Genomic DNA, 87,273 nt, shown 5'->3' on the forward strand with positions numbered 1-87,273 from the left:
TAGCAAGAGTGAACCACCTGATCCCTTCCCGAACTCAGAAGTGAAACCTCTTCGCGCTGATGGTAGTGTGGGGTTACCCATGTGAGAGTAAGTCATCGCCAGCTCATTATTCTAAACACCCTCAACTCACGTTGGGGGTGTTTTTTTATGTGGAAAAGAAAATATTAAGAAGAATAATCACATTTTATTGTGTTTAAAATAACAATAAACCCATAATTAATAAAATGTTTTAGACTAATGTTGAATTTTTATTTTTTGTGTTTTGTGTGAAAGTTACACAATCTACTTGAATGGCAAAAGTGGACATGGATGACTGATAAAAATGAAAGTCTTCACTGTAAAAATTGCTATTCAAGCTTACTGAAACACAAACTCACAGGAGGTGAGGAATGGCACATCAAGCAATTAACGTGAATGATGTCATCGATCACGCAAAATTCAAACCATTTCATTTCAATGTCGTGGCATGGTGTCTACTGATCATTTTATTTGATGGCTATGACTTGGCAATTAATGGGGTCGTTTTACCCTTATTGATGGATGAGTGGGGCTTGAGTGCTGTTCAGGCGGGGATGCTCGCGAGTACTGCATTGGCAGGTATGATGTTTGGTGCGATGATTTTTGGTTCTTTGGCCGATAAAATTGGTCGTAAGAAAGTCATCATGATCTGTATCGTTCTGTTTAGTGGTTTAACCTTTGCAGGTGGCTTTGCTTCTAATCCAACTGAGTTTGCAATTTTACGTTTCTTAGCGGGTTTAGGCATTGGTGGTGTAATGCCAAACCTTGTGGCCTTAACTTCTGAATATGCACCTAAAACCATGCGTAGCACCTTAGTGACTACTATGTTTAGTGGTTATGCTGTAGGTGGTGTAATGGCAGCCTTACTTGGCTCATGGTTTACCCCAAGTTTTGGCTGGGAAATCATGTTCTTTATTGCGGGTATCCCATTGTTTTTATTGCCTGTGATTTGGAAATTCTTGCCAGAATCTTTAACCTTTATTGTCAAAGAAAATAAGCAAGATCAAGCCCGTCCAATCGTAGCGCGTTTAGCACCAGATTTAAAAATTACCGAAGACACCACTTTTGAATTGTATCAGGTTGGTGTGCCTGAAGCTGCTAACGTGGTGAGCTTGTTCAAACGCGGTCGTGCAGTGAATACTTTATTGTTCTGGTTAGCGTTCTTTACTTGTCTATTAACCATGTATGCACTCAGCAGCTGGTTGCCAAAACTGATGATGGCGGCAGGCTATTCTATGGACAACAGCTTAATGTTCATGATGGTGATGAACGTAGGTGCAGTCGTTGGTATCGTGGGTGGTGGTATTTTAGCAGACCGTTTCCACTTAAAACCTGTATTGATGTTCTTGGGAATCATGGGTGCATTGGTGATGAGCCTCATGGGCTTCCAATCTAATCAATTCTTGCTTTACATCTTAGTATTCTTGGCGGGTGCAGCATCTATTGGTTCACAAATGTTGTTGTATAGCTATGTGGCACAATATTACCCACTTGCGGTACGCTCAACAGGTATTGGCTGGTCATCTGCCATTGGTCGTATGGGTGCGATTGTGGGTCCAATTTTAATTGGCGGCTTATTGGGTATGAATTTACCTGCACACTTCAACTTTATGGCAGTAGGTTTGCCAGTGTTGATCACTGCAATTGCGGTTGCCTTGATTATGAGTGAAGATGAAGCTGAGCAAATTAAAGCAGGCAAAGCAGTTGCTGCCAAAGCTTAAACTTGTAATGTGCTAAGTTCAAAAGTCCTCAACCTTGTTTGGGGACTTTTTGATTATGGGGTGTGTAAATAGAAAGTGATGATAGATAAAGTTATATACTCAAGACACAGATAAAAAGAAACCCCATCATCCTGACGGGGTTTCTTTGTATTTCGTGTTTAGGTATAACTCCTGTCGTACCTCACGATCCTGGTGCTCAAACCTATTATTGTTGTTTTCTGTTTGGGAAACATCCTGTCTCCTTATGCTTTAAAGAATACCGTAAGCTCAAAATACTGCCTAGCCTCATTTTGCTTCAGTGCATGTAAGCAAAAACTGACAAAGTGATGAATGATACTGACGCTGTTTTTGAGCAAACGATAAAATACCGAGCTTATTTTTGTCCATAAACAGGCGTATACTGATTGCGTGATTGGAGTAAATATGTCTGATTTAGCTGCAGCATCTCATGTTCAGTATGGTACTAAGCCGTTTAAAGCCATTCTTTTTTCGTTGTTTCTAGCGGGTTTCGCTTCTTTTTCGACCTTGTACTGTGTGCAACCGATGATGCCAATTTCGGCCGATTTTTTTACGGTTACACCAACCCAAAGTAGTTTCCCGCTGTCATTTTCTACTGTGGCTTTGGCGATAGGTTTGCTTTTCACAGGTTTTATTTCAGATCGTTTTGGGCGTAAACCTATTATGGTTTTGGCTTTATTTTTAGCTGCCATTTTATTAATTCTGAGTGCCTTACTTCCAATCTGGTCATTCTTTTTAACCACACGAATTTTTATTGGCATTGCTGTGAGTGGTGTAGCTGCGGTCGCCATGACCTATATTGGTGAAGAAATTCGACAGCAAGATATTGGTTTTGCTATGGGGCTGTATATTTCGGGTACGGCCATTGGTGGCATGGGTGGACGTTTAATTGCTGGGGTCTTGGTCGATTTTATATCTTGGCAAGCGGCAACCCTAATTATTGGTGGTTTGAATTTACTAATTGCAATCACCTTTTATATGTTACTTCCTGCATCGAAAAATTTTACAGCGTATCCGATTCGCTTCTCGCGGTTTAGAGATGCTTTTGTTGCCAATTTGGCAGACCGTAAATTAAGAATCCTGTTTTTACAGGGCTTTTTGCTGATGGGCTGTTTCGTCAGTGTTTTCAATTACATCAGCTATTATTTACTAGCTAAACCATTTGAGCTTTCCCAAGTTTGGATTGGGGTGATTTCAATTGCCTATTTGGCGGGTATTTATAGTTCACCGCGTGCGGCAAGCTGGGGCAATCGTATTGGACGTGAACGTGTGTTGCCTATGGTGATTGTCCTAATGTTGATCGCATTATGGTTGATGTCGATTGCACATTTAGCCGTCGTATTGGCTGCATTGGTGCTATTTACCTTTGCTTTTTTTGCCGCACATTCTACTGCCAGTAGTTGGGTGTCGATTCAAGCACTGCAGTATCGTGCAGTGGGATCATCATTATATTTATTTAGTTACTACATGGGTTCGAGTTTGCTCGGTAGTGGTAGCGGTCTGATTTGGGAACAATGGGGCTGGTCTGGTCTGACATGGGTGATGACTGCAGTCTTGGGTGTGGCGCTTTATGGTGCGTGGCGTTTAAAGATTAAACCAACAGCGCTGCGATAAGCATTCAGGATTATTGCTTTAGGCTTATCCCTTTATGCTTTTCTTATTCAGATACCAACTTAGGATATAAAAATAGTTTGCTGATTTTGTGTGTTTTTTAATCAAGCAAGATGAATGGAATTCATGCTAAAATAGTCGGCTTTCATCTTTGATCGACTTTTGATCTTCCACTTCCCAGCCGAGAATTGCAAGCCATGTCTACTGCTTATACTGCTCAGACCGCACCCAAAGCGTTGTTTGATTATGACAAATATTGGGCGTCATGTTTTGAGCCTGCGCCATTTTTGCCGATGTCACGCGAAGAAATGGATCAGCTCGGTTGGGATGCCTGCGATTTTATTCTAGTTTGTGGTGATGCTTATATTGATCATCCCTCTTTTGTATCGGGCGTGATTGGTCGTGTGCTTGAGGCGCAGGGCTTTCGTGTCGGGATCATCGCCCAGCCAGACTGGACCAATGTGGAATCTTTTCGGGTTTTAGGGAGGCCGACCATCGCTTGGGGCGTCACCGCAGGCAATATGGACTCGATGATCAACCGCTATACCGCAGACCGTAAAATCCGTTCTGATGATGCTTATTCGCCAGACAATCAGCCGAATAAACGTCCTGACCGTGCAGCTACGGTGTACTGTCAGCGTTGTCGTGAAGCCTTTCCAGATGTGCCTGTTTTACTTGGCGGGATTGAAGGCTCGTTGCGTCGTATTGCACATTATGATTATTGGTCGGATAAAGTTCGTCGCTCGATTTTAATGGATTCTAAAGCCGACTTATTGATGTACGGCAATGGCGAGCGTTCGATTATTGAAGTGATGCACCGTTTGGCCAAAGGTGAAAAAATCCACGAAATTACAGATGTACGTGGTACAGCATTTATTATCAATAAACATAACCGTGCGTCTAAATCCAAATTTGTTGAAATTGCATCTAATGATGTAGATAGCGTGGGCCGTGTCGATCCAATCATCAACCCTTATGTGATGACCGAAGATTTAGACGGTTGTGAGATTGAAAAAGATAAGGGCAACAACCTCGCGCAATATCAAAATTTCCAGAAAGATGTAGTCAGCAATCCAATTGTTCGTGAAGGTGATCAGCTAGATGCAGATACCCAGATTGTGCAATTGCACCCTGCTTCAAAAGCAATTAAACACAAATTACCCCCACGTGAATTGGCAGTGATTCGTTTGCCTTCTTTTGAGGAAGTGGTGAATGATCCTGTGCTGTATGCGCATGCTAACCGTATTTTGCATTTAGAAACTAACCCGGGCAATGCGCGTGCTTTGGTGCAAAAGCATGGTGAACGTGATGTGTGGTTGAATGCACCGCCTATTCCGTTGACTACGGAAGAAATGGACTATGTATTCGATTTACCGTATGCACGTTTGCCGCATCCATCTTATGGCAATGCACGTTTCCCTGCTTTTGATATGATCAAGTTTTCGGTCAATATCATGCGTGGTTGTTTTGGTGGCTGTACTTTCTGTTCGATTACCGAACACGAAGGACGAATTATCCAAAACCGTTCTGAAGAATCCATTTTGCGTGAAGTGGAAAAAATTCGGGATACTGCGCCTGGCTTTACTGGCATTATTTCAGACTTGGGTGGCCCGACTGCAAATATGTACCGTTTGCATTGTAAAGACCCTGAAATTGAAAAGAATTGTCGTAAACCTTCCTGTGTATTTCCGGGCGTATGTCAAAACTTACATACCGATCATGCACCTTTAACTCAGTTGTATCGTAAAGCGCGTGAACTGAAAGGTATTAAAAAAATTCTGATTGGTTCAGGTTTACGTTATGACTTGGCAGTGTTGAACCCTGAATATGTACGTGAATTGGTGACGCATCATGTGGGCGGTTATTTAAAAATTGCACCTGAGCATACCGAAAAAGGCCCATTATCTAAGATGATGAAACCAGGTATTGGTACCTATGACCGTTTTAAACAAATGTTTGATCGTTTCAGTAAAGAGGCGGGCAAAGAGCAATATCTGATTCCGTACTTTATTGCTGCGCACCCAGGAACGACCGATTACGACATGATGAATTTGGCGTTGTGGCTGAAAAAGAATGGTTTCCGTGCCGATCAGGTACAGACTTTCTATCCATCGCCAATGGCGACCGCTTCGACCATGTATTACACAGGTAAAAACCCACTGGCCAAAGTGGCGCGTTATACCGAAAATGTGGATATTGTCAAAGGCGAAAAACGTCGTCGTTTGCATAAAGCTTTCTTACGTTACCATGATCCAAACAACTGGCCGTTGTTGCGTGAAGCCTTAAAAGAAATGGGACGTGCAGATTTAATCGGGAACTCTAAACAGCACCTGATTCCAACCTATCAGCCGCAAGGCACAGATGGACAGTATCAAACGGCACGTAAGAAAAACTCGACTGTCGCGGGTGATTCACAAAAACGTACGGGGCAAAGTGGTAATCGTGCTCAGAACAGTAATCGTCCGAAGAAAGGGCAGATATTGACTCAGCACACAGGTTTGCCGCCACGTGAAACAGGTGAAAAACGTCCATTTTCACACAAAAAATCTAAGCCAAAATCGAAAGCTTAGTACTTGAAGTTAAGATCCATCAAAAGGCGCTGCAGCGCCTTTTTTGTTTGCTTTTCATTTCATCGGAATTGTCCGACAATCGAATCTGTTAAGCATTGCTTTGTTATTTTTTTGCATGCTATACAGTATTCGTATCTAATGATAAAAACACGCTTAGATGCTACAGCACTTAGACAAAAGGCGGGCTTGTGAAACAAAATTTCTGTTTCTATGATGGTTTTGTCAATGTTTCATGTAGTTTCTTAAATGGAACGTTTAAATATAAAAGCGTGTTATATACTGATTTGATGAAAAAATCGGCATGAAGCCGAAACAACTATAAAAATGATTTTAAGGATTGAATAATGACCATTTATATTTTGATTGGGGTTTTGATACTGATTTTCTTTCTCTTGATGGCGGTTAAGGGCTTGGAAAATAGAGAAAAACCTCAGGACAGTGCACTAAAGCAACGTGCAATTTTTAACTTAAATGAACAGCTGACGTATACACGTTTGCAGGAAATTTTACCTCAACATATCATCTTGGCGCATGTGTCTTTTGATGCCTTGCTGACCACGAAATTTTCACGTACTCGACATAAATACCGCAATATGATTGCCGATTTTGTGGTGTTGGATGCCAATCATCAAGTTGTTGCAATTGTGGCTTTAGATGATTTGTTGATGTTGAAACGTAGCCGCAATGCACAATACCAAGATGAATTGCTGCGTTTGGCGGGTTATAAAGTGCTGCGTTATGAAGATGTGCCTGAATATCACGAATTACGCGAAGCTTTTGGGCAGTCATCGTCATCTTATGCAGATTTAGATGATTTGGATACTGCCTTAAAGAAGTATGATTTTTTAGCGCATTCTGTACGCCATAAAGTGAAGGTATTAGGCTAAACGCTTGCCGCTAAAATCACTAGATAGACAACATGAATCAGCATGTCGCCATGACATGCTGATTTTTTTGGGTATGTTCCTGATCCAATCACATCTGTTATACGTTGGGTTGCTCTTCAGGTTTGACTGCAACCACAGTCATCTCAACTAAAACGTCAGGATGATATAACTTGGCTTCTACGCAGGTACGCGGTAAAGCTTGTATATCTGCCACCCAAGCATCCCAAACTTGATTCATTGCGGCATAATCGCGCTCAATGTTTTTTAGAAAAATCATCACCGACATGATGTGACTTTTATCTGTACCCGCATCTGCCAGTAAACGATCAATCAGGGCAAGTGTTTGTTGGGTTTGCCCCACAATATCTTGTTGTGTGTCTTCTGCCAGTTGCCCTGCCAAATGGACTAAATTTCCAGAAATTGCAATTTCAGAATAACGTTTTTGAATATGTAGACGTTGAACAGCCATTGGGTGTAATCCTTGCGCCAAGCGATTAGGTATAAAAAGCGTGAGGTATTATAGAGGCAGGCAAGCACGTGGAAAATATGCAGGCAGTAGTCTGCTTAAAATAAAAAGTAGTTGAATGGAAAATACGAGGAAAAGAGAGACGGTGTATCAAAGCGGCGAAGTGCCAAGCGCAGAGTTGTCCTGTAATCTTCGGATTTGATCGTCACGCCAATCACAGGACAAGTATGCCAAAAGTAATGGTGATTTTTGACATCTCAGCGTATGTACGGATAAATACATCGCGCGCATAGATTACTCTAAAAAGCACAACTGTGAAGGGTAAATTGTCTTATTTTTATTCTTTTGGCTGAAATTTATACAAAAATAGCTTTAGTATTCATCGGCAAGTATTGGCTAGGTATGTTTTATGTAGAGCGGGAAGTTTACCGCTTTAAAATCCGTGATATTTACGAGTCGTGATATTTACAGTAAAGACAGTTGTGCTTGTTCATCGGCAGAGCTGAGTTGATACAGACCGACCCCAATTAAACGGAATTGATCCTGTGCGGGAATATGCATTTCGTGAAGCAAAAGTTGCAGGACTTTTTCAAGATCGTTTTTGCTCTCAAGTGGCTGTTTAAAACTTTTGCTATGTTGTAAGACCTGAAAATTTTTGAGTTTCAATTTGGCCGATACGCCACGTGCAACATATTGTTTTTTCACTAAACTATGCCAAACCTGATCAATCAAGCTAGACCAGTAAGCTGCACATTCGGCTAAGTTTAAGTCATCATCAAAGGTGATTTCTTTGGAAATTTGCTGGCGCTCACGTTCTGCCTGCACAGGACGTTCATCAATCCCTTGGGCAAATAAAAACAGGCGTTTTCCATATTTGCCAAAATGATGAATCAACAGGTTTTCTTCAATGTGTTGCAAATCGCTCAAGGTATTTAAATTCAAGCTTTTTAATTTTTCCTGCGTGACTTTACCTACGCCTGGAATTTTCTTTAAGGGTAAGTCCTGAATAAACTGCTGCACTTGACTGGGTTTAATCACGCAAATGCCATTGGGTTTATGCCAGTCCGAAGCAATTTTGGCTAAAAATTTATTCGGTGCGACACCTGCCGAGGCCGTTAAACCTGTACTTTGAAAAATATCTGCCCGAATCCGCATTGCGACTTCAGTTGCGCTTGGAATACCTTGTAAATTTTCGGTGACATCTAAATAAGCTTCATCTAAAGACAAGGGTTCAATAAGTGGTGTATAACGCTGAAAAATCTGATGAATTTGTGTGGAAACCTCACGATAGAGTGCAAAATTGGGTTCGAGTACCACCACCTGCGGGCAGCGTTTGCGGGCTTGTGCCATCGACATGGCAGAACGTAAACCAAACTCACGCGCAGGATAGGATGCCGCGGCAATCACAGCACGAGGATGATGCGAAGCAATCACCACAGGTAAATGCTGCAATTCAGGACGACTGCGCAGCTCAACAGAGGCATAAAAGGCATCCATATCAATATGAATGATTTTCCGCATGGCACAAACTAGATGAAGCGTTTAGATTTCAACAGTATCGCATGTTTAGGAAGTCGGTTGTAGCATCGGAGCAAGCGGATAAGGCGTGTTGCTATTCAGCAAAATCACCTGTGTCGATTGCTGTTCTGCATAGTCGATCAAACGCTGTAAACTCCGTGGGCTATGGTCGGCAATGCGGGGCAAAAACTCTAAAGGGCGCGCTAAAGGCTGGAAAAAATTATCCCAATGAATTGGAATCACGACACGAGGGCGCAACGTTTCCACAGTTTCATCTAAATAATGCTGTTGAAAAGCAACCGATTGTTTAGAGAGCTGTGCAATCCCTAAAAATAAAGTATCTACCTGCAAGTGTTGTAATTGTTTAGAAATCGCGCCTGTACTGGCTTTGACTAAAATGTTCTGTTCAGGATGCTGAATGTAATAATCAAAACTGCCGCCTTCTTTAAATTCATAAAAACGGGCAGGTAAGGACAATGGTTGTTGAATTTGTTCACCTAAATCATTATTCACAGCGGTGGCAGGGGTATGCTGTGATGGAATAGCCGTAATCTTAAACTTTCCAATCTGTATTGGTTGGGCAGGATTGACAAGGCTTAATCGAGATTCAGGAATTGCGGCACCACGGGCAATGTTCAAACTACTTTCTGAACCGATGATTTGACTGTGTTTGAGTTGCTGCGCCAAAAATGGCAAATCTAGCGTGTGATCATAATGCGAATGGGTGATCAAAATCGCACGTGTGCGTTGTAATTGATGCTGTTGAATCAACTTGTGCAATAAGGCTGGTTGGCTGTCTAACTTGTTCCACATGACTTGTGCAAGAGAGGGGCGACTAAAAAATCCATCAATCAGAATTTGGTTTTCACCATCATCAAACAATAGGGTAGATACGCCAAAATAATGTACTTTTAAGTTGGCATTTGCGGTTTTTGTTGAATATTGCCATGCGGAAAATTGTTCTAGTTTGCCTGCGGGTTGTAATAGGTAAAGCAGTGCGAATCCTGCACAAATGCTGAGCGTAAGAGCAGCCCAAAGCAGCCCTTTCATAATTTTCATGACGGTACTTTTTTATTGTGATGCAGCTATCTTGTTATTTTTTTCTGGTTCGGTTCAAGTCTTGTGGGTTGAATTGCGTTGTCTGTTAAAAAATGCTGCCATTGTTTGGTATTGCCATAAAAAACATTTAGGTCGACTGGGGTGTGAATACCTTTTATTTGACCCTGATTGGTATGTTGCCAAAATAACCATTTTGGCTGACCTGCCAGTTGTGGTTTACCCTGATATTCTCTGACCCAAAGTGGTGTTTGCTTAAAGCTTTCAGTTAATACCATATTGTAAAAGGCTTTAGATACATAAAAAATCGGTTGTTTTTCATAATGTTGATATAGCGCATCATGCATGATTTGAATTTCGCGCAGTAACTGTTCTTTGGTATAGGTATTGATGCAGTTGCTGTCATACTCCAAGTCAATTACAGGTGGCAAACTGTCGGATTTTTTTGGAACAGTCGCAATAAAGTTTTCTGCCTGAATTGCTCCATCACGGCATAAGCGATAAAAATGATAGGCGCCGACCAAAAAGCCATGTTCACGGGCTTTGAGCCAGTTATCCTGAAATTTACGGTCTTTAAAATCGCCCCCTTCGGTGGCTTTTAAATAGACAAAGGCATATTTTTGTGGGGAAATTTTATGCCACTGAACATCGCCTTGATGATGTGACACGTCAAATCCTTGAATCGGATATTCTTCGGTTGCCGCAGGTTGTTGGCGCAACACACCCAAATACAATAAAACCGCCAAAACAGCACTGCCAAGCATCGCAATGGTCATACGATAGTGCGGTGTAAAAGCTGAGTTTTTAGCTTGATTGGACGGTTTGCGCATGTTGAAAAAGCTTCGCGGAGCAAAGTCATATCATAACGTGCAGTGCGGTGTAGCACCATGCGCTTTCGGTAATGGCGTTTTAAACAGCCGTGTGTTTGGGGATATTCCAAAACACTAAAAATGCCAAAATATTTAATACACCCAAACAAATTAAAGTGGCATGAAAGGCACTGACTAACTGTCCTGCGCCGTAATAGGCACTAAACATATTCACCAAAGTACCTGCCAATGCCACGCCAATACTCATCGACAGCATCATAATCATGGATAAAAAACTATTGCCGCTGCTGGCATCTTGTTGAGGTAAATCTTTGAGTGTAAAGGTATTCATACCCACAAACTGCAATGAATTAAGCACCCCAAATATAAAAAAATGCAAGGCACGTAACCAAGTCGCAGTTTCAGCAGTGGTCAGCGCAAAACTAGCAATACACGCCCCGACCAATAACGTATTGGTCAGTAAAAACTGCCGATAGCCAAAACGTTGAATTAAAGGCCGAATAATTGGTTTAGATACCAAAGAACCAAGCACAGTTGGAATCATCATCAAACCTGTGATAAATGGTTCAAAACCAAAAGCCACCTGCAGCATGATTGGCATGATAAAAGGCATGGCATTGCCCCCGAAGCGGGCAAAAAAGTTACCTAAAATACCAATCGCATATAAGCGATTTTTAAATAAATCACTGCGAAATAAGGCATTTTGATGGGTGTGAGCATGGCGAGCATAGCATGCTGCAGCAATACCACCAGCCAAGATTAACGCTAAATTCCAAAGCAGATTATGTTGTGGGTTGGCAAAATTTTCGATGCCTAAAGATAAGCCCGCCATAGCCACAACTAATAGGATAAACCCGAGAAAATCAAAGTTTTTAACTTCAGTTTCAGTCACATTTGGCATGGCTTTGATACAAATCCAACAGCCCAAGATGCCCATAGGAATATTGATCAGGAAAATCCAGTGCCACGTGGCGACTTCGACCAACCAGCCACCCAGCGTTGGGCCAATTAAGGGGCCAATCAACCCTGCCAGACTCATCAGGCTCATGGCAGATAAAAACTGGGTGCGTGGAATAATTTTTAACATCGCCAAGCGCCCGACAGGCAAGAGCAATGCGCCACCAATACCTTGAATCACCCGATAAAACAGCAATTCATTCAGACTCGCTGCAGCGGCACAACCCAAAGAGGCAAGGGTGAAAATGATAATCGCTGCAAAATAGGTGTTGCGTACTCCAAAACGATCTGCCAGCCATCCACTTAATGGAATACACGCTGCCACCGAGAGCACATACGCCACCACAACACTGTGCATCCGCAGCGGGTCTTCCTGCAGGCTATGCGCCATTGCAGGGATTGCTGTATTCACAATGGTGGTGTCGAGCGCCTGCATAAAAAAGCCAATTGAAACCAGAAATACCAAAAGACGGTATTCAGGATGCAGGGCTTGATGGGTCGGTGTTTGGTTCATAACTCGGCAAAATGGACATTTGGTCTAGTTTAAACCATTTTGCAATCTAGCGGACTGCATCTATAAAAACATGAAAAGTGTTTGAAAATTCAAGGAAATGCAATGAAATTGTCATCTATTTGTCACCGATTATTCACTTTGAGTTTGTAAGTTGGGTGCATTTAGAAAAATGATGAGTAATTTATGAAAACGCAAATTTCTGCATTAATGTTGGCTTTATTGTCTGTGGGGATGGTGGGATGTAATGATAATAATGATCCTATTCCTGTAAAAGAAGAAGTTGTTGAAGCAACACCTACAACAATTAGTTTGGAGCGTTTAGGGGAATACGATGCACAAGTTTTTGGTGCGAGTGCTGCGGAAATTCCTGCTTATGATGCTGAAAGTAAGCGTTTATTTGTAGTCAATGCGAAAAATGGCGTGGTCGATGTACTGGATTTAAGCAACCCAAGTGCACCTGTTAAGCTGAACAGCTTGGATGCCAAGACTCATTTGGCGAATTCTGAAGTCAATAGTGTTGCGGTACATCAAGGTATTGTCGCTTTAGCTGTTCAGGCAACACCTAAAACTGATAAAGGCATCGTGGCATTTTTTAAAGCCAAAGACCTGAGCTTTATCAGCAAAGTTGAAGTCGGTGCATTGCCTGATATGTTGACTTTTACTCCAGATGGCAAAAAAGTCTTGGTTGCCAATGAAGGTGAGCCAAATGAAGGTTATAAGATTGATCCAGAAGGTTCAATCAGTATTATTAATCTAACTGACATCAACAAGCCTACTGTAAAAACTGCAGATTTTCAGGCATGGAATACACGTAAGCAGGAATTGCTTGATGCGGGCGTGCGTATTTTTGGGCCAAATGCGACTGTCGCACAAGATTTAGAGCCTGAATATATTGCGGTGAGTGACGATGGTAAAACTGCTTGGGCAAGTCTACAAGAAAACAATGCTATTGCTGTAATTGATTTGATTCAAGACCAAGTGGTCGATATTTTCCCATTGGGTTATAAAAACTTTGGCTTAGCTGCAAATGCTTTAGATGCAGGTGATCGTGATTGTGTTGTTGGTAAGCAAGACTATAACGGTAAAACGATTACAGCCTGTGCTAAAAATGAGGGGATGATTAATATTCAAGCTTGGCCAGGCTTATATGGCATGTATATGCCAGATGCAATTGCGCAATATCAAGCCAATGGACAAAGCTACTTGGTCACTGCCAATGAAGGTGATGCGCGTGAATGGTTGGTTGATGAAGACTTATATTTTGGTACGGATGAAATAACTCAGGGTTATGCAGAAGAAATTCGTGTTAAACACTTATTCAATAATAAAGGCTTCAGTACCAATGGCGATTATGCAGCGCATTTACGTCTATTAAAGTCAGGGGTTAAAGGCGCAAAGCTTGATTCAAACGTATTTAAAGCATGTACCACTACAGATGCCAATGAAGTTTGTGCAGATAATTTAATTAAAGATTCACAATTGGGTCGTTTGACGATTACTTGGACGCAAGGTTACAAGAAAGATACAAATGGTGAGCCTGTGCTAGACAGCGATGGTTTCATGACCTATGACAAACTATATGCTTATGGTGGCCGCTCGTTCAGTATTGTAGATCCTAAAACCAAAAAAATTGTTTGGGACTCAAAAAATGACTTTGAACGTAAAGCTGCTGAATTATTTCCAGAATACTTTAATACCAATCATGAAAAATTAAGTATAGATGATCGTAGTGACAATAAAGGCCCTGAGCCTGAAGGCATTGCTTTAGGTAAAATTGGTCAAAAAACTTTTGCCTTTATTGGGTTGGAGCGTATGGGTGGCATTATGGTGTACGACATTACCCAACCGACACAAGCATCTTTTGTTGAGTATTTTAATGATCGTAAGTTTGGTGAAACCCGTACATCTTTCGATGCAGAAGGTAATGAGGTTACCGTTGAAAATTCAAATCTCGGTCCCGAAGGTTTGATCTTTATTGCAGCCAAAGACTCGCCTAACGGCAAGCCACTGTTAGTTGTGGGTAATGAAGTCAGTGGAACTACTGCCGTCTACCAAATCAAGCTTAACTAACAGCATTGCAAAATTAGAAATCTATTAAAGAGGGCACTTTGGTGTTCTCTTTTTTGTGCTGTAAAAACCAATGAACAGTGAATTAAAAAAAGCGAGTCACCGACTCGCTTTCACTTTCATTTTTATTGCTATTTCATGTAGCTAAAAAAGTTCAACCCACAAAATGACGTGGAGAATCCAAATTCTTCAAGGCATTAATAATTTTATGGGAGTGGTTACACACGATCAGTTTAGCGCGGTGCTGTGGTGGTAAAAAACCTTCGTGTACCGCATGATCTAACTGCTGAATCAGCGCATCATAAAAGCCATTTACATTATATAAAATCATCGGTTTTTGGTGCTGATTCAATTGCCCCCAAGTGGCAATTTCCAAAATCTCTTCAAAAGTACCCAAGCCGCCTGGCAACGCCACAAAAGCACTGGCGCGATCTGCCATCATCGCTTTACGCTCATGCATGCTTTTGACTACGTGTAACTCGGTTAAATTACTGTGGGCAATTTCATAATCCAGCATAAATTCAGGAATTACTCCCACCGCTTGCCCACCATGTTGCACAACGGTGTCGGCAACCAAACCCATTAATCCAATACTCGCACCGCCGTAGACCATACCAAAGCCTTGCTCGGCCAGTTTTCTTGCCAGTTGTACTGCTTTTTCCTGATAAATCGGGTTATTGCCAGAGCGCGAACCACAGTACAGTGCCACCAAAGGTTGAGAGGTTTGAGGAGATGGATTATTGATATATTGGGTCATTCTTAATTCGCTATTCATTTATTTTCTTCACCATAGCATGTTCTTTTTGTTGGCTCTAGCTTAGTGCTCAAATATGACAAACCCGTCAGTATGCAGTGTTCAATTTGCAAAGATTTGTGAAAGTGCTGCATTGACGTGGATGATGTCGCAAAAAGGGGATGAATCTGAGCGCAAACTTTCCTATACTCAAAGCTTGTCTGACAACTATAGAATCGTCATGGACAGTGGCAGTAGTCGCACCGAACGAATATTTTTAAATTACATGCTGTGCCAACCAGAGCAAGCAAACTTATCTTTTCAGTGTCATCGCCGTGTGGCACGTTTGACCCATGATATTCAGGAGAAGAGTGCATGATCTTTGAATGGATGTCTGACCCCGCTGCGTGGGTTGGGTTATTGACCCTGATCGTACTCGAAATTGTATTAGGCATTGATAACTTGGTGTTTATTGCCATTTTGGCAGAAAAGTTACCGCCAGAACAACGCAATACGGCACGGGTGGTGGGCTTGCTTCTCGCCTTGGGGATGCGCCTGATTTTACTCGCCTCTATCGCGTGGGTCGTCACTCTGACCCAACCACTGTTTCATATTTTTGAACATCCTTTCTCTGGACGTGACCTGATTTTACTGTTTGGTGGTGTGTTCCTGTTGTTTAAAGGCACCATGGAACTGCGCGAACGCATTGAAGGCAAACCAGCACTAAAAGAAGAAAACCCTGTGCACGCGACTTTCTGGATGGTGATTGTGCAGATTGTGGTGCTAGATGCGGTGTTCTCACTCGACAGCGTGATTACCGCTGTGGGCATGGTGCAGCATTTATCGGTCATGATGATTGCGGTGATTATCGCCATTGGCATTATGTTGTGGGCCTCTAAAGCGCTCATGGACTTTGTCAATAAGCATCCTACCGTGGTGATTCTATGCCTGTGCTTCCTGATGATGATTGGTTTCTCATTGGTGGTGGAAGGCTTTGGCTATCACATTCCAAAAGGCTATTTATATGCCGCCATCGGCTTCTCGGTGATGATTGAATTCCTGAACCAAACCATCCGCAGAAATCAGGAAAAAACCGTGACCACCACCGATTTACGCTACCGTACTGCTTCGGCTGTGATGCGGATGTTAGGTGGCAAAAGTCAAAATACGACAGAAAGCAGTCATATCAACGAAGATGTTTTGGCTACCCGCGCCTTTGCTGATGAAGTCTTTGATGCTGAAAATGGCGTCTATCACAGCGTGATGGTACAAGGAGTGTTGGGCTTATCTGAGCGTCCTGTAAAATCGGTGATGACGCCACGTCCTGAACTGGAATGGATTGATTTAGACGAAGATGATGCCTCAATTCGCAGCCAATTATTAAGTATGACCCATTCACGAGTGATTGTGGCACGTGGTGAACTGGACAATATCTCAGGCATTGTCTTAACCCATAAAGTCATGAATCAATACATTGAAACAGGTGTACTGGACTTTGAAACACATTTGCGTGAACCCGTGATTGTGCATGAAAATGCCCAAGTTTTGATGGTGATGGAGCAATTGCGTCAAGCACCGCTGCAAATGGCGATTGTGCTGAACGAATACGGCTCGATTGAAGGCGTTGCCACACCCATTGATATTCTGGAAGCAATTGCAGGTGAATTCCCAGATGAAGATGCACTCGAAGCCAGTGCTGAAAGTTTGGAAGATGGCACATTATTGCTAGATGGTTCCATTGATATTCGTCACGTATCTTTATTATTAGGTCGTGATTTGGTGGATGAAAGCGAGCAATATTCAACTTTATCAGGCTATATTTTATTCCATTTGGGGCGTTTGCCTGAAAACGGTGAAAAGCTGCTTTCCGATGGTTATGTTTTTGAAATTGTGACCATGGATGGACATAAAATTGAAAAAGTGCATTTGATTCAGCAAGGAAGTTCTGACGAAGAATAGTTTGCAAATACCCCACCGAAAATAGCCCGTATATCGGGCTATTTTCCTATCTTTTATTTAAGATGATTGTCTATTTAAAATTGTTTTGGAATATTGATGAAGAATTTGGCATGTCCATGCGGGCAGGGCGATTATCAACACTGCTGCCAACCTTTACACGTAGGGCAGGCACATGCGGAAACTGCAAGCCAACTCATGCGTTCACGCTATAGTGCTTTTGCCTTACAACAAATTGATTATATTGTGCAAACCACTGCGCTAGGACAACAGGCAAGTCTGGATGTTGACGCAATTGCAGATTGGAGCAAGTCGAATCAATGGTTAAAGCTCGAAGTGCTGAATAGCAATGAAAAGCTAGATAAAAGCCATGCCCAAGTTGAATTTAAAGCCCATTACCACGATGCCAAGCAGACGCAAATTCACCATGAAATTTCCCATTTTGTGCAACATCAGGCCCGTTGGTATTTTCTAGATCCGACCACAGGGCAACAGCCGACTATGAAACAGCCGTGTATTTGTGGTTCGGGTAAAAAATTTAAGCAATGTTGTGCGCAATTTTTATAACTTTATCTTGGTTTTTCGCTTATTATAACGCGCATCTATTGGCCTAGTGAAAGAAGGGCAAGTCCATGTTGTTGTTGGTCATTTACTTAATCGCGATTACCGCAGAAGCGATGACAGGCGCATTGTCTGCAGGGCGTCGTAGCATGGATTGGTTTGGTGTCACCTTAATTGCCTGTGTCACCGCATTGGGTGGTGGTTCGGTGCGAGATGTGTTATTAGGGCATTATCCACTGACTTGGGTCAAACATCCTGAATATTTGGTGCTGACCTGTATTGCAGCTTTTATCACCATTTTAATTGCCAAATGGATGCGTCATTTACGTTCCATTTTCTTGGTGCTCGATGCTTTAGGCTTAATTGGCTTCACTATTATTGGTTGTCAAATTGCTTTGGAAATGGGGCATGGCTTTGTGGTGTCTGCCGTTGCAGGCGTCTTAACAGGTGTGTCAGGTGGGATTCTGCGTGATATTCTGTGTAACGATGTGCCTTTAGTGTTCCGCCGTGAGCTATATGCCAGTATTTCTTTTGTGTCCGTGATTTGCTATTGGTTGTGTATCGAAATCGGTTTGTCGCTTGAATTGACCGTGATCTCAACACTTGTTTTTGGTTTTACTTTGCGTTTGATTGCGATTTATTTTGGCTTAGAAATGCCTAAATTTATTTATCAGGACGATGATGAACATTCAGCATCCTCTAAAGATGAAACCTAATTGGTTATAAGAATTGTATTGAATATCCAAATAGAAGCGAACCGATCACCAGATCGGTTTTTTAATGCTATCCACATCCTGTCAATTCATAGTATAAAAATACAACAGCAGTTGTGTTTTAGCCCATATCCTTTTAGCCAACTTAAAGAGTGTGTTATGGATTTAGTTTCGCGTGTGCAACGTCTACCCATTGGAAAATTCCACTATAGCCTACTGGTGGTGATTGGTCTGGGCTGGATGTTTGATGCCATGGATACAGGACTGATCTCCTTTATTTTGGCAAAAATGGCAGAAGACTGGAGCATGACCCCTGCCGAAAAAGGCATGGTGGTGTCAATTGGCTTTGTCGGAATGGCCATTGGGGCAGTCTTTTCAGGTGGTCTGGCCGATAAAATTGGACGTAAAACTGTATTTGCCACCACCTTGGTGATTTACAGTCTAGCTACTGCCGCTTGTGCCTTTGCACCGAATTTAACTTGGTTACTGGTCTTTCGCTTTATTGTCGGTTTAGGTTTGGGCGGGCAGCTTCCCGTAGCGGTGACGTTGGTCAGTGAATACATTCCTGCGCATGTGCGTGGGCGTTTTATTGTATTGCTGGAAAGTTTTTGGGGCTTGGGGTGGTTATGTGCGGCATTGGTTTCTTATTTTGTGATTCCAAAATTTGATTGGCATACAGCATTTTTAATCGGTGGTTTGCCTGCCTTATATGCCTTGGTTATCTGGAAAAAAGTCCCTGAATCTATCCCATATCTGATCAATCGTGGTCGTATTGCCGAAGCACATGCACTGGTACAAAAGTTTGAGCGTCAATGTGGGGTAGAAGTCATTGAACAGATTGAAGTTCAGCCTGTTGCCGCTAAACAGCATATCTCTTTTACCCAACTGTGGTCGGGACCATTTGCACGTCGTAGTTTAATGCTGTGGCTGATTTGGTTTGGCATTGTCTATTCCTATTATGGCATTTTCACTTGGTTGCCTAGTCTGTTGGTGCAGCAAGGCTACAGCATCGTACAGTCATTTGAATATGTGTTGGGCATGATTTTGGCGCAATTACCCGGTTATATTGCAGCCGCTTGGCTGGTCGAAAAATTAGGCCGCAAAGCCACACTGGCAGGTTTTATTGGCATGTGTGCCGTATCGGCGTACTTCTTTGGTCAGGCGGATAGTGTGGCGATGATCATGTTCTGGGGTTGTTTGATGTCGTTCTTCAACTTGGGCGCGTGGGGGGTGCTATACACCTATACTCCTGAACAATATCCAACCAATATTCGTGCTTTTGGTTCAGGTTGGGCCTCGGCCATTGGACGCATGGGCGGTATTATCGCCCCGATGGTGGTCACACACATGATGGTTATGCAAAATGGCTTTAGTTATGTCTTTATGATGTTTACAGCGGTTTTATTGGCCGTTGCCTTGGTGATTGTGGTGTTGGGTGAAGAAACCAAAGGCAGAACTTTAGAGTCGATAGGTTTGTAAAATAACCACCAGCCATCGTATATTTTGCATTGCTGTTTTTTATAAAATGAATATTTTTACGGCATAAGACACAAATTGTCGCAGAGCATCCTTACTAGCCCTTGTGCAGGATGCTGCTGCGGCATAGCATAAGCCGATTGATACAAAAACAAATGATTTAGGACGACAGGTTTTATGACAAGCCTTGCGCATCATGCAACAGAAAACCGTTCCGTAGCAGAATTTACTGAACGTGCATACCTTAACTATGCCATGTACGTGATTATGGATCGTGCATTACCCCATATCAGCGATGGTTTGAAACCTGTACAACGCCGTATTGTGTACGCCATGAGTGAGCTTGGACTCAAGCACAGCGGCAAACCGAAAAAATCGGCCCGTACCGTAGGGGATGTATTGGGTAAATACCATCCACATGGTGATTCTGCTTGTTATGAAGCTATGGTGTTGATGGCGCAGCCGTTCAGTTATCGTTACCCATTTATTGAAGGGCAGGGCAACTGGGGGTCACCCGATGATCCTAAATCCTTTGCCGCCATGCGTTATACCGAAGCCAAACTATCGCAATATAGTGAAGTACTTTTGGCGGAATTGGGGCAAGGTACTTGTGATTGGCAAGATAACTTTGATGGCTCATTAAAAGAACCTGTCAATTTGCCTGCGCGTGTACCGAATATTTTGCTTAACGGCACCACAGGTATTGCCGTGGGGATGGCGACCGATATTCCACCGCATAACTTGCGTGAAGTGGTGAAAGGCACAATTGCCCTGATTCGCAACCCAAATTTAACCGATGAAAAAGTCGCAGAATATATTCCTGCACCAGATTTACCTACCAAAGCTGAAATTATTACCCCGCCTGAAGAATTGCTGAAAATGCAAAGTACAGGTCGTGGTAGTTACCGTATGCGTGCGGTGTACAGCATCGAAAAAAATGAAATCGTAATTACCGAATTGCCGTATCAGGTTTCGGGTTCAAAAATCATTACCCAAATTGCCGATCAAATGCAGGCGAAAAAACTGCCGTTGGTGAGCGATGTGCGTGATGAATCTGACCATCAAAACCCAACCCGTTTGGTGATTGTACTGCGTTCCAACCGTATTGATGCCGAAGCAGTGATGAGTCACTTATTTGCCACAACTGACTTGGAATCGAGCTATCGTGTCAATATGAACATGATTGGCGCAGATGGTCGTCCGCAGGTGAAATCGATTCGTCGTATTTTGCTGGAATGGATTGAGATTCGAAAAAATACCGTCACACGCCGTTTGCAATATCATCTCAATAAAATCGAAAAGCGATTGCACATTTTGGCAGGTTTGCTGATTGCCTATTTAGATATTGATACCGTGATTCGGATTATTCGTGAAGAAGATCATCCTAAAGCCGAGTTGATGGCGCATTTTGGTATTGATGAAATTCAGGCTGAAGCCATTTTGGAATTAAAGCTACGTCATTTGGCTAAGCTTGAAGAAATGGAAATTCGTCGTGAACAAGAAGAATTAGAAGCACGTGCTGCCATTATTCGTGAACAATTGGCGAATCCTGAATCATTGAAAAACTTAATTATCAGTGAGTTGAAAGAAGACGCGAAAAAATTTGGTGATGATCGTCGTTCACCGATTGTATTGCGTGCCGAAGCGACTGCAATTAATGAACAAGATATGCTACCTGCCGACCCTGTAACGGTGGTGTTGTCTGAAGCAGGCTGGATTCGTTGTGCCAAAGGGCATGAGGTCGATGCGGAAAATCTAAACTTCCGTGCGGGTGATCAATATCTCAGTCATGCACAAGGCAAATCCAATCAGCGCGTTTATATTTTAGATGATACGGGACGCAGTTATGCGTTGCCAATTAATAGCTTGCCTTCGGCACGTGGCTTGGGAGAACCATTAAGTTCAAAACTCGCTCCTGCCAGTGGCGTTGGCTTTAAACAATTACTAATTGCCGATGATGAAGCTGAAATTTTAGCAGCCAGCAGTAAAGGTTATGGTTTTAAAACACAGGCCAAACAGCTAGATACCAATGCCAAAGCAGGTAAAGCATTCCTGTCTTTGCCTGCACAATCGACAGTGATGAACTTGCAAATGATTGAACACGCGAGTCATGTTGCACTGCTCAGTTCAGCAGGGCGTTTACTGGTGATTGAACTGTCAGAATTGCCAATTTTGAACAAAGGTAAAGGTAATAAATTGATACAACTTGAAGAAAAAGATCAGTTGGTGTCTATGTTACCTTTAAGTTTAGATGAAGCAATTCAAGTATTTGCAGGACAGCAACAACTCAAACTCAAAGGCGACGATTTGCTGAAGTATGTGGCGAAGCGCGGCACGAAAGGTCAGCTCTTACCACGCGGTTACCAAAAAGCAAATAAACTGTTAATTCAAAGATAATACTAGCGTTTTTTAAGCAAAATACGTTATATATGGTTTGTATTCGTGAAAATGGATGCAATACGGGACATAAACAAGCAAACAACGACGTCCTGTATTGAGAAAAACAGTTTAAAACTAAGGATTATTGATTGGAGAAATTGGCATTATGGAAAAGATTTGGTTTGCTGAATACCAAAAGACAGGGATTCCAGAAACTGTAGAACTGCCTGCAGAAAATACGTCACTCGTAGACATTTTTGAACGTAATTTCCAAAAATTTGGTTCACGTGATGCCTTTATCTTTATGGATAAGGTTTTAAGCTTTAGTGAACTAGAAGAAGCTAGCCGTAAATTTGCAACTTATTTACAAAGTTTAGGTTTGGCACCTGGCTCGCGTGTTGCGGTGATGATGCCGAACGTACTTCAATATCCTGTGGTTGCACTGGGGGTGTTCCGCGCAGGTTTAGTTTTGGTGAACGTGAATCCACTTTATACTTCGCGTGAGTTAGAGCATCAATTAAATGACTCTGGTTCTGAAGTTTTAGTCATTATTGAAAACTTTGCATCCGTTTATCAGGCGATTATTGGTAAAACTCCTGTGAAGCATGTTGTTGTTGCTTCTGTGGGCGATATGCTAGGTGCATTAAAAGGCACGTTGGTGAATTTTGTTTTACGTTCAGTGCGTAAGCAAATTCCTGCATGGAACATTCCGGGTCACGTTAAATTTAACGCAGCAATGTCTAAAGTAAGCCCAAGCAACTACAAACGCCCAAGCTTAACTTTAAGTGATACGGCTGTGTTGCAATACACGGGTGGTACAACAGGTGTATCTAAGGGTGCAGAATTAACACACCGCAACCTTGTGGCAAACATGCTGCAATGTGATGGTATTTTCCAGAGTAAATTCGGTGCACAAGATGGTCAGCCAGATGACCGTATTTTCTGTGCATTGCCGCTGTATCACATCTTTGCATTCATGGTGTGTGCGCTTTACGGCATGTACAAAGGTCAGGCAAACGTCTTAATTCCAAACCCGCGTGACTTACCTGCGGTGATGAAAGAATTACGCAAATATCAACCAACTTTCTTCCCTGCGGTGAATACTTTATTCAATGCGCTTGTGAACAATGAAGAGTTTAAACAGCTTGATCACAGCAAATTGAAAATGGCGATGGGCGGGGGTATGGCAGTATTACCATCAACTGCTGAAGCATGGAAAAAAGTGACAGGCACTAACATCATTGAAGGTTATGGCTTGTCTGAAACTTCGCCAGTTGCAACGGCAAACCCGCCTGCATCTGACGAATTTAGTGGTACCATTGGTATTCCATTGCCATTAACTGAAGTGGCTATTTTGGATGATGACGGCAATGAAGTTGCACTGGGTGAGCAAGGTGAAATTTCAATCCGTGGTCCACAAGTCATGAAAGGCTATTGGAACCGTCCAGATGAAACCGATAAAGTGATGATTAATGGTTTCTTCCGTACAGGTGACATTGGTGTCATGGATTCACGTGGCTATGTGAAAATTGTAGACCGTAAAAAAGACATGATTTTGGTATCAGGCTTTAACGTGTATCCATCTGAAATTGAAGAAGTGATTGCGAAGCATCCGAAAGTATTGGAAGTGGCAGCCATTGGTGTACCAGATGAAAAATCAGGTGAAGTGCCAAAACTGTTTGTGGTGAAAAAAGATCCATCATTGACCACTGAAGAAGTATTAGCATTCGCTAAAGAGAACTTAACTGGCTATAAACGTCCACGTTATGTGGAGTTTATGGATGAATTGCCAAAATCAAACGTAGGTAAAATTTTGCGTAAAGATTTGCGTAAGACTGCGTAATTCATTCTGCTCTGAAATAAAAACGCCCCTGAAAACTCAGGGGCATTTTTTATATGCTATAGAAAATAGATTGTTTCTTGTTCGATAAAGGCAAAAGTATTACTCTTTCATCAGCCAACGGTCAAAGTAACGACGCCCAACACCCACAATACCCAAGAAAATAAACATCGCACCAAATTGGCGGCTAAAACCTGATTGATTAAAACTGCCATAACTTAAAATATTATCAATTAAGCAATACACCACAATCACAATAATCCAGTGCCAGAGCGGTAAGCGCTTAATCCCTACCGCATAAAACGCCACCCAAAGTACAACGAAGGTAAAAATGGTCGACCATACGTTCATGTTGGCGCAAATCACCATCAATAAAAATGCCACAATAGGCAACACAATTTTTAAAACACGATCCACTCGCAGTTGATGTTGGCGCTGCTTTTCAAGTACATCTAACATTTCCTTTTGATCTGGGCTGACCATACTGGATCCTTTATACAATTGCTTAAAACATGCTATTTAACAAAATTTATTCAAGAAATGCCATGTTATGATAAGTTCTCAATACAGTTTATGAGAAAAAATTGATGCAAAGCATAAGTGGAATTGTTTATCTAATTATAATTGCTTGCTTATTGCCGTATGTCTTTGCTGTTGTCGCAAAAATGGCAGGCGGCTTTAAACGTGAAGATAACCAAAATCCACGTGAATTTTTAGCCAAAACCACAGGTTTTGCTGCACGTGCTAACGCCGTACAGCAAAACAGTTTTGAAAGCCTGCCTTTATTTATTGCTGCAGTGCTCATGGCGGAATATATGGTCATCCCACAAGTGGTGGTGATGATGTTTGGTATTGCTTATATTGTGCTGCGCATTATTTATGGAATTTGTTATTTAGCCAATTGGGCGACGCTGCGTTCAATTGTTTGGATGCTGTCTTTACTTTGCCCAATTTGTATTTTGCTGATGGTGATTAAACTGACCTGATCAAGTCAGGTGTGAAAATATGTATTTTTGCCTTGCAGATGTATAATCGCGCAGTAATTCAGGACAGAAAACCGTTATAATTGACGCGGTTTTAAAAAGATTTAACTTGTTTAAGAGTGATGCTATGAGCTACAGCAATATCCCTGCGGGTAAAGATGCACCAAATGACATCTATGTGATCATTGAAATTCCTGCCAATGCAGCGCCAATCAAATACGAAATTGACAAAGATTCTGATGCATTATTTGTAGACCGTTTCATGGGTACAGCAATGTTCTACCCAGCGAACTACGGTTATGTACCAAATACACTTTCATTGGATGGTGATCCGCTAGACGTATTGGTTGTGACTCCACACCCAGTAGAGCCAGGTTCTGTGATTCGTTGCCGCCCAGTGGGTAAATTGAACATGGAAGATGACGGTGGTATTGATGCGAAATTGGTTGCCGTTCCGCACGAAAAATTAACCCCAATTTATAAAGATGTTCAAGAATATACGGATCTTCCACCATTATTGATCAGCCAAATTGAACACTTCTTCCAGCACTATAAAGACTTAGAGCCAGGCAAATGGGTGAAGTTAAGTGGTTGGGAAGGTGCTGATGTTGCAAAACAAGAAGTATTGAACTCAATTGAAGGCTACAAAGCTGCAAATCCATAATTTGCGTGGCCTGTTCAGCGTTCAAATGAAAGCTGAAATGTAAAAAACCTGCACATATTCTGTGCAGGTTTTTTTATTGGGTTTGCTATTCCGAGAAATTAGAATAATTTCACTGGAATATCTAACCAGATACGCCATTCATTGGTATCATTCATATAAATAGATTTGTAGCTATCATTTGCACGGTAATATGAGTGACGTACGCGAAGGCTCGCGTCTTTCGCAAAACCAGATTGAACGGTGTATTTTACTTGGTTAAAGAATTCACGTTCTTGACCATCTTTTGGTTGGTTACGAACATCAATGTCCCAACCGTAAACAAAAGCAGTTGTCCAGTTTAGACCAGGAAGACCATGATTTTTAAAGTTATAGTTGTATTGTAAGCCTAAAGATTTTTCATCATTACCTACAAAATCAGACAAATATGAGTTAGGCATATAAACAGTTTGATGACCGTCACCGACACCTTTGCCTAAACCATAGTCATAACCAGTGTTACCAGTATTTTGTTGGTATGCCACCATAAGGTTGTGTGGACCAGTGTTATATGTAGCGGAAAGTGCCCAAATACTGTTACTTAAATTATCAAAATCATTTGATGTATGTGAGTAAGTATAAGCACTACCATCTGCAGCTGCATCCCACTTAGTGTGATAGCCGCTGAAATCGTATGTTAAAGCACTATTGTTCGCAAGCGCTTGCTTAAAGTTAGCATTTACATAGTGGCGCTCTAAACGGTCTTTGATGTCTGTACCATAATAAGCAGTATTGATTGCATCATTGACTTTATATTTTGCACCCCAGACAACAGCACGATCTAATTGATTACCATCTGAGTTAATTTGATCAGAATATTGATTTTTAGTGAATTTACCAGCAGTTAACTCTAGACCATCAATTTCACGGCTAGTCACTAAAACACCTTCGAAATATTCAGGCACTAAACGGGCAGTGTTGCTAGCCAGTACAGGTAAATCTAAAACTTGTGTACCGTAAGTTGCTGTAGTATTCGAGATACGTGCTTTGACATAAGCACCACCACGCGCCCAATGGTCATAAGCATCTTTCGTACGATCTGCATTATTCTTGCTATGCGTTGGAATCATACCATTGCCCGTATGACCATTTTCACCTAGCTTGAATGAAGCATCACCAATCACGCCCACGCCAAAACCGACTACACCTTTGGTAAAGCCGGAATCTAATTTGACAATTGCAGTTTGCGCAAATGAACTTGTATCTGTACCAGGTTCTACACCTTTATAGTCACGAGTTAAATAACCTGTACGGAATAAAACCGAACCGTTTGCGTCTTCTACAAAGCCTTTAGATTCACTTTGTTCGCTAGCAAATGCAGTTGAAATAAGCGCTGCGTTGATCAATAACGCAAGTGTCAGTTTTTTAGATTTCAGCATTGGGAGATGGCCTCATGCAGTAAATGTGTAGTTGAAACGTAGGCGAATTGTATCGCTATTTATGCGCGAAAATATCATTTTTAAGGTGCTTATGACACTAAAGTTAAGCATTTTTTCGATAAACTGTAGGGTCATTAAAAATATTGAATTTTTAAAAGTTTAATAATTATTTTAATTTTTAGTAAAAACATAAACATATTTAAAACTTACTGAGTCACTGAAACATAGCCAAATACAGCGCATCTGCAACTTGTACATTAAAAATACAGTTTGTTCAATTTTTCAACAGCTTGGTGTGTGATCAAAGCGCATAAGGCACAGCATAAATTTTAAAATAGGGTGAAGTTTTCCCTGTGAAATGGTTATCTATGAAGTCGAATTTTGGGCAAGAGATAAGTGGGGAAATAAATTTATGAATCTTTATTTGAATTAAGAGTATAAAAATTACATTTTATTTAAGCTTTGAGTAATAGCTTTTGGCTATTACGGATTTCATGTGAAACATCGGTGTTTAGTTTTGGCATTACGATGAAAACAGAACTGTTTAAGCAGATATTTTATACATAACTTTTATATGGTCGTTGGCTTGCGAAAATTAAAATTGATCTATCGTTTTGGTCATTGAATTATTTTTGATGTGAAGATTGAAGTGTCGCGTCGTATATTGATGTCAAATTTTGGTGCAGAAATCTAGTGCAGTTTAGGACAGGATTTCTGTCTGTTCACTGAGTTTTGATAGTTGATGGCGTAAGGATGAACAGAGGATAGGCATGACTTTCTATTTTTTGATCAGGATAGGCTTGTGATTCTTGACTGCACTTTTTTAGGTATGTGATTTAGCTTTATTGCTATGCAAGGATGCAAAAAATAATCATAGCACTGTGTAAATTCATGTTTAAAGTGCAGTGGTTATAAGACGAGTATTGATGCAAATCAAAATTCATTCCAATCAAAATAAAAAACACACTAAAAATAATTGATGTATAACAATAGTTTAAATTTATATCTATTGCTTTTAAACGTAAAATTGCTGTTCTGAATTTCATCGTTGGCATAGAGTTTGCAATTCCTTCATTGAGTCAAAAAAAATAGACAAAGGCATCTCATCCGATGCAGGGGGAATCTAAAATGAAATTCGTACTTCAAACACTTTCTTTGGCGATGTTCGCAGCCACATCAAGTCTCAGCTTTGCTGCAGAAAATGCGACAGGCATGTCGTTTAGCGGGACAGCAGCCTTAACCAGTGATTATCGCTATCGTGGTTTAACTCAAACCTTTAATGATCCCGCAGTGCAAGCAGGTTTTGCTCTCAGCCATGATTCTGGCGTGTATGCAGGCGTGTGGGGTTCCAATGTCGATTTTGGTGGTACGGCACATTTAGAGCTTGACCCTTATATGGGCTATACCACAAGCCTAGATTATTTTGCCAGCAAACCCATTTTGGATGTGGGTTTTTGGTATTACGCCTACCCAAGTGAGAGCGATTTAAACTGGCTCGAAGCTTATGCAAAATTAGGTTTTAGTGATGTTTTGTTTAAAGATGCCAGCTTATTAACAGCCATTAACTACAGTAATGATTTCTTAGGTGGTGACACCGATGCTTGGTATTTCAATGCCACTTATACCGCACCCATTGGAAGTACCGGCTTTTCTGGGGTTGCTGGATTAGGTTACACCCAAGCAGATGACTTTGATTTTGGCGGTGGAAAAGACAGCTATGTAGATTGGAAAGTCGGTGTAAGCTATAACTTTGCTTCAGTTGAAGGTTTATCTGCTGAATTGGCTGCTGTAGGAACTGATATTGATACCGATGGTTTTTCGCATGCGGCAAAGCGTGGCGTTGAAACAGGAGCTGTATTTACTTTAACTAAAGCCTTCTAAAGATACGGCTACGACGATAAATAAAAGCTCCAGTTAGGAGTGAAACTTAAAACAATAAAAACAACTCGCCCATTGTACAGGCATGGCAATGGGCTATTTTCATCTCTTAGACTTTTAATCAGATTCTTAATCGAACTCTTAATTAGACTTTCAATCAGGCTTCATGGGCACGATAAGACAGTGCTTCACTCAAATGTGGACTTTGAATCTGTTCACTTTGGGCTAAATCTGCAATGGTGCGTGCCACTCGTAACACCCGATGATACGCACGTGCCGATAAGTTCAAACGCTGCTGCGCAATGGCTAAAATATTTTGCGCAGTATCATCTAAATGTGCAAATTGCTCTAATTGTTTGGGACTGAGCGCCATGTTTAAACACTCTTGGCGTTGCAATTGTCGTGTATATGCTTGAATGACACGGCTTCGCACGGTTTCAGAATTTTCCACTGGTCGGGTATCCTGTAATTCATGTGCTTGCAGAGGTGGTACATCAATGTGTAAGTCGATACGATCCAACAACGGTCCTGAAATACGGTTTTGATAGCGTTTAATACTTTCTGCAGAACACTGACAGCGCACATCTTGATTAAAAGCATAACCACAAGGGCAGGGATTCATGGCGGCAATTAGTTGAAAGTTGGCTGGAAAGGTAATTTGCCGAGAAGCGCGGGAAATCACAATTTCTTTGGACTCTAAAGGTTGGCGCAGCACTTCTAACACTTTTTTATCAAATTCAGGTAATTCATCTAAAAATAAAACGCCTAAATGCGCCAAGGTAATTTCACCGGGTTTGGGATATGAGCCTCCACCGACCAAGGCTACAGCAGAAGCGGTATGATGTGGGGCGCGAAAAGGACGCTGTCCAAACGTATGCGGGCTATTGGCCACTGAATAGATACTGGCAACCTCTAAATTTTCCTGCATATTCAATGGCGGTAAAATACTGGAAAGCCTAGATGCCAATAAGGTTTTGCCTGTACCGGGTGGGCCTTTGAATAGCAATGAATGTCCACCTGCAGCCGCAATTTCCAAAGCACGTCGTGGGCGCAACTGTCCTTTAACATCGACTAAATCAAAGGCGGAATGTGATAACTGTGGTTGGGCAGTCGCGGTGACTTTATTTAAAGGCTGGCTTTGTGCCAAATGTTCGCAAACTTGTTTTAAATGTGTGGCGGCAAAGACTTCAAAGTCAGGCAATTGAGCAGCTTCTTGTGCATTTTGTTCAGGTAAAACCAAACAATGCTGTGCCTGTTGGCAGGCAATCGCAATACTGAGTGTGCCTGTGGTGGGACGCAATTGACCATCTAAAGCCAATTCTCCAATAAACTCTAAACTTTCAGTGCTTTGTTCGGGCAATTGTCCCGAAGCAATTAAAATGCCTAAAGCAATGGCTAAGTCCAAACGCGAACCATCTTTGGGCAAGTCGGCAGGCGCTAAATTAATGGTCAGACGTTTGGTCGGAAATTGAAAACCACTATTAATAATGGCAGAGCGTACCCGATCTTTACTTTCACGCACGGCAGCTTCGGCTAGACCGACAATGGTTAAAGAAGGTAAACCTTGACTCAGATGGACTTCAACTTCAATTGCAGGGGCGTGCAAGCCGAGCAGCCCCCGCGTATACACTTTGGCAAAAGACATTTTTATGATGATCCGTTTTGGTGCGTTATTTTTATAATGTTTGTTTTTTGTTTTTATGCACTCAATTGGTGCTTATTTTTTGAGTTGAATTTTCTGTTCCAGTGCTTCAACCTGTTTTAACAATTCATTTAAACGTAAGTTGGCATTATTGAGCGCAGTACGTTGGCGGTCTAGCTCATCTTGCGAGACCAAATCCATTTTGGTGACCGCTTCATTGAGCAAAGCACGTAAATTATGTTCTAAATCTTTTTTAGGTTGTTCAACTTGTTCCAAAATGGCTTGTAATAAAGTTTCAATCATTGTTGTTTCCACAAAGATGGAGAAAATGGAGGCAGTGTAGCACTGGTCTTGAATAGACTATAGCATTTCAGACGAAATATGGATTTATTCGATGAGTAAAATCGTAAATCTTCTAGTAAATATGTCTATTTTTTGAAGATCACAACCATATAAATGTATAAAATAAGGTATAAAGAAAACTCATGTCACGGTTTCTAATTTCCCCCGACCTTAGAACTTTGGCATGGAATTTGAACATAAAACCTTACTGGTGAATTAAGCCGAAGGAAAACAAACATGAAGCTCGTAACTGCAATTGTAAAACCCTTTAAATTAGATGATGTGCGTGAAGCATTATCTGAAATTGGTGTTCAAGGGATCACCGTAACAGAAGTCAAAGGCTTCGGTCGCCAAAAAGGTCACACCGAACTTTATCGTGGCGCTGAATACGTCGTTGACTTCTTGCCTAAAGTTAAAATCGAAATCGCAATTAGCGATGAAATGGTCGATTCGGTGATTGAGTCAATCACTCGTGTTGCTAGTACAGGCAAGATTGGTGATGGCAAAATCTTTGTGACTAACCTCGAACAAGTCATCCGTATTCGTACAGGTGAAACGGGTGCAGATGCTGTTTAAAAGATGGCATGAAGTTTGCTGAGTACCTAATAACTCACAAAAACAAAGGTCGGGGGACACAAATGAAAAAAATGCTACTTGCGCTGAGTCTATCGAGCGCACTCCTCGGTGGTTCTGTTGCTTGGGCTGAAGAAGCCGCAACAGCCACCACTCCAACTTCAGATGTTGCAGTGCTTGAAACTGCCGAAACATCTCCTATCGAAACAACAAATGCAACAGAAGTTGCAGCTGTAGCAGAAGTCAGCACGCCCGAAGCTGCTGAACCTGAAGCTGTATTAGATACAGGCGATACCGCTTGGATTTTAGTTTCGACTGCTTTAGTTTTACTCATGACCATTCCTGGTTTGGCACTATTTTATGGCGGTATGGTACGCAAGAAAAACGTACTCAATACTATGGCTTATAGCTTTGTAGCAGCAGCCGTGGTCAGTATTGCCTGGGTGGCAGTGGGCTATAGTTTGGCTTTTGGTGAAGGTAATGCCTTTATTGGTGGTCTAGACAAAGTCATGCTGGCAGGCATTGGTACCGATGCGCTCAGTGGCAGTATTCCTGAAATTCTATTTGTGATATTTCAAATGACCTTTGCCATCATTACTGTGGCAATTATCAGTGGTTCAATTGCAGAACGAATGAAGTTTGGTGCCTTTGTTGCCTTTATCGCGATTTGGGTGGTCGTGGTCTATGCACCAATTACCCACTGGGTATGGGGTGGCGGCTGGTTAGGCAATGATGGTGCACTCGACTTTGCTGGTGGTACTGTTGTTCATATTAACTCGGGTGTTGCAGGTTTGGTTGCTGCATACATGTTGGGTAAACGTATGGGCTTGGGCCGTGAATCTATGGCTCCGCACAACCTAACTTTGACTGTACTGGGTGCAAGTTTACTCTGGGTGGGCTGGTTCGGTTTCAACGGTGGTTCTGCTTTAGGCGCGAATGGTGCAGCGGGTTACGCCTTAGTTGTGACTCAAGTGGCAGCCGCAGCCGCAGCAATTGCATGGCTTGTAGCAGAAAAACTGGTACGTGGTAAAGGTTCGGTATTAGGTGCTGCATCGGGTGCAGTAGCAGGTTTGGTGGTGATTACTCCAGCAGCAGGTTTTGTGACTGTTGGTGGTGCATTAGCGATGGGTTTAATTGGTGGTGTGGTCTGTTTCTGGGGTATTACTGCCTTAAAACGCGCCTTGAAAGCCGATGATTCTCTAGATGCCTTTGGACTACATGGTGTAGGTGGTATTGTCGGTGCAATTTTAACAGCCTTCTTTGCCAGCGAGTTTATTATGGGCGATGCTGCACCAAGCAACCTAATGAGCCAACTTTGGGTGCAAGTTGAAGGTGTGTTAGCGACCATTGCTTACTCTGCTGTACTGACTTTCATCATCTTAAAAGTAATTGATCTAACCATTGGTATTCGTGTGGCTGCAGAAGATGAGCGTATGGGACTCGACTTAAGCCAACATGGTGAACGTGTAGAATAATCCAGACAGCACATAATCAATATATTGTGTAAAACAGCCCTTCGGGGCTGTTTTTTTTCTATATGTTGCGTAAAACTCTACAAAGTTTGGAAATTTTGCTACACTGCATTTTCATTCAAATTTGTGCAATTAAACCGCTATGCATTGTCCATTTTGCAACACTGCAGACAGTAAAGTGATTGACTCACGTTTGGCGGCAGAAGGCTGCCAAATTCGCCGACGTCGTGAGTGTATTGGCTGTGGTGAACGCTTTACCACCTTTGAAAGTTATGAAGTGGTCATGCCACGGGTGATTAAATCTGATGGTAAAAGTGAGCCTTTCGATGAAGCCAAGTTGCGTCGCTCGTTAATGCATGCTTTGCAAAAACGTCCTGTGACCCAAGAGCAAATCGAAACTGTACTCAGCGACATCCAATTACAAATTCGCCGTTTGGGAGAGCGTGATGTGAAATCACGTACCATTGGTGAGGTTGTTATGCAGGCTTTATTTGCATTGGATCATGTCGCTTATGTACGTTTTGCCTCGGTGTATCAAGACTTTCAGGATGTCGAAGCATTCCGTCGCCAAATTGAACAAATGCAGTCGCGTGAGCAATAAAGCGCAATGCCAGCATCTATTCCACAGCATCCATCATCCATGACTGAACTCAATACTGACGCGCAACCTGATGATCTTTTTTGGATGCGTCGTGCCATTGAACTGGCACGTTTGGGGCAATACAGCACCAAGCCAAATCCGAACGTGGGCTGCGTTATTGTTAAAGATGCCCAATTATTGGGCGAAGGTTTCCATCCTCGTGCAGGACAGCCACATGCCGAAGTCTTTGCTTTGCGTCAGGCCGCTGAACAAGCGCAGGGTGCAACTGCTTATGTGACTTTGGAACCTTGTGCACACTATGGGCGCACACCACCATGTGCCAAAGCCTTGGTCGATGCAGGCGTGGCCAAAGTGGTTGTGGCTTGTCCAGACCCAAATCCATTGGTGGCAGGTAAAGGTGTTCAGATTCTACAGGATGCAGGTATTCAGGTTAGTGTGGGCGTGGCAGAAGCCGAAGCAGCGCAGTTAAATTCAGGCTTTTTAAAAGCTATGGCTACAGGTATGCCTTATGTGCGTTTAAAAATTGCCTCCAGTTTGGATGGTCGCACGGCCATGGCCTCGGGTGAATCCAAATGGATTACAGGGGCAGCAGCACGTGCAGATGTGCAACATTGGCGTGCAATTTCTGCAGCGGTCATTACGGGTGTTGATACGGTACTGGCCGATGACTGTCTGCTCAATGTACGTCAGTTGGCAGTGGATGATCTTCACAATGTGGTACAGCCAAAACGGATTATTTTAGACCGTCAGGGGCGGTTAGCGCTGACTGCACAAATTCTGCAGCAACCTGAAACCGTGATGGTGATGGGGCCGTATCGTGCAGAGTTGGCAGCCTTAGGCGTGATACAATTGGCGGTACAGCCTTTGGCAAGCTTGCTGGCTGAACTGGTCAAACAGCATCAAATTTATGATGTACTGGTTGAGGCAGGCGCAACTTTATCTACCGCTTTCTTGCAGGAAGGCTTGGTCGATGAAGTCATTAGTTATGTGGCGCCTACATTATTAGGGCAATCAGCACGTGCCATGTTTAATGCAGAATTTGAACGTATGGCAGAGCAACTTCGATTTAAACTTTGCGACGTCACTCAATTGGGTGATGACGTGCGCCTTAGGTTAATTCCTTCTCAAGAGACACTATGAGTTCAGAGTCAACGGTTTATCACAAACGTCGTCATGCGGCACGCACCACTGATGAATACTTATTTCATCAATTGGTGCCTTATTTGGGCAATAAACGCCGTTTACTGCATCTGATTTTAGAAGCCCTTGAACAGACAGGAACGCTACATCCTAAAGATGGTCGTGCCCCAATTTTTGCCGACTTTTTTGCAGGCTCAGGGGTGGTATCACGTTTGGCGCGCCAAAATGGTTATCGGGTAATTGCCAATGACTGGGAACCGTACAGCCATGCCTTAAACCATGCGATTTTGGCCTGCACTGAAGCACCTGCGTTTAAAGAATTAGGCGGCTATCAAAAAGCCATTGATTATTTGAACCGTTTGCCTGAAGTCAAAGGCTGGGTGACGCATAATTTGTGTCCGCGCAATGACGAAATTTATGACCCAAGTCGTGACCGTTTATTCTTTAAACGTCGTAACGGTATGCGCATAGATGCGATTCGTCAGCAAATTGCTACGTGGCAAGCGCAGGGTGCCATTGATGATGTTGAGATGTCGGCATTGTTGGCGCCGTTGTTGTACTCTGCCAGTTTTGTCAGTAATACCAGTGGGGTGTTTAAAAGCTTCCACCACGGCTGGGGTGGCAAAACTCAAACTGCACTCGAACGAATAGAATCATTATTGTGGCTCACGCCAAGTCGTTTTTGTGACATTGGTGAACCAAATAAACCTGCTGCAGAAATGTGGTGTGTCGATGCACAGCATCTTGCCAATCAAATGAGTGGTTTTGAGGTGGATGTGGCTTATTTAGACCCACCGTATAATCAACATGCTTATAGCAGTAACTATCATGTCTTAAATGCCTTAACCTTGTGGGATCAGGTCGATTTACCAACCCCAGACACCAAAGGCTTTAAAAGTGGTATTGACCGTGCATGGCGCAAAGAACGTCCAAGTCCATACAACTCATCTAAGTACGCCAAAGAGGCGTATGAAACCTTATTGGACACCATTAATGCACGTTTTATTCTGACCAGTTATTCTACCGATGGTAATATTAGTGCCACAGACTTGTTGCAAGCCAATTTAAAACGCGGTCGAGTGACGTTATTGACGCAAGATGTTCCGCGTTATCGCGTGAGTAAACAGCGTCAGTCCGAGCGTGCGCGCGTGCTGGAATTTATTGTGATTACCGATACGCATGCCAAGTCAGGCCCACCTATTCGCCAGTTGTTAGGGCAACTTTACCATTTTGCAGAATTGGGTGGTGTAGATACCTCAGGTGTGAGTACCCAATTGGCGTTGTGGTAAATCCACAAATCCTCAGTGAATGAGAGAAAAGATTATGTTTACAGGCATTATTGAAAGTTTAGGTAAAGTAGAAAGCCTGCAAAGTGTGGGCGGTGATGTACGTTTGCGTATTCAGACCGATTTGGATATGTCGGATGTGCATTTGGGGGATTCAATTGCCACCAATGGTATTTGCCTGACTGTGATCGAGTGGGGCGACAATTGGTATGCCGCAGATGTGTCCCGTGAAAGTTTGAACCGTACCACTTTAGGCACATGGAAAGTGGGTCAGCCTGTCAATGTCGAAAAAGCCATGTTGCCGACCACACGTTTTGGTGGACATATCGTAAGTGGCCATGTTGATGCAGTCGGTGAAATTACGCTGGTACGTGAAGATGCACGTTCAATTTACTATGAAGTGACTGCACCTGCAGAAATTGCCAAATATTTGGCAGAAAAAGGTTCGGTGACCGTCGATGGCATCAGCCTGACCATTAACCATTTACGCGGCAGTGTTATCAGTCTGAATTTAATTCCACACACGGCAGAGCGTACCAATATTGGCACATGGAAAGTTGGCAGCAAAGTCAATTTAGAAGTGGATGTCTTGGCGCGTTATATTGAGCGTTTGCTCTTGGGTGATAAAGCTGCAGAAACTACGCAGCAATCTAAAATTAGCATGGAATTCTTGGCTGAAAATGGCTTTTTAAAATAAGCACAGAGCCGAATGAAATTTAAACAGTCTGATTGAAAAATTAGACTGTTTTTTTGTTTTTAGGGATAATTAAAAAGATAAAGATGTTTTTTTCATCATAAACACCCCTTTGGTTTAATGTAGATGATTGATTTTTTAATGAATTTGGAACACTGGCTGCCATTATTACTCGATAATTATGGTCTGTGGATCTATGCCATTTTGTTTCTGATTATTTTTGCAGAAACAGGTTCTGTGTTCATGTTCTTTTTACCAGGCGATAGTTTGCTGATCGCAATTGGTGCCTTGTGTTCCACCACCGATGTGGTGCATTTGCACTATATGGGGATTTTACTTTTTGTCGCTGCGGTCTTGGGATATAGCGTCAACTATTACACTGGACGAATTCTAGGGGTGAAGTATTTTCATCAACATTCACGTTATTTCAAACCTGAATATATTGTCAAAACCAACCATTATTTTATGAAACATGGTGGCAAAACTATTTTAATGGCGCGTTTTATACCGTTTGTTCGTTCATTTGCACCATTTGCTGCAGGGTCAGGGCTCATGCCTTTGGCGACCTTTAGTTTTTATAATGTGGTGGGTGCTGCCGTATGGATTTTTTCTTTAATGGCAATAGGTTATGGCTTGGGTAATATTTTGTCTTGGTTGGGTGATTGGATTTAAATTCCTCATTTTTTCTATTTTCTTCTTCTAAATCCACCGCGATAACTAAAAAAGTGGATTGATGGCCACAAAAAAAGCCCACCGTGTGGACTTTTGATCTGGTTCAGTTTTAGTGTTTGGTGACAATTAATTCTGTGCCACCCAAGCGCGGGCTAAAAGTATCGTTACTTTGAATTGAAAACTCACCCTTTTCCGCTTCTTTAGACAAGTACATGCTTAATGATTGGAAATCTGCACGACTGATCCATAAATCCTGAGCACGAATACTCCACTGTTCGCCCGTATTAAGATGGTCGATTTTGCCTGAAATTTTCGTCAAGATATCCATTTGAAACCCATGATTGCAAAAGTCATTAAAGGAGATGAAAGTTGAAAATTCAACTTTTTCTGGATGATTATCATGTGACAAAATTATTTCATTTTGATGACATTGGGCTTAAGACTTTGGGCTAATTGGGGATAAAAAGTAAAATTATTCTTTAGAAAAATTTGAATTTTTTAAGATATAGTCAATTTCTTCTTGGGCTGCAGCATGTAGTCGCGCACGAAAGATCGTTACCGCCTGCTCAATTTGAGTTTCGGCTTCTAGCTCTAAACGCAAACGTACACTTTCAAGTTCAGAAACAATTTGATCATCACTTACCGCAGTTGCGGCTTGATTAAAAGTCACCGCAGGTAATTCAGGATTTTGCTCATAACGTGCAGTATAGTTTGAAATTTCCTGATCCAGACTTTGACGCATCAACTCAAGTGCTTGAGTTTGTTCTGCAAAGCGTTGCGCTTCATCTTGCTGTAGCTGTGCAGCATAAGCGGCTTGTTCTGCACGTTGCTGTTCTAATTTGAGTTCGAGTGCCAATTGGCGACGTTGCCGTGCTTCTTCAATCAAACGTGCTTTCAGGTCAGCATAGGCTTGTTCAATTTTTTCCTGTGATTGTTGCTGAGCGCGCTGATCTTCTGCAATCCAGTTGTGTAATTGCGTTTCAGGTTGCAAGACCTCACAAATTCGATGCAGATCATCCATAAATGTCTGGCGCACAGCCTGAGGCGCGGTTAACCAGCGCTGTTTAAAATCTGAGCCGACATTTAAAGTCACCGCATCTCTCCTTATTTTGAGCAGTATTTTTAAAAAAACGTTTTAAAATTAAAGCTTAAACGTCTGTGGTTCTATGCCCAAACGTCGATATTGTTTAAATTTTTCACGTCCAAGCACTTTAGCTGCTTCGTGATTTTCAATAATCTCAATAATGTGACTAAATTTTGCATAGGCTTCAAGTGCCTGACTGTTAAAATTAAACACAATCCAGTCCGATTGCTGCGGTAATTCGGCAGAAATACATACGCTGGCCTGTGTTTGGTTAATGCCATGCGGAATAAAACTGCTGGCATCAAAACTCCACAGACGCTCATCCAATATTTGCTGTAACTCTGGATCAGGGCAATGCAGCCAAATGCGTGCCTGCTGCCGCAAAATTTTGCGGCATAAACGGCAAGTGCTTTCCACTTGCCGTTCAGGACTTTTTTCAAACAAATAAAAGCTAACTTTAGCCATTATTGCTTGCACGTTGTGCGAGGAACTGCATCAATAACGGTACAGGACGACCTGTTGCGCCTTTATTGCTGCCTGAATTCCATGCAGTGCCTGCAATGTCTAGATGCGCCCAGCGATAGTCACGGGTAAAGCGTTGCAAGAAGCATGCTGCAGTAACTGAACCTGCTTTAGGCCCACCAATATTGCCAATATCGGCAAATGGTGAATCCAGTTGTTCTTGGTAATCGTCAATCACGGGCATACGCCATACACGGTCAAATGCAGTGTGTCCCGCAGCATCCAATTCCGCCGCAAGTTCATCATCTGGGGTAAACATGCCTGTCAGTACCGAACCGAGTGCAACCACGCAAGCGCCTGTTAAAGTCGCAATATCAATCACCAAAGCAGGGTTGAAGCGTTTCACATAGGTTAGGGTATCGCACAGCACCAAACGACCTTCGGCATCGGTATTTAAAATTTCGATGGTTTGGCCGCTCATACTGGTCACAATATCACCCGGGCGAGTGGCTTTGCCTGACGGCATATTTTCTGCAGCGGCAATCGTGCCGACCACATGGATAGGTAAACGTGCTTCACATAGCGCGCGCATGGTGCCTAAAACTGAAGCAGAACCACACATATCAAATTTCATTTCATCCATCCCTAAGCCGGGTTTGAGTGAAATGCCGCCTGTATCAAAGGTGATGCCTTTACCGACCAATACCACAGGTGCTTCATCACGCTGTGCTTGATATTCGAGGCTAATAATGCGCCCTGGACGATCTGAACCTTGACTGACTGCAAGGAAAGCGCCCATGCCTAATTCTGCCATTTCTGCTTCATCTAAAATGGTGACTTTGAGTAGGTCTGGATATTCTGCCGCAAGTGCTTGAGCTTGTTCTGCCAAATATTCAGGGAAACAAATGTTGCCCGGACGGTTGCCCAAGTCACGTGCCATGTTTTGACCCGATTGCATGGCTTCAATCAATTGAAGTTGATCTGCGCTGAGTGGGCTGTTATTGGCAATGAAATGGATTTGTTCAAGCTGAAATTCATTCTTTTTGCTTTTGTATTCATCAAAAGCATAGGCTGCTTGGGTCAGGCTGAGTGCAAATACATAATGCAGCTCGCTAGGCAGGGCAGACAAGTCAATGCTGATCTGTTTAAATTTTTTTTGTGAAGATTTGATAATGCTTTGTGCAATTTTTGCCAGCTTTGCGGCTGGTAATTCTTCGGTTTTACCCAAACCGATCAGGTTGCTATTGGCGCATTCAACAACGCTAGCCACCAAACTTAAACTTTCATTAAAGCCTGCTTTAAATTGTGTCGCTTGAATAATGCTGTCTAAATCCTTGATTTGATAAGCAGCAGTTGCCTGTGGCACCTGTTCTGCAGCCACTAAAATTGACAAAGATTCACTCGCGCTGTGTTCTTGGAATGAGGGACTTAAGCTAAATTTAATCACTGGATTTTATGCCTATCTAAATGTGCAAACTATGCAACCATTGAAACATTTTTATGCGTCGAGTTTCAATGTATAACAAGGCGATAGGTTTTATATTTTCAACATTCAGGTAAACTAACGCGAATTGGATTCCCTCACATTTTGGAAGAAATAATTTGATTATTCGGCGTTATTTGGTCAAGCAAGTTGTGTCGACATCCTTGGTTGTGATTGCCTTACTGACTTTGATCATGATGGGTGGTCGCTTGATCAAGTATTTTGGCGTGGCGGCACAAGGGCGTTTGGATGCGAGTATTTTATTCAGCATCATTGGCTATCGCTTGCCTGAATTTTTGACGCTGATCTTACCTTTGGGTTTCTTTATTGGTTTGATGCTGGTATTTGGTCGTTTATATGTCGACCATGAAATGGCGGTGCTCAATAGTAGTGGTGTGAGTCGGCATCAACTGGCACGTTTATTGGTGCCAATGACCTTGGTATTTCTAATCGTTCAAGGTTTCTTAATGCTGTGGGCATCACCGTGGGGACTGCGTCAGTTTGAAGCATTGACCACCAGTCAGGCAGTACGCACAGGTTTTGATTTGGTGCGACCCAAAGAATTTATTTCTTCAGGGCCATATACCATTTACGCAGGCGATCTGTCCGAAGATCGTAAAAACCTGAAAGATATTTTCTTCTATCAACGTGCAGAAAAAGCAGGTCGTCCTGATGTCATGATTCTGGCAAAAGAAGCGACACGGGTAGAGTTGGAAAATGATCCTGCCAATGTGGTGGATTTGGTCGAAGGGCGTCGTTATGAAATATTTCCGGGCACAGCCAAATATTCACAGGCAGAATTCCAAAGTTATCGTTTACGTTTAGAAAATGATAAAGAAGCCAAATTTGAAAGTGCCGAAGTAGAAGCCTTAACCACCTCGCAACTTTGGAAAAACCGTGCAGACCCTGTGGTCGCAAGTGAACTCGGCTGGCGTATTTTTGTGCCTTTTGCGATTGTGGTGGCGTTGTTTTTAGCCGTGGCATTGTCAGAAGTTAGTCCGCGTCAGGGGCGTTATTTAAAACTGTTTCCTGCCTTGTTAATTTTCGCCAGTTTGATTGTGGCGCTCATGGCGGTTAAAACCCGTATCAGCAAACAAGAAATGGGCATGATTGCTTATCCGTTGGTGTTGTTGGCTTATGCGATTGCGGCAGCCTTGTTCTCACGTAAACAAAAACTAGCACCTAAAATTAAGCAGCAAATTCAGCGAGTGAGGTCTTAAGATGTTGGCACGTCGTATAGTTGCAAAACACGTCACCAAGACCACTGCACTGGCTATGTTTGGTGCAACGGCAATTTTGTCTGGTTTGCAGGTGTTGTTTACCTATTTAGGCGAATTGGGTTCACTCAATGAAAACTATAGTGCATGGCAGGCATTGCTGTATGTATTGTGGGGTGCGCCAAATTATCTCTATGAAATTTTGCCGATTTCTGCCTTGATTGGCGCAGTGTTAGGCTTGGGTACGTTGGCATCCAACAGCGAATTGATTGTGATGCGTTCTGCAGGGATTAGCCTGTGGCGTATTGTGGGATGGGTGATTCGTTCCGCCATGGTATTGGTACTGCTGTCTTTTGTGCTCAGTGAATGGGTGATTCCATACACCAATGAACAAGCCAAAAGTGTTAAAAGTCACCGTAGCGTCGCTGAGCTGGGTGAAGTTCGTGGCTATTGGTCGCGCGAAGGCAATCGTTTTATTTATATTGACTACGCCAATGCCCAAGGGCAGCTCAAAAATGTACAAGTGGTCGATTTTGATGATAACTATCGCTTGCGTGGTACATTGTCTGCAGATCAGGGACAGTTTGTTAAAGACGGTAGTTGGTTGCTCAATCAAACTGAACAGATGGATATTTTGCAGGCGGGCAACGCGACTTTAGCTAAAAACAGCGAACAGGCTTTGGCTTTAGCATTGCAACCGAAATATGTGCACATGGTCACCATCGACCCTGAAGATTTATCCCCAAGTCAATTGGTCAGTTTCATGAGTTATATGCATGAATACAGCCAAGTACCCAAAACCTACCAACTGGCGTTCTGGCAAAAACTTGGTGCACCCTTTGCGCTGATTGCTTTGGTGGTGATTGCTTGCTCCTTTATTTTTGGGCCGTTACGTCAGCAATCTATGGGTTTCCGTTTGGTGATTGCTTTATTTGTCGGCTTAACCTTCTTTTATTTACAGGATTTCTTGGGCTATGCCAGCTTGGTCTATGCACCATCGCCTGCGTGGTTCGTATTTATTCCTATTATTCTGATGTTTGTCATCGGCGGTTACTTACTGCATCGTGCGCGTTAAGTGCGGGCCGATGCTGCTGCTTTTTCCGTATGATTGGGTAAACCTATCTGAATCAGTGGCGGAAACCATCTTCTGAACATAGAGTCTTGACGCAAAATTCGTTAAGATAGCATGATTAATTTGTAGACGAAAAAGAGTATTGATTATGGCGGATGCAACTGCTGGCAAAATCCCTCACGTATTGGTGATTATGGATGGTGTGGGTCATCGCGAAGCGGTCGAAGACAACGCGTTTTTAGCAGCGAAACGACCAAATTTGACTGCTATGCAGGAAAAGCATCCGCATGGTTTGATCTCTGGTTCAGGTGAAGATGTGGGCTTGCCAGATGGTCAAATGGGTAACTCTGAAGTTGGTCACATGAACTTGGGTGCAGGACGTGTGTTGTACCAAGACTTTACCCGTATTACCAAAGACATTCGTACAGGCGCTTTCTTTGAACATGAAGTGTTGGTCGATGCGGTAGAAAAAGCCAAAGCAGCCAACGGTGCAGTGCATCTGCTTGGTTTATTGTCTGAAGGCGGTGTGCATTCGCATGAAGATCATATCGTGGCGATGGCAGAATTGGCATTAAAACGTGGTGCAAAAGTTTATCTACATGCCTTTTTAGATGGCCGTGATACGCCACCCAAAAGCGCGCAGCCTTCTTTGGAAAAATTGGACGCATTATTTGCACAATATCCAAATCAAGGTCGTATTGCCAGCCTGATTGGTCGTTACTATGCGATGGATCGTGACAACCGTTGGGATCGTGTAGAACAAGCCTATCGTCTACTTACCGAAGGTGAGGCAGTACGCACTGCGGCAACTGCGGTTGAAGGCTTGGCAGCGGCTTATGCGGCAGATGAAAGCGATGAGTTTGTTAAAGCCACCCGTATTGGTGAAATTGCCAAAATTCAAGATGGCGACAGCGTGGTGTTTATGAACTTCCGTGCTGACCGGGCACGTGAATTGACCAAAGCTTTTGTGGAGCAAAACTTTGCTGGTTTTGAACGTAAAGTTGTGCCGCAATTGTCTAAATTTGTGATGCTGACCCGTTATCAAGCCAGCATTGCTGCGCCAGTGGCGTACATGCCAGAAGATTTGAAAAACTCCATTGGTGAATATTTGTCAGACTTGGGCAAAACGCAATTGCGTATTGCTGAAACTGAAAAATACGCACACGTGACGTTCTTCTTTAGTGGTGGTCGTGAAGATGAATATCCGGGTGAAAAACGTATCCTGATTCCATCGCCAAACGTAGCAACCTACGACTTAAAACCTGAAATGAGCGCTTATGAAGTGACTGATGAACTGGTTGCAGCCATTAATTCAGGTGAATATGATTTGTTGGTGGTGAACTATGCCAATGGCGATATGGTCGGTCATACTGGTGTGTTTGATGCAGCTGTCAAAGCAGTGGAAGCAGTAGATACCTGTTTGGGTCGCGTTTATGAAGCGGTGATGGCGAAACAAGGTCACATGATTATTACAGCTGATCATGGTAACGTCGAGCAAATGCAAGACTATGACAGTGGTCAGGTACATACTCAGCACACCACTGAATTGGTGCCATTCATTTATGTAGGCCCAACTCAGGCCACCATTTTGGAAGGTGGTGTGTTGGCAGATGTTGCACCAACTTTATTGAATTTGATGCAATTGCCAGTGCCAGCAGATATGCAAGGTCGCAACTTAATTCGCCTACAGGCATAACCCTCGAGACAGGTAGATGATGGAATGACGGCTCACAAAATTTATGCGGTTGTGTTGGCAAGCGTGTTGTGTGCCAGTCATTCGAGTGTTTGGGCTGCGCCAGATTTGGAGTTAGATGGCCCTACACTACAACAGGACTATGTCGATGTGCCTGTAGAGTCGATACAGGAATTTGTGCAAATCTATGGCATTGTCAAAGACAACTATGTGACTGAAAAAAGTGATGATGCCTTGTTTCAGCAAGCCATTCGTGGCTTGGTGAGCGGTTTAGATCGTTATTCACGCTATTTAACTGCTGAAGAATATAAACAACTTTTACAATATACCGAAGGCGACTTGGCCTCGGTTGATTTTACTTTGCGCTATGACGCTGCCCAGCAACATTGGGTCATTCAAAATTTAAGTGCCAATGCCGACTCGGCTAAACAAGGGCTGAAGAATGGCGACAGCCTATTTAAAATTGATAACCAAGAACTGAAAAAGCTGAGTGCAGATCAGGTCAATAACCTGCTCACAGGCTCAGTGGGATCGACTGTAAGCGTACAACGTGCAGCCAATCAGCCTGAAATTATGTTGGTACGCAACAAAAAAGTAGAAACCGATATTCAGGCGCAGATGCTTTCTAATCAGGTCTTGTTGTTAAAAGTACGTGTGTTTCAGCAAGACACCGCCAATGAAATTAAACGCTTAATTGAAGAACATAGCACGCCACGCTTAAAAGCCGTATTGATTGATCTGCGTAATAACCCAGGAGGCTTACTGTCTGCTGCGGTGGAATCTGCCGATTTATTTTTAAATCAGGGTGTGATTGTATCGACCAAAAGTCGTTCTGAAGGCGATCAACAATTTCAGGCGTTACCTAGCTTTGAATTTCAAAATTTAAAAGTCGGAGTACTGATTAATCATCGCTCTGCATCTGCGGCAGAAGTCTTTACCGGTGCTTTAAAAGACCATTCACGCGCTTGGGTGATGGGCGAAAAAAGTTATGGCAAGGGGGTGGTGCAAAAGCTGTTCCCACTTAGCGATGGTGCTGCCTTACAAATGACGGTTTCGCATTATTACACCCCACGCGAGCAAATGATTGAAGGGGTTGGGATTCAGCCGAATCAGCAATATATTCAAAGTCCTGAAATGAAAGAAGAGGCTTATCTTGAGCATGTGGCAGATTTACTGCTGAGCCGCCGTTAAGTCTCATCTGAGTAACACGTATTTTTAGACAGTCTTCATTGTTTAGCGTTTACTCATCTTCAGTATCTAATCCAAACTTTTTCAGACGATAGCGCAAAGAACGGAAAGACATGCCCAATTTTTTTGCTGCCAACGTACGGTTCCAGTGGGTCAGGTGCAGCGCATTCAGTAAAATGTCTTTTTCTACTTTTTCCAAGTAGGCTTCTAAACCTTCTTCAGGCAGTTTGCGTCCTGTCAGCAATACATCTGTCACGATCTGCTGTGGTGTTTCTGCTGTAGGTTGTGGTTCAGTGGTTGCTGTATTGCTCATACTGAATTGGCGCAAGGGTGCGGTTTGTAAGTGTTTGAGATCAATAACATCATCATCACTCAGGGTAATGGCACGTTCAATAATATTGCGTAACTCACGCACATTACCCGGATAGTACTGTTCTAATAAAAATTGCTGGGCACGAGGTGTCAGTTGTTTGGCAGGAATGTCCCATTCTTGTGCAACTTTTTGAATGAAGTGGTCTGCCAATAACAGAATATCTTGTCCACGTTCACGCAAGGCAGGCAAGACCAAATCCATCACGTGAATACGGAAGAATAAATCCTGACGGAAACGTCCTTGCTGAACCAAACTTTCTAAGTCCTGATGACTGGCGCTGATCACACGAAAATCGACATCAATTTCACTATCTGAACCCACAGGACGGATGCGCTTTTCCTGAACGGCACGCAGCATTTTGACTTGCATGCTCAGTGGCAGTTCGGCAATTTCATCTAAAAATAAGCTGCCACCATGTGCAGATTGAATCAGACCTTGTTTGTCTTGAGTCGCTCCTGTAAAGCTACCTTTTTTGTGTCCAAATAGCTCGCTTTCCATGAGTTCGGTGGGGATTGCACCACAGTTAATTGCAATAAATGGTCCTTCGTTGCGGTTACTTAAACGGTGAACCAAATTGGCGACAACTTCTTTCCCCGTACCTGATTCGCCTGTAATAAATACAGGCGCTTGCGAGCGCGCAATTTTTTTGATGGTGCTGCGCAATTGCTGAATAGGCAAAGATTGCCCAATCAACATTTTATATTCAAGCTGATCTTGGCTGTGATGATCGGTGGTGTCGAAAGGTTTATTCAGTGCTTTTTCAAGGAGTTGCTGTAAATGTATTTGATTGACAGGCTTGCTGACAAAGTCAAATGCACCTGCTTTTAAAGCAGCAATCGCAATATCCATATTGCCGTAGGCGGTCAATACGGCAACAGGTACATTCGGATATTGTTCGGAAATCCATTCAACCAGTTGCAAGCCATTGCCATCGGGCAGGTTTAAGTCGGTTAAGCAAGCATCGTACTGATGTTCTGCCAATAATTGCTTGGCTTGTGCTAAACGATACGCGACATGGGTTTGAATCCCCATACGTGCCAAAGTCATCTGCATGAGGGTACAAAGGTCTTCTTCGTCATCGACCAATAAAACCAAAGGTTGAACAGCGTGCATATTTTCCCCAAAACCACACAAAATTAAATCAAAACCACAGCAACAAGATTGATCCAATATCAATCGCGTTTATTCAATGGCACGTAGACATTTCATCCTGAAACATGCGCCTTGTTCTTGTTCTACATAGCTCAGCTTGGCTTGATTCGCCTCGCAAAAACTATGCGATAGATACAATCCTAAACCAGTTCCATTGATTTCGGTACTGAAAAATGGCTGGAACAGATAGAGGAGATCTTGACTGGCGACACCTGCACCAAAATCCCGCACATCAATATAAATATAAGTTGCTTGCGGATAGGCCGTAATCTCAATGGGCTGCTGTGCAGCATTGTGTCGAATGGCGTTACGAATCAGATTAATTAGCACTTGGCGAAACTGTGATTCATCAAACTGGATGCTCAGTGGTTCGGTCAGTGTAAGCTGAATTTGACTCGCTGCATCAGGTAAATCTTCCTGAATGAATTGTGGCAAAAATTGATTGAGCTGAATCGCGACAGGCGTGGTTTGTTTATTTTTGACCATACTCAGCGTGTCGTGAATAATCTTATCAATCCGTGTCGCTTGTTTGCTGATCATGTCCGACAGCAATTGTTGCTGTGCAGCATCACTGCCTGTAAATAAATTGTTGGCTTGTACAATGGCTGCCAACGGGTTGCGAATTTCGTGCGCAATACTGGCAGAGAGTTGTCCTAAGGCGGCTAATTTGAGTTGCTGGACTTGCTGATTGATTTTACGTCCATCCTGCAGCGCCAATAAAGTCAGCGTTTGATGTGGCACTTTGAGTTTTTGTACCTGAATATGCACATGAAAATGACTCAGTTGCGACTCGAATTGAAATTTTTCTCCATCTTGCAATTGATCAAATTTGAACAGATCAAATAAATCGGGCTGAATTTTATACAATGGATAGGTCGCGTGCGCATATTTAGGATGAATCCCCAACAGATGACAGGCTGCAGGGTTACTGAGGACGACATAGCAATTTTCATCTAAAACCAAATAGCCCATTTCGGTTTGTTCTAAAATATAACGGTTGATATTTTGTAGGCGGTTTAATTCCAAAGATTGCGAAAAATTTAGATTTTCTAAAATTTGGAAACGCCGTACTGCAATACGTCCACTGCCATAAACCACCCAAAATAAAAATGCCAATAGCGCACTTTGACCAATATTATTTAGCGATGAAAAGTCCAGCAAACTCCCAACAAAGTGTTGGTAAATCACCATAATCATCGCGATGAGGGTAATGGCTAAGGCTTTACGCTTTTGCAGCAAGAGTGATGCTGCAAAAATCGTGATCGCAAACAGCAGACTTAAATATAAATTAGGGCCATCGCTGGCAAAAGTCAGGCTACTGAGCGCGATAATATCGACTGCAAAAAACAGGGTCAGTTGTTGCGTGCTTTTAAAAGGAATATATTTATAGCTGATCAGTTGCAGGCAGCTAAAAATAAAATAGCAGACCAAGGTATACAGATATAAACCCGGGTGCTGATATTGTGTGCCAAGCTGCTGAAAGGTGAGTAGGGTAATCAGCAGCAAACAAAAGGCAATCAGCAGTCGGTAAGTACCATACCACATGCCAAGATGATACTGATTTAACTCAGAATGTTGTTTTAAATCTGGCATATCGTAAAGGTCTTATTTGTGCATCAACAGCGTTGAAAATTTAGGGTTTAATCAGTCCATAACGAATGGCAAGGTGAGTCAGTTTGACATCACTATCAATATTTAATTTTTCAAAAATACGGTAACGATAGGTATTTACGGTTTTTACACTGACAAACAACTTATCGGCAATTTCCTGTGCGCTAATACAATTCACCACCATCATCGCCACTTGCATTTCACGTTCTGAAAGACTATCAAAAGGCGATTGTTGTGTGTCAGATAAGTATGAACTTGCCAGTTGTTCGGCAATGTCGGCACTGAAGTATTTACCGCCCTGCATGACTTTTTTAATGGCACGTACCATTTCACTGACAGGTGCGCCTTTGGTGATATAGCCTTTTGCACCTGCTTTCAGCAATAAAGAAGGGTAGGGTTCTTCTGCCAAACCACTCACCGCCAAGACCTTAGTGTCTGGTGCAGTTTGCAATAGACGACGTGTGGTTTCTACGCCTCCAATCCCAGGCATGTTCACATCTAACAACACCACATTGGGATGATGCTGACGCACTAAGGTAATCGCTTCTTCACCCGATTCAGCTTGTCCAATCACCTGCACATCGGCATGGTCTTCGAGCATACGGCAAATCCCAGTACGTACCAATTCATGATCGTCGACTACTAAAACTGTGATCACCTACACTCTCCCTTTGAAAAAATCATCTTTTTTGTTACATAAAGCAAAATTAGCTTGCAATGAAACGACAAAATTAGCAATGCTATTCTTAATCTAGAATGAAAAGTTCTGCACAATATGGTGTCAAAAACGATTCATTGTTGTATTTTTAAATGTAAGGCATATTTGAGGTAATACGCAAATGTATCTTACCTCCCTGAGTTGAGTAAGCAGTCGTGAAAAATTCTAAGAAGTCGTTCATGCATGTGCTGGTCGCATCTATGATGTTCAGCCTAAGTTCTGTCAGTTTTGCTGAACTTGTCATCAATCCTTCCTCTGGGAGCGACGGTCAGGCGACCTTAAGTTGGTCTTCGGAGCAAGCCGATCAATTCTTAAATGGTGATCTGGAAAGTACCAGTGCGAGCGCTCAGGCTGCGCCAGAGAGCTATGTTGCTGAACCTACTCCGCCAGGTTCAACGAAAATTACCACTACAGTGCGTAGTAGCAATGGTGTTGCGCCTGCTTCCACTGCGCCTAAAACAGTCCGTATTTTAGATACCTCTGCTTATAGCAACCAACCATCAGTTAATGCACGTGCGGCTTTGGTGATGGATGCGCAAACAGGTGAAGTGCTGTATAGCAAAAATACCAATGTGGCATTACCTATTGCATCTGTGACCAAGGTGATGACTGCCGTGGTGACTTCTGATGCACGTTTGAATATGTCTGAACAAATCACTTTGCAATCGATTGATTTTGCAGGTGCAGCAGGTAAAAACTCAAGCTCAACTTTGCGTGTGGGCGACAAGTTAAACCGTGCCGAAGCGTTACTGTTTGCATTAATGAAATCTGAAAATCCTGCAGCAGCAGCGTTGGCACGTACTTATCCAGGTGGGAAAAATGCCTTTGTAGCCGCAATGAATGCTAAAGCGCGTGAATTGGGCATGCATTCTACCCGTTTTACCGAAGCAACAGGCTTAGACCCACGTAATGTATCTTCTGCGCGTGATTTGGGTATTTTGGTCAGCACCGCTTCGCAATATGGTTTGATTCGCCAATTCTCAACCACGCCAACCTATGACTTTAACTTGGGTTATCGTGTTTTAAAATCTAACAATACCAATGCACTGGTACGTAATGGTGGTTGGAATATTAATCTGTCTAAAACAGGCTATATCAATGAAGCAGGGCGTTGTGTGGTGATGCATACCACTTTGAATAACCGTCCTGCAGTGGTGGTGCTTTTGGGTGCAGATACTTCACAAGCACGTACCAATGATGCAACTCGCTTAATGAGTTGGGCAAGCCAGTTACCTAAACGTATTTAAGAGCACATTCAGCTTGGAGCGTTGAGTTATCAATCGTATGACTCAACTTCCGTTAAAGTTGCATGATTCCAAATACAAAAAAACCTGCTAATGCAGGTTTTTTTGATCACGATTCAAAACTTACATGTTTGAAAGGATAGAGTCTTTTACTTGTTGCATTGTAGCATCAATAGAGAGCATCACCGCATCTGCACATTGTTTCATTGCAGTGTCAGGATCTTTCAGACCGTTACCTGTTACGGTACATACAATCACAGAACCTTCTTTGATTTTACCTGCTTTGATGTCGCGCATTGCACCACCAATAGACGCAGCAGATGCAGGCTCAACAAATACGCCTTCATACATTGAAAGCATGCGTTGTGCTTCTAAGATTTCAGCATCAGTTAGCTCATCAAACCAACCTTCTGAATCGCGTACAACGGCTTTGGCATGGTTCCAGCTTTGTGGGTTACCAATACGAATTGCAGTTGCAACAGTTTCAGGGTTTTCTACAGGCGCACCACGTAAGAATGGCGCAGCGCCAGACGCTTGATAACCCACCATGATTGGGCGGCCTTCAGGGTTTGGACCTGTGAATTTGTCCGTTGCTGCGTCATAGACCACTTGCTCGAATTGATCGGCAGATTGGTTGGCAACCGCTTCGGTATAACCCATCCAGTGTGCAGTAATGTTGCCTGCGTTACCTACAGGTAAGCAGTGGTAATCTGGTGCACGACCTAACTCATCTACAATTTCATACGCAATGGTCTTTTGACCTTGTAGGCGGTAAGGGTTGATCGAGTTCACAATGGTCACAGGTGCTTGGTCAGCAACTTCTTTAACTAGACGCATACCATCGTCAAAGTTACCGCGGATTTGCATGGTGATGGCACCGTACATCATCGCTTGTGCCATTTTACCCATGGCAATTTTGCCTTCAGGAATTAAAACGAATGCTTTGATGCCTGCACGTGCAGCATAGGCAGCAGCAGCAGCAGAAGTATTACCTGTAGATGCACAGATAATGGCTTTTGAACCTTCTTCAACTGCTTTAGTAACTGCCATGGTCATACCACGGTCTTTAAATGAACCTGTCGGGTTTAAGCCTTCATACTTCACATAAATTTCAACATCTTTACCAATAATGCGTGGAATATTCTCAAGCTTAATCAGTGGCGTGTTTCCTTCGCCTAGAGAGATTGCACGTGTGGTTGCAGACACTGGTAAACGGTCACGATAACGGTCAACTAAACCAGTATAACGATTGGCATTCGACATGATGATGTTCCAATTGTGTGTAGAGCTTGGCAAGGGGAAATACTCCCCTCCACCCGATTAATTATCAAGCGATTCTAAACGAATTCGTACAATTTCGCCATGAATGGTTGGCAATGCTTGAATTTGTTGTAACGCTTCATCCATTTTTGATTCTAGGACTGGGTCAGTCAGAATCACGATAGGAATAAGGTCTTTTAAGCGTGATTGCTGCATGATGGCATCAATACTGATTCCCGCGCGGCTTAAAATAGTGGTCACATCAGCAAGTACGCCAGTTTGGTCTTCGGCATTAATGCGAATGTAGTAACCCGTGGTCATTTCTTCACGGCTTAAAATTGGCAAGTCGGTTAAGGCTTCAAATGCCAATTGCGGAATTGTACCTGCGCCATCTTCGGTATAAGAAATGTCACGGACAATATCAACGACATCTGCAACTACTGCAGAGGCTGTTGGGCCTGCACCTGCACCTGCGCCATAATAGAGCGTTGGACCAACCGCATTGGCTTGTACCAAGACCGCGTTTTTCACGCCATTAACATTGGCAATCAATTCTTCTTCAGGAATTAAAGTTGGGTGAACACGCAGTTCAATACCTTTATCGGTACGACGGGCAATACCCAAGTGTTTGATGCGGAAACCGAGTTCTTCGGCATATTTCACATCTTGCGCGGTCACTTTGCCAATACCTTCGGTAAAGACTTTGTCAAACTGTAGCGGAATACCAAATGCACATGAAGCCAAAATAGTCAGTTTGTGAGCAGCATCAATACCTTCGACGTCAAAAGTCGGATCGGCTTCGGCATAGCCTAATTCTTGTGCTTCTTTCAGTACATCTTCAAATGCACGACCTTTTTCACGCATTTCACTTAAAATGAAGTTGCCTGTACCGTTGATGATGCCTGCCAACCATTCAATTTTGTTGGCAGCCAAACCTTCACGGATGACTTTAATAATTGGAATACCACCTGCAACCGCAGCTTCATAGGCAATTTGTACGGCATTGTCTTCAGCTGCTTTAAATAGCTCATTGCCGTGTTCTGCAAGTAGGGCTTTGTTGGCTGTCACTACTTGTTTGCCGTGCTTCATGGCTTCCATGATCACGTCATAAGCAGGGTGAATACCGCCCATCACTTCAACCACCACGTCTACATCGGGTTGACGGACAATGTCCATCAAGTCGGAGCTTTGCTTGACCGATTCAGGCAAGTTTAGGTCAGGACGCGGACGACGTGTTCCCACATAAGTGATTTCAATTTCACGACCGGTGCGACGTCTAATCTCAGCAGCATTTTCTTTTAATAGTTTAAGGGCACCACCACCCACAGTACCAAGACCGAGGATTGCCAGACGAACTGGTTTCACGTCACACTCCATATTTTAATAACTTTAAGCAAGCCTAGATCATAGCTAAAAAAACGCGCTGACTCTAGGGCAGATCTCACTTATCTTCACAGTATAAAAAAAAGTAAAATAACGCATAAAAAATCGTTATTTATATTGGCTTCATAGATGCTACGTCTTGGTGTATTGGGATGATGCAGCATCCACAGATCCGCTATTTTTATTTGTCTAAGCGCTTGATCAATTCAGCGGTAGACAGATAGCCGCCTAAATATACGCCTTCGGCATTATAAATCGCAGGTGTGCCATTGACGCCCATATTTAAGCCCAATTGATACTGAGCACGAACAGGGTTTTTACAGTTGGCAGGTGCAATTTGTGCGCCATTCATGACCTGATTAAAGGCAGCGTGACGATCTTCGCTACACCAAATTGCTTCCATAGCAGGCATGTGCTGTTCACCACGCGGCCAAGCAATGTAACGGACTTCAATGCCTTTACCATTCATTTCATCCATTTGTTCATGTAGACGATGGCAATATGGACAGCTGACATCGGTAAATACATAAATGACGTGTTTGGTTTTGCCTTTGGCAGGGAATACCAATAAATCTTCCTGTTTTAATTCAGCAAAAATTTTCTTGTTCACGCCTGCTTGCAGGTTTTCACTGACGTTATGTAGTTCTTTGTCACCTAAACGGATCACATCGCCCTGAATAATGTATTTGCCATCACTGGTGGCATAGACCGATGACATGCCTTCAAGACTCACCCAAAATAAATTTGGAACTTCAGTGGCTTTAATGTCGGTAATTTTGGCGTTGATACCTGCAGTTTTAAAATGTTGCTGCAAGGTTGTACTTAAACGCTGTTGTGCATTGCGTTCAATTAGGGTTGATGCTTCACCCGTTGCAGGCGCACTGGCGGTGAGTGTGGTTTGCTTTTTATCTTCATTGTTTGCATTTGAACATGCGGTGATTGCAAAAGCACTTGCCAGTGAACAGGCAATCAAAAGTGTCGAGCGGGTAAATGTCATAAACAACCCTTTCTTGTTGGCATAAAAAATAGAGCGTTAGCATAACAAAAAATATTCGTGATCGTTAGGGTCTGTTGCCATTTCATAAATGGCTTACGTTCATAGATGAAGTGTCAACAGACCCTATGCTTCTACGTCGTTTTTGTTTTTTTAAGCCCGTGGATGATGTTGGGCATGCAATTGCTGCATACGGATTTGTGCAACGTGGGTATAAATTTGTGTAGTGGATAAATCGCTGTGCCCGAGCAGCATTTGTACCACACGTAAATCTGCCCCATGATTGAGTAAGTGTGTGGCAAAGGCATGTCTTAACGTGTGTGGCGATAACTCGGCTTGAATGCCTGCTTGCAGGGCATAGCGTTTAATGGCATACCAAAAATTTTGTCGGCTCATAATGCCGCCATGCACCGTTAAAAATAGATAATCGGTGGCACTTTTATACAGTTGCGGACGCGACTCGGTTAAATATTTTTCTATCCATTCACAAGCGACTTGTCCCATAGGCACCAAACGCTCTTTATTGCCTTTACCTACAATTCGTAAATAGCCTTGTTTTAGGTTGATTAATTCTAAACGTAAATTCAGCAATTCCGTCACTCGTAAACCGCAAGCATATAAGACTTCAAGCATGGCACGATCTCGTAATCCGAGTGCAGTGTTGATGTCAGGAGCGTGAATTAAGGCTTCAACATCGGCTTCAGATAAATCTTTGGGTAAGGCACGACCTAATTTTGGGGTTTTATGCGCAGCAACAGGGTTGTCAGAGCGCAGTTTGTGCTCTCTTAAAAATTTATAAAAAGAACGTAGTGCAGACAGGCAGCGTGCAATAGAGCGGGGGCTTTTTTGTTGTTTGGTGAGTTCGATGAGTACATCTGAAATATCGTCATGATTCCATTCAGGCATGGGTTTGCTGACATAGTCACTGCATTGAATTAAATCGGACAGATAGGCATTGCGGGTATGCGGGCTGACACTTTGCGCGATTAAATCGTTGCGATAGCCTTCCAAAAAGCTCAAAGCTTCTGGAATTTGTATTGCAGCAGGAATACGAGGTTTTTTGTTCAGCATAGGAATCACAGACGAAATCACAAAATTAATTGAGAAATTCGATAATAAGCAGCGTTATTTTCTACTCTAATCCAATTCAGCAAGGCTGTCGATGTGATATAAAGCATTTAAATGTAAGTCGACCTTATTTGTTAATTGTTCTCATTTGCATGTTATAATATGCAAAATGGTATAGGAATTTCACGGTGCGTTTGTCAGAACTTAAAGCAAAACAAACAGCCATCATCCGTCAGGTATTACGTACCGCCGATGGTGGAACATCCCTTAGTGACTTGGTGGCAAACCGCTTAGAAACACTGGGTTTTGTGCCGGGTACGCAGGTGCAGGTGATTACCAAAGGTATTTTTGGTGGTGATCCAATCCTGATTCAAGTGGGATTTACCCGTTTTGCTTTGCGCAAAGTAGAAGCTGAACGCATTGAAATTGAACAAGGGGTGTCCGCATGAGCGATGCCTTACGTATCGCACTTGTAGGGAATCCAAACTGCGGTAAAACATCTTTATTTAACCATTTGACAGGGACACGTCAAAAAGTTGGCAACTACGCAGGCGTGACCGTAGAGCGTAAAGTCGGGCAATTCACCTTGCCTTCGGGACAGGCGGTGCGGGTGTTGGATTTGCCCGGAACTTATAGTTTAGAAGCCACCAGTCCCGACGAAGCCATTACTCGAGATGTGGTACAAGGCAAAATTGCTGAAGAAGGGCAGCAAGATGCATTTTTGTGTGTGGTCGATGCGACCAACTTAAAACTGCATTTGGGTTTGGTGCTTGAAATGATTGAGTTGGGACGTCCGATTTTGTTGGTACTCAACATGATGGATGAAGCACGCCGCCGCGGGATGCAAATTAATACGCAAAAATTGTCTGAGCGTTTGGGTGTACCTGTGGTGGAAACCGTGGCAGTGCGTGATTCAGGTATTCAAAACTTAATGCATGCCTTAGATCAGGGCAAATTTGCTGTTCCGCAGACAGAATTGACAGGCTTAACAGGCAGTCAGCATCAACGGATTCAAACCATTTTGCATGATGTGGTGCACTTTGTAGATCAAGAAGACAAACGCTCCGACTTCCTCGATAAAATTTTTTTACATCCTGTATTCGGTTTAGTCAGCCTTGCGGTGATGATGTTTGTTGTCTTCCAAGCGGTATTTGCTTGGGCTGCACCGTTTATGGATGGCATCGAAAGTTTATTTGGCTGGCTAGGTGAAGTGATTGGCGAAAACATTAGCCATCCCTTGCTGAACAGCTTGATTGTGGATGGCATTATTGCGGGCGCAGGCGGTGTGGTGGTGTTCTTGCCGCAAATTTTAATTCTGTTCCTGTTTATTTTAATTTTAGAGGAATCGGGTTATTTGCCACGTGCCGCATTCTTGCTCGATAAGCTGATGTTTAGCGCAGGTTTGAGTGGTCGTGCCTTTATTCCATTGCTGTCTAGTTTTGCCTGTGCAGTGCCGGGCATTATGGCAACACGTAGTATTGCTGACCCACGTGATCGTTTAACCACGATTATGGTTGCGCCGTTAATGACTTGTTCTGCGCGCTTGCCTGTATATGCCTTACTCATCGCAGCATTCATTCCCAATCAAACTGTATGGGGCATGTTTAATTTACAAGGTCTGGTCTTGTTCGGTCTGTATATGGCAGGCATTGTGAGTGCCTTGGGCGTATCTTTTGTGCTTAAATTTTTGCAAAAAGATAAATCTGAGCATGTCTTGTTGATGGAACTACCAAGTTACCGTTTTCCAGACCTAAAAAGTGTTTGGATTGGTTTGCTAGATCGCGCCAAAATTTTCTTAAAGCGTGTCGGTGGCATTATTTTTGCACTGTCGATTTTATTGTGGTTCTTGTGTACGTTCCCGCAGCCGCCTGAAGGCGCGACCATGCCTGCAATTGACTATAGTTTTGCAGGGATGCTGGGGCATGTATTACAGCCAATTTTTGCTCCTGTGGGCTTTAACTGGCAGATCGTGATTGCCTTGATTCCTGCGATGGCAGCGCGTGAAGTGGTGGTGGCTGCATTAGGCACAGTCTATGCCTTATCTGCAGTGGATGAAGATGCCATGTCCCAAGGTTTGGCTGCTTTAATTAGTGGTGGTGGTGAACTGGGCTGGTCATTGGCAACGGGTTTATCGTTATTGGTGTGGTTTATTTATGCACCGCATTGTTTGGCAACTTTAGCAACAGTAAAACGCGAAACAGGATCATGGCGTACGGTCAGTATTATGACCTGCTATCTATTTGGTTTGGCTTATTTCATGTCATTCCTGACTTATCAAACGGCATCGTATTTGTTGGGTTAAGGCACATGCCTGACCTACAGGAGTAGATGAACATGGTTGAAATTTTAATTGTTGCTGCATTGGTACTGTGGAGTGCTGTAGTAGTCTTTAAAAAAGTCTTTCCCAAGACTTCTGGCGCAGTTTTTCTAAAACTCTCCAATTTCTGTACTGAAAAAGGCTGGCATGGCTTGGCCAAATGGCTAAAACCTGCAGCCGCGGCAGGCTGTGGTGGCAGTTGTGGTTGTGATTCTCAAGATCAACCCGCAGAAAAGAAAGTTGAAGTTCAAGCGGTGAAGTGGAAATAGACTTGTTTATTCACTTTAGCAATATTCTTTTTAAAAACCGTCTGCAATATGACGGTTTTTTTACGCACTGACACAAAAAAACTGCAGGAACTGCAAACAGAAAAAGCATTCAAAACAGCAAAGTGCTACTATTTTGTCTGTTTCAAAATTAGCGCACAAAATGGGGCAAAAATGTTAATACAACGTGGTGGATTAAAAGTCGTTGCAGGACTTGGTATTTCTGGTGTTGCAGCCGTTAATTTTTTACATCATCAGGGTTACCGCGTTGCTGTGACAGATTCTCGCCCCACACCCCCAGGGCATGATCAAATTCCTGCCGAAGTGGAAACCCGTTTTGGTCAGTTTGATCAGGATTTATTGCTGTCTGCGGAAGAAATTGTGATTAGCCCAGGTTTAGATCCAAAACTCCCTGAAATTCAGGCTGCGATGGCGCAGGGCATTCCTGTGGTGAGTGAAATTCAGATTTTACGTCGTGCGACCGACAAACCTATTGTGGCAATTACAGGGTCTAATGCGAAAAGTACCGTTACCACACTGATTGGTTTAATGGCAGAGCAGGCAGGCAAAAAAGTCGCGGTAGGTGGCAATTTGGGACGCCCTGCGCTGGATCTGATCAAAGATGATCCTGAACTGTATATTTTAGAACTCTCCAGTTTTCAGCTAGAAACCACCTCGAATTTAAATGCAGAAGTGGCGGTAGTGCTGAACATGAGTGAAGACCATTTAGACCGTCATGGCGATATGTTCGGTTATCACACCGCCAAACATCGTATTTTTCAGGGTGTGAAAAAAGTGGTGTTTAACCGTGATGATGCTTTGAGTCGTCCGTTGGTGCCAGATCAGACTCCTATGCAAAGTTTTGGCTTAAATGCGCCTGACCTAAACCAATACGGCTTATTAAAAGATGATGATGGCAGCATGTGGTTGGCACGTGGGCGTGAGCGTTTATTAAAAAGCACCGAGATGTATATTCAAGGCACACACAATATTGCTAATGCATTAGCGTGTTTGGCATTGGGTGAAGCCATTGGTTTATCTATGCACAGCATGCTGGAAACGCTGAAAACCTTTAAAGGTTTGGAGCATCGTTGTGAATTCGTCAAAGAATTACATGGGGTACGTTATTATAATGACTCCAAAGGAACCAATATTGGTGCAACTTTGGCGGCCTTAGATGGCTTGGGTGCAGCAATTCAGGCTCAAGGCGGTAAGGTTGCGATTATTTTAGGTGGGCAAGGCAAAGGGCAGGACTTTACTGCGCTACGTCAATCATTGCAACAATATGCCAAACTGGCAGTGTTGATTGGTGAGGATGCTACGAAAATTGAAACAGCAGTTGCGGGAACAACCCAACTCTTAACTGCAGATACCTTGCAACAAGCAGTTGAAATCTGCCAACAACATACACAAGCGCATGATGTGGTGTTATTGTCACCTGCATGTGCAAGTTTTGATATGTTCTCGGGCTATCCAGAACGTGGTCACAAGTTCGTTGCTTATGTCAACGCACTGGTATAACAACAATAAGGTGTGAGATATGGCTGGCTTTGCTCAGACAACAATCAATAAACTCAATCAGGTCTATGAGCGCTGGTTACCCAAACTGCCAGCGGAAGTGAATGTACGCAATGTACTGATTTTTAGCGTACTGGCGCTGTTATGTATTGGTTCAATCATGGTGGCATCGGCTTCGATGCCTTATGCCGAGCGCATGCATGAAAATGCCTTTCACTATGTATTGCGTCATGGCATTTCTATTGTGGTGGCATTAATCGCTGCCGTGATTGCCTATAGAGTGCCGCTGAATACCTGGTTTAACAACACCTTCTTTCTGTGGATTGTGACCATTGCCTTGTTGGCTGCAGTGTTGCTGGTGGGTACTGAAGTCAATGGTTCTAAACGCTGGATTCGGGTCGCAGGTTTTACCCTGCAAGCTTCCGAAGTCGCTAAAGTGATGATGGCCATTTTTACCGCTGACTATGTGGTGCGCCGTGCCGAAGAAGTGCGTAATAACATTAAAGGTCTGATTCGTCTTGCAGTGATTATGGCAGTCACGGTAGGTTTGGTGATTGCAGAGCCTGATTTGGGGGCGACCGTGGTGATTGCCTTGACCATGTTAGGGGTCTTCTTTTTAGCTGGTGCGCCATTAATTCAGTTTGGTATTGCCTTTGGCGCGATTATTGCCGCCTTTGTGTTTTTGGTGGTATTTGAGCCTTATCGTTTTGAGCGTTTAATGTCGTTCTCAAACCCGTGGAATGACCCTTTGGGTGTCGGTTATCAGTTGTCTAACGCCTTAATGGCATTTGGACGCGGTGAATGGGCAGGCGTAGGCTTGGGGCATAGTATCCAGAAAATGTCCTATTTACCTGAAGCACATACGGACTTTATGTTGGCTGTCTTAGGTGAAGAGTTTGGCTTTTTAGGCATTTTTGTGGTGTTGAGCTTGTCTTTTGCTATGCTGATTGCCTGCATTAAAATTGGTCATCGCGCCCTGAAAAACCAGTACTTACGTGCAGGATATTTGGCTTATGGCATCAGCATTATCTTCTTATTACAGATTATGGTGAATGCAGGCATGAATATGGGTATGTTGCCTACCAAAGGTTTGACTCTACCTTTTATTAGTTATGGTGGTTCATCGTTAATTATGTGTGCAGTGATGGTGAGTTTGATTCTGAAAATTGAAGCCAGCACGCATGAGATTAACCCTAGCCGTGAAGAATCCAGCTTCTAGAATTTATCCTTCTATTTCGCTTCTGGCTGAGCATGGTGCAAGACCATGCTTGGCATGACTGTTCCGCAGTGTAAGCACTTGACTGTAGTATTTTTTTGTTTAGACATAGGAAACAAGGGAATAAAAAATAAGGAAAAATATTGTCGTTGCTGTCTGAGTTCATAGCTACTGCGAGTGCGGCAAACGGGGCAGCTAAATTGACTTTTCTCGACCACTTTGGTTTTCGGTCCAACACCAAAAATAAAAAACATGACACAATCTCAAATGATCCATTTCAATTTGAGCATAACTGAATTTTAAATTTTATAAATAATAGCCGTGTAAAGCTGTGCCTGCAGGAATACGTGAAAGATCCCATTGCTGAATGGCTTGCGTAAGCATGCGTGCAGGGGTGTCTAATTCGACAGTGGCTTGATTTAAGGCAGTTAAAGCGGCTTGTAGCAGCTTCGGTGCTTGGGCTAAATCTAAAGCTTGTGCCAAGTTCTGTTTAGACAGTTTTTGCCCTTGTGCATTCATGGCTAAAGGCAGGTGCGTGTAGCTGAGTTTAGGGTAGCCTAACAGTTGCCCCAAATAGATTTGCCGTGCGGTGTTGTCGAGTAAATCTGCGCCGCGAACCACATGGGTAATGCCTTGCAAATAATCATCCACCACCACTGCCAGTTGATAATTGATAATGCCATCACGCCGTTTTAGGACAAAATCGCCCAAGTCCTGCGCAAGGTTGGAACATTGTTTGTCTTGCAGGCGGTCTTGAAAGCAAATCTCTTGGTCTGTGACTTTGACTCGAATCGCTTGATTGGCAAAATCTAAACCTAAATTGCGGCAAGTCCCTGCATAAATATGATTGGAGCCAAGCATTTTACGGGTGCATTGACAGGCATAGACCAAGTCGCGTTGCTGCAATTGTTGCAACACGGCTGCATAGAGATCGAGGCGATCTTTCTGGAAAATAATTTCGGCATCCGGCTCAAATTGAAAGGCATCAATACAACGCAAGATATGATTTTCACTGCCAGGGTAAATGCGTGGGATGTCAGTATCTTCAATACGTACCAGCCAAGTGCCGTGCTGGGCTTTGGCATCGCAATAACTGGCAACGGCAGTAATGAGAGAGCCAAAATGCAAAGGGCCGGTTGGCGATGGCGCAAACCGACCTGAGTAGCGCGTCAGCGAAATATGATCTCGCTGCTGCGCATGGGGAGCATGCTCCGCTAAAGAATTTTCAACAGTCACAATTAACCGTTATTTTGCTTCTCTTTGATCTCTGCCAAAGTTTTGCAGTCAATACATAACGTTGCCGTTGGGCGTGCTTCTAAACGACGCAGACCAATTTCGATACCACAAGTTTCACAGAAACCATAGTCATCGTTTTTAATCGCTTCAATGGATTGTTCAATTTTACGAATCAATTTACGTTCACGGTCACGGGTACGTAATTCAATCGCAAATTCTTCTTCTTGTGTCGCGCGGTCATTCACATCAGGCAAAGCGGTATTTTCGTCTTGCATGGTGTTGAGTGTACGATCTACTTCTGACATTAACTCTTCTTTCCACGCCATTAAAATTTGACGGAAATGTTCGAGTTGTCCTTCAGACATGTATTCTTCATTCTTTTTCGGCTGATAAGGTGCAATACCAAATAAGCTAGCTGTAGAACCACCCTCTAAAGCCTTTGGCTTTGCCTTACGCACGCGTTTTGTAGCTTTTTCTTCTACAAGATCTGTTTGTTCGTCCAAGACTTGATTTTGGTTGTCATTCGCCATGTAGGGCATTCCTCATCATATGCGTAAGATTCATACGCGAAAAATATGGTGATATGCAAGTGTTTTTATCCACTCCCTCAGAAAGAATTCTCTCTTCGGGGGACGTCATCATATAGACTTTTTTTGATTATGGATAGTCTTTGATGTTTGGATGTGTTATCGCATTTTTTCGTTGAAGGCATAAAGTAAAGCAAAAAAAATAAAATGGAAAGTTAATAACCTGAAATTTCAAAATTTATTTGTTGTGTGACATGCTCAACCCGATGCACTTGGGTGCTAAAACTGCCATCTGCATTCAAATGTAACACACGGTAACCCGGTGCCTCAGGCCCAAGCGCAAAGTGCTGGCTATGTGGTTTAAATTGCACGCAGGTCGAAGGCGTAGAGTAAAATTGAATCCCTTGCCATTCATTTAATGAGTCTTGATGCACATGCCCACACAGCACCAATTTGACATTGTTGTGGCGTGCCAATACATCAATTAAGGCTTCGGTATTTTTAAGTTTGTGCTGATCTATCCAGTGCGATTGCATATCAAAAGGATGGTGATGACAGGCAATAATCACCTGCTGCTGCGCATGTTGCTGTAAAAGCTGATCTAACTGCTGTAATTGTGCTGCGTCCATCCAGCCATCAATCCGACCTTTAACCGCAGTATTCAGTAAAATGACACTCCAATTGCCCAACTCAATTGCATGAACTTGATTGGACTGTAAATGGAATGGAAAAACCGCGGCATCATCATGATTGCCCGGAATCTGGAAATGCGGCGTATTCAAAGTCTGCATAAACTGCAAATAACGCTGATAGGTTTCAGCAACAGGGATTTGTGCTAAATCGCCTGTATGGAAAATAGCATCGAGCTGCGGATATTGCTGTTGAATATCGTGCATTACCGCGTGAAAGCTGCGTTCAGGATTCATGTGCACAAACTCTAAATCTTCCTGATTCATGAGGTGCGTATCTGAAATTTGTACAATTGTCCAGCGTTGCTGGTGATTGTTTGAGAATAAAGTCATGCCTGACCCCTTAGACATCCTTCACGGTTTTAATTTGTTGTTGTAACCATTGCAATGCCATGATGACAGGTGCGTTTTTTAGCCGACCATTGGTCAGCAAGTTTGGAATTTCCTGATAATCAAGAATGTGTAATTGAATATTCTCTCCTTCATCTGGCATACCAAACACGCCACCTTCCTGTGGTAACGTGGTGCTCGCACTATATAAGTGGAACAATTCTGCGCATGCACCCGCAGATGGATAAAAACTGAATAAATGTTGTAATTCTTTTAATTCACAGCCCGATTCTTCCAAAGCTTCACGACGAATGCAACTTTCAGGTGATTCATTGCCATCTAGCACGCCTGCAATCACTTCGAGTTGCCAAGGCGAGTCGCAATCATCAATTGCACCAATACGGAATTGTTCAATCAGGGCAAATTTTTGTTGTGGTGCATCATAAATGAGTACCCCAGCCGCTTCAGGGCGTTGAATGAGTTCACGCTGAAGGACTGGGGTATATGTAGTTTGATTAAACAAGCGATGGCTCAGGCTGACTTTTTCAACCTGAATAAAACCACGATACAGGTATTCACGTTGGTGAATCTGTGCATCGTGTTGTCCATAAGTTGCTTGTTGAATAATCTTCATAAATTCTCATCAGGATGAGCAAAGCATAATTTCATCCTAACTGAGATTTTATTGAATACAAACGCTTTTTAAACAAATTAGAGCTTATGGTATAATTTTTGACCATGTTCCTGATAAGCGGTTTTCATGGCTTTGAGACCTGATTCGACCTCTGCATCTACTTGCTCCGTTTTGTTCGCAGCATTTTGATTTTGTGCATAATCTCTCACGTTTTGCGTGATTTTCATCGAACAGAACTTTGGTCCGCACATTGAACAGAAGTGTGCAGATTTATGCGCTTCTTTGGGCATGGTTTCATCATGCATGCTGCGTGCGGTATCTGGGTCAAGGCTCAGGTTAAACTGATCTTCCCAGCGGAATTCAAAACGTGCTTTAGATAAGGCATTGTCACGTGCTTGCGCGCCCGGATGTCCTTTGGCAAGGTCAGCCGCATGTGCTGCAATTTTATAGGTGATGATGCCGTCTTTGACGTCTTTTTTGTTCGGTAAGCCTAAGTGCTCTTTAGGTGTCACATAGCACAACATTGCAGTACCGTACCAACCAATCATCGCTGCACCAATTGCAGAAGTAATATGGTCATAACCTGGTGCAATATCCGTGGTTAATGGGCCGAGTGTATAGAATGGTGCTTCTTTACAGACTTCAAGTTGCAAGTCCATATTTTCTTTGACCATGTGCATTGGTACGTGCCCTGGGCCTTCAATCATCACTTGCACATCATGTTCCCAAGCGCGGTGAGTCAATTCACCCAAAGTTCGCAGTTCGCTGAATTGTGCTTCATCGTTGGCATCTTGAATACAACCCGGACGTAAACCATCACCTAAGCTGAACGATACATCGTAAGCTTTCATGATTTCGCAGATTTCATCAAAGTGTGTGTAAAGGAAGTTTTCTTCATGATGCGCCAAACACCATTGCGCCATGATTGAACCGCCACGCGATACAATACCTGTTAAGCGATTGGCCGTGAGTGGTACATAACGCAATAACACGCCTGCGTGAATGGTGAAGTAATCCACACCTTGTTCAGCCTGTTCAATCAGCGTGTCTTTAAAGATTTCCCAAGTGAGGTCTTCGGCAATGCCGTTTACTTTTTCTAGTGCCTGATAAATAGGTACAGTACCAATTGGCACAGGCGAGTTGCGGATAATCCATTCACGGGTTTCATGGATGTTTTTACCTGTCGATAAATCCATGATGGAATCTGCGCCCCAACGGGTCGCCCAAGTCATTTTCGCGACTTCTTCATCAATACTTGAACCCAGTGCCGAGTTACCAATATTGGCATTGATTTTGACCAAGAAGTTGCGACCAATAATCATTGGCTCACATTCTGGGTGGTTAATGTTGGCAGGAATAATTGCACGGCCTTCAGCCACTTCCTGACGTACAAATTCAGGCGTGATTTCAGTTAAGTTTTTAGCCCCAAAGTTTTGCCCTGGATGCTGACGCATATCGACACCTTCGCGTTGGCGTTGGTTTTCACGAATGGCGATATATTCCATTTCAGGGGTAATGATGCCTTGTTTGGCATAGTGCATTTGGGTGACGTTTTTACCCGCTTTGGCACGACGCGGCTTTTGAATATGGGCAAAACGAATCTCTGCAGTACGAATATCGCGTAAACGCTCTTGACCAAAGGCTGAGCTGAGGGTTTCTAGTTTTTCGGTGTCTTGGCGCTCTTCAATCCAGCTGTCGCGGATGTTCGGCAAGCCTTTGTTCAGATTAATTTCAACATTTGGATCGGTATACACACCAGAAGTGTCATACACCATGAGCGGCGGATTGTGCTCACCGCCTAAGCCTGTTGGGGTGTCGGTCAGTTCGATTTCACGCATTGGCACCTGAATGTCTGGGCGTGAGCCTTGAATATAGACTTTTTTCGATGCTGGCAAAATGCGGGTTAAATCTTTGGCATCTTGCTCGTGTTGAGCAGAAATGTCAGCAGGGGATAGATTCGTTAATTGGTTCATTGCAATGATCCTGAAGAATGAAATCAACGAATCAAGCACGACCAAAAACATTGCAATTGAGTTGTTGAGACTTTAATAGTTCAACATTAACCGTGTGGCTGGGTTTTTAGGTGGCTTGATTCCTACGCAGGTTTTAACCTGATCAGGTTCAACGGTACTTGGGTTTACAGCTTGGTTTGCAGATTTTAGGCTACAAACTCAGCATGGACACAATCTCAGCGAGGAATTACTCGCGCTCCGTCAAGCTGTATAAATAGTAGCACGTTGTTGGTATAAAAGCAGGCTTCGCGCGGCTTTTATTCTTTGATGCCTAATGACAAGTATTTGAGCTTTAAGCGACTTTGGATAATTAGCGAGTAATACAAACGGCATCACTAAAACAATCGCGTTTTGCATGGATGGAGATGTTCTTTAAATTTAAATATTGATGCAACTGTGCATGTACTAAAGCATCATCGCCATATTCACGCTGTTCACGTGCAGTGGGCTGTGCTGCAATTTCAGTGAGTCGTTGTTCACTGCTCATGTGTAAAAAGGCAAGGAATTTACGCGCTTGCTGTGCTAAGGGAGATTTTTGCAACTTTGCCAGTTTTTTAATTTCAAATAATACGGCAGGTTGGATACTGTATTCATCGACATAATCCTGAGAAACAGGACTGTTGACTGTGCCTTTAAACAGCAGCAAGGCATACACTTCGGCTAGATAACGTGCATCCCGTATAAAGTGACTTTTAGGATAACGCTGCACGTAATCTTCCCAAAATAAGGCGCGTTCTGCCAAATCGGCAGCATCAAGGGTGAGTCCACCATCACGCAAGCTGTGCTGCATATTGTCATTGGCCATTCTTTCAATAAAAATCTGCTCGGCATCGGGCATGTAAGGCGCAAAAATAATGGCTAAGTATTGTGGGCTACGACGATAAACCAACTGTGCTTCACCTGCATCGTATAGCTCTAAATAGGCTTGTCCCTTATGTTTCAATAAATATTGATCACGCAAGGCAAAGTTTTCAAAATGACTTTGCTGAATGGTCGGATGCTGCGCCATATCAAAAGCATGTTGATCAAAAGCGGCTTGTTCTGCAGCGCTGCGTTCTACATGCAAAAAGCGTTGATACATTTGGGTCGAAAGATTGAGTAAATTTAATTGCTCATTTAAAGGTAGCAACGGTAGGCAAACTTTTAAATCCTGATTAATTTGTTCTAGCGCAAACGTGGTGCGGGTATTGTCAATTTGCTGCATATTGTGCTGAATGTTTTCACACATTTGGGTCAAATCTACAGGTTCGCTGGCACTGGCCTGTACCTTTGGTGGTTCAGCTACGGGAGGCGTATCTGAATTTTGGCAGGCGAGCAAACACAGACAACTGCCAAGCAGTAGGGCAAGTTTACTGGTGCGAAGAAATTTAACCATTACAGCAATTCAACATGAGTATTCATTCATCATCTAGTGCCTTCATTTAGGCACTATGGATTCCAAAAATTCAAAATGAGTCATTCATACCAAAATTCTAAATTTAAAATATCCGCTGTGAGACACACGGTTTTAGAAGCTTGGGTCGAAGGACAAAGGGAGAGCTTGCATTGTAAAGTCAAAGCCGCGGAGTAAATTGTAGTATTCTGCTAGAGTTTGGTTACATGCCTGTGAGTAAGTGCCACTTTATGCAGTGATTGTTAGCACGTGTATGGCTTTGCTTAAGTATTGCAATGAATTGAAATAATATGAAAAATTATCAAAATTAATGAAAGTCATACGAAAAAAATGCAAATTCGCTTTAGTATGGGCAGTGTAAAATACATTGCAGTAGGATTGACGAAATTACAGAGTGGGTTGATCGAAAAATAATGAAAAAAATGATGTTAGTAACATGCTTATGTTGGATGAGTTCAAGCGCTTTTGCTTTGGATTTAATGCAAGCCTATCAGCGTGCTCAAAATAGCGATCCGACTTGGCGCGCACAGCAATTACAATATCAGGCCGATCAATTAAATTTAGGGCTTGCGCAAGGCAATTTACTGCCAACTGTGACTCTGTCGGGCAATATCACCCGTAAAAGTCAGGAAATGAGTCGAGTCAATATTGCCAGTTCCTCGCCAGAGCTTTTAAGCAGTTCATCTTCAACTTCACGTCAAGTCGCGTTAACAGCACGTCAGCCTTTATTTCGTTGGGATGCTTGGCAAGCCCTGAAACAAGTCAAAACCTCGTTAAGCCTGAGTGAAGTCACCTTACGTTTACAACAACAGCAACATATTTTGAATGTATCAGAAGCGTATTTTAATGTGCTGAGACAGCAGTCTTTAACAACAGCATATTTACAAGAAGAAAAAGCTTTGTTGGAACAGCTCAATATGATGAATGCCAAACTGCGTGAAGGTTTGGTGGCTAAAAGTGAAGTCAGTGAAGCCAATGCGCAATATCAAAATGCACGAGCGAACAGGATTGGAACACATGTGCAGTTGGTTTTGGCACAAGAGCAGTTGGCACAATTGATTGGGCCATATCAAGAAAGTTTGGCAGTTTTGCGAGATGACTTTCAATTTCAAAAACCTGTGCCTGAAAGTTTAGAGGCATGGTCGCAATTGGCACAAACTCAAAATTTGGCTATTCAACAGGCACGTTTGCAGCGACAATATGCCGAAGATGCACGTCGGGTTGAACAAGCAGCACGTTATCCGCAGGTAGAAGCTGTGGGCAGTTATGGTTATGCCAAACAAAGCCCTGAAAGTATCATGTCGCCCGATGGTCAGTTCGATCAGGTCGGGATTGAAATGAACTGGAATGTGTTTAGCGGTGGGCGGGTCAATAAAAATGTGCAAAAAGCAGTGGTTTTGGTACAAAAATCTGAAGCCGAGCTAGATGCAGCAATCCGTAAAGCCAATACCGATGTGAAACAGGCATATTTACAAGTCGAAACTGATCAAGCCAAATTGCAGGCGCGACAGGCTGCAATGAATTCAGCAGATTTAGTGGCACGAGCATCCAAAGCGCAATATCAGGAAGGTTTAAAAACCATGGTGGATGTACTGTTGGCACAGCGTAACGCCTTTTCTGCCAAGCAGGATTATCTCAATGCACAGTATGACTATTTGAAGCATGTGTTACAGTTGAAAGCAGCCGTTGGGCAATTGACTGAACAAGATGTGCAGGAAATGAATGCTTGGTTGATTCGGAAAGCCATATAGGGTCTGTTGACATTTCATAAATGGCTTGCGCTGTAGGCTAAAACTGAGCAGATCAGGCATGAAACGCAGGGAATAGCGAGACTATTGCCAAGTTTCATAACGCAATCTGAGAAAGTTTTAGCCACATGAGCAAGAACAAAGCGTTGCTTTGTTTGCTGCGCAAGGGGGCGAGCATATTTTTGCTACTATTGCTTTATGAGTCAGTCATTTAGAATGACTAAATTTCCTGTCCCATGCCTTATATCAGCTAAAAAATATGCGTTGCCGCAAACATAGACGAAATGTCAACAGACCCAAGTCATTTTGTCATCTGAATGGCTTATGCTGTTTAAAGACAGAAACGATCAGACTTGAGAGTTTGGTGAGAAAATGTCATAAAAACGTCATCATTGCTGTGCTTTAATATTCAATCATTGCGTCAGTCTATCCTTTTGTTGTGGAGTGTATTCCTTGAGTACGAATAATCCTGTGTTAAGTCACCATATTTCTTCTCAGTTCAATGAAGATTTGCAGGATGTAAATACCAAATTTATGGCCATGGGTGGTTTGGTAGAGCAGCAGGTTGCCAACTCGATTCACGCACTCTTGGATACCGATGCAGCCTTGGCGGTAGAAGTTCAGTTCCAAGACAATGTTGTCAATCGCATGGAAACCGAAATTGATGAAGCCTTAACGTTGATTTTGGCGCGTCGTCATCCAGCCGCAATTGATTTGCGTATGGTGATTGCCATGTCTAAAGCCAATACTGACTTAGAGCGTATTGGTGATGAAGCTGCAAAAATTGCCCGTATTGCCCAAAACTTATGTGAAGAAGGTGGTTCGCCACGCGGCTATATGGAAACACGTCATATTGGTAACCAAGTGCGTGTCATGATTCACGATGCACTGGATGCTTTTGCACGTTTAGATGTCGATCAAGCACTGCGTGTTTTACTTGCCGATGCCGATATTGACCGTGAATATCAATCTGCAACACGTACTCTAATGACGTATATGATTGAAGATCCGCGTCATATTTCACGTGTGATTAATGTGATGTGGGTGTTACGTTCGTTAGAGCGTATTGGTGACCACGCACGAAATATTTCAGAACAAGTGATTTATATGGTCAAAGGTTTTGACGTACGTCATACCAGTGTCAAAGAAATTGAAGAAAAAGTACAGGAACGCTAAGTTCAGCTTTTTTGAATATTCAGCCTCATCTAATGATGGGGCTTTTTTTATGGCTTGAAACAGCCGAAATTTTGGATAAAAAAAATCTCAGACTTTGGGGGAAATCTGAGATTGAAATCGGGGATATTTATTATAGTGAGAGATAATTGCTTATCTCCTTGAAAATAAGTATAGGAAAATCACACTCAAGAATCATGTGGTTTATTGTAGTGGAATGTAGCGTTTTATATACAAATGTATTTTTAAATTACATTATTTTTAGTGTGATTATTTTTAAAACTATTCTTTTTGAAATCAATAATTAATCTATTGTTAAGTGTTTTGTTGTGACTATAAAATATACGCTTCAATCGAGAAATAAAAATAGGAAATTAGCTTAATTTTTTGAATCTATTTTCATTTATTTAAAACATTGTTGCGGCAACTCATAATCACAAATGGCATAAAAAAAGAGCCTTCATAAAGACTCTTTTAATTGTAAAATAAACAAGGTTTGAATTTTCCAAAATGAAAAAACAGTACTTGGATTAGTTTTGAGGTTTTAAGCCTTCTGCGACTTCCAAACTGGCATCATTGTTGAGAAACTTCTCACGTTGTTCTTCCAAAAACTTTTTCGCTTCAGGTTCAAACACATTTAAACGCTTTTCATTAATGAGCGTAGTTTGGTGTTTGAGCCATTCCTGCCAAGCCTGTTTAGATACCGTTTCAAGTAATTCTTGACCTTTGGCACCCGGAAAAGGAGCGAAATCCATCGCTTCCATGTCGGTTTGATATTTACGACAAAATACTTGTTTAGACATCTCTCACTTCCTGATTATGCATAAAGTTGAGCAAGACGTGTTTGAGCACGTTCAATTGCCGCTGCAACTTGTGCAGGCGCTGTACCGCCAATATGATCACGTGCATTTACAGAGGCTTCAAGGGTCAGTGCTTTTTCAAATACATCAGCTTGAATTAAATCTGAGAATTGCTGTAATTGTTCTAGGCTAAGTTCAGACAAGTCTTTGCCTTCTTGTACGCCCAATGCTACGGCTTTACCTACAATTTCATGTGCATCGCGGAATGCCACGCCATTTTTTACTAAGTAATCTGCAAGGTCAGTTGCCGTAGAGAAACCACGTAATGCAGCTTCACGCATTTCTGCAATGTTTGGTACTAAAGCAGGAATCATATCGGCAAATGCCATGAGCGAGCCGCGCACGGTATCAATGGCATCAAACAAAGGTTCTTTGTCTTCTTGGTTGTCTTTGTTGTAGGCAAGCGGTTGACCTTTCATCAGGGTCAACAGACTCATTAAATCGCCATAAACACGACCTGTTTTACCGCGCACCAATTCTGGTACGTCTGGGTTTTTCTTCTGCGGCATAATGGATGAGCCAGTGCAGAAACGGTCTGGAATATTCACAAATTTGAACTGTGCCGATGTCCATAAAATCAGTTCTTCAGACATGCGCGACAAGTGCATCATAATTAAAGATGCAGCAGCGTTAAACTCAATTCCGAAATCACGGTCTGATACAGCATCTAACGAGTTTTCAGATACAGCTTCAAAGCCCAACAATTCTGCGGTAAAAGCACGGTCAATTGGGTAAGTGGTACCTGCCAAAGCGGCAGAACCCAAAGGCATACGATTAACACGTTTGCGGCAGTCAATTAAACGCTCAGAGTCACGTACCAACATTTCGAACCATGCCATAAGGTGATGACCAAAAGTCACAGGCTGTGCGGTTTGTAAATGAGTAAAACCAGGCATAATGGTGTGGGTGTTTTTGGCTGCCAAGCTTAAAATGCCGTGTTGTAATTTTTTTAATAATTCTAAAATGGCATCAATTTCGTCACGGACATACAAACGAATATCGGTTGCCACCTGGTCGTTACGGCTACGACCTGTATGTAATTTTTTACCTGTAATGCCAATACGTTGAGTAAGGCGTGATTCGATGTTCATGTGGACATCTTCAAGGTCAATACGCCATTCAAATTGACCTGCTTCAATTTCAGCCTGAATGGTATTTAAACCTTGAATAATATCGTCACGCTCTTCAGTCGTAAGTACGCCTACTTTGGCAAGCATCGTTGCATGCGCAATTGAGCCAGCAATATCTTGTTTATAAAAGCGTTGGTCAAATTGAACAGATGCTGTAAATTCAGCAACAAAAGCATCAGTCGCTTCAGAGAAACGACCGCCCCACATACCCGAAGTTTGGGCTTGTGACGGATTTGAGGAATTAGAAGATGTGGTCATATCGGCTCAATAAAGTAAAAAGCGGTGATTTGGACAAGAGTATAACAAATTCAGATTCACTTGCCGAAGAACAAGCCAATCAAACTTATGCTGATACGCAGGCAGAACAACATGAGCTGTATTTTTTTACGAAAATAGGACGTTGGCAATATCTAATTGAATTATTTATTGGCAGTAATGCCTTGGCAATGGTTTTGGCACTGGCTGAAGCACAAGGTTGGCACGGCTTAAGTTTTGCTCGGGTGCTGCAATACGTACTCTATATCAATTGGGTGGTGTTGTGTTTTGCGGCCTTGGTGGAGTTTTTTCAGGCGCGTTTTTTACGCATGGGCTTGAGTTTATCTTTTTTGGTCAGTTTTTTGCTGCTGCAAGGCATCGTGTTGCTGACCACGCTCAGTTTAAATACCTTGTTGCATTTTGGGCAAAACTTTCATCTACAGCAGTTTGGTATAGATGATCTGTTACAAGGTGTCGGACTGCATTTGAGTTATGGCGTGCTATTGGGTGCGTTTTGCTTTCGTTATATCTATGTCCGAGAACAAGCTATTCAGCAGCGGCATAGCGAATTGCAAGCGCGGGTGCATGCTATGCAGGCCCGTATTCATCCACACTTTTTGTTTAACAGCTTAAATAATGTGATCAGTCTAATTGCAATTGATCCCGATAAAGCCGAGCAGATGCTGCTGAATTTATCACGTTTATTCCGTGCCAGTTTGCAGGAATTAAAACTGGTGAGCCTGAAAGATGAGATTGAACTTTGCCAGCGATATTTAGAGATTGAACAAATTCGTTTGGGTGATCGGTTGGCGGTAGAATGGAAAATTGAACAACCGCAACTGCTCAGTCAGGTACAAATTCCGTTATTAACTTTACAACCCTTGCTAGAAAATAGTATTTTTCATGGAGTTGAAAAAGTTTTAGCAAAGAGTACGATAAGTATATTGATCGAAATATTGCAAAACCAAGTCAATATTGTCATTACAAATCCGTATGTCAGCGATAAAATAAATTTAAGATCTGGACATGGGATTGCACTGCAAAACGTGGAACAGCGCTTAAAAGCGTATTATGGGCGCAGTGTTACTTTCAAAAATTATGCGGGGAATGGTATGTACACCACGGTGCTGCAATACCGTTATAAATAAAATAAGCTGTGATTGCTCTGATTTTTCTAGACTTGATAAAAATAAAGTTATTGACTTAAAAAGGAGGGGAAATGGACATCCTAATTTGTGATGATGAGCCTCTAGCTAGAGAGCGATTATCACGTTTGGTCACTCAACTGGGGCATCATGTGGTGGCAACGGCAGCTCATGGGCAACAGGCGATTGAACTGGCGGATGAACATCAGCCGGATGTCATATTATTAGATATTCAAATGCCGGGAATGGATGGTCTAAGTTGTGCTCAACATTTGCGTGAGCTTGACCCTATGCCAGCCATTGTGTTTTGTACCGCTTATGATGAACACGCACTTGATGCGTTTAAATCCAATGCGGAAGGCTATTTGTTAAAACCGATAATGCAACAGGAATTGCAACAGGTTTTAGATCATTTAACAAAACTCACGCAAGCGCAGATGAGTCATTTAAAACAAAAAGAAAATATGGACGAATTAAAAATAAAACGTCACCAAATCGCGGCGAAAACCTATCGCGGTGTAGAATTGGTGCCAATAGAAAATATCTACTATTTTTTAGCTGATCAGAAATATGTCACTGTGCGTCATAAAAATGGCAGTGTCCTGATTGATGAAACGCTGAAAGATTTAGAAACCGAGTTTGGTGATCAGTTTATTCGGATTCACCGAAATGCCTTGGTCTCGATTCAGTTTTTGGAGGGGCTAGAAGTGGTCAATTCAGGACAGTATCAGGTACGTTGCCGTGAGCTAGATGAGCGTTTGGCTGTTAGCCGACGACATTTGCCTTTATTGCGAGAACGCATCCAAAAACTCTAATTTGTCAGCATCATCGCAGATGAATACGCAACAGATTGATAAATCGGTAAAGAAATAGACTTGCATTTTTAGGGGATCAGGTTAAGTTTAGATGAACTTATTTATCTTGCTTAGCCACTATGATGAAAACCCTGAAAATTGCAACTCGACAAAGCCCGCTTGCGTTATGGCAGGCCGAACATATTCGTGCCCGCTTGGAAGCACTGCATGCCGATTTAACCGTTGAGTTGGTGACCTTTGTCACGCAGGGCGATAAAATTTTAGATACCCCATTGGCAAAAATTGGGGGCAAGGGACTGTTTGTTAAGGAATTAGAAGCTGCTTTGATGGATGGTCGTGCCGACTTGGCGGTGCACTCCATGAAAGACGTGCCGATGGCACTGCCTGAGGGCTTAAGTTTGGCGGTCATTTGTGAACGTGAAGACCCGCTGGATGCTTTCGTGTCAAATCACTATGCGCATTTTTCAGATTTGCCACAGGGCGCTAAAGTGGGTACATCTAGTTTGCGCCGTAAATGCCAAATTTTGAAAGCACGCCCAGATTTAGAAATTATAGATTTACGCGGTAATGTGGGAACACGTTTATCTAAACTGGATGATGGTCAATATGATGCCATTATTTTGGCCAGTGCAGGTTTGAAACGTTTAGGTTTGGAGCAGCGTATTCGTCATACTATTCAGCCTGATCTGAGCTTACCTGCCGTTGGGCAAGGCGCTTTAGGTTTGGAGTGTCGTAGCCAAGATCAGGCGGTATTGGATTTGATTTTACCGTTGATGGATGCAGACACCAATGTTTGTGTACGTGCGGAACGTGCCTTTAATGCCTATTTGGAAGGTGGTTGCCAGGTGCCAATTGCAGGCTATGCAACCTTACAAGATGGTCAATTACAGATAGAAGGCCGTGTTGGCAGTGTCGATGGGCAAACTATTTTAAAAGCCGTACAAGTTGGTGCGCCTGAACAGGCAGAACAATTGGGTGAACAATTAGCTCAAGCCTTATTGGCGCAAGGTGCAGGTGAGTTGCTCAAAGCTTTGTACCAATAGTGGTCTGTTGTTTTAAGCCATGATTTTTATCAATACTCGCCCGCAGGGGCGTGCTGAAGGGCTCAGTCAGGCTTTGCAACAACAGCACATTGAGGTGATTGATTTGCCGTTGTTGCGCTTGTCAGCACGGCCTTGGTCGGCTGAACTAGCCAGTCTGTATGCCCAATTGCCTAATACGCATATTATTGTGGTGGTTAGCCCAACAGCCGTTGAAATTGGGATGGCGTATTTGGCTCAAAGTCATCTGCAATTGCAGGATTTACAACATATTCGTTGGGTGGCTGTGGGTGAAAAAACTGCGGAAGTGCTGCGTGAATATGGAGTGCACAGCGATATCCCACAGGTGGAAACCTCTGAGGGGATGCTGAGCTTAGCTAGCTTGCAAAACTTGGCAGCAGGTACGCAAATTGCATTTTGGCGTGGCGAAGGTGGGCGACAATTTATGATGCAAACACTGCTTGATCAGGGGATGCAGATCCATAATTTTGTATTGTATCGGCGGGAGTGTCCTGCCAGTTCTATTGAAAAAATGCAGGCAGTACGCGCACGTTTAATACAATCTTCAGAATTTATCATGATGATTAGCAGTGAAGCCAGTTGGTTAAACTGGCTGAGCTTGATTCAGCAGGATTTCGATCTACTGAACAAAGGTTATTATTGGGTATTGGGTGATCGTTTAGAGAAAATTTTGCTCGATTATCAAACGCAGCATCATACAAAATATAACGTATTCAAGTTGACCCATTTAAAAACAGAATTAATATTGCAGCAAATGATGCGTATGCAAGGAAAACTATGAAAAAACTGGTTGTGATAGTGGTGTTGATCGCTTTGGTCTGGATCGTCAAATTAAGTTTTGATGTGATGCAAATTTCAGCGCAACAACAGCAACTCAGTCAAAGTTTGCATCTTGCAGAAAAAACCAATGCCAATTTAAATGATCAGTTGGTGGCTTTGCAGCGCCGTAATTACACCCAAGATGCACCAGAACAGCCCGCAGTATCCAGCGCTGTGCAGCAAGAAGATGCGATTCAACCAGTAGATATGGTGGCGCAGCAATTGGATTTGGTGGAATTTTCCTTACAGCAACAGCAATTTCACTATGCGACTGAAAAACTGGCAAATTTAGATCGTGAGTTGAACGAATATGCTTTAGCCCCTGCTTTGAAACAAAGTTTGCACCAAGTCATTCAGCAAGATCAGAAACAAATTCAACAATTCATAACAACACGTGATGCGCAATATCAACAAGTAAGTCAGTTGTTGCAACAGTTAGATCAACAATTAAAACAGCAAGCTCAACAGCCTGAGCTGAACCCTGCCGATGTCGATGATCGTTTTTTTTGGCAAAAATGGCTGAGTATTGAATCTGCCAAGCAACCTGCGACACAGTTGATGCAGCGTCAGATTATTTTAAAAGAAGCGCAATTGCGTCTATTGCTGGCTCGACAAGTCTTTATGCAAGGTCAATATGTGCAATATCAACAAGAAGTGAATGACATTATTCAGTTATTACAACAATTGCCTGATCAGAAAGCACAACAATTGGTTCAGCAATTAGAAAAAATTAAAAACTTAAATATCGTTCCAACGCCGAGTTTAAAAACACGTGCTTTATTGGGGGCGGTATAAATGAAACAGATTTTACTCGCCTATGTGGTGGTCAGTATTGTACTGGTCGCTTTGCTGAGCGTACTGAGTTATGGGCATGGTTCAGGCTATGTTTATGTGTATTGGCGCGAATGGCAATTGCAAACCAATATTTGGTTGTTGTTGTTCTTTTTCTTGTCGATTAGTGTTTCGCTACAAATTTTATGGTTGTTGTTAAAGCGCTATTTTAGCCGTGAACAGCGTAAGGTTGAAACAGTATTTAACTTTAAAAATCTGCATCCATATGAGCAATTGGCGGTCATTTGGTTGCTAGATGCTGCAGAAGATCAACACCAGTTTATTCGACAGGTGTTTGCCCAGTCAGGTTTGCTCAAAGGAGTGATGGAAGCACGTATGCACTCCATCCAACAGCAATATCCGCAAGCGTTGGCTGCCTTAAATCAAAGCAGTGCCATGGCGTTTGAGTTGGCAGAAATACAGCGTATTGAAATTTATTTAGCGCAGCAACAACCTGAACAAGCTTTGACGCATTTAGAGTTTTTGAATCAGCACGAATTATCGCCGTGGTTATTTAAAGTCAAAACGGCTTATCAAAAACGTTTAATTGCCTTGTGGGGCGAATTTGCCACGCAATATCCTTGGCATTATTTACGTTCGACCAAATACGGGCATTTAGATGCAGACACCAAGCAAAAGTGGCTGACTGAGTTATTAACCCAATTTGAGCAGGCTGATGCAGAAAATTTACAGGCTTTGCAGCAGCGTTATAGTGATTTAAGTGAGCAGATTTTCAGTCAGTCTTATGCCATTCAGGTGTTGTGGTTGAAGTTATTGTCGCGTCTGCCTGATTTGGCCGCACAACATGAACGTCTTGCGGTACAGATGTTGAGTGAACAGTTTAATCAGGAAGTGTTTTATTTATGGTTCCAACAGCAGTTGTTAAAACAACAACCTGATTATGCCAAAATTGAAAAGCAAATAAATCTGTGGGAACAGAAATACCCTGCATTACCTGTATTTAGTTTTGCCAAATGGCATATTTTTACAGCAACAGCGCGTTATTCAGAAGCCGAGCAATTACTGGATTTATATCCTGAACACGTATTAATGAGTTATTTAAGAGTTAAATCTAATTTAAAAGATCAGCCTGAATTATTAAAACAGTTAAATTTAATCTTTGAAAATAATTCTAATTTTGTCGAAATTAAAATTTAAAGGTGAGTTGTGTTAACACTAGCAGATTATCCAATTGTTTTTGAGCAGCGTGTCGCATGGGGAGATATGGATGCTTTTGGGCATGTCAATAATGTGATCTATTACCGTTATATTGAAAGTGCGCGTTTATATTATTTAGACCATTTAAAAATTTTACAGCAAGATGTTTTGACGGTGATTGCCTCAAATCAGTGCAAATATATACGCCCCGTGGTTTATCCTGATATTTTAAAAATTGGTGTTCGGGTAGAAGAATTGCGTAATAGTGCCATGCGTATGCATTATTTAATCCACAGTGAAGCACAGCAAATGGTGGTGGCAGAGGCAGATGCGGTGATTGTATGTGTAGATCGCGTCAATATGCAAAAAACCTTAATCCCTGAAAATGTACGCGCGGGTATTCATAAAATAGAAAAAACCGTACAGCATATTCTTGATTAAATTTTAATAATCAGTTCATAATATGTCCGACTGTTATTTATATGTAGAGTAGTAGATTTTTTATTGACGCTTCGGTTTGATAAAAATAGAATGAATCTGCTTAATTTAATAACTGAATATAAAAAGCATAGTTTTTGGAGTAAGTATGATGCCTGATATTAGCAATTTGTCTGTAGAACAGTTAAAGCGTTTACAAGCTGAAGCGGAAGCATTAATTGCCACGAAAAAAGATCAAGCAATTGAAGATGCCTATAATCAAATTTTAGCGATTGCAGACAATTTGGGTTTAAGCATTGAGCAGATTTTGGAAGTTGGCGAAAGCAAGCGTAAGAAAAGCCCACGTAAAACTGTAGCGCCACGTTATCGTAGCAAAATCAATTCTACAGATACTTGGACTGGTCGTGGTAAAAAACCACGCTGGTTAGTCGCTGAATTAGAAAAAGGCGCAAAACTTGAAGATTTTCTAATCTAAGCTTCATCAATTTGTCATTGATTTGACTTAGAGTTCAAAAACCAAGCAATACGGCTTGGTTTTTTTATCTGTATCAATTGGCGACGCCGAAAAAGTGTGCATAATGTGTGAGTGTTATAAAAAGTCATTCATAGAAAAATTAGTAAGGTTGGTCGTGGTGGCATGATAAAGAAACCCAAATACATCACGTGGTGGATTTTCGCCCTCATTGCATTTTTGTTTTTTGTGTTATTACAAATTCCAGCAGCGTGGTTAATTTCAAAATTTTATAAAAATAATCAGACCTTACATAATGTGAGTGGCAATATCTGGAAGGGGCAAGCCGATTGGCATAAGGGACAGTTACGTGGTTCTTTAAGTTGGAATACACGTCCTTTAGATTTAGTTTTATTGCGTGTCGCTGCCGATGTTGAAGTGCATAGTGGTAATACTAAACTCGAAGGCATTGTTGGCTATCGTTTTGGTAGCGTCTTGGTGCAATCTTTAGATGGGCAAGTTGCGCCAGAAACCTTAAAAAGTATTGTGGATTGGCAGTGGCCAAGTAATGCGATTCAACTCAAAGACATTCATTTGAATTTTAAAAAACAGCAAGGCTTCACCAAAGCCAAAGGACAACTGCAGTGGGCGGGTGGCGAATTGCTGTATCGTTTTGCTCAGCGCCAAGACCGTATGAATATCCCTGCGTTAAAAGGCAGTTTGTCCGATGAAAATGGCAAACTGTTATTTGATATTCGCGATCAACGTGAACAAAAAATGCTGAATATTGCGCTTGATCAAAGCTTGATGCTAGATGTGCAACTCACGCAACGCTTATTGATGAATATCGCCTCTTATGAAGGCAAAGCGGGCTTAGATACCTATGTGATCAGCACTCGCCAACCTCTATTAAAAGGAGGTTTCTAATGCGTACACTCTCTGAACGATTAGGGAATTTGCACTGGAAGCAGTTTGATCGTGCTGCGCCAGTATTTTTAGCTTTTTTGATTTTGTATCTGTGTTGGAAACTGGCGAGTTTATTTTGGTGGGTTGTTGCGCCGCCCCAAGTCATGCAAATTGATCGGGTGGAGTTGGGTTCACAGCAACCACAAATCCCGAATATTACCTCCTTTGCATTGTTTCAAGAACTTGGGCGCAGCAACACTGCCGATGATCAATTAAATATGACTTTGCAAGGTGTAGTGGTTGGGCAGCCGAGTCAGTTTTCTTCTGCGGTCATTAAAGTGAATGAGGTGGCAGAGCGTTACCGTGTGGGTGATGTGATTGATTTGAGTCAGTACCAATTGGCAGAAGTCTACTGGGATCGGGTTATTTTACGTCATAGCAGTGGCGCGACGCGTGAAGTATTGTTTAAAGGTATTGAAAATGGTTTAAATCAACCTATCGCACCTTTAATTCCAAGTGGTAATCAAGCTCCTGTAACTGCACCTACGCAGTCCGCACAACCGAATAATGCCATTGGACAGGCAGTGCAGCGCATACAGGAAGATCGCGAACAATACTTAAAAGAGATGGGTGTTGAAGCAAATACGGGCAATGGTTATGAAGTGACTACACGTACGCCAGCCGCTTTAAGAAATAAACTGGGTTTACAGCCAGGTGACCGTATTTTGTCTTTAAATGGGCAAAACGTCGGGCAAGGACAAAGCGATGCACAATTGCTTGAACAGGCACGTCGTGAAGGTCAAGTGAAATTAGAAATAAAACGTGGTGATCAAGTGATGACCATACAACAAAATTTTTAAATGGATCGGCATCGTAACTACATGCAGAGACATATTTAGGGTTAGGAAACACAGTAGATTATGGCTTTATTGAATTATGAGCGTCCATTTTGGGCATTACTGGCTGCTGCACCGCTTGTTGCAATGGTGAGTACTGCAAGTCATGCGCAAACCTGGAAAATTAATTTACGTGATGCGGACTTAACTGCATTTATTAATGAAGTGGCCGATATTACGGGCAAGAACTTTGCAGTCGATCCGCGTGTGCGTGGCAATGTCACGGTGATTTCCAACAAAGCCCTGAATAAAAATGAAGTCTATGACCTGTTTTTAGGCGTATTGAATGTGAATGGTGTGGTGGCAATACCATCAGGCAATACCATTCGCCTTGTACCTGACAGCAATGTAAAAAGCTCAGGCATTCCCTATGATGGTCGTCAAAATGCGCGTGGTGACCAAATTGTAACGCGAGTGATTTGGCTAGAAAATACCAATGCCAATGACCTGATTCCTGCTTTACGTCCGCTCATGCCTCAGTTTGCGCATTTGTCTGCGGTCGGGGGCACCAATGCTCTAATCGTGTCTGATCGTGCCAGTAACATTTATCAGTTAGAAAGCATTATTCGTAACCTAGATGGTACGGGGCAAAATGACATTGAAGCGATTAGCCTGCAATCCAGTCAAGCTGAAGAAGTCATTGGCTTGCTTGAGTCGATGAGTTCGACAGGGGCAGCGAAAGATGTTAAAGGTTCGCGTGTGCGTATTGTGGCGGACAACCGTACCAATCGTATTATCATCAAAGGCGATACCGCAACACGTAAACGCATTCGTCAAATGATTGAAATGATGGATGTGCCTGCGGCAGATCGTTTGGGTGGTTTGAAGGTTTTTCGCTTGAAATATGCCAGTGCACAGAATTTAGCAGAAATATTGCAAGGTCTGGTTTCAGGACAGGCGGTGAGCAGCAGCTCTAATGCAAATAGCAACAGTAACAACAACAGTGCTAGTAATTTAAGCAGCACCAATAACAACACAGGTAATTCATCGACTATTTCCACCCCAAGTATTAATTTGGGTGGCAGCTCGAATAGCAACAATCAAAACAACATCACCAGTTTTAATGGTAATGGTGTCAGTATTATTGCCGATGGCTCGCAAAATGCTTTGGTGGTCAAAGCCGATCCGCAGTTGATGCGTGAAATTGAATCGGCCATTCAGCAACTAGATACCCGTCGTCAACAAGTGTTGATTGAAGCTGCGATTATAGAAGTGGAAGGTACCGATGCCGACCAATTGGGTGTGCAGTGGGCATTGGGCGATTTAAGCAGCGGTATCGGTCTAATTAATTTTGACAATATTGGTGCAAGTTTAAAAAATGTTGCTGCAGGCTATTTAACTGGTGGTGCAGCAGGCGCAGGCAGTGCGATTGGTGCAGGTACGTCATTGGTGTTGGGTGATTATCGTGAAGGTCGTGATGGTTCACGCAAGCTATATGGTGCGATGATTCAGGCCTTGAAGGAAAAAACCAAATCCAATTTATTGTCTACGCCATCTATTGTGACCATGGACAATGAAGAAGCCTATATTGTGGTTGGTGAAAACGTTCCTTTTGTAACAGGTTCATTATCTACCAATGGTGGTGTGGCAAATCCGTATACCACTATTGAACGTAAAGATGTCGGGGTTACTTTAAAAGTCGTGCCACATATTGGTGAAGGCGGAACACTACGCTTGGAAGTTGAACAAGAAGTGTCAGATGTCAAAGCCAATAAAGGTCAGGCGCAGGATTTAGTCACCAGCAAACGCGCAATTAAAACTTCTATTTTGGCCGAGCACGGACAAACCATTGTCTTAGGTGGCTTAATTTCTGATAACTCGGTTTATAGTCGTCAGGCTGTGCCAGGTTTGGGTGCTATTCCAGGGTTGGGGCGTTTATTCCGTTCCGATGGTCAATCTAATCAAAAACGTAATTTATTGATTTTTATTCACCCAACCATTGTGGGAGATAGTCAGGATATTCGCCGTATTTCGCAGCAGCGTTATAGCCAATTGTATAGCCTTCAGTTGGCAATGGATGCCGATGGTAGCTTTGCTAAACTGCCTGAGAATGTTAGCGATGTTTATCAGCAGCGTTTGCCTGTATCTCGAGTTGCGCCGCAAACAGGAACTTATCAAACCTTACCATCAGCAGTGTCTGCAAACCGCACAGCAACGGTGGTGAGCACCCCTGTTGCGATTGAGCCTGCGGTACAGCGCCAAAACGTAGTTTTGCCGCAGCAGGAAGTCAGCAAAACTAAAAATACAGTCACTACGACCACAATTCGCGCTACACCTTAATCGTATCCTGCGCAGATTGTGGTTGAGGGCATGTTATGATGTCGCCAAATCACACGAGAGAAGTTATTTATGACTTGGAAAATACAAGCAATTAGCGGTGAATTTACTGGCCAAGAAATTAGTATCGACCGTGATATGTTGGTGGGGCGTCATCAAAGTGCAGATTTGGTGCTGCAATCGGCAGAAATTTCACGTAAACATGCGGCTTTTTTACTTAAAGAACAAGCGCTGTATGTGCAAGATTTAAATTCTTCCAACGGCACTTTTGTAAATGATTTACGCATTGCCGATGAAACCTTACTTAAAGAAGGTGATATCGTCCAATTTGCCAGCTTAAAGTTTTCAGTATTTGCGCCTGCGGTTGAATTGGAACATGCGGCAGATGTCGCCAAAACTGCTGAAAAAGTCACAGCACAAACAGAAAAAACACCTGCACAGCAAATGAACGAGCAGGGAATGCCTGAATTGAATCAACGTGACAGTTCTGTGCAATTAAACCGTGATGGTATGCCGCAAGGCGTGGCAGTACCAAAACCAGCACCTATTCCAGAAGGCGTGGATATTCATGCAGTTCCAGCAGAGCCAACACCTGTGTCTGTCGAGCAGCCTGTTTCTCGTGTGGAACAAGAGAAAGAACAGCAAAAAAATGCTTCTGTTGGCTTGATTTCACTGATTGTCTTGGTGATTTTGGCAGTTTTGGCTTGGCTATTGTTTAAATAAGCAGCCTTTGCTTTACAATCAAGGCATGCGATCGCATGCCTTTGTTCATTTAGGGGGAAGAATGTCTATTGCTCAGCTTGATACACGTCAAGTCATTTTATTTGATTTAGATGGCACTTTGGTCGATTCTGCGACAGATTTATACCGCGCCATGAACATGAGTTTAAATGCACTGCAACTGCCTTTGGTAACACTGGAACAAGTGCGAACTTGGGTGGGGAAGGGAACTGCGGTATTTTGCAATAGTGTCTTATCGCACTTAATGGGCGAAGTTCATCCTGAACAGCAACAACAGCTACTGAACACCTTCTTAGAAATTTATAATGCCGATCCGTGTATCGACACACAACCATTCCCGGGCATTATTGAATTTTTGGACTGGGCAAAAGCACAACAAAAAACCTTAGTTTGTGTGACCAATAAACCTGAACTACCTGCTCGTGCCATTGTTGAAGCATTAGAGATGCAACACTATTTTGCTGATGTGATTGGTGGAGATCGCTTTGAGGAGCGTAAACCACACCCGCGTCAATTGCTGCATTGTGTTGAACATTATCAAGTGGAGAAGTCTCAAGTCTTGATGATTGGTGATTCTTCTAATGATGTTGAAGCCGCGCGTCGAGCGGGGATTGATTGTATTGTGGTCAGCTACGGCTATAATCATGGTGAGCCGATTGCCAATTGTCAGCCGCAACAAATTGTGGATAATTTAACTGAATTGTTAAATATTTAAGATTCAAAAATCAAATAATTTTACGCTAATTGCTATAAAGGATATCAATATGAGTCAGGCTGTAATGTCCATATTTCGATGGCGACGCTAGTCAATCTACAACCGTCCTTCACTTCGTCTTATCGAAAACATTGCTACATCGAAATATAGAGAGCTTCACATGACCACTCTGACTCAATTTGAACAACTTAAAGCAGCAGGCTACAACCTCATTCCTGTATATCGCCAGCGTTTGGCCGATACCGAAACTCCATTGTCGGTATTTGCACGTTTGAAGCAGCATCAACAAGCCTATTTGTTTGAGTCTGTAGAAGGTGGTGAAAACTGGGCACGTTATTCAATTATTGGTTTGGGTGAATCTACAGTTTTCTCCTGTAATGCGGGTGAACTCACCATCCAACATGCTGACGGTTCAATCGAAAAACAAACTTGTGCACAGCCGTTTCAGTATATCCGCGATTTTCAAGCGCAATTTAAAGTGCCTACGCAAGCTGACTTGCCTGAATTGCCAAGCTTTACAGGTGGTTTGGTGGGTTATTTTGGTTACGATGCAGTGCGTTATATCGAACCGCGTTTAAAAAACGTGCCTGCAGCAGATCCAGTCGGTTTGCCTGATATTTGGATGATGTTGTCTAAAACAGTCATCGTGTTTGATAACTTAAAAGATACCTTGTTCTTAATTGTGCATGCCGATGCAGCACAGGCAGATGCCTATAACAAGGCACAACAGCAGCTCGATGCACTAGAAGAAATTTTAGCAACCCCGATTAGTCTAAAAGCAGAAAAACATACGCCACCACATTTTGAATCGCTTACAGGCAAAGAAAAATTCTTGGCGACCATTGATACCGTCAAAGAATACATTCGTGCAGGCGATGTTATGCAAGTGGTGCCTGGACATCGCATGGTGTCAGATTTTGATGGTGAGCCGTTACAGGTTTATCGCGCCTTACGTCACCTTAATCCATCGCCGTATTTGTTTTTGGTGCAGGGCAAAACCTTGGCTGACGACCAACCGTTTCATATAGTCGGTTCATCACCTGAAATTTTATCGCGTTTGGAAAATGGCATTGCAACCGTGCGCCCTTTAGCGGGTACACGTCCGCGTGGCAAAACCAAAGAAGAAGACTTGGCTTTGGAACAAGACTTACTGTCAGATGAAAAAGAAATCGCTGAACATTTAATGCTGATCGATTTAGGTCGTAATGATGTTGGACGTATTGCCAAAATTGGTAAAGTGCAAGTCACCGATCAAATGGTGATCGAACGTTATTCGCATGTCATGCATATTGTCTCCAATGTGCAGGGTGAAGTGCGTGATGATGTAGATGCTTTGGATGTTTTTCAGGCAACCTTCCCCGCAGGCACGCTTTCAGGCGCACCAAAAATTCGTGCTATGGAAATTATTGACGAAGTTGAGCCTGTAAAACGTGGCGTTTTCGGTGGTGCTGTTGGTTATTTAGGCTGGCATGGCGAAATGGATATGTCGATTGCCATTCGTACCTGTGTAATTCGTGAAAATAAGGTCTATGTGCAGGCAGGCGCAGGTCTAGTTGCGGACTCAAATCCTGAATCTGAATGGAATGAAACCCAAATAAAAGCTCGCGCAGTGATCAAAGCGGTTGAATTATCATCAAATGGATTGATTTTATGAGTTTTTAGCGTTTTTTTTGAAAAAAACACTTGCACGGATTTCAAGTTTTGCTAAACTGCACACCGTTCCGATACGAAACGTACGAAACACTAAGAAACGCCGGCATAGCTCAGTTGGTAGAGCAACTGACTTGTAATCAGTAGGTCCACAGTTCGAATCCGTGTGCCGGCACCATCTTAGGGAGTTTGAGTTGTTAAGTAAAGAACGAACACTGAGTAAGTGTGAAAATGGTGGGATTCCCGAGCGGTCAAAGGGAGCAGACTGTAACTCTGCCGCGTAAGCTTCGAAGGTTCGAATCCTTCTCCCACCACCATTAACTTCGATAGAAGTGGTAATTACCAACATAGATGCGGGAGTAGCTCAGTTGGTAGAGCGGCAGCCTTCCAAGCTGCATGTCGCGAGTTCGATCCTCGTCTCCCGCTCCATCGAAGGATTTGTCGCTCTTATAGCTCAGTGGTAGAGCACTCCCTTGGTAAGGGAGAGGTCTCGAGTTCAAATCTCGATAAGAGCTCCAGATACAGTTTAGCGATTATTCGCACAAGATTTTCAAAAAGCAGGCTTATTAGTCTGCTTTTCAAGTATTAGGTGTCTAGTTTTTTAGGCGATATGTCGGGGCAGAGTTTTACTCAGCATTGTGTTCGACGTAAACGAGGAAGATGAACATGGCTAAGGCTAAGTTTGAACGTAATAAGCCACACGTTAACGTGGGCACAATCGGTCACGTTGACCATGGTAAAACAACTTTAACAGCTGCGATTGCTACAGTATGTGCACGTAAGTTTGGTGGTGAAGCGAAAGATTACGCTG

At 42.8% G+C, this 87,273-nt stretch carries 79 protein-coding genes, 4 tRNA genes, 1 rRNA gene and 1 riboswitch; of the genes, 54 read left to right on the forward strand and 30 right to left on the reverse strand.

Translation table 11 applies throughout. The features are described from left to right. The 5 genes from rrf to FTT78_RS10295 form a co-directional block, all read left to right on the forward strand. A 5S ribosomal RNA gene (rrf, locus tag FTT78_RS10275) occupies positions 1–104 on the forward strand; the annotation flags it as partial. Between the two features lie 285 nt (positions 105–389). Continuing rightward, positions 390–1,739, forward strand: a complete 1,350-nt coding sequence (locus FTT78_RS10280) for an MFS transporter (RefSeq protein ID WP_096902259.1) — start codon at positions 390–392, stop codon at positions 1,737–1,739. Between the two features lie 423 nt (positions 1,740–2,162). Beyond that, positions 2,163–3,371, forward strand: coding sequence for an MFS transporter (locus tag FTT78_RS10285; RefSeq protein ID WP_180044246.1), 1,209 nt, complete (start codon positions 2,163–2,165; stop codon positions 3,369–3,371). Positions 3,372–3,565: 194 nt separating this feature from the next. After that, the gene (locus FTT78_RS10290) at positions 3,566–5,938 is read left to right on the forward strand and encodes a YgiQ family radical SAM protein (RefSeq protein WP_167845691.1); all 2,373 of its coding nucleotides are present in this window, start codon (positions 3,566–3,568) and stop codon (positions 5,936–5,938) included. A 344-nt stretch (positions 5,939–6,282) separates the two neighbouring features. Beyond that, positions 6,283–6,825: a DUF2726 domain-containing protein gene (locus FTT78_RS10295; RefSeq protein WP_131261667.1), complete on the forward strand. Its 543-nt coding sequence runs from the start codon at positions 6,283–6,285 to the stop codon at positions 6,823–6,825. A gap of 97 nt (positions 6,826–6,922) precedes the next feature. Here FTT78_RS10295 and FTT78_RS10300 read toward each other — a convergent pair whose 3' ends face one another. The 5 genes from FTT78_RS10300 to mdtD form a co-directional block, all read right to left on the reverse strand. Further along, positions 6,923–7,294 carry a RidA family protein gene (locus FTT78_RS10300; protein WP_180044244.1) on the reverse strand — a complete coding sequence of 124 codons (372 nt, stop codon included), beginning with the start codon at positions 7,292–7,294 and terminating at the stop codon, positions 6,923–6,925. Positions 7,295–7,756: 462 nt separating this feature from the next. Then, positions 7,757–8,812: a DNA polymerase IV gene (dinB, locus tag FTT78_RS10305; protein WP_180044242.1), complete on the reverse strand. Its 1,056-nt coding sequence runs from the start codon at positions 8,810–8,812 to the stop codon at positions 7,757–7,759. Between the two features lie 45 nt (positions 8,813–8,857). After that, a complete protein-coding gene (locus FTT78_RS10310; protein WP_179993468.1) occupies positions 8,858–9,868 on the reverse strand; it encodes an MBL fold metallo-hydrolase in 1,011 nt (336 codons plus the stop codon). A gap of 26 nt (positions 9,869–9,894) precedes the next feature. Then, positions 9,895–10,695 (reverse strand): GH25 family lysozyme, encoded by an 801-nt coding sequence (locus FTT78_RS10315; RefSeq protein WP_373686463.1) that lies wholly within the window; start codon positions 10,693–10,695, stop codon positions 9,895–9,897. A 79-nt stretch (positions 10,696–10,774) separates the two neighbouring features. Beyond that, the gene (gene mdtD / locus FTT78_RS10320; RefSeq protein ID WP_179989587.1) at positions 10,775–12,166 is read right to left on the reverse strand and encodes a multidrug transporter subunit MdtD; all 1,392 of its coding nucleotides are present in this window, start codon (positions 12,164–12,166) and stop codon (positions 10,775–10,777) included. 183 nt (positions 12,167–12,349) lie between these two features. On the opposite strand from mdtD, the gene FTT78_RS10325 reads away from it, so the two are divergent. Beyond that, a complete protein-coding gene (locus FTT78_RS10325; protein WP_179989585.1) occupies positions 12,350–14,236 on the forward strand; it encodes a choice-of-anchor I family protein in 1,887 nt (628 codons plus the stop codon). 151 nt (positions 14,237–14,387) lie between these two features. Here FTT78_RS10325 and FTT78_RS10330 read toward each other — a convergent pair whose 3' ends face one another. Beyond that, the gene (locus tag FTT78_RS10330; RefSeq protein ID WP_096902251.1) at positions 14,388–15,008 is read right to left on the reverse strand and encodes a TIGR00730 family Rossman fold protein; all 621 of its coding nucleotides are present in this window, start codon (positions 15,006–15,008) and stop codon (positions 14,388–14,390) included. A gap of 121 nt (positions 15,009–15,129) precedes the next feature. Between FTT78_RS10330 and FTT78_RS10335 the strand changes: the two genes are divergently transcribed. The 7 genes from FTT78_RS10335 (at position 15,130) to FTT78_RS10365 (ending at position 23,894) form a co-directional block, all read left to right on the forward strand. Then, positions 15,130–15,345, forward strand: coding sequence for a hypothetical protein (locus FTT78_RS10335; RefSeq protein ID WP_143228680.1), 216 nt, complete (start codon positions 15,130–15,132; stop codon positions 15,343–15,345). Continuing rightward, the gene (locus FTT78_RS10340) at positions 15,342–16,925 is read left to right on the forward strand and encodes a TerC family protein (protein WP_179989583.1); all 1,584 of its coding nucleotides are present in this window, start codon (positions 15,342–15,344) and stop codon (positions 16,923–16,925) included. Before FTT78_RS10335 ends, FTT78_RS10340 begins: the two co-directional genes overlap by 4 nt. A 96-nt stretch (positions 16,926–17,021) precedes the next feature. Next, positions 17,022–17,489, forward strand: coding sequence for a YchJ family protein (locus FTT78_RS10345; protein WP_180044240.1), 468 nt, complete (start codon positions 17,022–17,024; stop codon positions 17,487–17,489). Between the two features lie 65 nt (positions 17,490–17,554). Continuing rightward, complete coding sequence (locus FTT78_RS10350; protein ID WP_004975638.1) at positions 17,555–18,199, forward strand: trimeric intracellular cation channel family protein; 645 nt, start codon at positions 17,555–17,557, stop codon at positions 18,197–18,199. Positions 18,200–18,355: 156 nt separating this feature from the next. Further along, positions 18,356–19,675: an MFS transporter gene (locus FTT78_RS10355; protein WP_104852902.1), complete on the forward strand. Its 1,320-nt coding sequence runs from the start codon at positions 18,356–18,358 to the stop codon at positions 19,673–19,675. Positions 19,676–19,849: 174 nt separating this feature from the next. Next, positions 19,850–22,069, forward strand: a complete 2,220-nt coding sequence (gene parC, locus FTT78_RS10360) for a DNA topoisomerase IV subunit A (protein WP_180044238.1) — start codon at positions 19,850–19,852, stop codon at positions 22,067–22,069. 148 nt (positions 22,070–22,217) lie between these two features. Next, positions 22,218–23,894, forward strand: a complete 1,677-nt coding sequence (locus tag FTT78_RS10365) for an AMP-binding protein (RefSeq protein ID WP_180044236.1) — start codon at positions 22,218–22,220, stop codon at positions 23,892–23,894. A 99-nt stretch (positions 23,895–23,993) separates the two neighbouring features. On the opposite strand, the gene FTT78_RS10370 is transcribed toward FTT78_RS10365, so the two are convergent. Beyond that, positions 23,994–24,374 (reverse strand): hypothetical protein, encoded by a 381-nt coding sequence (locus FTT78_RS10370; protein ID WP_004975646.1) that lies wholly within the window; start codon positions 24,372–24,374, stop codon positions 23,994–23,996. A 104-nt stretch (positions 24,375–24,478) separates the two neighbouring features. On the opposite strand from FTT78_RS10370, the gene FTT78_RS10375 reads away from it, so the two are divergent. Together FTT78_RS10375 and ppa are read left to right on the forward strand one after the other, a co-directional pair. After that, complete coding sequence (locus FTT78_RS10375; protein ID WP_096902243.1) at positions 24,479–24,877, forward strand: MAPEG family protein; 399 nt, start codon at positions 24,479–24,481, stop codon at positions 24,875–24,877. Positions 24,878–25,001: 124 nt separating this feature from the next. Then, positions 25,002–25,538: an inorganic diphosphatase gene (gene ppa, locus FTT78_RS10380; RefSeq protein ID WP_004975651.1), complete on the forward strand. Its 537-nt coding sequence runs from the start codon at positions 25,002–25,004 to the stop codon at positions 25,536–25,538. Between the two features lie 98 nt (positions 25,539–25,636). Here ppa and FTT78_RS10385 read toward each other — a convergent pair whose 3' ends face one another. Next, positions 25,637–26,953: an OprD family outer membrane porin gene (locus FTT78_RS10385; RefSeq protein WP_180044234.1), complete on the reverse strand. Its 1,317-nt coding sequence runs from the start codon at positions 26,951–26,953 to the stop codon at positions 25,637–25,639. 1,128 nt (positions 26,954–28,081) lie between these two features. Here FTT78_RS10385 and FTT78_RS10390 point away from each other — a divergent pair. Then, the gene (locus FTT78_RS10390; RefSeq protein WP_026438393.1) at positions 28,082–28,834 is read left to right on the forward strand and encodes a TorF family putative porin; all 753 of its coding nucleotides are present in this window, start codon (positions 28,082–28,084) and stop codon (positions 28,832–28,834) included. A gap of 154 nt (positions 28,835–28,988) precedes the next feature. Here FTT78_RS10390 and FTT78_RS10395 read toward each other — a convergent pair whose 3' ends face one another. Further along, a complete protein-coding gene (locus FTT78_RS10395) occupies positions 28,989–30,476 on the reverse strand; it encodes a YifB family Mg chelatase-like AAA ATPase (RefSeq protein ID WP_180044232.1) in 1,488 nt (495 codons plus the stop codon). A 72-nt stretch (positions 30,477–30,548) separates the two neighbouring features. Further along, a complete protein-coding gene (locus tag FTT78_RS10400) occupies positions 30,549–30,776 on the reverse strand; it encodes an accessory factor UbiK family protein (protein WP_096902239.1) in 228 nt (75 codons plus the stop codon). A gap of 276 nt (positions 30,777–31,052) precedes the next feature. Between FTT78_RS10400 and glnK the strand changes: the two genes are divergently transcribed. From glnK to FTT78_RS10435, 7 genes are all read left to right on the forward strand, one after another. After that, entirely contained in the window at positions 31,053–31,391 is a 339-nt protein-coding gene (glnK, locus tag FTT78_RS10405) for a P-II family nitrogen regulator (RefSeq protein WP_004650081.1), read from the forward strand. A gap of 62 nt (positions 31,392–31,453) precedes the next feature. Continuing rightward, positions 31,454–32,863 (forward strand): ammonium transporter, encoded by a 1,410-nt coding sequence (locus FTT78_RS10410; RefSeq protein ID WP_179989573.1) that lies wholly within the window; start codon positions 31,454–31,456, stop codon positions 32,861–32,863. Between the two features lie 139 nt (positions 32,864–33,002). Next, the gene (nrdR, locus tag FTT78_RS10415; protein ID WP_096902237.1) at positions 33,003–33,461 is read left to right on the forward strand and encodes a transcriptional regulator NrdR; all 459 of its coding nucleotides are present in this window, start codon (positions 33,003–33,005) and stop codon (positions 33,459–33,461) included. A 39-nt stretch (positions 33,462–33,500) separates the two neighbouring features. Then, positions 33,501–34,601: a bifunctional diaminohydroxyphosphoribosylaminopyrimidine deaminase/5-amino-6-(5-phosphoribosylamino)uracil reductase RibD gene (ribD, locus tag FTT78_RS10420; RefSeq protein ID WP_179989603.1), complete on the forward strand. Its 1,101-nt coding sequence runs from the start codon at positions 33,501–33,503 to the stop codon at positions 34,599–34,601. Continuing rightward, positions 34,598–35,890 carry a DNA adenine methylase gene (locus FTT78_RS10425; protein WP_179989572.1) on the forward strand — a complete coding sequence of 431 codons (1,293 nt, stop codon included), beginning with the start codon at positions 34,598–34,600 and terminating at the stop codon, positions 35,888–35,890. Before ribD ends, FTT78_RS10425 begins: the two co-directional genes overlap by 4 nt. A gap of 34 nt (positions 35,891–35,924) precedes the next feature. After that, entirely contained in the window at positions 35,925–36,584 is a 660-nt protein-coding gene (locus FTT78_RS10430; RefSeq protein ID WP_104852910.1) for a riboflavin synthase, read from the forward strand. A gap of 123 nt (positions 36,585–36,707) precedes the next feature. Further along, positions 36,708–37,253, forward strand: coding sequence for a VTT domain-containing protein (locus FTT78_RS10435; protein WP_180044230.1), 546 nt, complete (start codon positions 36,708–36,710; stop codon positions 37,251–37,253). A 109-nt stretch (positions 37,254–37,362) separates the two neighbouring features. On the opposite strand, the gene FTT78_RS10440 is transcribed toward FTT78_RS10435, so the two are convergent. The 4 genes from FTT78_RS10440 to FTT78_RS10455 all read right to left on the reverse strand — a co-directional run bounded on the left by FTT78_RS10440 (position 37,363) and on the right by FTT78_RS10455 (position 40,243). After that, on the reverse strand, positions 37,363–37,581 hold the full coding sequence (locus FTT78_RS10440) for a hypothetical protein (RefSeq protein ID WP_004975675.1): 219 nt from the start codon (positions 37,579–37,581) through the stop codon (positions 37,363–37,365). Positions 37,582–37,725: 144 nt separating this feature from the next. Beyond that, positions 37,726–38,346: a hypothetical protein gene (locus FTT78_RS10445; RefSeq protein ID WP_004975677.1), complete on the reverse strand. Its 621-nt coding sequence runs from the start codon at positions 38,344–38,346 to the stop codon at positions 37,726–37,728. A gap of 48 nt (positions 38,347–38,394) precedes the next feature. Next, positions 38,395–38,802, reverse strand: a complete 408-nt coding sequence (locus tag FTT78_RS10450) for a DNA polymerase III subunit chi (RefSeq protein WP_131260997.1) — start codon at positions 38,800–38,802, stop codon at positions 38,395–38,397. Next, positions 38,795–40,243 (reverse strand): leucyl aminopeptidase, encoded by a 1,449-nt coding sequence (locus FTT78_RS10455; protein ID WP_154321289.1) that lies wholly within the window; start codon positions 40,241–40,243, stop codon positions 38,795–38,797. The genes FTT78_RS10450 and FTT78_RS10455 overlap by 8 nt, the downstream gene beginning before the upstream one ends. Positions 40,244–40,401: 158 nt before the next feature. Between FTT78_RS10455 and lptF the strand changes: the two genes are divergently transcribed. The 4 genes from lptF (at position 40,402) to FTT78_RS10475 (ending at position 45,455) form a co-directional block, all read left to right on the forward strand. Next, entirely contained in the window at positions 40,402–41,502 is a 1,101-nt protein-coding gene (gene lptF, locus FTT78_RS10460) for an LPS export ABC transporter permease LptF (RefSeq protein ID WP_004975682.1), read from the forward strand. Between the two features lies 1 nt (position 41,503). Then, complete coding sequence (gene lptG / locus FTT78_RS10465) at positions 41,504–42,574, forward strand: LPS export ABC transporter permease LptG (protein WP_004975683.1); 1,071 nt, start codon at positions 41,504–41,506, stop codon at positions 42,572–42,574. Positions 42,575–42,719: 145 nt separating this feature from the next. Continuing rightward, positions 42,720–44,267: a 2,3-bisphosphoglycerate-independent phosphoglycerate mutase gene (gpmI, locus tag FTT78_RS10470; protein WP_180044228.1), complete on the forward strand. Its 1,548-nt coding sequence runs from the start codon at positions 42,720–42,722 to the stop codon at positions 44,265–44,267. A 24-nt stretch (positions 44,268–44,291) separates the two neighbouring features. Next, the gene (locus tag FTT78_RS10475; RefSeq protein WP_136144310.1) at positions 44,292–45,455 is read left to right on the forward strand and encodes a S41 family peptidase; all 1,164 of its coding nucleotides are present in this window, start codon (positions 44,292–44,294) and stop codon (positions 45,453–45,455) included. A gap of 49 nt (positions 45,456–45,504) precedes the next feature. Here FTT78_RS10475 and FTT78_RS10480 read toward each other — a convergent pair whose 3' ends face one another. From FTT78_RS10480 to FTT78_RS10490, 3 genes are all read right to left on the reverse strand, one after another. Next, the gene (locus FTT78_RS10480) at positions 45,505–46,938 is read right to left on the reverse strand and encodes a sigma-54 dependent transcriptional regulator (protein WP_180044226.1); all 1,434 of its coding nucleotides are present in this window, start codon (positions 46,936–46,938) and stop codon (positions 45,505–45,507) included. Positions 46,939–47,007: 69 nt separating this feature from the next. After that, the gene (locus tag FTT78_RS10485; protein ID WP_180044224.1) at positions 47,008–48,570 is read right to left on the reverse strand and encodes a PAS domain-containing sensor histidine kinase; all 1,563 of its coding nucleotides are present in this window, start codon (positions 48,568–48,570) and stop codon (positions 47,008–47,010) included. Between the two features lie 40 nt (positions 48,571–48,610). Further along, on the reverse strand, positions 48,611–49,246 hold the full coding sequence (locus tag FTT78_RS10490) for a response regulator (RefSeq protein ID WP_004975702.1): 636 nt from the start codon (positions 49,244–49,246) through the stop codon (positions 48,611–48,613). A gap of 215 nt (positions 49,247–49,461) precedes the next feature. On the opposite strand from FTT78_RS10490, the gene FTT78_RS10495 reads away from it, so the two are divergent. Then, positions 49,462–50,553 (forward strand): serine hydrolase, encoded by a 1,092-nt coding sequence (locus tag FTT78_RS10495; protein ID WP_131260992.1) that lies wholly within the window; start codon positions 49,462–49,464, stop codon positions 50,551–50,553. Between the two features lie 120 nt (positions 50,554–50,673). On the opposite strand, the gene thrC is transcribed toward FTT78_RS10495, so the two are convergent. The 4 genes from thrC to xerD all read right to left on the reverse strand — a co-directional run bounded on the left by thrC (position 50,674) and on the right by xerD (position 55,258). After that, positions 50,674–51,813 (reverse strand): threonine synthase, encoded by a 1,140-nt coding sequence (gene thrC, locus FTT78_RS10500; RefSeq protein WP_004975706.1) that lies wholly within the window; start codon positions 51,811–51,813, stop codon positions 50,674–50,676. A gap of 57 nt (positions 51,814–51,870) precedes the next feature. Continuing rightward, a complete protein-coding gene (locus tag FTT78_RS10505; protein WP_004975708.1) occupies positions 51,871–53,175 on the reverse strand; it encodes a homoserine dehydrogenase in 1,305 nt (434 codons plus the stop codon). Positions 53,176–53,374: 199 nt separating this feature from the next. Beyond that, positions 53,375–54,190 (reverse strand): DsbC family protein, encoded by an 816-nt coding sequence (locus tag FTT78_RS10510; protein WP_004975709.1) that lies wholly within the window; start codon positions 54,188–54,190, stop codon positions 53,375–53,377. Between the two features lie 150 nt (positions 54,191–54,340). Continuing rightward, positions 54,341–55,258, reverse strand: coding sequence for a site-specific tyrosine recombinase XerD (gene xerD, locus FTT78_RS10515; protein WP_004975712.1), 918 nt, complete (start codon positions 55,256–55,258; stop codon positions 54,341–54,343). 185 nt (positions 55,259–55,443) lie between these two features. Between xerD and FTT78_RS10520 the strand changes: the two genes are divergently transcribed. The 5 genes from FTT78_RS10520 (at position 55,444) to ftsW (ending at position 60,575) form a co-directional block, all read left to right on the forward strand. Next, positions 55,444–55,704, forward strand: coding sequence for a FeoA family protein (locus FTT78_RS10520; RefSeq protein WP_004975713.1), 261 nt, complete (start codon positions 55,444–55,446; stop codon positions 55,702–55,704). Continuing rightward, complete coding sequence (locus FTT78_RS10525) at positions 55,701–57,557, forward strand: ferrous iron transporter B (protein WP_180044222.1); 1,857 nt, start codon at positions 55,701–55,703, stop codon at positions 57,555–57,557. The genes FTT78_RS10520 and FTT78_RS10525 overlap by 4 nt, the downstream gene beginning before the upstream one ends. Before the next feature lie 32 nt (positions 57,558–57,589). Further along, entirely contained in the window at positions 57,590–57,841 is a 252-nt protein-coding gene (locus FTT78_RS10530; protein ID WP_004975717.1) for a DUF6587 family protein, read from the forward strand. 171 nt (positions 57,842–58,012) lie between these two features. After that, positions 58,013–59,359 carry a UDP-N-acetylmuramoyl-L-alanine--D-glutamate ligase gene (murD, locus tag FTT78_RS10535; RefSeq protein WP_104853279.1) on the forward strand — a complete coding sequence of 449 codons (1,347 nt, stop codon included), beginning with the start codon at positions 58,013–58,015 and terminating at the stop codon, positions 59,357–59,359. A 19-nt stretch (positions 59,360–59,378) separates the two neighbouring features. Next, positions 59,379–60,575, forward strand: coding sequence for a putative lipid II flippase FtsW (ftsW, locus tag FTT78_RS10540; protein WP_004975720.1), 1,197 nt, complete (start codon positions 59,379–59,381; stop codon positions 60,573–60,575). An 11-nt stretch (positions 60,576–60,586) separates the two neighbouring features. On the opposite strand, the gene FTT78_RS10545 is transcribed toward ftsW, so the two are convergent. The 7 genes from FTT78_RS10545 to FTT78_RS10575 form a co-directional block, all read right to left on the reverse strand. Further along, positions 60,587–60,826, reverse strand: coding sequence for a zinc-ribbon domain-containing protein (locus FTT78_RS10545; protein ID WP_104852920.1), 240 nt, complete (start codon positions 60,824–60,826; stop codon positions 60,587–60,589). A gap of 52 nt (positions 60,827–60,878) precedes the next feature. Beyond that, positions 60,879–61,808 (reverse strand): tRNA glutamyl-Q(34) synthetase GluQRS, encoded by a 930-nt coding sequence (gene gluQRS / locus FTT78_RS10550; RefSeq protein WP_004975723.1) that lies wholly within the window; start codon positions 61,806–61,808, stop codon positions 60,879–60,881. 2 nt (positions 61,809–61,810) lie between these two features. Further along, on the reverse strand, positions 61,811–62,338 hold the full coding sequence (gene dksA / locus FTT78_RS10555) for an RNA polymerase-binding protein DksA (RefSeq protein WP_004975725.1): 528 nt from the start codon (positions 62,336–62,338) through the stop codon (positions 61,811–61,813). A 212-nt stretch (positions 62,339–62,550) separates the two neighbouring features. Next, positions 62,551–63,357: a 3',5'-cyclic-AMP phosphodiesterase gene (cpdA, locus tag FTT78_RS10560; protein ID WP_004975727.1), complete on the reverse strand. Its 807-nt coding sequence runs from the start codon at positions 63,355–63,357 to the stop codon at positions 62,551–62,553. A 10-nt stretch (positions 63,358–63,367) separates the two neighbouring features. After that, on the reverse strand, positions 63,368–63,988 hold the full coding sequence (locus tag FTT78_RS10565) for an NUDIX domain-containing protein (RefSeq protein ID WP_004975729.1): 621 nt from the start codon (positions 63,986–63,988) through the stop codon (positions 63,368–63,370). A gap of 77 nt (positions 63,989–64,065) precedes the next feature. Continuing rightward, entirely contained in the window at positions 64,066–65,961 is a 1,896-nt protein-coding gene (thiC, locus tag FTT78_RS10570; protein ID WP_180044220.1) for a phosphomethylpyrimidine synthase ThiC, read from the reverse strand. Positions 65,962–66,063: 102 nt separating this feature from the next. Further along, positions 66,064–66,211, reverse strand: a riboswitch (TPP riboswitch). Positions 66,212–66,310: 99 nt separating this feature from the next. Further along, positions 66,311–67,375, reverse strand: coding sequence for a hypothetical protein (locus FTT78_RS10575; protein WP_131260985.1), 1,065 nt, complete (start codon positions 67,373–67,375; stop codon positions 66,311–66,313). Between the two features lie 431 nt (positions 67,376–67,806). On the opposite strand from FTT78_RS10575, the gene FTT78_RS10580 reads away from it, so the two are divergent. Together FTT78_RS10580 and phoU are read left to right on the forward strand one after the other, a co-directional pair. After that, on the forward strand, positions 67,807–69,144 hold the full coding sequence (locus FTT78_RS10580) for a TolC family outer membrane protein (protein WP_104852922.1): 1,338 nt from the start codon (positions 67,807–67,809) through the stop codon (positions 69,142–69,144). A gap of 450 nt (positions 69,145–69,594) precedes the next feature. Continuing rightward, positions 69,595–70,317: a phosphate signaling complex protein PhoU gene (gene phoU / locus FTT78_RS10585; RefSeq protein WP_004975736.1), complete on the forward strand. Its 723-nt coding sequence runs from the start codon at positions 69,595–69,597 to the stop codon at positions 70,315–70,317. Positions 70,318–70,844: 527 nt separating this feature from the next. Here phoU and FTT78_RS10590 read toward each other — a convergent pair. Further along, on the reverse strand, positions 70,845–71,117 hold the full coding sequence (locus tag FTT78_RS10590; protein WP_004975738.1) for an oxidative damage protection protein: 273 nt from the start codon (positions 71,115–71,117) through the stop codon (positions 70,845–70,847). Between the two features lie 14 nt (positions 71,118–71,131). Continuing rightward, positions 71,132–72,562, reverse strand: coding sequence for an argininosuccinate lyase (gene argH, locus FTT78_RS10595; protein WP_171458207.1), 1,431 nt, complete (start codon positions 72,560–72,562; stop codon positions 71,132–71,134). On the opposite strand from argH, the gene FTT78_RS10600 reads away from it, so the two are divergent. From FTT78_RS10600 to FTT78_RS10690, 19 genes are all read left to right on the forward strand, one after another. After that, complete coding sequence (locus FTT78_RS10600; protein WP_167845708.1) at positions 72,553–73,707, forward strand: sensor histidine kinase; 1,155 nt, start codon at positions 72,553–72,555, stop codon at positions 73,705–73,707. The two genes, argH and FTT78_RS10600, sit on opposite strands and share 10 nt — an antisense overlap. A gap of 71 nt (positions 73,708–73,778) precedes the next feature. Continuing rightward, on the forward strand, positions 73,779–74,519 hold the full coding sequence (locus FTT78_RS10605) for a LytTR family DNA-binding domain-containing protein (protein WP_104852924.1): 741 nt from the start codon (positions 73,779–73,781) through the stop codon (positions 74,517–74,519). Positions 74,520–74,641: 122 nt separating this feature from the next. After that, positions 74,642–75,562 carry a hydroxymethylbilane synthase gene (gene hemC / locus FTT78_RS10610; RefSeq protein ID WP_168418407.1) on the forward strand — a complete coding sequence of 307 codons (921 nt, stop codon included), beginning with the start codon at positions 74,642–74,644 and terminating at the stop codon, positions 75,560–75,562. 19 nt (positions 75,563–75,581) lie between these two features. After that, positions 75,582–76,361, forward strand: coding sequence for a uroporphyrinogen-III synthase (locus FTT78_RS10615; RefSeq protein ID WP_180044218.1), 780 nt, complete (start codon positions 75,582–75,584; stop codon positions 76,359–76,361). Further along, positions 76,358–77,194 (forward strand): hypothetical protein, encoded by an 837-nt coding sequence (locus tag FTT78_RS10620; protein ID WP_104852926.1) that lies wholly within the window; start codon positions 76,358–76,360, stop codon positions 77,192–77,194. The genes FTT78_RS10615 and FTT78_RS10620 overlap by 4 nt, the downstream gene beginning before the upstream one ends. Next, positions 77,195–78,388 carry a heme biosynthesis protein HemY gene (locus tag FTT78_RS10625; protein WP_178865958.1) on the forward strand — a complete coding sequence of 398 codons (1,194 nt, stop codon included), beginning with the start codon at positions 77,195–77,197 and terminating at the stop codon, positions 78,386–78,388. 9 nt (positions 78,389–78,397) lie between these two features. Next, complete coding sequence (locus FTT78_RS10630; RefSeq protein ID WP_096901909.1) at positions 78,398–78,829, forward strand: thioesterase family protein; 432 nt, start codon at positions 78,398–78,400, stop codon at positions 78,827–78,829. Positions 78,830–78,974: 145 nt separating this feature from the next. Then, on the forward strand, positions 78,975–79,301 hold the full coding sequence (locus FTT78_RS10635; protein ID WP_004975751.1) for an H-NS family nucleoid-associated regulatory protein: 327 nt from the start codon (positions 78,975–78,977) through the stop codon (positions 79,299–79,301). A 162-nt stretch (positions 79,302–79,463) separates the two neighbouring features. Then, complete coding sequence (gene gspN / locus FTT78_RS10640; RefSeq protein ID WP_096901906.1) at positions 79,464–80,204, forward strand: type II secretion system protein N; 741 nt, start codon at positions 79,464–79,466, stop codon at positions 80,202–80,204. Next, a complete protein-coding gene (locus FTT78_RS10645; RefSeq protein WP_004975757.1) occupies positions 80,204–81,043 on the forward strand; it encodes a type II secretion system protein N in 840 nt (279 codons plus the stop codon). Before gspN ends, FTT78_RS10645 begins: the two co-directional genes overlap by 1 nt. A 60-nt stretch (positions 81,044–81,103) precedes the next feature. Further along, positions 81,104–83,359, forward strand: coding sequence for a type II secretion system secretin GspD (gene gspD / locus FTT78_RS10650; RefSeq protein WP_131260972.1), 2,256 nt, complete (start codon positions 81,104–81,106; stop codon positions 83,357–83,359). Between the two features lie 69 nt (positions 83,360–83,428). Beyond that, positions 83,429–84,079 carry an FHA domain-containing protein gene (locus tag FTT78_RS10655; protein ID WP_167845712.1) on the forward strand — a complete coding sequence of 217 codons (651 nt, stop codon included), beginning with the start codon at positions 83,429–83,431 and terminating at the stop codon, positions 84,077–84,079. A gap of 61 nt (positions 84,080–84,140) precedes the next feature. Further along, the gene (locus FTT78_RS10660; protein ID WP_004975764.1) at positions 84,141–84,812 is read left to right on the forward strand and encodes a phosphoglycolate phosphatase; all 672 of its coding nucleotides are present in this window, start codon (positions 84,141–84,143) and stop codon (positions 84,810–84,812) included. Between the two features lie 160 nt (positions 84,813–84,972). After that, positions 84,973–86,466, forward strand: coding sequence for an anthranilate synthase component I (gene trpE, locus FTT78_RS10665; RefSeq protein ID WP_180044216.1), 1,494 nt, complete (start codon positions 84,973–84,975; stop codon positions 86,464–86,466). Positions 86,467–86,564: 98 nt separating this feature from the next. After that, positions 86,565–86,640: transfer RNA gene (locus FTT78_RS10670), tRNA-Thr, on the forward strand. 55 nt (positions 86,641–86,695) lie between these two features. Next, positions 86,696–86,779, forward strand: a tRNA-Tyr gene (locus FTT78_RS10675). 36 nt (positions 86,780–86,815) lie between these two features. After that, positions 86,816–86,891: transfer RNA gene (locus tag FTT78_RS10680), tRNA-Gly, on the forward strand. A 14-nt stretch (positions 86,892–86,905) separates the two neighbouring features. Continuing rightward, a tRNA-Thr gene (locus FTT78_RS10685) sits at positions 86,906–86,980 on the forward strand. Between the two features lie 148 nt (positions 86,981–87,128). Next, on the forward strand, positions 87,129–87,273 hold a 145-nt coding region (locus FTT78_RS10690; RefSeq protein WP_257218308.1), incomplete at its 3' end, for a GTP-binding protein.

The organism is Acinetobacter sp. YH01011 (assembly GCF_013420785.1).
Taxonomy (GTDB): Bacteria; Pseudomonadota; Gammaproteobacteria; order Pseudomonadales; family Moraxellaceae; genus Acinetobacter; species Acinetobacter towneri.

Bases quoted from the DNA above. Each gene is read 5' to 3' on its own strand.
- FTT78_RS10280 (WP_096902259.1), top strand. From the start codon at position 390: ATGGCACATCAAGCAATTAACGTGAATGATGTCATCGATCACGCAAAA.
- FTT78_RS10285 (WP_180044246.1), top strand. From the start codon at position 2,163: ATGTCTGATTTAGCTGCAGCATCTCATGTTCAGTATGGTACTAAGCCG.
- FTT78_RS10290 (WP_167845691.1), top strand. From the start codon at position 3,566: ATGTCTACTGCTTATACTGCTCAGACCGCACCCAAAGCGTTGTTTGAT.
- FTT78_RS10295 (WP_131261667.1), top strand. From the start codon at position 6,283: ATGACCATTTATATTTTGATTGGGGTTTTGATACTGATTTTCTTTCTC.
- FTT78_RS10300 (WP_180044244.1), bottom strand. From the start codon at position 7,294: ATGGCTGTTCAACGTCTACATATTCAAAAACGTTATTCTGAAATTGCA.
- dinB (WP_180044242.1), bottom strand. From the start codon at position 8,812: ATGCGGAAAATCATTCATATTGATATGGATGCCTTTTATGCCTCTGTT.
- FTT78_RS10310 (WP_179993468.1), bottom strand. From the start codon at position 9,868: ATGAAAATTATGAAAGGGCTGCTTTGGGCTGCTCTTACGCTCAGCATT.
- FTT78_RS10315 (WP_373686463.1), bottom strand. From the start codon at position 10,695: ATGCGCAAACCGTCCAATCAAGCTAAAAACTCAGCTTTTACACCGCAC.
- mdtD (WP_179989587.1), bottom strand. From the start codon at position 12,166: ATGAACCAAACACCGACCCATCAAGCCCTGCATCCTGAATACCGTCTT.
- FTT78_RS10325 (WP_179989585.1), top strand. From the start codon at position 12,350: ATGAAAACGCAAATTTCTGCATTAATGTTGGCTTTATTGTCTGTGGGG.
- FTT78_RS10330 (WP_096902251.1), bottom strand. From the start codon at position 15,008: ATGAATAGCGAATTAAGAATGACCCAATATATCAATAATCCATCTCCT.
- FTT78_RS10335 (WP_143228680.1), top strand. From the start codon at position 15,130: ATGATGTCGCAAAAAGGGGATGAATCTGAGCGCAAACTTTCCTATACT.
- FTT78_RS10340 (WP_179989583.1), top strand. From the start codon at position 15,342: ATGATCTTTGAATGGATGTCTGACCCCGCTGCGTGGGTTGGGTTATTG.
- FTT78_RS10345 (WP_180044240.1), top strand. From the start codon at position 17,022: ATGAAGAATTTGGCATGTCCATGCGGGCAGGGCGATTATCAACACTGC.
- FTT78_RS10350 (WP_004975638.1), top strand. From the start codon at position 17,555: ATGTTGTTGTTGGTCATTTACTTAATCGCGATTACCGCAGAAGCGATG.
- FTT78_RS10355 (WP_104852902.1), top strand. From the start codon at position 18,356: ATGGATTTAGTTTCGCGTGTGCAACGTCTACCCATTGGAAAATTCCAC.
- parC (WP_180044238.1), top strand. From the start codon at position 19,850: ATGACAAGCCTTGCGCATCATGCAACAGAAAACCGTTCCGTAGCAGAA.
- FTT78_RS10365 (WP_180044236.1), top strand. From the start codon at position 22,218: ATGGAAAAGATTTGGTTTGCTGAATACCAAAAGACAGGGATTCCAGAA.
- FTT78_RS10370 (WP_004975646.1), bottom strand. From the start codon at position 24,374: ATGGTCAGCCCAGATCAAAAGGAAATGTTAGATGTACTTGAAAAGCAG.
- FTT78_RS10375 (WP_096902243.1), top strand. From the start codon at position 24,479: ATGCAAAGCATAAGTGGAATTGTTTATCTAATTATAATTGCTTGCTTA.
- ppa (WP_004975651.1), top strand. From the start codon at position 25,002: ATGAGCTACAGCAATATCCCTGCGGGTAAAGATGCACCAAATGACATC.
- FTT78_RS10385 (WP_180044234.1), bottom strand. From the start codon at position 26,953: ATGCTGAAATCTAAAAAACTGACACTTGCGTTATTGATCAACGCAGCG.
- FTT78_RS10390 (WP_026438393.1), top strand. From the start codon at position 28,082: ATGAAATTCGTACTTCAAACACTTTCTTTGGCGATGTTCGCAGCCACA.
- FTT78_RS10395 (WP_180044232.1), bottom strand. From the start codon at position 30,476: ATGTCTTTTGCCAAAGTGTATACGCGGGGGCTGCTCGGCTTGCACGCC.
- FTT78_RS10400 (WP_096902239.1), bottom strand. From the start codon at position 30,776: ATGATTGAAACTTTATTACAAGCCATTTTGGAACAAGTTGAACAACCT.
- glnK (WP_004650081.1), top strand. From the start codon at position 31,053: ATGAAGCTCGTAACTGCAATTGTAAAACCCTTTAAATTAGATGATGTG.
- FTT78_RS10410 (WP_179989573.1), top strand. From the start codon at position 31,454: ATGAAAAAAATGCTACTTGCGCTGAGTCTATCGAGCGCACTCCTCGGT.
- nrdR (WP_096902237.1), top strand. From the start codon at position 33,003: ATGCATTGTCCATTTTGCAACACTGCAGACAGTAAAGTGATTGACTCA.
- ribD (WP_179989603.1), top strand. From the start codon at position 33,501: ATGACTGAACTCAATACTGACGCGCAACCTGATGATCTTTTTTGGATG.
- FTT78_RS10425 (WP_179989572.1), top strand. From the start codon at position 34,598: ATGAGTTCAGAGTCAACGGTTTATCACAAACGTCGTCATGCGGCACGC.
- FTT78_RS10430 (WP_104852910.1), top strand. From the start codon at position 35,925: ATGTTTACAGGCATTATTGAAAGTTTAGGTAAAGTAGAAAGCCTGCAA.
- FTT78_RS10435 (WP_180044230.1), top strand. From the start codon at position 36,708: ATGATTGATTTTTTAATGAATTTGGAACACTGGCTGCCATTATTACTC.
- FTT78_RS10440 (WP_004975675.1), bottom strand. From the start codon at position 37,581: ATGGATATCTTGACGAAAATTTCAGGCAAAATCGACCATCTTAATACG.
- FTT78_RS10450 (WP_131260997.1), bottom strand. From the start codon at position 38,802: ATGGCTAAAGTTAGCTTTTATTTGTTTGAAAAAAGTCCTGAACGGCAA.
- lptG (WP_004975683.1), top strand. From the start codon at position 41,504: ATGTTGGCACGTCGTATAGTTGCAAAACACGTCACCAAGACCACTGCA.
- gpmI (WP_180044228.1), top strand. From the start codon at position 42,720: ATGGCGGATGCAACTGCTGGCAAAATCCCTCACGTATTGGTGATTATG.
- FTT78_RS10475 (WP_136144310.1), top strand. From the start codon at position 44,292: ATGACGGCTCACAAAATTTATGCGGTTGTGTTGGCAAGCGTGTTGTGT.
- FTT78_RS10480 (WP_180044226.1), bottom strand. From the start codon at position 46,938: ATGCACGCTGTTCAACCTTTGGTTTTATTGGTCGATGACGAAGAAGAC.
- FTT78_RS10485 (WP_180044224.1), bottom strand. From the start codon at position 48,570: ATGCCAGATTTAAAACAACATTCTGAGTTAAATCAGTATCATCTTGGC.
- thrC (WP_004975706.1), bottom strand. From the start codon at position 51,813: ATGTCGAATGCCAATCGTTATACTGGTTTAGTTGACCGTTATCGTGAC.
- FTT78_RS10510 (WP_004975709.1), bottom strand. From the start codon at position 54,190: ATGACATTTACCCGCTCGACACTTTTGATTGCCTGTTCACTGGCAAGT.
- xerD (WP_004975712.1), bottom strand. From the start codon at position 55,258: ATGCTGAACAAAAAACCTCGTATTCCTGCTGCAATACAAATTCCAGAA.
- FTT78_RS10525 (WP_180044222.1), top strand. From the start codon at position 55,701: ATGAGCGATGCCTTACGTATCGCACTTGTAGGGAATCCAAACTGCGGT.
- FTT78_RS10530 (WP_004975717.1), top strand. From the start codon at position 57,590: ATGGTTGAAATTTTAATTGTTGCTGCATTGGTACTGTGGAGTGCTGTA.
- murD (WP_104853279.1), top strand. From the start codon at position 58,013: ATGTTAATACAACGTGGTGGATTAAAAGTCGTTGCAGGACTTGGTATT.
- ftsW (WP_004975720.1), top strand. From the start codon at position 59,379: ATGGCTGGCTTTGCTCAGACAACAATCAATAAACTCAATCAGGTCTAT.
- FTT78_RS10545 (WP_104852920.1), bottom strand. From the start codon at position 60,826: ATGTTTTTTATTTTTGGTGTTGGACCGAAAACCAAAGTGGTCGAGAAA.
- dksA (WP_004975725.1), bottom strand. From the start codon at position 62,338: ATGGCGAATGACAACCAAAATCAAGTCTTGGACGAACAAACAGATCTT.
- cpdA (WP_004975727.1), bottom strand. From the start codon at position 63,357: ATGACTTTATTCTCAAACAATCACCAGCAACGCTGGACAATTGTACAA.
- FTT78_RS10565 (WP_004975729.1), bottom strand. From the start codon at position 63,988: ATGAAGATTATTCAACAAGCAACTTATGGACAACACGATGCACAGATT.
- thiC (WP_180044220.1), bottom strand. From the start codon at position 65,961: ATGAACCAATTAACGAATCTATCCCCTGCTGACATTTCTGCTCAACAC.
- FTT78_RS10575 (WP_131260985.1), bottom strand. From the start codon at position 67,375: ATGGTTAAATTTCTTCGCACCAGTAAACTTGCCCTACTGCTTGGCAGT.
- FTT78_RS10580 (WP_104852922.1), top strand. From the start codon at position 67,807: ATGAAAAAAATGATGTTAGTAACATGCTTATGTTGGATGAGTTCAAGC.
- FTT78_RS10590 (WP_004975738.1), bottom strand. From the start codon at position 71,117: ATGTCTAAACAAGTATTTTGTCGTAAATATCAAACCGACATGGAAGCG.
- FTT78_RS10600 (WP_167845708.1), top strand. From the start codon at position 72,553: ATGTGGTCATATCGGCTCAATAAAGTAAAAAGCGGTGATTTGGACAAG.
- argH (WP_171458207.1), bottom strand. From the start codon at position 72,562: ATGACCACATCTTCTAATTCCTCAAATCCGTCACAAGCCCAAACTTCG.
- FTT78_RS10605 (WP_104852924.1), top strand. From the start codon at position 73,779: ATGGACATCCTAATTTGTGATGATGAGCCTCTAGCTAGAGAGCGATTA.
- hemC (WP_168418407.1), top strand. From the start codon at position 74,642: ATGAAAACCCTGAAAATTGCAACTCGACAAAGCCCGCTTGCGTTATGG.
- FTT78_RS10615 (WP_180044218.1), top strand. From the start codon at position 75,582: ATGATTTTTATCAATACTCGCCCGCAGGGGCGTGCTGAAGGGCTCAGT.
- FTT78_RS10620 (WP_104852926.1), top strand. From the start codon at position 76,358: ATGAAAAAACTGGTTGTGATAGTGGTGTTGATCGCTTTGGTCTGGATC.
- FTT78_RS10625 (WP_178865958.1), top strand. From the start codon at position 77,195: ATGAAACAGATTTTACTCGCCTATGTGGTGGTCAGTATTGTACTGGTC.
- FTT78_RS10635 (WP_004975751.1), top strand. From the start codon at position 78,975: ATGATGCCTGATATTAGCAATTTGTCTGTAGAACAGTTAAAGCGTTTA.
- gspN (WP_096901906.1), top strand. From the start codon at position 79,464: ATGATAAAGAAACCCAAATACATCACGTGGTGGATTTTCGCCCTCATT.
- FTT78_RS10645 (WP_004975757.1), top strand. From the start codon at position 80,204: ATGCGTACACTCTCTGAACGATTAGGGAATTTGCACTGGAAGCAGTTT.
- gspD (WP_131260972.1), top strand. From the start codon at position 81,104: ATGGCTTTATTGAATTATGAGCGTCCATTTTGGGCATTACTGGCTGCT.
- FTT78_RS10655 (WP_167845712.1), top strand. From the start codon at position 83,429: ATGACTTGGAAAATACAAGCAATTAGCGGTGAATTTACTGGCCAAGAA.
- FTT78_RS10660 (WP_004975764.1), top strand. From the start codon at position 84,141: ATGTCTATTGCTCAGCTTGATACACGTCAAGTCATTTTATTTGATTTA.
- trpE (WP_180044216.1), top strand. From the start codon at position 84,973: ATGACCACTCTGACTCAATTTGAACAACTTAAAGCAGCAGGCTACAAC.